We start from the raw sequence: 85,747 nt of genomic DNA, 5'->3' as shown, positions 1-85,747 counted from the left end.
ATCGCCGCGCTCGGCGATGATACGGCCATCAGCTTGCCCGCCGTGGCCGCCTGATACCCCCGGCCAGATCGCGGGGAACCATGATGATTGGCTTGTCCAATCCTACACCACGGCACGGGACACGATCCCAGCGCGCCGCCCTGCTCTCCCTGTCCGACCGGGAATTGCGGGACATCGGCATCACCCGCTACGACGCCGAAACCGAAGCCCGCAAGCCCCTCTGGCGCTGAAGGGTCACGTCACCCGTCTCACAGCCGGTCGCGCCGGATCGCCTCCAGAAGCCCCTTCGCTCCGGCCTCGCACAGTTCCAGCACCTCCGTGAAATGCAGGCCCTCGCCGTAATAGGGGTCGGGCACCTCGCGCTTCGGCGCATCCGGGGCGTGGTCGAGGAACAGGGCGACCGTCGCCCGGCTGTCCGGCGGGGCCATGCGCCGCAACTGCGTCAGATGCCCGCCGTCCATCGCAAGGATGTAATCGAAGTCGGCGAAGTCCGCCGCGATGACCTTGCGGGCGCGCAGGTCCGACAGGTCCACCCCGCGGGCCTTGGCAGCCTGCTGGCTGCGCGGGTCGGGCGGCTCCCCCACATGGTAGCCGTGGGTGCCCGCCGAATCGGTTTCGATGCGGCTCTCCAAACCGGCTTGCCGAACCAGATCGCGGAACACACCTTCCGCGGTGGGCGACCGGCAGATGTTGCCCGTGCACACGAACAGGACCTTGACCATCCCGGTTTCCTCATCTTTCGTCTGTGGACCCGAGATCCAGCAGCCGTTCCCCGAAGCCGCCAGGGTGCCATGACCAACGCCGACATGACCATCGCCAACCATCTGAAACCCACGGACTCCATCGTCATCCTGACCGGTGCCGGCATTTCCAAGGAATCCGGCCTGGACACCTTCCGCTGCGCCGGGGGCATCTGGAGCCAGGTCGATCTGGAGGACGTCGCGACGCCGGAGGGCTTCGCCCGCGACCCGGCGCTGGTCCACCGCTTCTACAACGACCGGCGGCGCGGCCTGCGCGACCCCGCGGTGCAGCCCAACGCCGCCCATGCCGCCCTGGCGGAGCTGGAACGGCGCTGGAAGGGCGACCTGCTGCTGGTCACCCAGAACATCGACGACCTGCACGAGCGCGCCGGATCGCAAAGGCTGATCCACATGCACGGGGAGCTGAACGCGGTCTTCTGCCGCCATTGCCGCCACAAGCTGGAGCGCTGGACGGGCGACCTGTCGGTGGAGGACGTCTGCCCGTCCTGCGCCCGCAAGGGCGGGATGCGCCCGGACGTGGTCTGGTTCGGGGAGATGCCCTACCAGATGGAGCGGATCTACCGCGCGCTGGGCGCCTGCGACCTGTTCGTCTCCATCGGCACGTCCGGCAACGTCTATCCCGCCGCCGGCTTCGTGGCGGAGGCGCGCAGCGCCGGCGCCCTGACGGTGGAGCTGAACCTGGAGCCGTCGGCGGGCGCCAGCCTGTTCACGGACTCCGTCAACGGCCCGGCGACCGAGGTCGTCCCGGCCTTCGTGAACGAGTTGCTGAGCCTTTGACGGACGATCTCAAGGACCTGTTCGAGCAAGCCCGCGCCTGCCGGCTGTGCGCGGCGGTCCTGCCGCACGGCTGCCGCCCGGTGCTGCGCGGCAGCCCGTCCGCCCGCCTGCTGATCGTCGGGCAGGCGCCGGGGGCGCGGGTGCACGCCACGGGCATTCCCTGGAACGACCCGTCGGGCGACCGGCTGCGCCAATGGCTCGCCATGGATCGCACGGCCTTCTACGACGAGAGCCGGATCGCCATCGTCCCCATGGGCCTCTGCTATCCCGGCACGGCGCCGAAGGGCGGGGATTACCCGCCGCGCCCGGAATGCGCGCCCCTCTGGCACCCGCCGTTGCGCACCGCCTTGACCGGGGTGCGGCTGACCCTGCTGGTCGGCAGCTACGCGCAGGCCCACTATCTGGGCAACCGCCGCAAACGGACGATGACCGACACGGTGGCGGCGTGGCGGGAGTATCTGCCGGAGTTCCTGCCCCTGCCCCACCCGAGCTGGCGCAACACCGCCTGGCTGAAGAAGAACCCCTGGTTCGACGCGGAGCTGGTGCCCGCTCTGCGCCGCCGCGTGGAGGAGGCGCTGGACGGGTGATACGGACGGCGCCTGTTGGCTTCGCCCGTATCACCCTTTCAATCAATGCTATCGCATTGATCTGTCGGGTCTGACCGTGGGCGGATGATGGAAGTCATCATCCGCCCACGGTATGACTCACCCCTCCATGTCCTCGATGCGCTCCATGTCCTCGTCCGACAGGCCGAAATGGTGGCCGATCTCGTGGATCAGGACGTGGCGGACGATGGCGAACAGATCCTCGCCCGTCTCGCACCAGTAATCCAGGATCGGGCGGCGGTAGAGGAAGATCATGTCCGGCCCGCTGCGCAGGTCGGCGACGCTCTGCCGCGTCATATCGACACCCCGATAGAGGCCGAGCAGGTCGAAGGGGCTTTCCAGCTCCATCTCGCGCTCGGTCTCCTCGTCGGGGAAATCCTCGACATGGATGGACAGATTGGCGATGGGAGCCAGAAGCTCCCGCGGGATGGTCTCCAGCGCGTCCTCGGCCATCCGCTCGAGGTCGGGCGTGGAAGGGGGAACGCTGTGGGGGTGTGCCGGTTTGCGCATCATACCGGGGAAGGTAGCGCCGCTTGCCGCCCAGGCCAAGCGGCGGTAAACCGGAATGCGGGACCGATCGCGCATGATCCGGTCCGCCAAGCCATCAATAGGCAGCCAACAACAAGGGGGAACCATGTCGGACAAGCTGGTGGGCGCCAAGCGGCAGACCGCTCTGAAGGAACTGCACGGCTGGGCGGAGGTGCTGGAGCGCGACGCGATCCGCAAGACCTACCACTTCCCCGACTTCCCCACCGCCTGGGGCTTCATGAGTCAGGTCGCCCTGCTGGCGGAGCGGCTGAACCACCATCCGGAATGGTTCAACGACATGGGCCGCGTGGAGATCATCCTGTGCACCCGCAGCGCCGACGGGTTGACCCAGGCCGACGTCGATTTCGCCCACCGCGTGGACCAGATCGCCCCGCGCCACGACCGCTGACTCTCAAGTGTCCGGGGCGCTCAGGCCGGCTCCAGCACCACCTTCACGTCCGCCGGGCGTCCGAAGAAGGGCGCGGTGGTGACCAGAAGCGGGCAACCGGCGGCGGCGTAGGCCGCCGCGTTGTCCTCCGTCACGCCGCCCGCCGCGGCGACGACCGGCGGGCGCGGCAGGCCGCGCGTCGCCGCGACCACCGCGCGGGCCTCCTCCGGGGTGCGCTTCTCCAATTGCAGCACGTCGGCCCCGGCGCGGGCGAAGGCGATGGCGTCCTCCACCGTATCGACCTCCACCACGATCTTCTTTTCCGGAGCCCGGCGGCGCAGGTCGGCGATCCAGCTTTCCGGCGCACCGGACAGGAAGGCACGGTGTTCGGGAAAGACCAGGATCGTTTCCGACAGGCCCAGCCGGTGCATCACCGCCCCGCCGGCCAGCACCGCCTTGACCGACAGGTCCTTGGCGCCGGGAAAGTTCTTGCGGGTGCAGGCGACGGTCGTGCCTGGAGCGGCCTCGACGATGCGGCGGGCGCGGGAGGCGATGCCGGAGGCGTATTCGACCAACGTCTGCGCCACCTTCCAGCCGCGATGAAGGGCGCCCGCCGGCCCATGCCCTTCCAGAAAGAGCGCCCCGGCTTCCACCGCCGTGCCGCTGGGAAGAACGGACGTCACCGTGCCGCCGGCCTTTTCGATCAGGCGGGCGGCTTCCTCCGTCCCGGCCAGCACCATGGCGCCGCGCGCCTTGAAGAGGATGCGCGCCGGGACGGCGGCGATGCCCAGCGTGTCGGTGGTCAGGTCGCCGTAAGGAACGTCCTGGACGAGAAGCGCGTCGAGCGCGGCATCGGACAGGACGATCATCGGCGGTTCCCTTTTTCCGGTTAAAGCCACCCGCGGCGGCGGAAGTACCAGAGCGGCACGACGGCGGACAGCACCATCAGCACGATCGCCATGGGGTAGCCGAAGTTCCAGTCCAGTTCGGGCATGTGGTGGAAGTTCATGCCGTAGGCGGACGCGATCAGCGTCGGCGGCATCAGCGCCACGGAAACGACCGAGAAGATCTTGATGATCGCGTTCTGCTCGATGTTGATCAGGCCCAGCGTGGCATCGAGCAGGAAGTTCGCCTCGTGCGCCAGGAAACCGGCGTGCTCGTTCAGGGAGCGCAGGTCGCGCGTCAGGGTCTTCAGCGCGGCCTTCTGCTCCTTGGTCAGCCGCCCGGCGGCGACGGAGGACAGGAAGGCGACCAGCCGGTCCAGCCCGGCGAGGCTGTCGCGCACCTTGTGCGTCAGGTCGCCGGCCCGTCCGATGCCGCGCAGAACGTCCTGCAGCTCGTCCGGCTTCTTGGAGCTTCCCCCGATTTTCTTACCGTCGAGCGAGTCGGTGAAGATGCGCGTGGACAGCCCGTCGATGCGGGCGCCGATCAGTTCCAGCACGTCGGCCACCCGGTCGATCACCGCGTCCAGGATGCCCAGCAGAGCGTCCTCCGCGCTCGCCAGAAGCTCCGGCTGGCGGCCGGTCCGCGCGGCGAAGGTGGCGACGGAGCGCGGCTCGGTGAAGCGCACCGTGATCATGTGCCGGGGGGTCAGGACGAAGGTGACCTCGCCCTGCTCCGGCATGGGCGAATCGGCCCGCGCGATCACGGAGGAGGTGAGGTAGATGGCCTCCCCCTCCGTGTAGAGCTGGCTCGACGCCTCGATTTCCTTCATTTCCTCGCGCGTCGGCAGGTCGCAGCCGGTGACGGCGCCGACATGCGCGCGCTCCGCCTCGTCGGGGCGGAGAAGATCGATCCACACCGTGTTGGGCGGCAACGGCTCGCCGAGGGCGAGCGGCTGCTCGACCACGCGGCCGCCCACACGGGCGTGGACCGTGATCATGCAAGGGCCTCGGCGGGGACCGGTGCGCCGGCGGCGCGGCAGGCGGCGGCCAGCGTGTTCAGCATCAGGCAGGCGATGGTCATCGGCCCGACGCCGCCGGGCACCGGCGTGATGGCGCCCGCGACCTTGACGGCCTCGTCATAGGCCACGTCGCCGACCAGCTTCGTCTTGCCCGGCTCGGTCGGGTGCGGCACGCGGTTGATGCCGACGTCGATGACCACGGCGCCCGGCTTGATCCAGTCGCCGCGCACCATCTCCGGACGGCCCACCGCGGCGACCAGGATGTCGGCGCGCCGGCATTCGCCGGGCAGGTCCTGGGTGCGGGAATGGGCGACGGTGACCGTGCAGTCCTGCTGGAGCAGAAGCTGCGCCATCGGCTTGCCGACGATGTTGGAGCGGCCCAGCACCAGCGCCCGCTTGCCCTTCAGGTCGGCGCCCAGCGTGTCGCGGAGCAGCAGCAGGCTGCCCAGCGGCGTGCAGGGCACGATGGCGCCGGGGCTGCCGGTCGCCAGCAGGCCGGCGTTGACGACGTGGAAGCCGTCCGCGTCCTTTTCCGGGACGATGCGGGCCAGCACCTTTTGGGTGTCGATGTGCTTGGGCAGGGGAAGCTGGACCAGGATGCCGTGCACCGCCGGATCGGCGTTCAGCCGGTCGACCAGGGCCAGCAGTTCCGCCTCGCCGAGGTCGGCGGGCAGATGGTGGTCGAAGCTGTTCATGCCCAGGTCGGCCAGCGCCTTTTCCTTGGACCGGACATAGACCTGGCTGGCCGGGTCCTCGCCCACCAGAACGACGGCGAGGCCGGGGGTGACGCCGTGGCTGGCCTTGAGAGCGGCCACACCCTCCGCCACGCGGGCGCGCAGCCCCGCGGCGAACGCCTTGCCGTCGATGATCTTCGCCTCAGCCATCGCTGTTCCCCGTCTCACAGCTTGCAGGTTCAACCAGCGCCGTCAGGCGGCGCATCAGGTCGGCCGGATCGCCGGCCACATGGACAATCTTGTTCCGGTCGGTGGCGCCGGCCACCACCGTCAGGCTGGTCTTCGGCAGTTTCCACGCCTTGGCCAGCAGTTTCACCACCGCCTCGTTCGCCTTGCCGTTCTCCGGCACGGCGGTGACGGTCACCTTCAGGGCCGTTCCTCCCGAAGCGGTCGCGGCCAGCCCGGCGACGGCGTTGCGCGACGCCTTGGGCGTCACACGCAAGGCCAGCCGGACGCCGTCCGCCACCTCTTCGAAGGGGCCCGCCTCGAAGGGGCCGGCCATCAGAAGCGCGGCCAGTATTCGGCCATCAGGTTGCGGATGAAGAAGATCAGCAGGATCAGCACGAGCGGCGACAGGTCCAGACCGCCCATGTTCGGCAGAACGCGGCGGATCGGGCGCAGCACCGGTTCCGTGATGCGGTACAGGAAGTCGCCGATGACATAGACCGCGCGGTTGCGGGTGTTGACGACGTTGAAGGCCACCAGCCAGCTCAGCACCGCCGAAGCGATGAGCAGCCAGACGTAGAGGCTGAGAACGGTGTCGATCAGCAGGTAGAGCGCAATCATGCCCGGCCCGTCCCTTTATTGTCCGATTTTGCGGGGCACCCTAAGCACAAGCGGCGAGTGCTGTCCAGTGCCGCGCGGAGGGCCATCTCCATCCCCTTGGCCATCCCCTTCCGTGAACCGCCGATGCCCGTCATCGGGCGCGTTCAGAGGGCTTGACAGGCTCCGTCGGCATCACCATTATCCGCCGCACGCCGGTGACGGTGTGTGGGGCCGTAGCTCAGCTGGGAGAGCGACGCGTTCGCAATGCGTAGGTCGGGAGTTCGATCCTCCTCGGCTCCACCAATTCCCCCTCGTAGCAGGGGATGCATGATGAAGCGGCCTTGGGCCGCTTTTTTCATGTCCGGGATTTGGGTGTTGTCGCGACGGGGCCCCTCCCTAACCCTCCCCTGCGAAGCAAGGGAGGGGGCAAAGAGCTACCCTCGCGCCCTCAGATACGGCGTCATGCGCCACTCGGCGTAGCGGATCAGGCGCGAGGCGAGGAAGTTCAGCAGCAGGTAGATGCTGCCCGCCACGATGAACACCTCGAACACCGCGAAGCTCTGCGCGATGAGCTTGCGGGCGATGCCGGTGATCTCCAGAAGCGTGATGGTGCTGGCGAGCGAGCTGGCCTTCACCATCAGGATCACCTCGTTGCCATAGGCCGGCAGCATCTGGCGGATCGCCACCGGCATCACGATTCGCCGGAACAGCAGCGAACGCGACATGCCGCAGGCGCGCGCCGCCTCGACCTGCCCCTGGGGCACCGACAGGATGGCGCCGCGCAGGATCTCGCTGGTGTAAGCGCCCGTGTTCAGCGTTAGCGCCAGGATCGCGCACCAGAAGGGCTCGCGCAGATAGACCCAGAGGAAACTGCTCCGCACCAGCTCGAACTGGCCCATGCCGTAATAGATCAGGAAGATCTGCACCAGCAGCGGCGTGCCGCGGAACACGAACACATAGGCCGCCATCAGCCGCTCGGTCACGCGGTTGCCGTACAGCCGCAGCAGCGCCACGGCGAAGGCCACCCCGGCGCCAAACAACAGCGCCAGCCCGACCAGTTGCAGGGTCACCGGGACGCCGCGCAGAAGGGTGGGCACGCTGTCCCACATCAGTTCCCAGTTCACGGGTCAGGCCCTCCGCACGCCGCGGTTCGCGTAGCGCTCCGCCCGCTCGAACGCCACCGTGGAGACGGAGGTGAGCAGGAGGTACAGCACCGCCGCGGTGGTGTAGAACAGGAACGGCTGGCGGGTGGAGCCCGCCGCCACATGCGACACGCGCATGATCTCGGCCAGCGCCGTCACGGAAATCAGCGCCGTGTCCTTCAGGGTGAGCTGCCAGACGTTGCCCAGCCCCGGCAGGGCGTAGCGCAGGGTCTGCGGCACCAGGATGCGGCGCAGGATCAGCCAGCGCGACATGCCGCAGGCGCGCGCCGCCTCGATCTGGCCGTGGGGCACCGCCTGGACCGCGCCGCGGATCACCTCCGTCGAATAGGCGCCGGAAATCAGGCCGACCGCCAGCACACCGATGGAAAAGGCGTTCAGCTCGATGTAGCCGTCATAGCCGAAGACCCGGCCGACGGCCATGACCATGCCGCTGCCGCCGAAGAACAGCAGATAGATGACCAGCAGTTCCGGGACGCCGCGGACGACGGTGGTGTAGACCTCCGCGATACCGGTGAGGGCGAGGCTGCGGCTGAGCTTCGCCGACGCGCCGAGCGACCCGAAGACGAGGCCGAGAGCGAAGGCCGACACCGACACGGCGACCGTCATCGCGGCCCCGCCGAGAAGCTGGCCGCCCCACCCGTTCGGGCCGAAGGAGAGAAGTTCGAACATGGGCTCCGAAATGGGCTCCGAACCGGGTTCCCCTCTCCCCGCGACGGAGGAGAGGGGGACATCCCTTCACATGATGGCCGGTTACTTGATCGAGATGTCGTAGCCGAAGTGCTGGGTGCTCAGCTTCGTGATGGTGCCGTCCTGGTTGGCCTCGGCGATGGCCTTGTTGAACAGTTCCTTCAGGTCGCCGTCGGCCTTGCGCAGGCCCACGCCCACGCCCTTGCCCAGCACGCCGCGCGCGAAGGCCGGTCCGAACAGGGTCATGTTGCCGCCGGCGTCCGCCTTCAGGATGGCGTCCACCGCCGAACGGTCGCCGAAGATGGCGTCCACGCGGCCGGCGGCCATGTCGATGCCGGCGTTGTCCAGCTTGTCATAGGTGCGGACCGACACCTGCGGCAGAAGCCGCTCCATGAAGTTCGCCTGGATGGTGGAGGTCTGCACGCCCACCGTCTTGCCCTTCAGCGCATCGGCCAGGGCGGCGATGGCGGCCTTCGGGTCGTCCTTGGACAGGTCGTAGCGCTCGCCGGGGAAGGTCGCCTTGGCCAGCGGCGAGTTCTTCATGGTGCCGAACATCGACGGTTCGGTGCCGTAGGGACCGGCGAAGGTGATGACCTTCTCGCGCTCGTCGGTGATCGACATGGCGGCCATGATGGCGTCGTACTTGCCCTGCTGGATGGCCGGAATCATGCCGTCCCAATCCTGGGCGACGATCTCGCACTCGGCCTTCATCTTCTTGCAGAGTTCGAGGGCGAGATCCGGCTCGAAGCCGATCAGCTTGCCCGACGGGTCCGTCGCGTTCCAGGGGGCGTAGGCGCCCTCGGTGGCGATGCGGATCTTCTTCCACTCCTTGGCCTCGGCGGCGGTGCCGGCAGCCGCCACGATGGCGCCGAGCGCCAGCGCCGCAACGATCTTCTTCACGGGAAAACCTCCTCTGTTCGGATGCCCTTATGAATGGCTCTTTTGATCGGGCAGGCTCTGAGGTTTACGGTTTTACAGCATCAGTCAAGGGAATTGAGCGATCAGCCGCCGCCCGACAGGTGACGCGACAGGAACTGTCGCACGCGCTCCGATTCCGGATTGACCAGAACCCGGTCGGGCGGTCCCTGTTCCTCGATCCGGCCCTGGTGGAGGAACACCACCTCCGACGCGACCTCGCGGGCGAAGCCCATCTCGTGCGTCACCAGAATCATGGTGTTGCCCTCGTCGGCGAGCTGGCGGATGACCAGCAGAACCTCGCCCACCAGCTCGGGGTCGAGCGCGGAGGTCGGCTCGTCGAACAGCATCACCTTGGGCTGCATGGCGAGCGCGCGGGCGATGGCGGCGCGCTGCTGCTGCCCGCCGGAAAGCTGCACCGGATAGCACTCGGCCTTCGCCAGGATGCCCACCTTGTCCAGCAGCATGCGGGCGCGGTCCACCGCCTCCGCCTTAGGGACGCCCAGCACATGCACGGGCGCCTCGATGACGTTTTCCAGGATGGTCATGTGGGTCCAGAGGTTGAAGTTCTGGAACACCATGCCCAGCCGGGTGCGGATGCGGTCCACCTGCCGGGAATCGGCGGGGACGGTCTGGCCGCCGCGCGCCTTCTTCAGGCCGATGGCCTCGCCGCCGATGACGATCCGGCCCTCGTCCGGCACCTCCAGCATGTTGATGCAGCGCAGAAGCGTGCTCTTGCCGGAGCCGGAGGAGCCGATCAGCGTGACGACGTCGCCTTCGCGCGCCGTCAGGGACACGCCCTTCAGCACCTCCAGCGGGCCGAAGCGCTTGTGGACATTCTCGACGAGGACGGCTTCGGGGGCGTTGGGATTGGTGGGCGGGTGTCGGTGCATGCGGGGCTTGTCGGCAGGGCTTGTCGGCGGGGAACGGTCTGGACCGGCCAACCATGGACGGTGCCGCTAGGCTAGACCGCCGGCCCACTTCCCGCAAAGCGGATTTTGCAGGCCGCGAGGCAACCGGGTGACGGCATGGCGAGGCAGGTTTTTCACCACAGAGGCACGGAGACACGGAGATCCATCAAACCTCCGTGTCTCCGTGCCTCTGTGGTTGATCGTCTCCGCTCACCAGAGCATCAGCACCAGGATCTGCGGCGCCAGGATGCGCAGGAACATGACCAGCGGGTAGACCGTGGCGTAGGCCAGGGCCGGCGCCTCCGACGTGCTCATCGCGTTGGCGAAGGCGAGAGCGGGCGGGTCGGTCATGCTGCCGGACAGCAGGCCGCAGATCGTCAGATAGTTCTGCCGGGCGAAGACCCGCGCGATGAAGCCGACGATCAGCAGCGGGATCAGGGTCACCAGAGCGCCGCAGCCGATCCACAGCAGCCCGTCGCCATGCACCAGCGTTTCCACGAACCGGTCGCCGGACATCAGCCCGACCACCGCCAGGAACATGACGATTCCGATCTCGCGCAGCGCCATGTTGGCGGCGGGGGGCATGAACCAGACCAGCGGGCCGATGTGGCCGATGCGGGCGAGCAGGATCGCCGCCACCAGCGGCCCTCCGGCCAGACCCAGCTTCAGCGGCGCCGGCATCCCCGGAATGTAGAAGGGGATGGAGCCGAGCAGCACGCCCAGCATGATGCCGATGAAGACCGGAACGAATTCCACCTGCTGGAGCCGCCGCGCCGAGTTGCCCATCAGAGCCGCCACCCGCTGCAGGTCCGACGGCTTGCCGATGGCGGTCAGGATGTCGCCGAACTGGAGGTGCAGGGCCGGGCTCGGCACCAACTCCACGCCCGCGCGGTTGACCCGGCTGACCACCACGTCGTAGGCGTCGGCCAGATCGAGCTGCCCGATGGCCTTGCCCAGCACATGCTCGTTGGTGACCACCAGCCGGTCCCAGCGCATGTCGGTGCCCTTCGTGGTCAGGGTCACCTCCGCCGCTTCGCCCAGCAGCCGCTTCATCGCCTCAAGCTTGGCGCGCGGCCCGACCAGATGCACCACGTCGCCGGCCCGCAGGCAGGTGTCCGGGTGCGGCACCTGGAGCCGCCCCTCGCGCAGCATGCGCGACACCATCACCCCGTGATCGCCGAAAAGCCGGATGTCGCGCAGCGGCAGCCCCATGGCCGCCGGGTTGCGCACGGCGACGTCCAGCGTCTCCAGCGTTTCCACCTGGGCGCGGCGCTTGCGCTCGAACGCCTCGGCCTCGGCCGCCGGATCGATGCGGAAGACGGCGCGGATCAGCCCCATGGTGATGAGGATGCCGACGATGCCGAAGGGATAGGCGACGGCGTAGCCCAGGCTGGGCGTGTTGATCTCCGCCGCCGAGGCCCCGACCTCGCGCAGCATCTCCTGCGCCGCGCCCAGCGAGGGCGTGTTGGTGACGGCGCCGGAGAAGATGCCCAGCACCGCCGGAAGCGGCACCCCGCCGATCTCGTGGATCGCCACCGCCACCAGCACCCCCAGACCGACCAGCGAGGCGGCCAGCAGGTTCAGCGTCAGGCCCGACTTCTTCAGGGCGGCGAAGAAGCCGGGGCCGACCTGCACGCCGATGGTGTAGACGAACAGGATCAGGCCGAATTCCCGCATGAAATGCAGGACGTGATGGTCGAAGGTCAGGCCCAGTTCCTTGGCGATGTGCCCCGCGGCGATGCCGGCGAACAGCACCCCTCCGATTCCCAGCCCCACCCCGCGCAGCTTGACCTGCCCCAGCGCCAGCCCCGCCGCCGCCACCGCGCTGAGCATCAGCATGATGCGGGCGATGTCGGGCAGGCTGTTGAACAGCTCGATCAGCACGGTCATGGAAGGCACCCGGTTTGGTTGAGGTCTTTCTCGGCGGACGTAGCTATGAATGCCCGCTCCGCTCCGCCGGGGCAATGCCCTGTTGCGGGCGGGGATAATCTCCGGATCAAAATTTCGCCACTTTCTGGCCCTACACAGATCGAAGCCGCAAGGCACGGTGTGAAACCGGCCGGACCCGTGAACCCCCGCGGCCCGGCCACAGAGCGACGATCAGGGCGCTTCATTGCGGCGCCCCCAGCCAGGCCCCGGCTGGATCGGCGGCCATCGCAAGAACCCCCTTGCGATGGCCGTTTCTTTTTGGTCCGCCTTTTTCCAGGGCGTTTCTTTTTGGCGCCCGGACGGGCTGTGCTATAGCTCCCCCGCCCCGTTCCACCGCAAGAGCCCGCCCGCCGCCATGCCCGAATCCGCCGGTTCCGTTTTCGCCGGTTCCGCGCTGACCTGCCTGCGCGGCGACCGGCTGGTCTTCACCGGACTGGACTTCCGGATCGCGCCGGGGGAGGCGCTGTTCCTGCTCGGCCCCAACGGCAGCGGCAAGTCCAGCCTGCTCCGCGTCATGGCCGGGCTGCTGAAGCCGATCCGCGGCCAGCTTTCCTGGGACGGCGTTCCGGTGTCCGACGATCCCGACGCCCACCGGGGCCGCATCCATTACGTCGGCCATCTCGACGCCGTGAAGCCGGTGCTGAGCGCGGTGGAGAACCTGTCCTTCTGGGCCACGCTGGGCGGCGCCCCCGACCCGCGGGAAAGCGCGCTGAAGGCGCTGGACCGCCTGGGCGTGCCGCACATCGCCAACGTGCCGGGGCGCTACCTGTCGGCGGGGCAGAAGCGGCGCCTCAACCTGGCCCGCATCATCGCCGCCCCCGCCGCCCTCTGGCTGCTGGACGAGCCGACCGTGGCGCTCGACCGCGCGGCCATCGCCCTGTTCGAAGGGATCATCGCGGAGCACCGGGCCGGCGGCGGCATGGTCGCCGTCTCCACCCATGTGGACATCGCCATGCCCGGCGCCCGCAACCTGCATCTGGACGAGTTCACCCCCATCCTCCACGGCGACGAGGACGACATCGAGGAAGAGGAGGACGCGGCATGACCCGCTTCCTGCGCCTGATCGGGCGCGACCTGCGGCTGGCGCTGCGCCAGGGATCGGACGCCACCATCGCCGTGATGTTCTTCGTGCTGTGCGTGGTGCTGTTCCCCTTCGGCGTCGGGCCGGAGCCGAACATCCTCGCCCGCATCGCCGCCGGGGTGATCTGGGTCGCCGCCCTGCTCGCCTCGCTGCTGTCGCTGGAGCGGCTGTTCCAGAACGATTACGAGGACGGCTCGCTGGAACTGCTGTCGCTGTCCACCCTGCCGATGGAGGCGGTGGTGCTGGCCAAGACGCTGGCCCACTGGCTGGTGACGGGCCTTCCGCTGATCGCCGCCGCCCCGCTGCTGGCGCTTCTGCTGAACATGGACGCGGAGGGGTTTGGGGTGCTGGTGCTGACCCTGCTGGTCGGCACGCCGATCCTCAGCCTGATCGGCAGCATCGGGGCGGCCTTGACCCTGGGCGCCCGGCGCGGCGGCGTGCTGCTGTCGCTGCTGATCCTGCCGCTCTACATCCCCGTGCTGATCTTCGGGGCCGGGGCCATCGACGCCGCCCTGAACGGCCTGACCCCGCGCCCGCATCTGCTGCTCCTGGGCGGCCTGCTGGCCGGTGCCTTGCCGCTCGCCCCCTGGGCCGGCGCCGCCGCCTTGCGTCAGGCGGTGGAGTAGGCATCACTCAAGAGCGTTCAGAGCGAGAACGCTGCCCGAGAAAGCCGGAAACCGTTGGACGGCGCCTGCAAAGCGGAGGTCGGCCGTCACCACCGGCACGCCGGTTTGCCGAGCAAGCGCAAGGTAAAGGCAATCATACACAGGGTGATTCAACTCCGGTGGACAGTCGGCAGGCGTCGCCAACCAGATCGCAATCCCGCGTCCACGCGAATGGTCCGGATTGCAGAACGGCCAGAGCCGCCATGGCGGTGCCCTGGTCGATCTCCCCACGCCTCTGATGCTTCCAGAGAATGTTGGCGCATTCGACGAGCAGCAGATCGGGAGCGAGCAATGCCCGTCCCAGGCCGACGGCCTTCGCCTTGTCACTGTCCTCTTCGGCGACGACCCATTTCACCACTAGGCTGGCATCGGCGACGATGGACGACGGCAGGCGCCTCATGGCTCACCGATCCGCTGCGACCGCTCTTCCCGCATCTCGGCGGACATCACACCGCTGTCGGAAACGACACGCCCCCCGAAGCTGGCCCGAAGACGATCCGCGCGCTCCCAGAAATCCTCATGGCTCCCGCGGACGGACCGGGCCAGCGTTTCGCGCACCTCCTCCTCCAGCGACCGGCCGGCGGCGCTGGCGCGGTCGGTCAGAGCCTTCAGAACCGTATCGTCGATATCCCGCACCGTGATCATGCCCATGCCAGCCCCCGGACTTTTTTGCCCATCCCACACCAACGTAGCATGGAAAGGGCGCGTCAACCCGTCGTACCGTCAGTGCGGCAGGCCGCCGCACCGTCCTGAAAACGCCACGGTGTGCGGCCATGTTTCCTGACCAAGATCAAGGCGAAACCCCTCGCGCTGGGGCATCACTGCGCTTATATCGTCCGCAGCACGACCAGAGGCCCATAGGTCCTATGCATCGATTTGCAAATCCTGCCCGTTTCCAGCGCCTGTCGGCGGCGATCCTGCCCTGGACGGCGGGGGCGACCGTGATCCTGCTGATCGTCGGGCTCTACATCGCGCTGATCGGGTCGCCGCGCGACTATCAGCAGGGCGACACCGTGCGGATCATGTACATCCATGTCCCCGCCGCCTGGATGAGCCTGTTCGTCTACGTCAACATGGCCATCGCTGCCGCCTGCGGGCTGGTGTGGAAGCATCCGCTGGCCGACCTGTTCGCCAAGGCCGCCGCCCCGGTCGGCGCCGGCTTCACCTTCATCTGCCTCGTCACCGGCTCGCTGTGGGGCGCGCCGATGTGGGGGACGTGGTGGGTGTGGGACGCGCGGCTGACCAGCGTGCTGATCCTGTTCTTCCTCTATCTGGGCTACATGGCGCTGGTGAACGCCTTCGACGACCCGCAGCGCGGGACGCGGGCGGGTAACGTGCTGCTTCTCGTCGGCATCGTGAACGTGCCGATCATCAAATTCTCGGTGGACTGGTGGAACACCCTGCACCAGCCGGCCAGCGTCATCCGCATGGGCGGACCGACCATCGACGGGTCCATGCTGGTCCCGCTGATCGTCATGGCGCTGGGCTTCACCGCATACTTCATCACGGTGGTCCTGCTGCGCCTGCGGGCGGAGATCGTGCAGCGCAAGATCCAGACCATGCGCCTGACCGAGGCGCAGGGCTGAGACGCGGGCTGGGCACGGGGCACAGGCTGGGCCGGAGGCAAGGATGGCAGAGTTTTTCGCGATGGGCGGCTACGCCGCGTATGTCTGGTCGTCCTACGCGCTGGCGGCGCTGGTGATGGTCGGCCTGCTGGCCGCCACGCTGAAGGCGCTGCGCGGCGCCGAGACGACCCTGAAGGCGCTGGAAGGCAGCCGCCCGCCGCGGCGGCGCCGGGCGCGCAACGGAGCCGCGGCGTCCCCCGCGGCGGAGGTTGGTGAAGGATGACCCGCAAGAAACGGCGCCTCTACATGCTGGGCCTCGCCCTGCTGGGCCTTGGCGCGGCCACCGCCCTGACGCTGACGGCCTTCGAGGACAACATCGTCTTCTTCTTCAGCCCGACGCAGTTGCAGACCCAGGACATCGGCGACCGCAACTTCCGCCTGGGCGGTCTGGTCGAGGAAGGCAGCGTGAGCAAGCTGCCCGACGGCCTGACGACGCAGTTCCGCGTCACCGACACGGTGCACACCGTTGCCGTCACCTACCGCGGACAGCTTCCCGATCTGTTCCGCGAGGGGCAGGGCGTTATCACGGAAGGCCGCATGATCAACGGCGTCTTCCAGGCGCGCGAGGTGCTGGCCAAGCACGACGAGAACTACATGCCGCCGGAAGTCGCCGACGCGCTGAAGGAAGCGGAGCACTTCAAGGCGAACTCGAAGGAGCAGAAGCCCAGCTCGTAAAGCCTGCGGCTTCCTGTCTCCTCCTCATTCCGTTCTTTTAGGGAGCATCGGGCCCGTGATTCCCGAACTCGGCCATTACGCGCTGGTGCTGGCGCTGTTCGTGGCGCTGGTGCAATCCGGCGTTCCCCTGGTGGGCGCCGCCACCGGCAACGCCGCCTGGATGGGCGTCGCCCGCCCCGCCGCCGTCGCCCAGATGCTGCTGGTGCTGATCGCCTACGGCGCCCTGACCTGGGCGCATGTGGTGTCGGACTTCAGTGTGTCGAACGTGGCCGCCAACAGCCACTCGATGAAACCGATGCTCTACAAGGTGTCGGGCGTCTGGGGGAACCACGAAGGCTCGATGATGCTGTGGATCGTCATGCTGACGGTGTTCGGCGCGGCGGTCGGGATCTTCGGGCGCAACCTGCCGCCTTCGCTGAAGGCGCGGGTCATCGCCGTCCAGGGCATGATCGGCGTCGGCTTCCTGCTGTTCGTCCTGATCACCTCCAACCCCTTCACCCGCCTGTTTCCGGCGCCGCTCGACGGCAACGACCTGAACCCGCTGCTCCAGGACCCCGGTCTCGCCTTCCACCCGCCCTTCCTCTACGCGGGCTATGTCGGCTTCTCCATCGCCTTCTCCTTCGCGGTCGCGGCCCTGATCGAAGGGCGCGTGGACCCGGCCTGGGCGCGCTGGGTGCGGCCCTGGACGCTGGCCGCCTGGTCCACCCTGACCGCCGGCATCGCGCTCGGCTCCTGGTGGGCCTATTACGAGCTGGGCTGGGGCGGCTGGTGGTACTGGGACCCGGTCGAGAACGCCTCCTTCATGCCCTGGCTGGCCGGCACGGCGCTGCTGCATTCCGCCATCGTGGTGGAGAAGCGCGACGCGCTGAAGACCTGGACCATCCTGCTGGCGATCATCACCTTCTCGCTGTCGCTGATGGGCACCTTCCTGGTGCGGTCGGGTATCCTGACCTCGGTCCATGCCTTCGCGGTGGACCCGGCGCGCGGCGTCTTCATCCTGGTCCTGCTGGCCATCGCCACCGGCGGTTCGCTGCTGCTCTATTCCGTGCGGGCGCCCAGCCTGAAGACCGGCGGCCTGTTCGCCCCGGTCAGCCGCGAGGGTTCGTTGGTGCTGAACAACCTGCTGCTGTCCACCGCGACGGCGACGGTCTTCATCGGCACGCTCTACCCGCTGTTCCTCGACGTTCTGGACCTGGGCAAGGTGTCGGTCGGCCCGCCCTTCTTCAACGCCACCTTCATCCCGGTCGCCATTCCCATGGTGATCGCCATGGTGGTCGGTCCCTTCCTGGCCTGGAAGCGCGGCGACCTTCTGGGCGCCCTGACCCGGCTGTGGTCGGCGGCGGTGGCGACCGTGGCCTGCGTCGCCATCGCCGCCTACATCACCAACGGTGGCGGCCCGCTGCTGGCGCTGGTCGGGATCGGGCTGGCCGCCTGGGCCTTCTTCGGCTCGCTGGCCGAATTCGCGGAGCGCATCCGCCTGTTCCGCATCCCCGCGAAGGACAGTTGGAACCGCGCGGTCAACCTGCCGCGCAGCGCCTGGGGCATGACCATCGCCCACGCCTCCATGGGCATCGCCATCGCCGGCATGACCGGCACCTCGGCCTGGCAGAGCGAGACCATCCAGGCGATGAAGCCGGGCGACAACGCCACGGTCGGCGCCTACGCCGTGCATTTCGACCGCGTCGGCACGGTGCAGGGGCCGAACTACAGCGCCGAGCAGGGCGTCTTCACCGTCACCCGCGACGGGAAGCACATCGCCACCCTGACGCCGCAGCGCCGCAGCTATCCGGTCACCCGCATGACGACGACCGAAGCGGCGATCCACACCACCTGGCTGTCCGACGTCTATGTGGCGCTGGGCGACCCGGCGCAGAACGGCACGGCCTGGACCGTGCGCCTGTACCACCACCCGCTGGTGCCGTGGATCTGGATCGGCTCGCTGGGGATGATGATGGGCGGGCTGGTCAGCCTGTCCGACCGCCGCTTCCGCGTCGGCGCCCCGGAACGCCGCCGTGCCGCCAAGGGCACGCTTCAGCCCGCCGAGTGAGGACACGCCTGCGATGCGCCGCCTGATCTATCTGTTGCCGCTGCTGCTGTTCGTCGGTGTCGGCGTGGCCTTCCTGCGGGGGTTCGACCGCGACCCGCGCGACATCCCCTCCGCCCTGATCGACAAGCCGGCGCCGGAATTCTCCCTGCCGCCGCTGCCGGGCTACAAGGAGGGGCTGTCCAACGCGACGCTGAAGGGCGACGTCACGCTGGTGAACGTCTTCGCCTCCTGGTGCATCCCCTGCAAGGCGGAACACCCGATCATCACCCGGCTCGCCCGCGAGCAGGGCGTGACGGTGCGCGGCATCAACCACAAGGACAAGGCCGAGGACGCCATCGCCTGGCTGAAGCGCAACGGCGACCCCTACGCCAGCATCGGCGTCGATCTGGACGGGCGCGCGTCCATCGACTGGGGGGTCTACGGCGTGCCGGAGACCTTCCTCCTCGACCGCCAGGGCCGCATCCGCTTCAAGCATGTCGGCCCCCTGACCCCGCAGGTGGTGGACGAGCAGATTCTTCCCATGGTCAAGCATTTGAGGAGCGCGTCGTGAGAGCCCTCCTTCCCTCGGTTTTGATGGGCGCCCTGCTGGCCCTGACCCCGGTCGCCGCCTCCGCCGTCCAGCCCGACGAGGTTCTGAAGGACCCGGCGCTGGAAGGCCGCGCGCGGGAGATCAGCAAGGATCTGCGCTGCCTCGTCTGCCAGAACCAGTCGATCGACGATTCCAACGCCCCGCTCGCCCGCGACCTGCGCGTTCTGGTGCGCGAGCGGCTGGAGGCCGGCGACAGCAACGCGCAGGTGCTGAGCTTCGTCACCGACCGCTACGGCGACTATGTGCTGCTTCGCCCGCCCTTCAAGGCGACGACGCTGTTCCTGTGGATCGGCCCCTTCGTGATCCTGGCCATCGGCGGCGTCGCCACGGCCCTGTACCTGCGCGGGCGCAAGGGCGCCGCCGCCGACGGCCCGATGGTCGTGGGCGGCGACACCGCCCCGCTGACCGAGGACGAGCGGAGGCGCCTGGACGCCCTGCTCCGTAAGGACAAAGCCTGATGCTGTTCTGGATCGTCGCCGCCGCGATGACGGCGGGCGTGGTGCTGCTGATCGTGCCGCCGCTGCTGAAGAAGCCCCGCGGGGCCGGTGAGGACCGCGCCGATTACGACCTGGAGGTCTACCGCGACCAGTTGAGCGAACTGGAGCGCGACCAGGGCCGCGGCCTGATCAGCGAGGCGCAGGCCGCCGCCGCCCGCGCCGAGATCGGGCGCCGCATGCTGGCCATCGCCGAGCACGGGAAGGCGGGCGCGAAGGCCAAGACCGCCACCTCCGCCCGCGCGCCGCGCAGCGCCCCCCGCAGCGCCATGGCGCTGGCCGCCCTGCTGGCCGTCCTGCTGCCGCTCGGCGCGCTGGCCGTCTACGGCAAGCTGGGCCGCCCGGAACTGCCGGCGCAGCCTCTGGCCTCCCGCAACCTGGACCATGAGCGCGGCGGGCCGCCGAAGAACGTGCTGGCGGCGATGGATAAGCTGAAGGCCCAGCTCGCCGAGACCCCCGACGACCCGCAGGGCTGGGCCATCCTCGGTCAGGCCTACGCCAAGATGGGCCGCCTGCCGGACGCCGCGGAAGCGCTGGGCAAGGCCGTGGCGCTGGCCGGGGACGATCTGGAGCTTCTGGGCGCCTATGGCGAGGTTCTGATCTCCGCCAACGGCGGCACCGTGCCGGAGGAGGCCGTCAAGACCTTCGACCGCGTGCTGGCGAAGGACCCGAAGGAGCCGCGCGCCCGCTTCTACGCCGCGCTGGCCCGCTTCCAGGCCGGCGACAGCAAGGACGCGCTGGAGCGCTGGCGCTCGCTGCTGGCCGAATCCCCCGCCGACGCGCCCTGGGTGCCGGTGGTGCGGGAGCAGATCGTCCAGGCCGCCAAGGCGCTGAACCTCGACCCGGCCAAGGTGATGCCGGAGCCGCTGCCCGCCGAACAGCCCCCGGTCGCCCAAAATCAAGGCCAGGGCGATGGCGAAGACCAGCAGCAGATGATCCGTGGCATGGTCGATGGACTGGCCGCCCGGCTGGAGGCCAACCCGAACGACGTGGACGGCTGGCTGCGGCTGTCGCGCTCCTACGGGGTGCTGGGCGAAACGGCGAAGGCCATCGACGCCGCCCGCAAGGCGCGGGAGCAGGCGCCCAAGCGGCCCGACGTGCTGGTCGCCTACGCCTCCGCCCTGCTGTCGGCGGAGCCGCGCTCTGCCAAGCCCGCCCCCATGCCGGAGGAGGCCGTCGCCTCGCTCCGTCAGGCGCTGGAGGCGGAACCCGACAACCGCGACGCGCTCTGGCTGCTGGGCCTGAACGCCGCCGGCATCGGGAAGACCGCGGAGGCCAACGACCTGTGGACCCGCCTTCTGGCCCAGTTCAAGCCGGACGAGCCCGAATACACCCTGATCCGCTCCCGGATCGATTCGCTGAAGGCTGGCGGCTGATCCCCTCCCGATTGTCCCTTGCACCCCGGCGCGCTTGAAGGGCAGGATAGCGTTGCACGCCGGGGTGGCGCTGTCCCGCCTTCCGGCGTACCGGGGGATGGTGCGCCGCCCGCAGGCCGATCCGTCAGGGACGCGACCGCTTGCCCAACCCCGCGCTCATCGCCGACGATCCCACGGCCAAAGGTCCTCCGGTCCCCTCCTCCCCCGGGATGGCGGGAAAGCCGCTGGAAGGGGCGCTTTGGATGCTGTGCGCCGCCCTGTTCATGGCCATCGGCAACGCCATGATCCGCCACGTCGGCGGCGAGCTTCACCCCTTCCAGATCGTTTTCTTCCGCAACCTGTTCGGCCTGATGTTCATGCTGCCCTGGATCGCGGCGGTCGGGCCGGGACGGCTGCGCACCGGACGGGCGGGGCTGTACGCGTCGCGCTCGCTGACCAGCCTGCTGGCGATGCTGGGCTGGTTCTACAGCGTCACCCACATGCCGCTGCCGGACGCCACGGCGCTCAGCTTCACCATTCCCCTGTTCGTGACCGCCGGGGCCGCGCTGTTCCTGGGCGAGACGGTGCGGGCGCGCCGCTGGGCCGCGGTTCTGGTGGGGCTGGCCGGGGTGGTGATCGTGGTCCGGCCTGGGGCCGCCGCCCTGGACCCCACGCTGCTGGTCATGCTTCTGCATTGCGCCGCCGCCGCCGCCACGACGCTCCAGGTGCGGGCGCTGGCGAGTTCGGACGGGGTGATGGTGGTCGTCGCCTATATGGGGCTGTTCCTGACCCCGATGGCGCTGGTGCCGGCCCTGTTCGTCTGGGAATGGCCGACATGGACGGCGCTCGGCTGGCTCGTCCTGCTGGGGGGTATGATGACCCTGTCGCAACTGGCGCTGACCCGCGCCTTCAAGCTGGCGCCGGCCTCCGCGATGATGCCCTACGACTACGCCCGCCTGCCCTTCACCGCTCTGCTCGCCTGGCCGCTGTTCGGGGAGGCGATGGATGTCTGGGGCTGGGCCGGCGCCGGGGTGATCGCGGCCTCCGCCCTCTACACCGCACACCGCGACGCCGCGCAGTCGCGCAGCGAACGGGCGGCGGCCAAACCGTGAGCCGTCAGTGGCCCGCCGGGGAGCCCGCCGGGTCCTTCATCCGCTGCTCCTTGCGCAGGGTGGCGCGGGCGCGGTCGTGATGCTCGGGCCGCAGGTTGCTTCGCACGGCCTGGACGGCGGTCGCCAGGACCGCCGCGTCGTCCACGAAGCCGACCGCGATCAGCCAGTCCGGAATGGAATCCGCCGGCAGCACGAAATAGGCCAGCGCCGCCATCAGGATCGCCTTCGCCTTGAAGGGCGTCTGTGGATCGGTCGCGCAGAAGAAGGCGGCCAGCGCCTGTTCCAGGAAGGGGACGCGGTGCAGGTTGGCGCGCAGCGTGTTCCAGAAGCGGCGGCGGACGTAGCGCTCGTTCCGCTCCACACGGATCGGATCGATGACGGCGGGCAAGGCGCCGGCGGCTTCGGTGGTCCCGTCGGTGGCGGTCTGCATGGCTTTCCCTGGGCTCCCCCTGGCCGCGCCGCCCGGCCCGAGGTGGATGGCCCGAGGTGGACGGAACAGGCGGCCTGTTGCACAGTTGCGTAGAGCCACAACAGCGCAGACGCGCCAACGGTCCCGCCAAGGGTCCGAAAACGGCCAAAGGTCCCAAAAGGAGGAAACCGCCATGGCGATGAAGAAGGGCTACAAGGAGCTTCTGTCCGAGGCCAACGGCCGCATCCAGGCGATCACGCCGAAGGAGGCGCTGTCCCTGCACGGCGACCCGGACGTGGTCTTCGTGGACATCCGCGACCCGCGCGAACTGACGCGCGACGGCATGATCCCCGGCGCCTTCCCGGCCACCCGCGGGATGCTGGAATTCTGGGTGGACCCGGACAGCCCCTATCACAAGCCGGTCTTCGCGTCGGGCAAGCGCTTCGTCTTCTACTGCGCCAGCGGCTGGCGTTCGGCGCTCGCCACCGACACCGTGCAGTCGATGGGGCTGGAGAACGTCTGCCACCTCGACGGCGGCTTCAAGGCCTGGAAGGAGGCCGGATTGCCGGTCGCCACGCCCGAACGCAAGGAGGGCTGACATGGAGCAGAGAGTCAGCCTGATCACGCTGGGCGTCGCCGACCTCGCGCGCAGCCGCCGCTTCTACGAGGAGGGGCTGGGCTGGACCCCCTCCCCCGTCAGCCAGGACGCCATCGCCTTCTACCAGTTGGGCGGCATCGCGCTCGCCCTCTACGGGCGGGAGGCGCTGGCCGAGGACGCGCATCTGGCGGAGTCCGGCCCGACCTCGGGCTTCGGCGGCATCACTCTGGCCCACAACCTGCGCAGCAAGGCGGAGGTGGACGCCGTGATGGCCCAGGCCGAGCGGGCCGGCGGGCGCATCCTGAAACCGGCGCAGGACGTCTTCTGGGGCGGCTACAGCGGCTATTTCGCCGACCCGGACGGCCACCCCTGGGAGGTCGCCTGGAACCCCTTCGCCGTGGTGGCGGAGGATGGGAGCTTCCGGCTGGAGTCACAATAGATCACGATCTTGATTTTTCCTCAGGCCGGGACGATACTTCGATCAGGATTCTGATCGAGGTGCGATGATGCGCGAAGTTACTGAGAATGAAGTCCGGCTGCGTCTACGACTCGACAATCCGTGGTGGCGCGAGGGGAAGGTAGATGAGTACCTCGCTCCACCAATCCGCCGTGCGCACTTCGAGCCATTCTTTAAATTGGTAACCAATCGGGAGGTAAATCGTGCTGTGGTCTTAATGGGACCACGTCGCGTTGGAAAGACAGTGCTGATCCGGCAAACCATCGACCAACTCATCAAGGATGGTACCAATCCCAAGGACACGCTTTACTTGTCTCTTGATACGCCAGTTTACACTGGTCTTGGACTTGAAAATATTCTACGCATCCAGTGGAGCGAAGACGAAATTCTTGACCGTTGCCCACGCTGGGTCTTCTTTGATGAGGTGCAATATCTGCGCGATTGGGAGCGCCACTTAAAATCCTTAGTAGATTCATTGCCCCACATCCGTTTCGTGGTTTCTGGCTCTGCCGCTGCCGCTCTGCGATTGAAGAGCACGGAGTCCGGCGCTGGCCGATTCACCGATTTCATGCTGCCCGCCTTGGCGTTCTGTGAATACATGAATTTCATCGGCATAACCTCTATCAAGGACATCCCTATCGATATTTTGAATAAGCATTTTTTTGACTACATTAATTTCGGCGGGTTCCCCGAAGTTGTTCTAAACAATGAAATTAAAGGCAACATAACCCGCTTTGTGAAAGAAGATATTCTTGACAAGGTGCTTCTGCGAGATCTTCCAGCGCTTTATGGGGTGGATAATATTCAGGAGCTTAATCACCTTTTCACTGTTCTAGCATACAACACCTCTGAGGAGGTTAGCTATGACGGCCTATCGCAATCTTCAGGACTTGCGAAAAACACCGTTCGAAAGTACGTGGAGTATTTAGAGGCTGCATTCTTGATAATTAAACTTCCACGCATTGATCAAAACGCCAAACGTTTCAAACGAGAAACCCATTTCAAAGTGCATTTAGCAAACCCATCAATCCGTGCTGCGCTTTTCGGGGAAGTCAAGCAAGACGATGAAATTGCGGGTAATCTTGTGGAAACAGCCATTACCGCGCAAATTCAACATGGCAATAATCTGGACGGCTTTAGGTACGCTCGCTGGCAAGCAGGTGAGGTCGACCTAATAAACCTTAATGGCGAGGTAAATTTTCGCATAAAAAGGAAGGATGATGAAGATGAAACAGACCATGAAGAGCGTAAACCTATAAAAATAAAGTCCATAAATTCATTTGAAATCAAGTGGTCCGACAGATTTGAGGAAAGGCCAAGCGAATTGAAGCAAATATTTGAATTCAACAAAAAGAATAAATGCTTCATATCAACATGCACAACGAAAACAAAGAAAAGTTACAAGTTTGTTGAAAAGGGGTGGATTTTGTTTTTCGTGCCAGCAGCCGGACTATGTTACGACTTCAGCAGCAGCGCAACCCAAGACCCGCTAAATTCGCTCAACTCAAAAGTCATTCGCGAAATTATTGAGCAATCAGAAAGTCAAGGCGCCAAGGAATAACCTTGGCGCCATTGACAAACAGGGTGCGTTACACCTTCGCCCGCGCCATGGCGCCCAGGCGCAGGCGGAGCGCGTTCAGCTTGATGAAGCCTTCCGCGTCCTTCTGGTTGTAGACGCTGTCTTCCTCGAAGGTCACATAGTCCATGCGGTAGAGGCTGTTCGGCGACTTGCGCCCCACCACCGTGACGTTGCCCTTGAACAGCTTCAGGCGGACCACGCCGTTCACCGTCTCCTGGGTCTGGTCGATCAGGGCCTGGAGCGCCAGACGCTCCGGGCTGAACCAGTAGCCGCAGTAGATCAGCTCCGCGTAGCGCGGCATCAGCTCATCCTTCAGATGGCCGGCGCCGCGGTCGAGCGTGATGCTCTCCATCGCGCGGTGGGCGGCCAGCAGGATGGTGCCGCCCGGCGTCTCGTACACGCCGCGCGACTTCATGCCGACATAGCGGTTCTCGACGAGGTCGAGGCGACCGATGCCGTTCTCGCCGCCCAGGCGGTTCAGCTCGGTCAGCAGGGCCGCCGGGGACAGCGCCTTGCCGTCGATCGCCACCGCGTCGCCGCGCTTGAACTCGACCTCGACGTAGGTCGGGGTGTCCGGGGCCTTCTCCGGGGCGACGGAGCGGGTGTACATGTCCTCGAACGGCTCGACCCACGGGTCCTCCAGCGCCTTCCCCTCGTAGGAGATGTGCAGGAGGTTGGCGTCGGTGGAGTACGGGGCCTCGCCGCGCTTGTCCTTGGCGATCGGAATCTGGTTCTTCTCGGCGTAGTCGATCAGCCGGGTGCGGCTGTTCAGGTCCCACTCGCGCCACGGGGCGATGATCTTGATGTCCGGGCGGAGCGCGTAGTAGCCCAGCTCGAAGCGGACCTGGTCGTTGCCCTTGCCGGTGGCGCCATGGGCCACGGCGTCGGCGCCGACCTGGTTGGCGATCTCGATCTGGCGCTTGGCGATCAGCGGGCGCGCGATCGAGGTGCCGAGCAGGTAGGTGCCCTCATAGAGGGTGTTGGCGCGGAACATCGGGAACACGAAGTCCCGCACGAATTCCTCGCGCAGGTCGTCGATGAAGATGTTTTCCGGCTTGATACCCAGAAGCTCGGCCTTCTTGCGCGCCGGCTCCAGCTCCTCGCCCTGGCCGAGGTCGGCGGTGAAGGTCACCACCTCGCATTGATAGGTTTCCTGAAGCCACTTCAGGATCACCGAAGTGTCGAGGCCGCCCGAATAGGCGAGCACCACTTTCTTGATCTGTTTGCCGGACGCACCGCTCATGGGACTACTCACGCGGGTGGGAAAGATATCGGTGCCGGACAGTAGCCCTACGGCAGATGCGAATCAATCGGTCCCGCTCAGTCCGTCCCGGCGTCCGCTGCAACGGTGGTCTCCGCCGCAGGGCGGGCGGGCGTCCGGTCCACGAAGGGCCAGCGGATGTAGGCGTAGAGCCAGATCGCCAAGATGTCCGCCCCGTTGATGAGCAGAACCAGAGCCCACAGCGGGCTGCGCCCGCCCTTGGCCAGCACCCAGCCGCCGAAGATCAGCTTCAGCATCAGCAGGATCGCCATGACCAGATTGGCCGTCCACGGATCGGTGGACATGATCGCCGACCAGGGCTGCCAGTAGACGGCGTTCAGCAGGCCGACGATCGGCTCGAACGTCTCCATCACGCGGCCCTCCGCGTCTTGCGCGGCGGCGCCGGGCCGTCCGCCAGGACGCGCGCCGGCCAGCGCCGCATCGTCAGCAGACCCAGCACGCCGACCAGACCGACCACCGGCACGAAGATCACCAGCGCCCACCAGGGCGAAAAGCCCGCCCGGCGGAAGATGCGCATCAGCGGCCAGACCGCCGCCGCGTTGAACAGGAACAGGACGAGGCCGGGATCGACGGCGAACTCAGGCACGGAACACTCCCAGGGATAGGACCGGCCTCAACCGGCCAGAGCCGCGTCCTTCTCGGCCAGCACCTTCTCGATGGCGGCGCGGTCGGCGGCGGACAGGCGGACGGACGCGCTCTTCAACTGGCCGCAGGCGGCCATGATGTCCTCGCCGCGGGTGGTGCGGACGGGACTGGCGTAGCCGGCGTTGTTGACGATGTCGCCGAAGACCTGGATCGCCCGGTCGGTCGAACGCTCGTAGGGGGCGCCCGGCCAGGGGTTGAAGGGGATCAGGTTGATCTTCGACGGGATGCCCTCCAGCAACTTGACCAGGGCGCGGGCGTCCGCCGGGCTGTCGTTGACGCCCTTCAGCATCACATACTCGAAGGTGATGCGCCGCGCGTTGTTCAGGCCGGGGTAATTGCGGCAGGCGTCCATCAGCTCCTTCAACGGGTATTTCCGGTTGATCGGCATGATGATGTCGCGCAGCTCGTCCGTCACGGCGTGCAGACTGACGGCGAGGTTGACGTTCAGCTCCTCCCCGCAGCGCTTCATAGCGGGGACGACGCCGGAGGTCGAGAGCGTGATGCGGCGCTTCGAGATCGAGATCCCGTCGCCGTCCATGACGATCTTCAGCGCCTTGGCGACGTTCTCGTAATTAAAGAGCGGCTCCCCCATCCCCATCATGACGATGTTGGAGATCATCCGCCCGTCCGGCGGCGCCGGCCATTCGCCGAGCGCGTCGCGGGCCAGCATGACCTGCGCCACGATTTCCGAGGCGTCGAGATTGCGCACCAGACGCTGCGTGCCGGTGTGGCAGAAACGGCAGGTCAGCGTGCAGCCCACCTGCGAGGAGACGCAGAGCGTGCCGCGGTCCTCCTCGGGGATGTGGACGCTCTCCACCTCCTGCCCGTCGGGCATGCGCAGCAGCCACTTGCGCGTGCCGTCCACCGACTTCAGGTCGCGCACGACGGTCGGGCGGGCGACGGCGTAGGTCTCCGCCAGCTTTTCGCGCACCGGCTTGGCGAGCGTGGTCATCACTGCGAAGTCGATCGCTCCGCGGTGGTAGATCCAGTGCCAGAGCTGGCGGGCCCGGAACTTCTCCAGGCCGACGGACAGCATTTCGGCTTCCAGCTCGTCGCGGGACAGGCCGACAAGGTTCTTGCGACCGTCGGCGTCAACAGCCGGCAGGGCAAAGGCAGCAGCGTGATTGGAGGCGCTCATGGCCCCCTAGATAGGGCCACGAGCGTCCGGAGTCAAAAGACGAAACGACGGAAGACCAAGTGAAAAGAGCAGCGCTGCTCAGCGCTTCACGCCGCAGGCCTGGTTGATGGCGTCGTAAGCCTGGGCGAAGCCGTCGGTGCCGTAGGTGTCGGTGGTCTTCGTGCCGCGGGCCGAAACGCCCTTCACCACCATGGACTTGCCCTTGGCGTCGCGGATCGCGGCGGTGATCGCCTTGTCGGTCTCCGCGTCGCGCGCCCAGGCGGTTTCGCCGTCGGTGAACAGCTTGAAGGACTTGCCGCCCACCTCCACCGTGGACTCGCTGTCCTTCTTCAGGGGATAGCCGACGACGACGCTGACGACGTCCAGCGTCTTTTCCGCCGGGCGGTGGGTGACCAGCACATAGATGTCCCCGCGCTTGGCCGCGGCGGGTTCCTTCTTCTTGGGCTGGCTGGACAGGTAGCAGACCTTGTGCCCGCCTTCGTCGAAGGCGAAGGCGTTCCAGTCCTTGAAGGTCCCCAGCAGGCGCGGGTCGGCGGCGGACGCGGTGGTGATCGTCGCGGCGAGGATCGGACCGGCCAGAAGCAGAGCGGCGCCGGCGGTGCGACGGATGGTGCGGATGGGCAACATCGGTTGGCGGAGGCTCGAATGGTTTCACGGACGGGTTCGGGAACGGGTCGGACCCTACCCCAATTCGGTGTGGCTTTCCAGGGCCGCCGCCCGTCTCCGGCGGCGAAGTCACGGGTTGTCGCAGCGGCCGCTCCTGCAATCGACCCGCACATTCGATTCGAATGCCGGTGATCCGATGGGCCGCCGGGTGCGTAGAAGACCCATCGAAAGCAGGACCAAACGCCGCACCCACCCATGATTCCACTGGCCGCCCGCCCACACGACCGTCCATGCGACACCGGGAAGCGCCAAACACGCTTTGCAGCGGAGCGCTCCGCGCACCATCTGTTGCGGGGCTTGTCCCCGTGCACAAAGACGGCGCCCCAGAAGACGTGGATGCAGGATCTCGGTTCCCCAGCCGCCGGTACGGACCGGACGCTCGAAGAGCTGCTGACGGCGGTCGGGCGGGATCGCGACCGCACGGCCTTCGCGGCCCTGTTCGGCCATTTCGCCCCGCGGCTGAAGGCCTATCTGCGCCGGCAGGGCTGTGACGCGGGCGGAGCGGAGGAGTTGGTGCAGGAGGTGATGCTGCTGGTCTGGCGCCGTGCGGAAACCTACGACCCGGCGCAGGCGTCGGCCGGCACCTGGGTGTTCACCATCGCCCGCAACAAGCGGATCGACGCGCTGCGGCGGGAACAGCGGCCGGAGATCGACCCCGACGACCCCACGCTGGTTCCCGGCCCGGCGGAGAGCGCCGACGACGGGGTGGCGGCGCGCGAAACCGCCGGGCGGCTGAGGGACGCGCTGAAGTCCCTGCCGCCGGAACAGGCGGACCTGCTTCGTCTGGCCTATTTCGAGGACAAGCCGCACAGCCTGATCTCCGCCGAACAGGGCATTCCGCTGGGCACCGTCAAGTCGCGCCTGCGGCTGGCCATGGACCGGCTGCGCAAGGCCTTGAGGGATTCACGATGACCGTGCCCACCCATCATCCCGGCGACACCCTGCTGATCGACTATGCCGGCGGAGCGCTGGGCGAGGCGGCGTCGCTGATCGTGGCGACCCATCTGGCGCTCTGCCCCTGCTGCCGTCTGAACGTCGCGGAGATGGAGGCGGTCGGCGGCGCCCTGCTGGAAAGCATCGAGCCGGACGCGGTCGATCCCGCCTGCCTGGAGGCGGTGATGGCCCGGCTGGACGACCTGCCGCCTCCGCCCCGCACGCCGAGGCCGAAGCCCGTCCACCGGCCCGCCGAGGTGCCGCTCCTGCCCGAACCGCTGCGCCGTTACGTCGGCAACGACCTGTCGCGCCTGCCCTGGAAGCGGCTGATGCGCGGCATGGACTGCTGCGACATCCCGCTGGGTTCCGGTTCCGAAAGGCGGGGCAAGGCGCGGCTGATGCGGCTGGGGAGCGGCGTCGGGCCGCCCCACCACACCCACCGGGGAATCGAGCTGACGCTGGTGCTGGACGGCGGCTTCACCGACGATCTGGGGCAGTTCGCCCGCGGCGACCTGTCCGTCGCCGACGACTCCGTCCGTCACCGCCCGGTGGCCGACGAGGAGGGCTGCCTGTGCCTGGCGGTGACCGACGCGCCGCTTCGCTTCACCGGCGCGCTGGGGCTGATCCTGAACCCATTTGTGAAGTTCTGAACCCGATCATTCCTCGTCCGAAACGATCACCGGTTTCTGGATGCCGCGCATGCGGCGGCGCCGTTCCGGGTTGCGCATGATCTGGCGGCCATGCTGGTGATCGCGCAGCGGCTCGGTCGGTCCGCCGACGCGCACCGGGCGTTCGGCGAAGCGGCCCAGGCTGATCATCCGGTCATACATCACCAGCGCGCCGGCCACCCCGACGTTGATGCAGAACTTCATCGGGATCTTCACCGTGAAGTCGCACCGCTCCAGCAGCGGTTTGGACAGGCTGCCGCGTTCCGGCCCCAGCACATAGGCGGCGCGCGTCGGGTGGCGGAAGCTGGGCAGTTCCACCGCGTCCTCGGTCAGCTCCACGCCCACGAGCTGGCAGTCCTTGGGCAGGGCCAGATCGGCCACCCGGTCGTAGACGTAGAGGGGCAGATGCTCCGCCGCGCCCGAGGTGTCGACGAACCGCGCCTCGTGCAGGTCGGGTTCCGGGTCGATGGCGAAGAAGAAGGAGGCGCCGAAGGCGTGGGCGGAGCGCATCAGGTTGCCGACGTTGCCCGGCTTGCTGATCCGTTCCACCCCGATGGCGAAATATCCGCGCATGGCTTGAACAATCATCCGTAATTCCGTTCCGCACATAGCGCGGGACGGTGGGTCCGATGGTGCGACACCTTGCCTCGGGCCTCGGAGAGAGGCAAGCTCTCCCCCCATGAGCCACGACCATTCTTCCTGCTGCGGCGGCCACGGTCATCACCACGGCCACGCCGATCATCACACCCCCGCGGAGGGCCACGCGGAGGCCCACGCCGACCTGTCAGGCCCGCCGGAGGCGCCGATCCTCGTCGAGGTGACGCGCGGCGGCATGGTGGAGTCCGTCCACCGCGGGCGCGCCTGCATCGTCGATGCCGACGGGCATGTGCTGGCCCAATGGGGCGACATCGAAGCCCCAGTCTATCCCCGCTCCGCCGTCAAGGCCATCCAGGCGATCCCGCTGGTGGAGACGGGCGCGCTGGACGCCTATGGGCTGGGCGACCAGGAGTTGGCGCTCGCCTGCTCCTCCCACCATGGGGAGATCCGGCACACCCGCATCGCCGAGGCGTGGATCAGGCGCCTCGGCCTGACCGTGGACGATTACGAGTGCGGGGCGCATCTGCCGACCGACACCGAGACGGCCCACGAGATGATCCGGCACGGCGAGACGCCGACCGCCTTCCACAACAACTGCTCCGGCAAGCACGCCGGCTTCCTGACCACCGCCCTGCACAAGGGCGAGCCGATCAAGGGCTATGTGCGCTTCGACCACCCGGTGCAGCAGCGCGTCCTGGGCGTGATGGAGCAGATGACCGGCCAGGACCTGTCGCAGGCCCCCTGGGGCGTGGACGGCTGCGCCATCCCGACCGTCGGCATCCCGCTGGGCGCCATCGCCTACGCCATGGCCCGCATCGGCGACCCGAAGGACCTGCCCGACAGCCGCGCCGAGGCGGTGACCCGCATCCGCCGCGCCTGGCGGGCGCACCCGCACCTGATCGCCGGCAAGGACAGCTTCGACACCGGCATGATGCAGGCGGCGGGCGGTCTGGTCCTGGTCAAGGGCGGGGCCGAGGGCGTGGGCTGCGCCGTCCTGCCCAAGCAGGGTCTGGGCATTGCCCTGAAGATCGACGACGGCACCCCCCGCGCCCGCGAGGTGGCTCTGGCCGCCCTGATCCGCGCCACCAAGGTTCTGTCCGACGAGCAGTGGGCGCGGGCCGACCGGCTTCTCAACCAGCCGGTGACCAACCGCAACGGGCGTGAGGTCGGCGTGGTGCGCCCGGCGGAGGGGATGGCGGGGTAGAGTGGTCGTAATGGGCCCCCACCCAACCCTCCCCCACCTTCGGCGGGGGAGGGCTTTTTATCCTCCCCCCGCGAAGCGGGGGAGGCCGGGAGGGGGGCCCAGCACAACCACTCCCCCAACTCCCCCACCCCACCCCCGTTGATGCTATGGTCCGGCACCCGTCCACCTGACCGGCTGCCCGATCCATGAGCATCGACACCCTGCGCGCCCAGTACGAAGCCTTCCCCTATCCCGCGCGCAACCCCGCCGACGAGACGAAGCGCCTGATCACCGGGTCGCCCAGCCATCTGGACGAGGTGAACCACAACGTCTTCGGCGGGCGTCTCGACCACGCCAAGCCCCTCGACGTGCTGGTGGCCGGCGGCGGGACCGGCGACGGGACGATCATGATCGCCCAGCAGATGGCCGACGCCGGCAATCCGGGGCGCGTCACCTATCTGGACCTGTCCGACGCCGCGCGGGAGATCGCGCAGGCGCGGGCCAGGGCGCGCGGCCTGACCAACATCGACTTCCGCCGCGGCTCCCTCCTCGACCTCGCCGGGTTGGGACCGTTCGACTACATCGACTGCTGCGGCGTGCTGCACCATCTGGACGATCCGGCGGCGGGGATGCGCTCGCTGGCCGGGGCGCTGAAGCCGGGCGGCGGGATCGGGCTGATGGTCTACGCCCCCTACGGGCGGACCGGCGTTTACCCCATGCAGGCGGCGCTGCGCACCCTCGCGGCGAACCTGCCGCCGAAGGAGCAGGTGGCGCTGGCCCGCCGGCTGATCGAGCGTCTGCCGCCGTCCAACTGGCTGCTGCGCAACCCCTTCATCGGCGACCACAAACAGGCCGACGCCGACCTCTACGACCTGCTGCTGCATTCCTGCGACCGCCCCTACAGCGTGCCGGAGCTGGCGGAGCTGGCGGCGGCGGGCGGTCTGGCCATCGCGGCGTTGGTGGAGCCCTACCGCTACGACCCCGCCGTCTGGGTGAAGGACCCCCGCCTGCTGAAGCGGCTGGAGGGTCTGTCCCGGCTGGAGCGCGCCGCCTGGGCGGAGCAGGTCACCGGCAGCATGACCAAGCACATCGCCTATCTCGTCCGTCCGGAGGATGCGGAGGCCGCCGTCGCCCGCCCGGACGGGCCGGAGGTGGTGCCGGTGCTGCGCGATCTGGACGGCGCCGCCGTGGCGAAGGGCCTGCCTCCCGGCGGCGTGCTGGAGGCGGAGCTGATGGGCGCCGTCATCCCCCTGCCCCTGCCCCGTCTGGCCGGGCCGATCCTGGCGCGGGTGGACGGGCGGACCAGCCTGGGCGACATCCACCGGGCGGTGGCGGAGAAGACCGGCGCCCTGGCCTGGGACGCCTTCCTGGCGCAGTTCGCGCAGCTTTTCGCGGCGCTGAACGGCGTGGGCAAGATGTATCTGCGCCGCTGAACCGTCACACGGTCTCCACAATGAAAAATCCGCCGCCGGGAGACCCCGGCGGCGGAAGTTCATGGAGGAAACAACCAGGCTGCAAAGAGTGCTTAGTGGATGGTCTCGCCGTGCAGGGCGAGGTCCAGGCCGTCGCGCTCGACGTCCTCGTCCACACGCAGGCCCATCACCACGTCGATGACCTTCAGGATGATGAAGGACCCCACCGCCGAGTAGATGATGGTGGCCAGGATGCCGTAGATCTGCGTCCAGACCTGCCCGATGTTGCCTTCCAGGGCGCCGGCGGTGCCGCCGATGGCTTCCTGGGCGAAGACGCCGGTCAGGATGGCGCCGACGATGCCGCCCACGCCGTGCACGCCGAAGGCGTCCAGCGAGTCGTCATAGCCGAGGGCGCGCTTCAGGCCGGTGGCGCCCCAGTAGCAGACCACGCCGGAGACCAGACCGATGACCAGGGCGCCGGTCGGACCGACGAAGCCCGAGGCCGGGGTGATGGCGACCAGACCGGCGACGGCGCCGGAGATGATGCCGAGGACCGAGGGCTTGCCCTTGGTGGCCCACTCGACCATCAGCCAGGACATGGCGGCGGTGGCGGCGGCGATCTGCGTGACCAGCATGGCCATGCCCGCACGGCCGTCGGCGGCCACGGCGGAACCCGCGTTGAAGCCGAACCAGCCCACCCACAGCATCGAGGCGCCGATCAGGCTGAGCACGAGGTTGTGCGGGGCGAAGTTCTCGTTCGGGTAGCCCTTGCGCTTGCCCAGCACGATGGCGGCGACCAGACCGGCCACGCCCGCGTTGATGTGCACCACGGTGCCGCCGGCGTAGTCGAGCACGCCGTCACCCATCAGATAGCCGCCCGGACCCCAGACCCAGTGGGTGATCGGCGCATAGACGATCAGCGACCACAGGCCCGTGAAGACCAGCATCGAGGAGAACTTCATGCGGTCGGCGAAGGCGCCGGTGATGAGGGCCGGCGTGATGATGGCGAAGGTCATCTGGAAGACGACGAAGACCGTCTCCGGAATGACGCCCGACAGGCTGTCCTTGGTGATGCCCGCCAGCATGAACTTCGACAGGCTGCCGAAGTACGGGTTGCCTTCGGTGAAGGCGATGCTGTAGCCGGCGAAGAACCACAGGATGCTGACCAGGCAGCAGATCGCGAAGCTCTGCATCACGACCGACAGCACGTTCATCTTGCGGACCATGCCGCCGTAGAACAGGGCCAGGCCGGGGATGGTCATGAACAGGACCAGCGCGGTGGCGACCAGCATCCAAGCCGTGTCGCCGCTGCTCAGGGTGGGCTCGGCCGCGGCGGCCGCATCCTGGGCCAGGGCGGCGGCGGGCAGACCGGCCAAGCCCAGAATGGCCGCCATCGTCGGCGCGGCTAGAAGGAAGAGACGGCTCATCGAGGCTCCTCTTTATTCGAATGCTTCTGGCCCGTTTCGCCCCGTCCCCGGTACAGACGGGGCGGCGGGAGGGGGCCGTGTGATGCCGAGTTTGTCTTCAAGAAGCGTGCCAACCCAAAAGGGCTAGGAATCGCGTGGGTTGCGGCCTTTCGGATGACCGCAAAGCAGCATAGGCCCCGAGTCGCCGGCCCTCTCTGCACAGAATTTAAGCAGGATTCCGCACCCTCCACACCCGCCTTCGGCGCGGTGATTCGCCCCTTGCGTGCGGGCGGGCTGGCGTCCGTTCGGGCTGCGCACGCTCGTTTCCCACGCTCTTGCCCGTTTTTTGTGCACAGGTGTGCGACTCAAATCTGCACAGACCTTGGGCGCCCGGCCTATTTCCGGCCTGTTCCCCTCGGCCTATTGGCCCGCCCCGGTGAAATGTGGCACGGTCACTTTCGAACCGGCGGCGACGCCGGTCGCTTCCGGATGGCCGACACCACAGCCGACAGCAAAAAAGAGAACCGAAAGGGAGACACATGCTCGACAAACGGGATCTGCGGCTGGCGCCGCGCCGCGCTGTGGCCCTTGTCCTGGCCGGTGGCCGGGGCAGCCGGCTGAAGCAGTTGACCGACCGTCGCGCCAAGCCCGCCACCTATTTCGGCGGCAAGTTCCGGATCATCGACTTCGCGCTGTCGAACTGCATCAACTCGGGATTCCGCCGCATCGGCGTGCTGACCCAGTACAAGTCGCACAGCCTGCTGCGCCACCTGCAGCGCGGCTGGAACTTCTTCCGCGGCGAGATGAACGAGTTCTGCGACCTGCTGCCGGCGCAGCAGCGCATCAGCGAGACCGCCTGGTACCAGGGCACCGCCGACGCGGTGTACCAGAACCTGGACATCCTGCGCGACCACGAGCCGGAATACATCCTGATCCTGGCCGGCGACCACATCTACAAGATGGATTACGGCGCGCTTCTGCTGGACCACATCGCCAGGAAGGCCGACGTGACGATCCCCTGCATCCAGGTGCCGCGCGAACAGGCGACCGGCTTCGGCGTGATGCATGTGGACGAGACGCAGCGCGTCATCGACTTCGTCGAAAAGCCCGCCGACCCGCCGCCGATGCCGGGCAATCCGGACAAGGCGCTGGCCAGCATGGGCATCTATGTCTTCAACGCCCAGTTCCTCTACGACCAGTTGGAGCGCGACTTCAACGAGCCCGGTTCGACCCGCGACTTCGGCAAGGACATCATCCCCTATCTGGTGAAGAGCGGGGCGCGCGTGATGGCGCACGACTTCGCCGATTCGGCCATCCTGAACGGCCACGAGTCCGAGCCCTACTGGCGCGACGTCGGCACCATCGACGCCTATTGGGAGGCCAACCTGGACCTCTGCCACGTCACGCCGCAGCTCAACATGTACGACCGCGAGTGGCCGATCTTCACCTATCAGGAGCAGTTGCCCCCGGCGAAGTTCGTCTTCGACGACGAGAACCGGCGCGGCATGGCGGTGGACAGCCTGGTGTCGGGCGGCTGCATCATCTCGGGCTCGCTGGTGAAGAACTCGCTGCTGTTCAGCGAGGTGCGCGTCAACTCCTTCAGCGAGCTGCATCAGGCGGTGGTCCTGCCGGACTGCGACATCGGCCGCCATTGCCGCCTGACGAAGGTGGTGATCGACCGCGGCGTGGCGATCCCCGAAGGGCTGGTCGTCGGCGAGGACCCGGAGCTGGACGCCAAGCGCTTCTACCGCAGCGAGGGCGGCGTGTGCCTGATCACCCAGGACATGATCGACCGCCTGCCCAAGGATTGACCCCCATCCCCCCTTGCCCGCGCAGGGCGAAGGGGGATGAGCAAGACCAATAAGAAACGGAAAGACCCCGCCTCCATGCGCGTCCTGTTCGTCACGCCGGAATGCTACCCGCTGGTGAAGACCGGCGGGCTGGCCGACGTTTCCGCCGCCCTGCCCCCCGCCCTGAAGCGCGCCGGAGCCGACGTCCGCCTGCTGCTGCCCGGTTATCCGGCGGTGCTGAACGGGCTGAGCGACCTCCAACCGGTCGGCGGGCCGCTCACCGACCTGCCCGGCGGCGCCCAGGCCACGCTGCGGATCGGACGGATGCCGGACGGGGTGCTGGCCTATGTGCTGGACGCGCCGTCGCTCTACGACCGGCCCGGCAACCCCTATCTGGGACCGGACGGCAAGGATTGGCCCGACAACGCGGAACGCTTCGCCGCCCTGTCCTGGTGCGCGGCGGGCTTCGCGGCGGAGGACGGCTGCGATCCCTGGTGGCGTCCCGACGTGCTGCACGGGCACGACTGGCAGACCGGCCTGATCCCGGCCTATCTGGAGCTGCGCCCCGACCGCTTCGCCGGGCCGTTCCGTCCGGGCACGGTGACGACGATCCACAACATCGCCTACCAGGGCTGGTTCGGCGCCTGGATGATGGGCGACCTGGGCCTGCCGTCCGCCGCCTTCCGGATCGACGGGGTGGAGTATTACGGCGGCCTCGGCTTCCTGAAGGCCGGCTGTTTCTATTCCGACCGCCTGACCACGGTCAGCCCGACCTACGCCCACGAGATCCAGACGGCGGAGCACGGCTCGGGCCTGGAAGGGCTGCTCTCCACGCGGGCCGAGGCGCTGACCGGCATCCTCAACGGCGTGGACTACCAGATCTGGGACCCCGCCACCGACCCGCACATCGCCGCCCGCTACGGCGCCGCGGATCTGGGCGGCAAGGACCTGTGCAAGGCCGACCTTCAGGCGACCTTCGGCCTGGACCGCCGGCCCGACGCCCCGCTGGCCGCGGTGGTCAGCCGCCTGACCGGCCACAAGGGGCTGGATCTGGTGCTGGAGGCGGCGTCGCAATGGATCGCCTGGGGCGGCCAGCTCGCCGTTCTCGGCAACGGCGAACCGGCGCTGGAGGCCGGCTTCCGCCACCTCGCCACCTGGTATCCGAAGTCGGTCGGCGTGCGCATCGGCTATGACGAGGCGCTGTCCCACCGCATCCAGGCCGGCGCCGACCTGTTCCTGGTGCCGTCGCGGTCGGAGCCCTGCGGCCTGACGCAGATGTACGCCCTGAAGTACGGCACCCTGCCGCTGGTCCGCCGCACCGGGGGCCTCGCCGATACCATCGTGGACGCCAACCCGGCGGCGGTGAACGACGGCAGCGCGACCGGCTTCCAGTTCGTCAACGCCACCGTCCAGGAACTGACCTGGGCGCTGCGCCGCGCCGCCGCCCTCTACCGCAAGCCGGAGCGCTGGCACGCCATGCAGCAGCACGCGATGACCCGCGACTTCGGCTGGCACGGCCCGGCGGAGGAGTACATGGAGCTTTACCGCGAGGTCGCGCCGGTTCTGGTGGGGTGAGTCGAGGGGGCGCCCTCAGGATTCTTGTCGAGCAACAGGGTCTTTACGGATTGCGCGGATGGGAGCACGGATTACACGGATTTTTATTATTAATATTATCGTTATCCTATAACTCCGATTGCATTTATTGAAGTTTATGGGGTGACGACAGGAAAATCCGTGTCTAAATCCGTGAAATCCGTGTGGCCCCTGTTGCCCGCAACGGCGTTCGGGCACCCACACCGCCATTGCGCGCATCGTCCGTCCGCCCTATGTTCCGCCCCAAACCAGGGCTCCGGGCACCGATGACTGACCTTTCGCACATCCGCAATTTCTCGATCATCGCGCACATCGACCATGGCAAGTCGACCCTTGCCGACCGTCTGATCCAGCAGTGCGGCGGCCTCGATTCGCGCGAGATGCGCGAACAGGTGCTCGACAGCATGGACATCGAGCGCGAGCGCGGCATCACCATCAAGGCGCAGACCGTCCGCCTGCTCTACAAGGCCAAGGACGGGCAGCAGTACACGCTGAACCTGATGGACACGCCGGGCCACGTCGACTTCGCCTACGAGGTCAGCCGCAGCCTCGCCGCCTGCGAGGGCTCGATCCTGGTGGTGGACGCCTCGCAGGGCGTCGAGGCGCAGACGCTCGCCAACGTCTATCAGGCGATCGACAACAACCACGAGATCATCCCGGTCCTCAACAAGATCGACCTGCCCGCGGCCGAGCCCGACCGCATCAAGCAGCAGATCGAGGACGTGATCGGCCTGGACGCCTCCGACGCCGTGGAAATCTCGGCCAAGACCGGCCTGAACATCGACGCCGTGCTGGAGGCCGTGGTGCAGCGCCTGCCGCCGCCCAAGGGCAACGCCGACGCCGAGTTGAAGGCCCTGCTGGTCGATAGCTGGTACGATCCGTATTTGGGCGTGGTCATCCTGGTGCGTGTGGTGGACGGGCGGCTGAAGGTCGGCCAGAAGGTCCGCTTCATGTCCACCGGTAGCGCGCACGAGGTGGACCGCGTCGGCGTCTTCACCCCGAAGGCCCTGCTGACCGGCGAGTTGGGGCCGGGCGAGATGGGCTTCATCACGGCGGCCATCAAGGACATCACGCAGACCAAGGTCGGCGACACCATCACCGAGGACCGCAAGCCCGCCGCCGAGCCGCTGGCCGGCTTCAAGCCCTCCATCCCTGTGGTGTGGTGCGGCCTGTTCCCGGTGGACGCCGCCGACTTCGAGCGGCTGCGCGACAGCTTGGGCAAGCTGAAGCTGAACGACGCCAGCTTCCATTACGAGGCCGAAACGTCGGCGGCGCTGGGCTTCGGCTTCCGCTGCGGCTTCCTCGGCCTGCTGCATCTGGAGATCATCCAGGAGCGGCTGGAGCGCGAGTTCAACCTGGACCTCATCACCACCGCCCCCTCGGTGGTCTACAAGCTGCACATGACCGATGGCACGGTGCGGGACCTTCACAACCCGGCGGACATGCCGGACGTGATGAAGATCGACCGCATCGACGAGCCGTGGATCAAGGCCACCATCATGCTGCCCGACGAGTATCTGGGCGGCGTGCTCCAGCTCTGCACCGAGCGGCGCGGCCAGCAGATCGAGCTGACCTACGCCGGCGCCCGCGCCATGCTGGTCTACCGGTTGCCGCTGAACGAGGTGGTCTTCGACTTCTACGACCGGCTGAAGTCGATCAGCCGCGGCTACGCCAGCTTCGACTACCAGATGGACAGCTACGAGGAAGGCGACCTCGTGAAGATGTCGATCCTGGTCAACGCCGAACCGGTGGACGCCCTGTCGATGATCGTCCACCGCTCCCAGTCGGAGCGCCGCGGGCGCCAGCTCTGCGAGCGGCTGAAGGAGCTGATCCCGCGCCAGCTCTTCAAGATCGCGGTGCAGGCGGCCATCGGCGGCAAGATCATCGCCCGCGAGAGCATCGGAGCGCTGCGCAAGGACGTGACGGCCAAGTGCTACGGCGGCGACATCAGCCGCAAGCGCAAGCTGCTGGACAAGCAGAAGGAAGGCAAGAAGCGCATGCGCCAGTTCGGCCAGGTCGAAATCCCGCAGAGCGCCTTCATCGCCGCCCTGAAGATGGGCGACGAGTGATTGTTGGGTTTGCGGCGGCATGACGGAAAGCGGGTCTGGAAAGGCCCGCTTTCTTTTTGTCCGCGCATCCCGGAGCCCACAAAAAGTCGAATGACTCGCCGCGCGGAATCGCCTATCACCCGGTCAGGCTTCCAAACGGATGATGTCCCGTGACGCGCACTGTCATGTTTGGCCTGCCCGCCGCCGTCATCGCCGGCATCCTCGCAGGCTGCACCCCGAACTACTCCCCGAACACCTACGCCGCCAGCGCAACGCAGCAGGCGAACAAGGTGGAGCGGGCCGTCGTCATCGGGTTCCGTCAGGTCAAGATCAGCACCAACGGCACCGTCGGCGCCGTCACCGGTGGAGCCGCGGGCGGCGTGCTGGGGTCGCAGTCCGGCGTCTTCGGCATCAACTCGGCGCTGGGGGCGGTCGGCGGCACGACCATCGGCAGCCTTCTCGGCACCTCCATCGAGCATGTGACCGGCGACACCACGGGTTGGGAATACATCGTCCGCAAGCCCGATGGCGACCTGCTCTCGGTCACCCAGAAGGACGAGAAGCCCATCGACATCGGGCAGAAGGTGCTGGTCATCGCCGGCAGTCAGGCCCGCATCGTCGCCGACTACTCCGTGGACCCGGAACCGGCCCCCGCCCCGGCGGCGAAGGAGGCGGCAAAGGACGACGCAAAGCCCACCGATCCGGTCCCCACCGATCCGGTCGTCGAGGCGAAGGAGCTTCCGCCGCCCGAACCCGCGGCGGTTCCGGAGACGGGCGGTCCGGCGCCCCTGCGCCTCACCCCGCCTCCTGTGGAAGCGGCGCCCGCCGAACCGCCCCCCATGGAACCGCCACCCGCCACGACCATCTGAGCCGGTTCACGCCACCAGCACGGCCAGCAGCAGCACCGGCAAGGCCGGCAGCCGGGGCAGGCGGAACCGCCGGGCTGGCGGGACCGGCGCCGGACGGCGCTCCTCCCGCCGGTCCAGGCGCCCGGCCTCCAGAACCACCGCCGTCATCGCGTCGAACACGCCCATCGCTTCACCCTCCCAAGAACCGGAGGGCACCCTGCGCCCGCGCGGAAAATCTGGGAAACGAATAGGCTTTATGAGGATCATCACAGATCGTGATGGGCCTTTCGCGCGTTGAACCCGCGCGTCCCCTCTGCTTGAATGCGCCACCATGCCGGCCAACCTCGACACCGACCTTCTGCGCGCCTTCGTCGCCGTCGCCGACGCGCGCAGCTTCACCCGTGCCGGCGACACGCTGGGCCGCACCCAGGCCGCCGTCAGCCAGCAGGTCCGCCGGCTGGAGGAGGTGGTCGGCGCCCGCGTCTTCCAGCGCGACACCAAGAGCGTCCGCCTGACCCAGGACGGGGAGCTTCTGCTGACCTACGCCCGGCGGATGCTGACCCTGAACGACGAGGTGCTGACGCTGATGCGCCGGCCCGCCACGGTGGCCAGCGTGCGCATCGGCACGCCGGACGATTACGCCACCATGCTGCTTCCCGGCGTGCTGGCCCGCTTCGCCGCCGCCTATCCCGACGTGCCGGTGGAGGTGATCTGCGACAACAGCCCCGATCTGGTGGCGGAGATCGACAAGGGCCGCTACGACCTCGCCCTGGTCACCCGCCACCCGGACAGCCGCAGCGGCGAACTGGTCCGGCGGGAGCCGGTGGCCTGGGTCGCCCCGCCGCGCAGCACGGCGGCCACCCCCATCGAGCGGGAGGACCCGCTGCCGCTGGCCCTGTTCCCCAAGGGCTGCGTGGTGCGCGACCTCGCGGTGGCGGCGTTGGAGGGCATCGGGCGCGGCTGGCGCGTCGCCTTCATCAGCAAGAGCGTGGTGGCGGTGCACGGCGCCGTCCTGGGCGGGTTGGGAGTCACCGCCATGGAGGAATGCACCGTCCCGCCCAGCTTGCGCCGCCTGACCGAAGCGGACGGCTTTCCCCGCCTGCCGGACATCGACATCGCGCTGCACCGCGCGCCCGGCATGGCCGCCAAGCCGGTCCGGCTCCTGGCCGAGGCGATCCACGATCTGGTGGGCGGCGACCGGGCGGCCTGACCGGCCTCGCCGTTCCGTGACATCCGCCCCGGCGGGCATGCGCCGGGTTGCCCCGGCGGGGTGCGCCGATGCAGAATGGGCACTCTCCCATGGGGGCAACCACCATGCGCACGCGTTCCGCCACCGCCTTCCGCGCCCTGGCGCTTCGGCTGATCCTGGCCGCGGCGGCGCTGTGCTGCGCCCCGGTGACCGCGTTCGCGCAAAGCCCCGTCGCCATCGGCGCGCCGCTGACCGGCGAGGTGGTGCTGAACCGCGACATCGAGGTGCGCATCGGCCCCAACGCGGACGCCCGGATCATCCAGACCCTGCCGCGCGGCAAGGCGCTGAACGCTCTGGGCACGCCGCGCGGCACCTCCTGGACGGAGGTCGCCATCGGCGGCCAGCCCATCGGCTATGTTCCCTCCGATTCGCTGGACCCGGCGCTGATGGTGTCCCGCTCCATCACCGCCGCCATGGGCGGCGCCAGCGCCGGGGGACCGCCCGCCGGAGCCGGAAAACCGCCGGTCATCCACCGCGGCGCCGCCGTGGTGCCGCGCAGCGCGTGGGAAATCGCCGCCCAGGCGCCGGCCCAGGGCTACGTCGTCGCCGCGGACAACATCAAGGCGACGGAGATCCTGGACAACAAGAAGCGGCGCGGCTTCACCCTGCGCAAGGGCGACGTGGTCAGCCTGATCGATTCCGCGAACGGGCGGGTGACGCTGGGCATGCCCAGCCGGTCGCGGGCGGTCGCCACGACGGACGGGCTGATCGGAGTCGTCGCCCCCTACCCTCTGCCCGGAATGCCGCCGATCGAGCCGGGTCCGCTCTTCGCCGCGCGGCTGGGCGAGTATGTCAGCCACGCCGAAGGGTTGCGCGCCTGGCAGGAATTCACCTACGGTCCGGGGACGGCCTACCGCGATCTGCCGCCGATGGTCTGGCCGGTCTTCCGCGGCGCCCGCACCACCTACCAGATGGGCGTCGGCCCCTTCACCCGCACGCAGGTGGACAATGTCTGCGGTGCGCTGGCGCAGAGATCCATGGACTGCTGGGTGATCGAACTGGAAACCTTCTGATGCCGTCGGAAGGGTCCGTCACCCGCTTCCGCACCGCAGGATAGCGGTTCGGCGTTCAATGCAGTTTGTTGAGCTTTTTCGTCGAAAATGCTTCGATTGAGGCGGTAGGCGCGTGCAGCCACACCGTGTTAATCTTTTTTACCCTCCGCCCGACCCGCATCAGGCTCCCCATGACCGACTCCGACGACGAGTTCCTCTTTCTGGACGACCAGGACGGCGACGGCGAGACCGGGTCGCCGGGCACCGGGAACCGCTGGAAGATGATGATCGTCGACGACGAGCCGGAGGTGCACTCCATCACCAAGCTCGTGCTCGCCGACTTCTCCTACAAGGGCCGCTCCGCCGAGTTCATCTCCGCCTATTCGGCGGCGGAAGCGCGCAAGATCCTGGAGGGGGAGGAGGACATCGCCATCATCCTGCTGGACGTGGTGATGGAAACCGACGACGCCGGGCTCAAGCTCGTCCACCACATCCGGGAGGAGCTGAAGAACCGCCATGTCCGCATCATCCTGCGCACCGGCCAGCCCGGCCAGGCGCCGGAGCGCGCGGTGATCCTCGACTACGACATCAACGACTACAAGGCGAAGACCCAGCTCACCGCCCAGCAGCTCTTCACCACCACGGTCGCCGCCCTGCGGTCCTACGAGGACATCATGGCGATCGAGATGAACCGGCGCGGGCTGGAGAAGATCATCGAGGCGTCGTCGTCCCTGTTCCAGGCGCGCTCCATGAAGCTGTTCGCCGCCGGGGTGCTGACCCAGCTTTCGGGCATTCTCGGCGTCGGGCCGGACGCCATCCTGTGCGTGCAGCGCGGCCCGGTCATCGCCGGGACGGAGCATGGGGGCATGGGGGACAGGCTGTATGTGCTGGCCGGCTCCGGCCGGTTCGAGGCGCTGATCGACGAACCGGCGGCCAACCATGTGGAAGCCGCGGTGCTGGCCGAGGTGAAGCGCTGCCTGGAGACGCACAGCAACCGCTATGCCGCGGATCACTGCACGCTCTACATCCGCACGCCCAACAACCGGGAGAATGTGGTCTATCTCACCTCCGACCGCCCCCTGTCGGACCTCGACCGCAACCTGATCGAGGTGTTCTGCCGCAAGATTTCCGTCGGCTTCGACAATCTGCACCTTTACGAGCAGATGCGCCGCAGCCAGGAGCACACCGTCATCGCCATGGCCAATCTGGCGGAGCATGGCGGTCATCCGGACCGTCTTCCCGGTGCGGAAGCCGATGCCGGCCCGCGCATCGCCATGGTGACCGACCGCATCGCCCGCCGGCTGGCCGAGGAGGGGTGCTATCCCGCCGTCCTCGACACGCTGTTCCTGGAGTCGGTCGGTCTGGCCGCCATCCTGCACGACGTCGGCAACGCCACGCTGGACCCGGATATCCTCGGCAAGGCCGGCCCGCTGACGCCGGAAGAGCGTGCCGCCATGCAGACCCACACGACCGCGGGCTGGCACCTGCTGGACCGCGCCAGCCGCCGGTCCGACGGGCGGACGCACCTGCATCTCGGGGCGGAGGTCGCCCGGTCGCATCACGAGAATTGGGACGGCACCGGCTATCCCGACCGCCTGCAAGGCGACGCCATCCCGCTGAGCGCCCGCATCGTCGCGGTGGCGGATTGCTTCGACGCCATGACCCGCGACCGTCCCTACCGAAAGGCGCTGGATCACGACGTGGCGGTGGCCGAAATCCGGCGCCTGTCCGGCAGCCGGTTCGACCCGGTGGTGGTGGACGCCTTCCTGGCGGTGTCCGACGGCCTGCGCCGCGGCTGAACCCGCCCTGAACCCGGGTCCTGGGCGCCGTCAGCCGGCGCCGCTCATCAGCGCGTCCACCATGTCCTTCAGCGGACCGATCTGCACCGGCTTGTGCAGCAGCCGGCAGCCCAGCGCGGCGGCTTCGGCCTGCCGTTCGGGCATGGTGTCGCCCGTCAGGATCAGGGCGGGCACCGGGGCGCCCACATGCGCGCGCACCATCTCAACCACCTGGGCGCCCGTGCCTCCCGCAGGCAGGAAATGATCGGCCAGAACCAGCCCGGGACGGCCGGTCGCCTGCGGCAGGCGCTGCGCCAGCTCGTCCAGAGACAGGGCGGTCAGCACGTCGTAGCCCCAGGCTTCCAGAAGCAGCGCGAGCCCTTCCACGATGGACCGGTCATCGTCCACCACGATGACCAAACGGCTGGACTCGTCCGGCCCGCCTCCGCCGCCGTCCTCGCGGCCGGATGCACCACCGTCGCCCGCCGCACCGCCACCGGTGGCCCCGCTCATGACAAGGACGGGAGCGGGTCTGGGGTAGTCATTTGATAAGCTCGCCATCGGGACATTCACCAGGGCTGAGGGCGGCAGGGCCGGGCACCCCAACGCCGTTTCCGACAAAGCCATTTAAAAGAGAGTCAAAACATTAAGAAAGTCCGAATATCAGTCCAACGTATTTTCAGAAACATCTGCCATGTATGCAGGAAGGGATACATTCTAATTTTGAAATTTCCGCACTTCGGTAGGAAACATCCGATCAATGCGGATGCATGATTTGTAAACCCATTTTCATTCGCTTTATCTGATGTATCCTTTCCGTTCAACTCTGAAAAAGCGCATATGAGGCGCGACCGGACGTCACGCCCAACAGACAGGCAATGAACGGAGTGCACCGCAGACCACGAATCCAAACGTCTCGGCTCCGGAACAATCCTTTGAACTGTCCAAGGCGTCGCCCGTTCCATGCGGACGCCGAAAAACAATGGGCCCCCGCCTTGCGGCGGAGACCCAAATTTTGTCTTATGAAATTGAAACCTTCTTCACGTGGGCAGCCTTTAGGTGCGCAGACTGCCGCCCGTGGCCTTGGTGACCGCGGCGACGATCTTCTGGCTGACGGCCTCGATCTCCGGCTCGGTCAGGGTCCGCTCGGTCGGCTGGAGCGTGACGGAAAGGGCCACGGACTTCCTACCCTCCTCCACGTTCGTGCCCTGATAGACGTCGAAGACGGTCACGTCCCTGACCAGCGCCTTGTCGGCGCCCTTGGCGGCGCGGACCAGCTTGTCGGCCTCCACATCCTTGCCGACGACGAAGGCGAAATCGCGCTCCAGCGGCTGGTACGGCGAGAGCTGGACCAGCGGGCGCGCCGTCCCGCCCTTCTTCTTGGGCAGGGGGATGGCGTCCAGGAACACCTCGAAGCCGATGACCGGCCCCTTCACGCCCAGCGTGTCCAGAACGGTCGGGTGGATCTCGCCGAAGCGGGCCATGACCGTGGGGCCGAGGCGCAGCACGCCCGAGCGGCCCGGATGGTACCAGCCCGGCGCGTCGGTGGTGACCTGGAGGTTCGTCACCGGCGCACCGGCGGCCTCCAGCACGGCCATCGCGTCGGCCTTGGCGTCGAAGGCGTCCACGCCACGAGCCTTCTCCGCCCAATGGCGCGGTACGGCGTTGCCGGCGCGGATGCCGGCGGCCACCATGTCCTGCCCGTCCGGCGACGGCTTGCGGAAGGCCGGCCCGACCTCGAACAGGCCCACGTCGGCGTAGCCGCGGTCGGCGTTGCGCCCGGCGGCCTGGATCAGGTTGCCCAGGATCGACGGGCGCATGACGTCCAGGTCGGCGCTGATCGGGTTGACCAGGGTCAGCCCCTCCCCGGCGCCGCCGAACAGCTCCGCCACCGGACCGGCCATGAAGGACCAGGTAACGGCTTCCGACAGGCCGCGGACGGCCAGCGTGCGCTTGGCCAGCCCGACGCGGCGCTGCTTCGTGCTCAGCGCCGGACGGGTCAGCACGCTGTCGCGCGGCAGCGGCGTCGCCGGGATGGCGTCGAAGCCGTGGACGCGCAGCACCTCCTCCACCAGATCGGCCTCGCCGTGGATGTCGGCGCGCCAGGAGGGCGGGACGATGCGCAGGGTGCCGTCCACATCCTCGCCGGCGATCTCGCAGCCCAGATCCATCAGGATGCGCGTCTGCTCGTCGCGCGGCACGTCGACGCCGCCGAGAGCGGCGACGCGGCCCGGACGCAGCGTCAGGGTGCGGCGCCACTGCGGCTCCTCGCCCGCGATCACGAGATCGGAGGCCTCGCCGCCGCAGATGTCCAGGATCAGACGGGTGGCCCGCTCCATGCCCGACAGGACCGCCGCCGGATCGACGCCGCGCTCGAACCGGTAGCGCGCGTCGGAGTCGATGCCCAGGCGCCGCCCGGTCTGCGCGGTGCGCACCGGGTCGAAGAAGGCCGCCTCGACGAAGACGTTGACGGTCGCCTCGGTGCAGCCCGTGTCCTCACCGCCGACGATGCCGGCCAGCGATTCCGCGCGCTCATGGTCGGCGATCACGGTCATCTCGCCGTCGAGATCGTAGTCCTTGCCGTTCAGCGCCTTCAGCCGCTCGCCGGGACGGGCCATGCGCACGACGATGCCGCCCTTCACCTTGTCGGCGTCGAAGACGTGCAGCGGGCGGGCGGCGTCGAAGGTCAGGTAGTTGGTGATGTCCACCAGGGCCGAGATCGGGCGCAGGCCGATGGCGACCAGCTTGTCGTGCAGCCACTTCGGCGACGGGCCGTTCTTCACGCCGCGGATGACGCGGCCGACGAACAGCGGGCAGGCGTCGGTGCGCTCGTTGGTCACGCCGAGCGGGCTGGGGAAGGCACCCTTCACCGGCTCGGCGTTCAGCGGACCGTCCGTCAGCGGCTTCAGCCGGCCCAGCCCGGCGGCGGCGAGGTCGCGGGCGATGCCGCGCACCCCGGCGCAGTCGGCGCGGTCCGGCGTCAGGCTGATGTCGATGACCGGGTCACCCAGGCCGGCATAGTCGGCGTAGGCCACGCCGACCGGCGCGTCGTCCGGCAGTTCGATGATGCCGTTGTGCTCTTCCGACAGCTTCAGTTCGCGTTCCGAGCACATCATGCCGTTCGACTCGACGCCGCGGATGACGCCCTTCTTCAGCGTGATGTCGGAGCCGGGGATGTAGGACCCCTCCGGCGCGAAGACGCCCTTCAGGCCGGCGCGGGCGTTGGGCGCGCCGCAGACGACCTGGAGCTTTTCGGTGCCGGTGTCGACGACCAGGACGCGCAGCTTGTCGGCGTCCGGGTGCTTCTCGGCGGAGACGACGTGGGCGACGCGGAAGGGCTTCAGCTCTTTCGAGCGGTCCTCCACCCCTTCGACCTCCAGGCCGAGGGCGGTCAGCTTCTCCACGATCTGGTCGAGCGTGGCGTCGGTTTCCAGGTGGTCCTTCAGCCAGGACAGCGTGAACTTCATGGGTCCGGCTCCTTTAGCGCGTCAGGCCCTGGGCCATGCTGGGAACGTCGAGCGGCACGAAGCCGTAATGCTTCAGCCAGCGGAGGTCGGCTTCGAAGAAGGTGCGCAGGTCGGGGATGCCGTATTTCAGCATCGCCACGCGCTCGATCCCCATGCCGAAGGCGAAGCCCTGGTATTTGGTGCTGTCGATGCCGCAGGCTTCCAGCACGTTGGGGTGCACCATGCCGCAGCCCAGGATTTCCAGCCAGTCGCCGTAATTGCCGAGCTTCAGCTCGCCGCCCTTGCGGGAACAGCCGATGTCCACCTCCGCCGACGGTTCGGTGAAGGGGAAGAAGCTGGGGCGGAAGCGCAGCGGCAGGTCGTCCACGTCGAAGAAGGCGCGGCAGAATTCGATCAGGCAGCCCTTGAGGTGCCCCATGTGGGTCGCCTCGTCGATGACCAGCCCTTCGATCTGGTGGAACATCGGGGTGTGGGTCATGTCGTAGTCGGACCGGTAGGTGCGGCCCGGCGCGATGATGCGGATCGGCGGCTTCTTGTTCAGCATGGTGCGGACCTGCACCGGGCTGGTGTGGGTGCGCAGCAGCATCTTCTTGTCCCCGGAATCCGGCAGATAGAAGGTGTCGTGCATGTCGCGGGCGGGGTGGCCCGGCGGGAAGTTCAGGGCGGTGAAGTTGTGGAAGTCGTCCTCGACGTCCGGCCCCTCGGCGACGCTGAAGCCCATCTCGGCGAAGATCGCCACCATCTCGTCGATGGTCTGGCTGATCGGGTGGATGCGCCCCTCGGTCTCCGGACGGACCGGCAGGGTGACGTCGATGCGCTCGGCCTGGAGGCGGGCCTCCAGATGGGCACGGGCAAGGCCGGCCTTGCGGCTGTCGATGGCTGCGGCGATCTCGTCCTTCAGGGCGTTGAGCTGCTGGCCGCGCTCGCGCCGTTCGTCGGGCGACAGGCCGCCCAGCTCCTTCATGAAGCCGGTGATGCGCCCCTTCTTGCCGAGCGCGGTGACCCGCACCTCTTCGAGGGCCGCGAGGTCGCCGGCGGCGTTGACCTGCGACAGGAGTTCGTCTTTCAGCGCATCGAGCATGTCATTTCCCGCGAGCCATAAGGAAGTGCGAGCGTAAAGAAAAAGGGAGCCGGCCCAGAGGCACGGCTCCCTTCTTTCGTGTCCGGCGCCGGACCGGGGTTTCCGCTTTGCGCGGCGAACCCTTTAGGCGGCGGCCTTGGAGGCGAGAGCGGCCTGGGCCTGATCGACGATGACCTTGAAGGCCTCCGGCTCACGGGCGGCCAGGTCCGACAGGACCTTGCGGTCGATCTCGATGCCGGCCAGCTTGATGCCGTTGATGAAGCGCGAGTAGGTCAGGCCGTACTGGCGCACACCGGCGTTGATGCGCTGAATCCACAGGCCGCGGAAATCGCGCTTCTTGTTGCGGCGGTCGCGGTACGCGTATTGAAGGGCCTTTTCGACCTTCTCGATCGCGATGCGGAAGTTCTTGGAGTTGCGGCCCCGGTAGCCCTTGGCGAGCTTCAGGATCTTGCGGTGACGGGCGTGCGTGGTGACGCCGCGCTTAACACGAGCCATGGTTCAGATTCCCTTACGATATCAAGCGTTGCGCAGCCAGTTCTTCAGCACGATCTTCTGGTCCGGCTCGGCCAGGGTCATCATGCCGCGCGCATTGCGCTTCATATTCGGGCTCTTCTGCTCCAGGCAGTGGCGCTTGAAGGCCGCCTGGGCGCGCACCTTACCGGTGGCGGTCACCTTGAAGCGCTTCTTGGCGCCGCTCTTCGTCTTCAGCTTGGGCATTTTCAATCCTTGCGTTGGATGTTCCCGACTGACGGTTGGGCATGCCCTGGGTCTCGGACCCGGCCTCGCCGCCCGTTGGAGGGCAGGGTTATACGCGCGGCCACGCCGCAACGCAAGGGGGAGCGAATGCGGGAAGGCTCAAGTCCCCTCCCTCACCGAAGGTGGGGGAGGGTTAGGGAGGGGCCCCGGCGCAACCGCCTCCCAGTTTTCCTACCGGTACTCCTTGAAGCGCTCCGTCGCCTGGACCAGGGCGGCGCGGATGCCCGGCTCCATGGCGGAATGGCCGGCGTCGGGAACCACGCGGTACTCGGCCTCGGGCCAGGCGCGGCGCAGATCGTCGGCGCTGGCGATGGGGCACACGATGTCGTAGCGGCCCTGGACGATCGCCCCCGGCAAATGCCGGATGCGGTGCACGTCGCGCAGCAGCCGGTCCTCCGGGGTGAAGCGGTTGGCGCGGAAGTAATGGGCCTCGATCCGGGCGAGACCCAGCGCGTGGGTGTCCTCGGCGCTCGTCGCGATCAGCTCCGGCGAGGGCAGGAGCGAGGAGCAGGAGCCTTCATACAGGCTCCACACCCGCGCCGCCGCCATGCGGGTCGCGGCGTCGGGCGAATCGAGCCGCCGCCAGTAGGCTTCCAGCAGGTCGCCGCGCTCCTCCTCCGGAATGTGGCCGGCAAAGGCGGCCCAGGCTTCCGGGAAGATGGTGCGCATCGAATAGAGGAACCAGTCGATCTCCGCCTTCCGCATCAGGAAGATGCCGCGCAGGATCAGCCCCAGGCAGCGTTCCGGGTGGGTCTGCCCATAGGCCAGCGCCAGCGTCGACCCCCAGCTTCCCCCGAACAGCAGCCAGCGCTCGATCCCCAGATGGCGGCGCAGCCGTTCGGCGTCCTCCACCAGCAGTTCGGTCGTGTTGCGGCGCACCTCGCCCAGCGGAGCGGAGCGCCCCGCGCCGCGCTGGTCCATCACGACGATCCGGTAATGGGCGGGGTCGAAGAAGCGGCGGTGCGTCGGCGAGGCGCCCGCCCCCGGCCCCCCGTGCAGGAACAGCACCGGCACGCCGCGCGGGTTGCCCGACTGCTCCCAGTAGAGCGTGTGGATGTCGTCCACGGGCAGGAAGCCGGTCTGGTAGGGGTCGATGGGCGGAAAAAGCTCGCTGCGGGGCATGAAGAGGTCCTGTCAGTCCGTGCCGGATGGAAGCCGATGCGATGCAAGCCAGTGTAGGGCGCCCGTCCGGCGTCCGCCACAGGCTCACTCCTCCTTGCCATCGGAAAGGTTGGGGTCGGAAAGGTCCGGCGGCGGGCGGGAGGGGCGCGGCACCGGACGGGCGGACGGGCCGCCGCTATCCAGACGCTCGATCTGTTCAGGATGAGTCGCCTCGATCAGCGGACCGGCGCGCAAGCCCACCCAGCCGCGCACGCGGACGGTCCGGCCCTCGTAGGACAACGGGTCGATGCCGGCGGCCACGAATTCCCGCAGGGCCGAGCGCCCGATGTGAACCGTGACGTCGGTCCGCCAGTCCTCGCCGAAGTCCAGATAGGCGTCGCCGCCCGCCTTGGTCACCCGCAGCACCTGCCCTTCGACGATCTGGAAGCTGTCGCGGTCCCGCAGCAGCGCCTCCGGATCGGCGGGGCGCACGGCGTAGGCGCGGGTTCGCCAGATGCCGCGCTCCGCCGCCCGCGCGCCGGCCTCCGCCGCCAGCATCTCGCGGGCCAGGGCGCGGGCGTCGGGCCGGGTGTGCACGCGGGCGAGGCCGCGCGCGAGCAGTTCCCCCTGGAGCCACAGCCCGTCGCCGCGCACCACCTGCGCCAGCAGGCGCCCGTGCCGGTCGGTCCTCGCCTCCCCCCGCACCGTCAGGCGCTGCCCGAGCGCCAGATCCGCCAGCGCCTTCGCCGCCGCTTCGGCCAGAGGCCAGCCCTGGCCCGGTTCCGCCCCCATGGGCGGTGCGGCGGGTTCGATCCCGGCAAGGCGCAGGCTGCGCCCGTCCTCCAGCAGAAGCGTGGCGCCGTCGGTCACCGCGGAAACGCGCAGGTCCGGCGGCCCGGCGGTGTTCGCCGTCAGCAGCAGGGCGAACAGCGGGGACAGGATGCGGCGCGGCATGGCGGGTGCGGGGTGGAAACAACGGAACGGTCGGTGCGCATCGGGCGTTTGATGTTGGAAAGCCCCTTCCCGATATGACGACTCATGACGCCCGAACGCAAGCCGTCTTCCCCGTCCCCGCTGCGCCGGATCGCCGCCGCGGCTCTGGCCGTGCTGCTGCTCACCTCCGCCTGCGCGCCGGCCGACGCCCAGCTTCTCGGCGGCAGCGAGGAGTCCATCGGCGCGCAGGAGCATCCCAAGATCCTCGCCCAGTTCGGCGGCGCCTACCCCGACCCGCGGCTGCAAGCGTACGTCACCGGCATCGGCAACCGGCTGGCCGCCCAGACCGACCGTCCGGGTCCCTGGACCTTCACCGTTCTGGACAGCGACGTGGTCAACGCCTTCGCCCTGCCCGGCGGCTATGTCTACATCACGCGCGGCCTGCTGGCGCTCGCCGAGGACGAGGCGGAGGTGGCGAGTGTGCTGGGGCATGAGATCGGCCACGTCATCGCCCACCATGGCCGCGAACGGCAGACCAGCCAGACCATCGCCGGCCTGCTGGCCGCCGGCATCGGCCTCGTCCTGGGCAGCCCGGAGCTGGCGCAGATCGCCAACATCGGCGGCACCGCCCTGCTCGCCAGCTATTCCCGCGGGCAGGAGACGGAAGCCGACCGGCTGGGCATCGATTATCTGCACCGCGCCGGCTACGACCCCTTCGCCATGGCCACCTTCCTGGAGACGATGCGCCGCGACTCCCAGTATTCCGGCCTGCGGTCGGGAAAGGGCGCGGGGGAGAGCGGCTTCGACTTCTTCGCCACGCACCCGCAGACCGAATCGCGCGTGGAGGAGGCCGCGGCCATCGCCCGCGCCCTGCCCGGCGGGGCGCGGCCCGTCGATCCCTACATGGCGGCGATGGACGGGGTGATCTACGGCGACAGCCCGGAGAACGGCTTCGTCCGCGGCCGGACCTTCGCCCACCCGCAACTGGGCATCGCCTTCGACGTGCCGCAGGGCTTCAGCCTGCTGAACGGGGCGCAACAGGTCATCGCCAAGGGATCGAACGGCGGGGCCATTGTGTTCGACGGCGGCAAGGCCCCGGGAGCGCGCGATCCCGCCGCCTATCTGTCCGGCTCCTGGGCGCAGGGCGCGCGGTTGCAGGGGCTTCAGTCCTTCACCGTCAACGGGATGCCGGCGGCCACCGCGCTGACCCAGGGCAAGACCGACGCCGGGGCCGTGGACGTGCGGCTGGTCGCCATCCGCGCCGATTCCGGCACCCTCTACCGCTTCACCTTCCTGGCCCCCGGCGGCGCGCTGTCCCGCTTCGACGCGGACTTCCGGCAGACCGCCGGCAGCTTCCGCCGCCTGTCCCGGCAGGAGGCCGCGTCCTTCCAGCCCCGGCGCATCCGCGTGCTGACCGCCCGCCCCGGCGACAGCGTGGAGAGCTTCGTGCGCCAAATGCCGCAGGAGCCCTACGCGGAGGAATTGTTCCGGATCATCAACGACCTGCCGCCGGGAACGCCGATCCAGCCGGGGCGCAGGGTGAAGATCGTTTCCGGCTGAACGGTGCCTCCGATTCGCGGCGGGTGACCGTTGCGGGACGCGGCGCGATGGCCGATTGCCGATGCCCGCGTGCGTCCTGTAGGCTCCCCGCCATGGCTGACCACCCCACCAAACGGCGCTTTCTCCGATCCGGCCCGCGGATGTCCGGGCTGAAGGACGCCGTACGGAAGAAGGCCGGCCGCCGCAGATCCCGCCCGCCCGCGCTGGGCCGTCCGCGGCTGCGCCTGCCCATCGCGGCGGTGCTGGTGGCCGGTTTCGGGTCGCTGATGCTGCTGGCGGTGGCGAGCGTGCTGGTGCTCGGCCTCGTCAGCGCCAGCCGGAACACCTTCACGCTGCTGAACGACCGCGCCGACCTGGCCCTGTCGGGGGTGGAGGTGCGCATCCGCAACCAGCTCAACCCCGCGCGGGACATGGCCCGTTTCGTGGCCGGACTGATGGAGCGGGGGGAGTTGGACCCCGCCGACGCCCGCTCGCTCCAGGACACGCTGCGCGGCGCGCTGGCCGGGGCGCCGGACGTGACGGGCATCGCCTTCTTCCACCCCGACCGCACCGGCCTGCGCGCCGACCGTCTGGGCAACCAGCTCCACATCGGGAAGGAGGATTTGCGCCACGAGCCGGAACTGGGGCCGGAGCTGCGCAACGGCGCCGACCGCACCACCGCGCTGTGGGCCGATCCGCTGTGGTCGAAGGAGGCGGGGACCAGCTTCGTCACCCTGTTCCAGCCGGTGCGGCGCAACGGCGTCTATCTGGGGCAGGTGGTGGTCGGCGTGTCGCTGGGCGACCTGTCGCGCTTCCTGTCCACGCTCTATGTGGAGCAGGGTCTGAACGCCTTCGTCCTGTTCGACCGGCAGCATGTGCTGGCCCACCCGTCGCTGGCCGGCATGAAGTTCGACTTCTCCGGCAAGACGGACGGCCCGCCCCTGCCGCGCATCGATCAGGTGGCCGATCCGGCGCTGGCGGCGCTGTGGCAGACCGGCCAGCCGGTGGAGGCGCTGAAGAAGCGTGTGGAAGGCCGGGTCGTCAGCGTTCTGGACGAGGATTACCTGTTCCTGATGCGCAGCATGGCCGGCTACGGCCAGCGGGACTGGACCATCGGCATCGGCTTCCGCGCGAACGAGGCCAGCGCGGAGGTCCGCCGCCTCTACACCACCGGCCTTGCCGGGCTGGGCATCCTGCTGATCTCGGTGGCGGTGGCGCTGGTCGTCGGGCGGCGCATCAGCGCCCAGGTGGCCCGTCTGGCCGAGGCCGCCGACCGCGTCCGGACCTTCGAGTTCCGCGATATCGACGAGCTTCCCGATTCGCGCCTGCGCGAGTTGGCCCGCGCCAACAGCGCCTTCAACGCCATGGTCGCCGGCCTGCGCTGGTTCGAGACCTACGTGCCCAAGGCGCTGGTGCTGCGGCTGATGCACCGCCGCGGCGGGCTGACCAGCTTCCAGTCGGAGGAGCGGGAGGTGACGGTGATGTTCACCGACATCCGCGGCTTCTCCCGCATGGCGGAGCATATGGGCGCCGCCGACACCGCCGCCCTGCTGAACGAGCATTTCACCCTGCTCGCCAACTGCATCGAGGCGGAGGGCGGCACGGTGGACAAGTTCATCGGCGACGCCATCATGGCCTTCTGGGGCGCGCCGGAGGAGCAGCCGGATCACGCGGCCCGCGCGCTCCGCGCCGCCCACGCCATCACCCGCGCCGTCCGGGACGGCAACCGCCGCCGCGCGGCGGAGGGGCTGCCGCCGATCCGCGTGCGCATCGGCCTGCATTCCGGGCCGGTGGTTGTCGGCAACATCGGGTCGGAAAGCCGGATCAACTACACCATCGTCGGCGACACCGTGAACGTCGCCGCCCGCATCGAGGAGCTGGCCTCCGCCCTGCAGGGGGACGAGGAGGTCATCGTGCTGTCCAGCGCCGCCACCGCCTTCCAGGGCGACGGCGCCGCCCCGCTGGACTGCGTGGGCGACCGCAACCTCCGGGGCCGCAACGGCACCACCGAGGTCTGGCGGGTGGCCGTGGAGGCCGACGGAGATGGGGATGGGGACGGCGCCGGCGCGGTTCGGGAAGAGGAAAAGGCGTAGCGCCGCGCGGAAGGGCTGGGCTACCCGCCCACCCGCTCCGCCGGGAAGACCAGCGTCATGGTGGTGCCGCGGTCGGGCGCGGTGTCGATGTCCAGGCGGCCCCCGTGCAGTTCCACCAGCCGCTTGGTCAGGGGCAGGCCCAGGCCGGTGCCGATGTGGTTGCGGCCCAGCGCGCTGTCGATCTGGCCCCAGGGCTCCAACGCCTTTTCCAACTCGTCGGCGGACATGCCGATGCCGGTGTCCCGCACGGTCAGGCGCAGCGTTCCGTCCTCCGCCACGGCGCCGGACAGCGTGACCACCCCGTCGGGCGGCGTGAACTTCACGGCGTTGGACAGCAGGTTCAGAAGCATCTGCCGCAGCTTGCGCTCGTCGGCGTGCAGGGGCGGCAGGGCGGACGGCAGCTCCGTCTCGATGGCGACCCCGGCCCGCCCGGCGCGGTCGGACAGCAGACGGACGCTGCCCACGGCGACGCGCGGAACGTCCACCGTGGATTCGGCCAGTTCCAGCCGCCCGGCCTCCGCCTTGGACAGGTCGAGCAGGTCGTTGATGAGGTCCATCAGGTACCGCCCGCTTTCCGCGATGTCGTGGGCATAGTCGCGGTAGAGCGGGTTGCGGATCGGCCCCAGAACCTCCTTCTCCAGCAGTTCCGCGAAGCCCATCATGGCGTTCAGCGGGGTGCGGATCTCGTGGCTCATGCAGGCGAAGAAGGCGGTCTTGGCCCGGTCGGCGCGCTCGGCGGCGCGGCGCGCCTCCTCCAGCTCGCGCGCCCGCAGCGTGGCCTGCTCGTCGGCCCGCGCCAGCAGGTCGAGCCCCGAGCCGATGCCGAGATAGCGCCCGTCCTCCACCACCACGAAGCCGGAGGCCAGGGCGCCGGGCTTGTCGCGCAGGATGCGCCGCCCGACCTCGCCCAGCGGCAGGCCCGAGTCGATCAGCAGGGGCGCGGGGTCCATCGCCGCCCGCGCCGGAGCCTCCGGATCGGCAAGGCGGTCGAGCGCGGAGCGGTCCACCAGCCCCAGCACCCGCCCGTCCCCCGCCGCCACGGCCACGGCCGGAAGGCCGGGATGGGCGGCCAGCCGATCCCGCAATTCCCGGCAGGGCGCGTCCGGCCCGGCGGGCGGCACGCGGGCGGCCAGCAGGGCGGCTGGAAGGACCGGGGTGGCGGCGCCCTCCGTTTCCGGCGCGCCGCCCTGGGCGGGACTGGTCGGATCGGGAAGGAGCACGGGGGATAGGGCCTCGTCTGTCGGATGGAGCGGTTGGTCCGGGGCCGGCACAGGCCCGGACCGTTCATCTTGCCAGACGTTTGTTTGCAATTGGTTGCCGCGTCAAGCGGGTCCGGCCGGCGGCGCCGCGTTTTCCGGAGCGTCCGGAGCGCCGTTTCCGCCCTTCGCCGTGACCAGGACGTCCACGGTCATGCCGAGGAAATCCGCCGACGCCCCGGTCCAGGAGCCGCCGAGCGGCACCGCCTGCGAGGGATCGCGGGCGACGGCGACGCGGATCAGGTTTCTGCCGCCGACGATGCCGTTGGTCGGGTCGAACTCCACCCAGCCGCAGCCCGGCAGGTAGATTTCCACCCAGGCGTGGGTCGCCCCGCCGCCGGTCATCGCCCCGTCCTGCCCATCCCGCGCGGGATCGTAGAGATAGCCGGACACGAAGCGCGCCGCGAAGCCCAGCGAGCGCGCCGCCTCCATCATCAGAAGCGCGAAATCCCGGCAGGAGCCGCTCTTCGACGTCAGCGTCTCCACCGGGCTCTGCGTACCCTCCAGATCGCGGGCCTGATAGGTGAAGGTCTCCTTGATGCTGCGGGTCATGGACACCAGCATGTCCTGCGTGTCGGGCGGCCCGCCCTCGCCCAGCGTCACGAATTGCCGCGCCCAATCGTCCACCAGATGGTCCGGGTCCGGATAGTGCCGCTGGGTGGTCAGCGCCAGATCCGGCACCTCCTCCGCGGAATAGCTGAAGGGATAGGAGCGGGCGTAGTCCTCGATCGGGAATTCCAGCTCGCCCATCGGGTAGTGCTCCACCCGGATGTGGCTTTCGAAGCGCAGCTCCGTCGCCGGCTGGTCGAAGCGCGCCACCGCGATGGAGTTGCCGAAGACGTCGTGGAGCCAGCGGACGGAAGCCGGCACCGGGCTGATGACCAGACTTGTTTCGACCAGCCGCAGATCGTGGCTGTCGCGGGGCCGGAACATCAGGCGATGGTCGCCGAAGGTCACCGGGTTGGCATAGCGGTAGACGGTGGTGTGGTGGATGTCCAGGGTCAACATGGCGCCCGCCCTTTCCGTAAGCCGACACCAAACGTCGGCGTTTGTGAATGGTTCCGAATCACAGTATGGTGCTCGGGCATTCGGGTGGCCGTGCCGGGGAGGGACGGTGGCCGACGCGCGGGCCGGGCCGCAAAGAGCCGGATCATGCGCGCCAGAGAGACGACAACAAGGGGATTTCCATGTCTTCGCGCCTCGAACAGCTCTGCATCGAAAAAGGGCTGAAGATGACCGATCAGCGCCGTGTGATTTCGCGCGTGCTGTCGGAAGCCCACGATCACCCCGACGTGGAAGAGGTGCATCGGCGGGCGTCCTCCATCGATCCGCGCATTTCTATCGCCACCGTCTACCGCACGATGCGCCTGTTCGAGGACGCGAACGTCATCGACCGGCTGGATTTCGGCGACGGGCGCGCCCGCTACGAGGAAGCCGGGGCGGAGCACCACCATCACCTGATCGACCTCGAATCCGGAAAGGTGGTGGAGTTCCAGAATGAAGACCTCGAACGGCTTAAGGAGGTCATAGCCCGCGAACTCGGCTATGAACTGCTCGGCCATAGGCTTGAACTGTATGGTGTTCCGTTGCGCCGCCGCGCCACCACGTCGGAGGGGGAATGACTCCCGGCCGTGCCCGGTCCTGAGTCCTTTGGATTCGGCGGGCACCATCCGGACGGTAATCCCATCAATTGCGGGTTGCGCCGGGCGCGGGGCTGTCCGGAGGCGGTTCGTGGTCCTAGCTTCAAGGACGCACACGAATCATCGACGGACCAACCGCCGCCATGGACGATACGAACAACGACCCGGTTCTCGCCCGCCTCGACCGGCTGACCGACAGCGTCACCCGCCGCCTGGACAAGCTGGAGGAGCGCCTGCGCATCCTGGAGCAGGACAACGGCGAGATCATCAATCTCCTGATCGCCGTGAAGGCGGGGCTGGAGGAATGCGCCGGGGAACTGGCGGTCGGAGAGCTGATGATCGAGGCGGAGGAGTCCGACGACTCCCCCAGCCCGTCCCTGCATTGAACCGGACATTGAGTTGTCGGCGCCACTGGTCTTCAACGCATTTGACTTGTGACGCGGCGCGTTCCGCCGGATAAGGGCGCATGCAGACCAGCGTCATCCCTGTTTCCAAACTCACGGCTTCCGTCCCCTGTACGGGCGGCATCTCTACGAATGATATCGGCCCCCTGGCGTCCATCGCGCCGGGGGTGGCCTTCTTCGACTTCGACGGGACGCTGATCCACGGCGACAGCCTGCTGATGTTCATCGGCGAGGTCATCGGGCGCAACCGCGCCCGGCTGGCCTTTCTGGACGCCTTGCGCTCGGGCCTGCACCGCCACGCGCGCGGGCGCGGGCCGGGGGTGGATTTTCCGGGGTCGGTCAAGACCATCCTGCTGCGCCGGACGCTGCACGGCGTTCCGGTGGCGGACGCCCTGGCCGCCGCGGAACGGCTGGCCCACCGCGTCCGCTGGCACGCCCCGCTGGTGGAGACCCTGAAGATGCACCGGCGCGAGGGCCGCCGCGTGGTGGTCGCGACCGGAGCGCTCGACATCTACATGCCGGCCCTGCTGCAAGGGCTGGAGGTCGACGACCTGCTGGCCACCGGGATGGAGGTGAAGGACGGCGCCCTCACCGGGCGGCTGCGCACCGGCAATTGCGTCCGGCTGGACAAGGCGGAGCGGGTGCGCGGCTGGATCGCCGCCAACGGCCCCTTCGGCGAGACCTGGGGCTACGGCAACCGGCCCAGCGACCTGCCGATGCTTGCCGTCGTGGACCGCCCCAGCGTCGTGAAGATTCGCTGACCGGTCGGCGAGTACCGCCCACGGGGATTTGCAACCGGCCTCCGCGTGCCGTAGAAAGCCTCCCATCTTCACCGGGAGTCCATGGCGATGCCCCCCAAGCCGGCCGGCTTTTCCATCGACGCCGACATCCGCCCGCCCGGCCAGGGGGAACGCCGCGCCGTCGTCGCGGACGACGATCCCGGCCAGCGGGACGCGTTGGCCCGCCATCTGACCGCCCGCGGCTTCACCGTCTCCAAGGTGTCCAGCGGGTTCGAGGCCCTGAGCGTCATCGGGGCGGAGGGTCCCGCCGTGGCGATGCTGCGCCGCCGGATGCCGGAGGACGAGGGGGACCGGGCCGCGGCGCTGGCCTGCATGCTCTACCCCCGCACCCGGATCATCCTGACCGTCGGCGCGCCGGATGCCCAGCCGGACAACAGTCAGCCGGACAACAGTCAGCCGGACAACAGTCAGCCGGACAACAGCCCCGTCACCGTCCTGACCCGCCCCGTGGACCTGAATTTGCTCGACCGCTGCCTGGACGGGCTATAGGACGACCTCGACCGGCGTGCCGACGGCAAGGCCCCCATCGCGGTCGGCGCGGCCCCGGTTGACGGCGATCTCCGCCAGACCGCTGGAATTCGCGTACCACAGCGCCTGCCCCACCGGAACGTCGGCGAAGGTCCGGCCGCGGCGCACCGTGCGCCCGCCGGCCCGCAGCACCGCGCTTTCCGGCAGCCGGTCGGCGCGCAGGCCGGTCATGGCGTTGCCGTAGACGTCGATATAGACGATCCGCGCCAGATCGTCCGGCCAGCCGGGCCGCGCGAGAGTGGCCGGATCGGCGGGCGCCAGCGCGACGGGGTTCCCCATGGCGAGGCTGGCCGCCACCGGAGCGAACAGGTCCCGCCCGTGGAAGCTGGCGGACAGACGCTCGGGCTGCCAGCCGATGGTCCAGGCCCGCACCGTCCCGGCCCGCCGCCGCACCAGCTCGAACAGCCCATTGTCCGGACCGACGAAGCGGCGTCCGTCGGCCTCCACCACCAGCGGGCGGCGGTCGGTGCCGACACCGGGGTCCACCACGCAGAGGAAGACGCTGTCCGCCGGAAATTCCGGAGCGTAGGCGGCCAGCAGATAGGCCGAAAGCTGCGGGTCGAAGGCCGGCGCGTCGGCGAACAGGTCGATGACCGGCAGGCCCGGCGCCATCCGCGCCAGCACCGCCTTCATCTGTCCGGTGTAGGGGCCGGACAGCCCGAAATCCGTGAAGAGCACGATCATGCCGCCAGTATAGCGCGCCCCGCCCCGTCCGGTAAGGCGCGCAATCGCCGTCCGCCGCCTTGCAACCGCCGACGGGCGTTTCATATATTCAGTGGAACGCAAATGCACCCCGCACCGTTTACTTGGTCCGTCCGCCTTATCCTTGTCGATCTTTGTCGGGACCAATGAATATGAACATATGTTCAAAAACCTTCGCGACGAAGAGCATGACGAAGTTTATCGCCGTCATCGGTCTGGCTGCCGCTCTTCTCCTGCCCGGCCCGGCGCGCGCCGAGGGCGGGCGCCCCCAGGGTGAACGTCCAACGATCGTCGCGACCACAGGCATGGTCGCCGACCTCGTCCGGGCGGTGGCCGGCGACCGGGCGGAGGTGGAGGCGCTGATGGGCGAGGGCGTCGATCCGCACCTGTTCAAGCCGACCCGGTCCGACACGGTGCGCCTGCTGCGGGCGGACGCGGTGTTCATCAGCGGCCTGCATCTGGAAGGCAAGATGACCGCCGCCTTCGACCGGCTGCGCGAGGCCGGAAAGCCGGTCACGGCGCTGGGCGACGCGGTGCCGAAGGACCGGCTGCTCAGCCCGCCGGAGTTCGAGGGCGCCCACGACCCGCACATCTGGATGGATGTGGACATCTGGGCGCGGACCCTGCCCGCCATACGGGACACGCTGACCCGGCTCGACCCCGCGGGGGCGGAGACGTACGCCCGCAACGCCGGCGCGTACGGGGCGGAACTGGCGCGGCTCGACACGTACGCCCGCAATGTCCTGTCCTCCATCCCCGAAAAGGCCCGCGTCCTCGTGACCGCCCACGACGCCTTCAACTATCTGGGCCGCGCCTATGGGATCGAGGTGCGCGGCATCCAGGGGATCAGCACGGAGTCGGAGGCCGGTCTTCGAATCATCGAAGAATTGGCCGCCCTGCTGGCGGATCGCGGGGTGCCGGCGGTCTTCCCGGAAACCAGCGTGTCCGACCGCAACGTCCGCGCCCTGATCGAAGGGGCGGCGGCGCGCGGCCACCCGGTGACGCTGGGCGGCGCCCTGTTCTCCGACGCCATGGGGGCGCCCGGCAGCTATGAAGGCACGTACATCGGCATGATCGACCACAATGTGACGACCATCGCCCGCGCGCTGGGCGGCGACGCGCCGGCCGGCGGCTTCCAGGGCAAGCTCGCCCTCGCGCAGCGCTGACCGGGTGGAGGAGGAACGGACCATGCAGTATCTCTGGCGCACCCCCGGCAGCCGCACCGCCCCCGAGGAAGCCTCGCCCATCGGGCCGCCGCCGCTGGAGATCCGTGGCCTGACCGTCGCCTATCACCGCCGCCCGGTGCTGTGGAACGTGGACTATGCCGCCCCGCCCGGCGGGCTGATCGCGGTGGTCGGGCCGAACGGGGCGGGCAAATCGACGCTGATCAAGGCGTGCCTCGGGCTGGTCCCGCGCGTGTCGGGCACGGTGGAGGTGTTCGGGCGCCCCATCGCGAAGCAGCGCCGCCTGATCGGCTATGTGCCGCAGCGGGAAAGCGTGGATTGGGACTTCCCCGTCTCGGCGCTCGACGTGGTGGCGATGGGCCGTTACGGGAAGATCGGCTGGTTCCGCCCGGTCACCCGCGCCCACAAGGAGGCGGCTCTGCACGCGCTGGAACGGGTGGGCATGGCCGACTTCGCCCGGCGCCAGATCGGGCAATTGTCCGGCGGCCAGCAGCAGCGCGTCTTCCTGGCCCGCGCGCTGGCGCAGGAGGCGCAGCTCTATTTCATGGACGAGCCCTTCGCCGGGGTGGACGCGGCGACGGAGCGCGCGGTGCTCCAGGTGTTGCGCGACCTCGACGCCGCCGGGCGGACGGTGATCTGCGTCCACCACGATCTCCAGACGGTCAGCGACTATTTCGACCACGCGCTGCTCCTCAACACCCGCGTGGTCGCCCAGGGGCCGGTGGCGCGGGTGATGACGCCCGACCTGCTGTCCCGCACCTACGGCGGGCGTCCCATGCCGTCCCCGGCGGCAGCGGCGGAGGCCTCATGAGCGCCACCCTGATCGAGGAGGCGCTGCGCGTCCTGACCTTCCAGTCCGGCTTCAACAGCGCCGTCGTGGTCGCCGGGACCGCCGCTCTGGGGCTGGCGGGCGGGACGGTGGGCACCTTTCTGCTGCTGCGCCGCCGCGCGCTGGTCAGCGACGCGCTGAGCCACGCCACCCTGCCTGGCATCGCCGTCGCCTTCCTGGCCGGGGCCGCCCTGGGTCTGCCGGAGCGGTCGCTGCCGCTGCTGCTGGCCGGGGCGGTGGTCAGCGGGGTGATCGGGTTGCTGACCGTGCAGTTTCTCTCCCGCTTCACCCGGCTGACCGAGGATTCGGCCATCGGGGCGGTGCTGTCGGTCTTCTTCGGGCTGGGCGTCGTCCTGCTCAGCGTCATCCAAAATCTGGAGCTGGGCGGGCAGGCCGGGCTGAAGACCTTCATCCTGGGCCAGACCGCCGCCATGGCGCAGGGCGAGGCCATCGCCATCGGGCTGCTGGCCGCCGGGGCCGCCCTGGCCGTCGCCCTTCTGTTCAAGGAATTGCGGGTGCTGGCCTTCGATCCCGGCTTCGCCGCCGTGCAGGGCTGGCCGGTGGGGGCGCTCGACCTCGTTCTGATGGGGCTGGCGACCTTCGTGACGGTGATCGGGCTTCAGACGGTGGGGCTGATCCTGGTGGTGGCGCTCCTCATCATTCCGCCCGCCGCCGCCCGCTTCTGGACCGACCGGCTGTCCGCCCTGACCGTCGTCGCGGCGGTGATCGGGGCGCTGTCCGGCTGGCTGGGCGCCACCCTGTCGGCCCTGCTGCCCAAGCTGCCGGCGGGGGCGGTGATCGTTCTGGTGGCGGGAGGCTTCTTCCTGCTCAGCTTCCTGTTCGCCCCGGCCCGTGGGCTGGTCGCCGCCGCTCTGCGCCAGGGGCGGTTGCGCCTGACCTTCGCGGAGCGGCGCGCCCTGACCGACCTGTTGGCCGGCGGGCGGGTGGAGGGCGCCCTGGCGCTCTGGCTGCGCCTGCGCGGCTACGCCCGCGACGGCGCCCTGACCCCCGCCGGGCGGTCCGCCGCCCTGGCCGCGGAGCGCGACCGGCGCCTGTGGGAGCGCTTCCTGACCGACTACCCGGCCCTGCTGCCCGCCCACGCCAATTGGGGCGTTGACCCCATCGATTCGGTCCTGCCCGGCGACATGGTCCGGCTTCTGGAGGAGCGGAGCACCCCGTCATGATCCCGGACGTCCAGGAGTTCCTTCAGATCGACGCCCCCGCCCTGATGGCCGCGGTGCTGGCCTGCGCCGCCTGCGCGCTGGTCGGCAATTTCCTGGTGCTGCGGCGCCAGGGGATGATGGGCGACGCGGTCAGCCACGCCATCCTGCCGGGCATCGTCGGCGGCTTCCTGGTCGCCGGCACGCGGGAGACGCTGCCGATGATGCTGGGCGCGCTGGCCGCCGCGGCGCTGGCGGGCCTGCTGATCGAGGCGGTGCGGCGGCTGGGCCGGTTGGAGTCCGGCGCCGCCATGGGCGTCGTCTTCACGGTGATGTTCGCCGCCGGGGTGGTGATGATCGAGCAGGCGTCCGCCGGTGGCATCGATCTGGACGCCGACTGCGTGCTCTACGGCCAGTTGGAAACCATCCTGTGGCTGGCCCCCGTCGGCTGGGAGTCGCTGCGCGACCCGGCGGTCTGGGCCGCCCTGCCGCGCGAGGTGCTGACGCTCGCCGCCGTCTTCGCGCTCTGCGTCGCCCTGGTCGGCCTGTTCTACAAGGAGCTGAGGATCACCACCTTCGACCCGGCGCTGGCCTCCACGCTGGGCATCCCGGCGGGGCTGTTCCATTACGGGGTGGTGCTTCTGGTGGCGGCCACGGCCATCGCCGCCTTCGAGGCGGTGGGCTCCATCCTGGTCATCGCCATGCTGATCGCCCCGCCCGCCGCCGCCCGCCTGCTGACCGACCGGCTGGCCGCGCAGATCCTGCTCAGCGTCGGGCTGGGGGTGCTGGCGGCGCTGGCCGGCTATGGCGCCGCGGCCTTCGGGCCGATGCTGCTGGGGGCCTCCCATTCGCTGAACGCCGCCGGGATGATCGCGGTGGCGTCCGGCCTGATCCTGGCGCTGGCCGTTCTGTTCGGCCCGCGCCATGGGATTCTGGGCCGTCGCCGTGCCATCGGGCGCTTGCGCAGCACGCCTGGATTCGTTGCTCCGGAGACCCAAAGGGCGTAATTTTCGGGCGTCATCCCATGCGGAGCGCCGAATGCCGTCCCCCCACCGCTGGCTTCGCCGCTGGAGCGTGCTCACCCTGGTCGCGCTGGTGCTTCTGCTGGCGAGCGCGCTGCACACGCTGCAGCATTTCCTGGAACACGAAACGGGCGACCTGATCTGGCCCGTGCTGGGAATCGGGCTGGCCTGCGTGGTGGTGGCCCTGGCGGTGCTGCGCGAGCGGGAAGCCACCCGGCGCGCCCAGGCGGAAGCCCGCGCCGCCGAGGCCCGCGCGGCGGACGCCCACCGCCGCCTGACCGAAGCCATCGAGGTCGTCAACGAGGGCTTCGCCCTGTTCGACGCCGACGACCGGCTGGTCCAGTGCAACGCCCGTTTCCGCGAGATCTGCGCCCCGCTGGGGCCGGTGGAGCCCGGCGTCACCTTCGAGACGCTGCTCCGCCGCGGCGCCGCCGCCGGCCATTATCCCGACTGCGACCCCGCCGACATCGACCGCTGGGTGGAAGAGCGGATGGAGCTGCACCGCAACCCGAAGGGGCCGCAGGTGAGGCGCGTCGGCGACGGGCGCTGGTTCAAGATCGAGGAGCGGCGCACCAGCGACGGCGGCTATGTCGGGCTGCGCACCGACATCAGCGAGTTGAAGCGGCGCGAGCAGGAGCTGGCCCACAAGTCCGACCTGCTGGAGGCCACCTTCAGCGCCATGTCGCAGGGTCTTCTGGTGTGGAGCGCGGACGGCCGTTTCCTGGCCTGCAACCGGCGCCTGCTGGAGATGCTGGATCTGCCGGACGGCACGGTCCACCCCGGCCTGAGCATGGACGGCTTTCTGCGCTTCCTGGCCGACCGCGGCGAATTCGGCCCCGGCGATCCGGAGGACATCGTCGCGCACCATCTGACCAACCTGCTTCCCGAGGGCCTCAGCCGAGTCGAGCGCACGCGCCCCGACGGGCGGGTGCTGGAGATCACCGCCAGCCCCATGCCCGACCGGTCCGTCCTGATGACCTACACGGACATCACCGGCCACCGCCGGACGGAGGCCCAGCTCCGCCTCGCCAAGGAGCAGGCGGAGCTGGCGAACCGCGCCAAGTCGGAGTTCCTGCGCATGATCAGCCACGAGATCCGAACCCCCATGAACGGCGTGCTGGGAATGCTGGGCCTGCTGCTGGACGGCCCGCTGGGGGAGGAACAGCGCACCTACGCCCGCACCGCGCGGGAATCGGCGCAGGCGCTGTTGTCGATGCTGAACGACATCCTGGATCTCTCGAAGATGGAGGCCGGGAAGCTGACCCTCGAATCGGGCCGCTTCCCTCTTGCGGAGGTGGTGGAAAGCGTGGTCGAGCTTCAGGCCGCCCGCGCCTTCGCCAAGGGGATCGAACTGGCCGTCTGCATCCCCGGCAGCCTGCCGGCGACGCTGCGCGGCGACTCGGGCCGGGTGCGGCAGGTCCTGCTGAATCTCATCGGCAACGCCGTGACCTTCACCGACCGCGGCGGCGTGGCCGTCTTCCTGTCGGTAACCGCGGACGAAGAGCAGACCCCGCCGCGGTTGCGGTTCGAGGTGGCCGACACCGGCATCGGCATCCCGGCCGACGCGCAGGCCGACCTGTTCACCGAATTCGTCCAGGTGCATCCCCGCCTGTCGCACCGCCACGACGGGGCCGGGCTGGGGCTGGCGATCTCCAGGAGGCTGGTGGAGATGATGGGGGGAACCATCGGCTTCGACAGCGTGGCCGGTCGGGGCAGCCGCTTCTGGTTCACCCTGCCGCTGGAGCCCGAGGCCGAGCGGCTCCCCGGCGCGGCGACGCCGCTGGCCGGCGAGTCGGTGCTGTTGCTGGAGTCCAACGCGGTCGCACGGCGGGCGCTGGCCGAACAGTTCCGCTCCTGGGGGGCCACGGTCTGCGCGCCCGATCTGATGGAGATGGCGGCCGGGCTGGAGGCCGGCATGAGCATCGGCACCCTGCCCGCCGCCGATACCGCGGTGATCGGCAGCGTGGAGACCCCGGTCGCCGGCTCGCTGCCCGACCGGCTGCGCGCGGCCGGCGTGGGGCGGATCGTCCGCCTCGCCCCGCCGCACCGGGCGGTCGGGGCGGCAGGCGGCGGCGGGGATGGGGATGGAAGCGGGGCCGACGCCACGGTGACGAAGCCGGCCCGGCCCTCCCGCCTGCTCGCCGCCATGACAGGGCGGAACGCGGCGGAGGCGCCACCCGCCTCACCGCCTCTTCCGCAGAACACGGCTGGCAACCCGGCTGGCAACCCGGCCGCCCCGTCCGCCGCCGGCGCGGGCCGACGGATACTGCTGGCCGAGGACAGCCCGACGAACCAGATGGTCGCCGCCCTGCTGCTGCGCGGGGCCGGCTATCGCGTCGACATCGCCGGCAACGGGCGGGAAGCGGTGGAGGCGGTGGAGGCCGCGGCCGCCGGCCCGTCGCCCTACGGGCTGGTCCTGATGGACCTCGCCATGCCGGAGATGGACGGGCTGACCGCCACCCGCCGGCTGCGCGGCCTGGCGCCGCCGGCCGGCACCGTCCCGATCATCGCCATGACCGCCGACGCCATGGACAGCGACCGGGAACGCTGTCTGGCCGCCGGGATGAACGACCATGTCGCCAAGCCCATCGACCGCCCGCATCTGCTGGACACGGTGGCCCGCTGGATGGGCGCCGCCCCGCAGACCTCCACTTCGCCGGCCCCCGCCTTGCCGATCTCCGGCGCCCCGGAGCGCGAGGATGTCCTCGACCTGGAGGTTCTGCACCAGCTCGCCCAGGATCTGGACACGGATCTGCTGGCCGACGTCATCCGCCAATTCGTGGAGGAGACCCTGGAGCGGGCCGAGCGGATCGCCCGTGGCGCCGGGGTTGTGGCCGATGCCGATATGGCCGATGCCGATGTGATCGGTGCGGATGTGGTCGGTGCGGGGTCGCCCGAGGCCGATCTGGCCGGGCTGGCGAAGGAGGCCCACACGCTGAAGAGCACCGCTGGGACCTTCGGCGCCCGTGACCTGTCTGCCGCCGCCCGGGCGCTGGAGCTGGCCTGCCGAAGCAACGCGGTGGGCGAGGTGAGATCGCTGTGCCGCGACATTCCCCGCCTTACCCGGCAGGCCGTGGAGGCTTACCGGGCCCGCGGCTATATCACGTCGTGACGCTGCTTCATTCCATGACGCTGATGTTGACCGCGGCGTCCTTGCCGTTGTTGCCCCGCGCGACCTCGAACTGGACGCGCTGCCCCTCGGACAGGGCGTGAAGGCCCGACTTCTGCACGGCCGTGATGTGCACGAACACGTCCTTGGCGCCGGCCTCCGGCGCGATGAAGCCATATCCTTTGGTGGTGTTGAACCATTTGACGGTGCCGGTGGCCATAGGCGAACTCCTGCTCCTCGGTCGGTGGTCCGCCGCCGGTCCGCGCCGCGGGGCGCGGGAGTCCGGCGAAGGACGATGGTCTGTGCGGCGGTCCGGTGAGGCGCCACGCGGAAGCGCAAGCAAAGCAACGCGAAGGGAGGCTAGCCGGACGGCACCGGAACCGGCAAGGCGGCTTCACGGCATATGCCCAATGTGGCCGGACCGGTCATTTGGAAATAAGCCGATGGCGGCAGGTCCCGGCACGGCAAGACTTTCGATGGTCTTTCGTGAATTGAACGCACACGAAGACTATGCTTCGGCGGGACCAGAGGTACGGGGCCATCCGTTTCAGGGAATGGGACTCCCGGAGGAACCGGAAATCAGAGCTTTCCTTCCGCCTGCCAGGCGAGGCGCTTGCGGTAGATGGTGGAGGCGCTGATCTCCAGCAGGGCGGCGGCGCGGGGGATGTTGCCGTCGCAGGCGGCGATGGCCTCCTCGATGGCGTCGCGCTCCACCTCCCACAGCGGCTTCACCGTCTTGGGCGACGGGGCGTAAGCCGGGGGTCCGTGGCCTACGGCATGGCTGTTCCCGTGCCCGTTGGCCGTGGGGGCAACCGCGGCGGACACCCCCGCCGGGGTGCCGAGCGGGGCCGGCAGCATGGCCGGAGTCACCGTGTCGCCGTCATGAAGCACCACGATGTTGCGCACCACATTCTGCACCTGCCGGACGTTGCCCGGCCAGTGGTAGCTGCGCAGCGCCTGCTCCGCCGCCGGAGAGAAGCGGACGAAGCCCTTGCCCTCCTCCCTCGCGTAGTCGGTCAGGAACTGCCGGGCGATCTCCAGAACGTCGTCCTCGCGCTCCCGCAGGGCCGGCAGATGGATGGGGATGACGTGAAGGCGGTAGTAGAGATCCTCGCGGAACCGCCCCTCCTCCACCTCGCGCAGGGGATCGCGGTTGGTGGCGCAGACGATGCGCAGGTCCACCTTCTCCAGCTTGCTGCCGCCGACGGGGGTGAAGGTGCCGGTCTGGATGAAGCGCAGCAGCTTGGTCTGGAGGTCGGGCGCCAGCTCGCAGATCTCGTCCAGGAACAGGGTGCCGCCGTCGGCCCGCGCCGCGGCACCCTCGCGGTCGGCCACCGCCCCGGTGAAGGAGCCCTTCATATGGCCGAAGATCTCGCTCTCCATCAGGTCCTTGGGGATGGCCCCGCAGTTGATGGCGATGAAGGGCCGGTCGGCCCGCGGACTCTGCCGATGGATGGCCTCGGCGCAGACCTCCTTGCCGGTTCCCGATTCGCCGGTGATGAAGACCGTCGCGCGGGAGGAGGCGGCGCTGTCGATGATCCGGTAGACCGCCTGCATGGCGAGCGAGGAGCCGAGGAAGCCGTGATAGCGGCTGCGCCCCAGGTCCTTCTCGAAGCTGTCCACGAGTTGGGCCAGCCGCAGCCGCTCCATGGCGTTGCGCACGGTGACGGTCAGCCGTTCCGCCGAGAAGGGCTTCACCAGGAAATCGTAGGCGCCGTAGCGCATCGCCTCCACCGCCACCCCGACCGACCCGTGGGCGGTGATGATGATGACCGCGCAGGGCAGCGCCTGGGCGCTGATCCGCTTCAGCACGTCCATCCCGTGCATGTCGGGAAGCTGAAGGTCCAGAAGCACGATCCGCGGCACGCCGTCGGCAAGCTGCTCCAACGCCGCCGCCCCCGTCTCCACCGTGGTGACGGCCGCACAGTCCTTTTTCAAGAACTCCGCATAGACACGGGCCAGGGACGGCGTGTCTTCGACGAGCAGGATGGGCGTGGAGCGCGGGGGCATGGACCGTTTTGATTTGATCGGCAATCACGGCGGAGGCGGTCGGACTGCGCTGGTTATCAGCAAATCCTTAAAAATGCACTCTACGCGATGACGGGCTGTGGGCGAAAGACCTGGAATGCGGATGCGCAACGAAATATCGCGCCTTACCGGTTTCACATCCCCGTCATGGATGTGGATTTCACACCGGAATCGCTGTGAGGAAGCGCGAAGGATGCTTGTACCCGGCGCCGTGATGGAATATCTGAATTCTACAAAATCCATCGCAAGGAGCGGCGGACCCCAGTGGCCGAAACATCCCTGCTGTCCGGCAAGCGCATCCTGCTCGTCATCGCGGGCGGCATCGCGGCCTACAAGAGCCTGGAACTGATCCGCCGCCTGAAGGAGCGGGGAGCGCGCGTGCGCGCGGTCCTGACCCGGGCGGGGGCGCAGTTCGTCACGCCCCTGTCCGTGCAGGCGCTGACGGAGGACACCGTCTATCAGGATTTGTGGTCCCTCACCGACGAATCGGAGATGGGGCACATCCAACTGTCGCGCGACGCCGACCTTCTGGTCGTCGCCCCGGCCACCGCCAACCTGCTGGCCCGCATGGCCGCCGGCATGGCCGACGATCTGGCGGCCACCGTCCTGCTGGCCACCGACAAGCCGGTGCTGGTCGCCCCGGCCATGAACGTCCGCATGTGGGAACATCCGGCGACCCGGGACAATCTGGCGCTTCTGGAACGGCGCGGCGTGCGCCGGATCGGCCCGAACAAGGGCGAGATGGCCTGCGGCGAGTACGGGTTCGGACGCATGGCGGAGCCGATGGAGATCGTCCAGGCCATCGCCGCCCATTTCCAGGAGCAGGACGCGCCCAGGCCGCTGGCCGGCAAGCGCGCCCTGGTCACCAGCGGCCCGACGGTGGAGCCCATCGACCCGGTGCGCTACATCGCCAACCGTTCCTCCGGCAAGCAGGGGCACGCCATCGCGGAGGCGCTGCGGCGGCTGGGGGCGGAGGTGACGCTGGTCAGCGGCCCGACCCGCCTGCCCGACCCGCCCGGCTGCACCGTGCGCCCCATCGAGACGGCGCGGGAGATGCTGGCGGCCTGCGAGTCGGCCCTGCCCGTGGACATCGCCGTTTGCGCCGCCGCCGTCGCCGATTGGCGCGTGGCGGGCGAATCGGACCGCAAGCTGAAGAAGGACGGCGGCGGCCCGCCCAGCCTGACCCTGACCGAGAATCCCGACATCCTGGCGACCCTGTCCCAGGCCGGGGCGCGGCGTCCGGCGCTGGTGATCGGCTTCGCCGCGGAGACCGGCAACGTGGTGGACTATGCGGTCGCCAAGCGCATCCGCAAGGGTTGCGACTGGATCGTCGCCAACGACGTCTCGCCGGGCACCACCACCTTCGGCGGGGCCGACAACACCGTCCACCTGATCCGCGCGGACGGCGTGGAGAACTGGCCCACCATGGGCAAGGACGCCGTGGCCGCCCGTCTGGCCGACGCCGTCGCCCAGCACTTCGATCCGCCCTCCACCAATCCAGCCCCTCCCACTCCGATCTCCCAGGAGTCGAAATGATGCTCCGCATCTCCAAGAAGCTCATGTTCGCGATCGAGGCGGTGCTGGACATCGCCTACAACGCCGGCACGGAACCCGTGCAGTCCGGCGAGATCACCCGCCGCCAGGGCATCCCCAAGCGCTATCTGGAGCAGGTTCTCCAGCAGCTCGTCCGCGACGGCATTCTGGCCGGCGTGCGGGGGCCGCGCGGCGGCTACCGGCTGGCCCGCGAGCGCCGGCGGATCACGCTGGGCGAGATCGTGACGGTCGTGCGCTCCATGGAAACCGCGACCGACCCCATCGAGGAGCCGGCGGGCTCCATCCTGGGGCACAAGGTGGTCCGCCCGCTGTGGACCGAGCTTCAGGACGAATGCATGAAGAAGCTCGACGACATCACCATCGAGGATCTCTGCCTGCGCGCCCGAACCGCGGGCGTGGAGAGCGAGACCGAAGACCGCATCGATTTTACGATTTAAACCCACCCGGAAAGCGGTTAAATTCATAACACGCTGTGAAAAGTGGGAAAATACCACACACCGGAGGAGTGAAAAATGCCGGGTTCCGAGTTTCGCGGTAAGATCTACGACAGCATTCTCGACACCGTCGGCGCCACGCCGCTGGTGCGTGTCAACCGGCTGGCCGAGGAGGCCGGCGCCAAGGCCCAGATCGTCGGCAAGCTGGAGTTCTTCAACCCGCTGGCCAGCGTGAAGGACCGCATCGGCTTCGCCATGATCGACGCGGCGGAGCGCGCCGGCGCCATCGAGCCGGGCCGCACCACCCTGGTCGAGCCGACGTCGGGCAACACCGGCATCGCGCTGGCCTTCGTTGCCGCCGCCAAGGGCTACCGGCTGATCCTGACCATGCCGGAGAGCATGTCGGTGGAGCGCCGCAAGATGCTGAAGCTGCTGGGCGCCGAGCTGGTGCTGACCCCCGCGGCGGAGGGCATGAAGGGCGCCATCCGCCGGGCCGACGAGATCGTCGCCACCGATCCGGACGCCTACATGCTCCAGCAGTTCAAGAACGCGGCCAATCCCGAGATCCACCGCAACACCACGGCGGAGGAGATCTGGAAGGACACCGACGGCCAGGCCGACATCCTGATTTCCGGCGTCGGCACCGGCGGCACGCTGACCGGCGTGTCGGAGGTCCTGAAGGCCCGCAAGCCCGGCTTCCGCACCATCGCGGTGGAGCCGGAGGACAGCCCGGTCCTGTCCGGCGGCATGCCCGGCCCGCACAAGATCCAGGGCATCGGCGCCGGCTTCGTGCCGGACGTCCTGAAGAAGGACCTGATCGACGAGGTCGTCCGCATCTCCAACCAGCGCGCCTTCGAGACGGCCCGCAAGGTGGCGAAGCTGGAAGGCATCCCGGTCGGCATCTCCTCGGGTGCCGCGCTGGCCGCGGCGCTGGAGGTCGGCGCCCGTCCGGAGAACGAGGGCAAGCTGATCGTCGTGATCCTGCCGTCCTTCGCCGAGCGCTATCTCTCAACCGCCCTGTTCGAAGGGCTGGAGTAAGCGTCCCGCCCCTCTGTCCGCCGCCGGAGCGGTGCCGGAAACCCGGCTCCGCCCCGGCGCAACCGGGCGGCGAATATTGCACGACCCCGCATCCTGATGTAGAGTTGCGATCGTCCGGTCTTTTGTGCTCGCCCTGGCGGTCCGGGGCGCAATTTGACAGAAAGATTGGATTTTAGTAATTTGGAGTGTCCGAGCCGGCACGGTTGCCGGTGGTTCGGTGCCGTTTCGGCCCTCGGTCCGATGTGCGGCGGCACCGCCCGACGGCGCAGGACAAGCGGGGGGAGGCCATCATGGGCGTCACGGTTCCGAATGCCTCGACGATGAACTGGTTCCAGTTCCGCGGCATCACCAACGAATTGGACTCCAAGCTCGCGTCCACCGACTATCGCCAGTTCACGGTGTCGAAGACCGGCGAATTCAATTTCAAGATCTCCGACATCAACACCAACATCAAGATCGTCGACCAGAACAACAAGGTCGTCGCCGAAGCGAAGGCCAAGAACGAAGCGGCGCAGACCAGCGCGAAGCTCGGCCCCGGCACCTACACGGCGGTCATCTCCCAGGCCGTGAAGGGCGTGAACAACCGCGAATACACGCTGGACATCACCGAACGCCAGAACGTCATGATGGTGGGGTCCGGCGCCCAGATGAAGGGCACGGCGCGCGCCGTGGTGGGGAACGACTCCGGCGTCCAGAAGCACACGCTGACCGTCGCCCAGGGCGGCGAGTTCGTCGGCAACATGTCCCTGCCCTACACGCGCTGGGCCGTCATGAGCAAGGAAGGCAAGGTCGTGGCCTCCGGCGACACGATGGACCCGGCGAAATCGGGCCAGGACATGCTGAAGAAGCCCAGCTTCAAGATCGAACCCGGCCAGTACGAGCTGGTGATCGTCCCGCCCAAGAACGTGGTCGGCGAAATCCCCTATCAGATGAACTTCGTTCAGAAGGTCGCCAAGTCGCCCGAAGACACGACCGAGGAACGCCCGTTCGACAAGATCATGCGGGAGCGCGAGGCCCGGTTGAGGCAGTGGGCGGCGGAGGATTCGACCAAGACGTCCAACGCCTCGAAAGGCACCCCCTACAAGATGAGCCTGCTCGCCTGACGCCGCGGCCCGCCCCGGCCTTGACCCCGCCCCGCCCCTGACCGAAGGGCTTGCGCGGGACGGGGCGTTCCGCGCTATTCTCCCGATCATGGACTTCACCGACACTCAGCTTCACCGCTATTCCCGCCACATCATCCTGCCGGAAGTCGGCGGAATCGGGCAGGAAGCGCTTCTTCGCGCCCGCGTCCTGGTCATTGGGGCCGGCGGGCTGGGCGCGCCGCTCCTGCTCTACCTCGCCGCGGCGGGCGTGGGCACCATCGGCGTCATCGACGACGACACGGTGGACCTGTCCAATCTGCAACGGCAGGTGATCCACGACGAATCGTCGCTGGGCGTTCCGAAGGTGGAGAGCGCCGCCGCCCGCATCCGCGCGCTGAACCCCGACGTGACGGTGGAGGTCCACAAGACCCGGCTGACCAAGGACAACGCGCTGGACTTGATCGGGCGCTACGACATCGTGGCGGACGGGTCGGACAATTTCGCCACGCGCTTCCTTCTGAACGACGCCTGCTATTTCGCGAAGAAGACGCTGGTGTCGGCGGCGATCCTGCGGTTCGACGGGCAGGTCTCCACCTTCAAGGCGCATCGCGGCGACCCGCACCCCTGCTACCGCTGCCTGTTCCCGGAACCGCCGCCGCGCGGTCTGGTGCCGTCCTGCTCCGAAGGCGGCGTTCTGGGGGCGCTGGCCGGCTTCGTCGGCTCGCTCCAGGCGACGGAGGTGCTGAAGGAGATCATGGGCGTCGGCGAGGGGCTGTCGGGCAGCCTGATGATGCTGGACACGCTGCACGCCTCCTTCCAGCGCATCACGGTCCGCCGCGACCCGGACTGCCCGCTGTGCGGCACCCACCCGACCATCCACGACCTGTCCGCCCACTGAGCGGCGCCTGGGAGGATTCTGCCTCATGGAAGGTCCCGAAAGCCTGTCCATCGTCCTGTTCGCGGGCGGCTTCGACCGCGTTCACTACGCCCTGGTGACGGCCAGCGCGGCGGCGGCGACCAACCGCAAGGTCACGCTGTTCTTCACGGGCCGCGCGCTGAACACGCTGCTGGCCGCGGACGCGGACGGCGCGCCGGGCTGGCACCGGCTGGACCCCGCCGACGACGGCAGCCGCCCGGCGGAGCGCGACGCCTTCTTCACCGCCAACGGGCTGGCCGGCTTCGAGGAGCTTCTGGAAGCCTGCGTGATGCTGAAGGTCACGGTCATGGCCTGCGAGATGGGCCTGCGCGCGCTCGGCCTACCCACGGGCGCACCGCTGCGCGCCGACGTGCCGGTGAAAACCGGCGGCGTCGTCACCTTTCTGAACGACGCGCCGAAGACCGGCGCGATCCTGTTCGTGTGAGCGGCATGACCGACGACCACAGCCTGGTGATCGAGCAGGCCAACCGCTTCGAGGCGATCGCCGCGGAAGGCTTCGAGGGCCGCCCCTACCGGGACGCGCTGGCCCATCTGGCGGAGCATGTGAGGGCGCACCCCGGTCTGGCCCCGCGGGTGGCGCACGCCCTGCGTGTGATGATCGGCTTCATCGAGGAGAGCGACCCGGCGAAGCGCTTCGGGCCGAAGGTGGAGATTTTGCGGGAGGCGGTGGGGTTGCTGGAGTAGCGGTTGCCCCCACGCACACTGCCCCCACCCTTCCCACGGCTTCGCCGCGGGCCCCTTCCCTCCCCCGCTGACGCAGGAGAGGGAACTTAGTCCCCTCCCTCGCGCAGCGAGGAAGGGTTAGGGAGGGGGCAGGACCAATGCCCGCGCGTTTCCCCAGGAAAAACGCTCAGACCGACTTGCTGTCCAGCGCGTAGCCCGCCGAGCGGACGGTGCGGATCAGGTCCATCTCCGTCTCCTCGTTCATCGCCTTGCGCAGGCGGCGGATGTGCACGTCCACGGTGCGCGGCTCGACATAGACGTCGTGGCCCCACACCACGTCCAGAAGCTGCTCCCGCGAGAAGACGCGGCCGGGATGCTGCATGAAATGGCGCAGCAGGCGGAACTCGGTCGGCCCCAGATGCACGTCGCGCCCGTTCCGGCGCACGCGGTGGGCCGCCAGATCCATGGTCACGTCGGCGAACTGGAGCGTCTCGTCCGTCATGCCGGGTGCCGCGCGGCGCAGGACGGCGCGCATGCGGGCCAACAGCTCGGTCGGGGAGAAGGGCTTGGTGATGTAGTCGTCGGCGCCGGAATTCAGGCCGCGCACGCGGTCCGCCTCCTCGCCGCGGGCGGTCAGCATGATGATCGGGATGTCGCGCATCTTGCTGTTGCGGCGCATCTGGCGGCAGACCTCCAGGCCCGACATCAGCGGCAGCATCCAGTCGAGCAGGACGATGTTCGGCGTCTGCTCCCCGGCCAGCAGAAGGGCCTCCTCGCCGTCGCTGGCGGCGTTCACGCGGAAGCCTTCCTTTTCCAGATTGTACTTCAGCAGCGTCACGATGTCGGCTTCGTCCTCGACGACGAGGACGAGCGGCTTCAGCGCCGAATTCATGCTTGCCCCGCTCCCACTGCGCGTCTCGCCGTCACGCGGCATGTCCCGCTCCATCGTTATCCGGACCGCCGTCCGGCGGCAATCCCCGTTCCGCCGCGCCCGCGGCGGGGCCGTCCGGCGCCACCACGGCGAAGCTGCTGCCGTCGTTCTTCGGGCGCTCGGCGCGCAGCGTCCTCCCGACCACCAGGTAGTGGATGGTCTCGGCGATGTTGGTCGCGTGGTCGCCGATCCGCTCCAGGTTCTTCGCCATGAACAGCAGGTGCGTGCAGGGCGTGATGTTGCGCGGGTCCTCCATCATGTAGGTCAGGACCTCGCGGAACAGGCTGGTGTAGAGGTCGTCCAACTCCTCGTCGCGTTCCCAGGCGGCGATGGCGCGCTGGACGTCGCGCTCGATGTAGGCGTCCAGCACGTCCTTCATGATCGATTCGACCAGCCGCCCCATGCGCGGGATGGCCACCGCCGGGCGCACCACCGGCACCTGGGCCAGCGCAAGCGAGCGCTTGGCGATGTTCGAGGCGTAGTCGCCGATCCGCTCCAGGTCCGACGCGATCTTCAGCGCCGACACGATCTCGCGCAGATCCTGGGCCAGCGGCTGGCGCAGGGCGAGCAGCCGCACGGCCTCGGCGTCGATGTCGCGCTCGTAGGCGTCGATGCGCTGGTCGGCCTGCATGACCTGGGCGGCCAGCGCGACGTCGCGGCGGGCCACCGCCTTCACGGCGGCGTCCACCTGCGCTTCGGCCACGCCGCCCATCTGGGTGATCAGGTTGGACAGGCGCTGAAGTTCGTGCGCGAAGGAACGCACGATGTGTTCGGTGCTCATGCTTCACGTCCTTCGCTGAAGGAGGAGTCGCGGCGGGGGCCGTGCGAGGGGATCAGCCGTAGCGGCCGGTGATGTAGCCCTGGGTGCGCTCGTCCCGCGGGTTGGTGAAGATTTCCTCGGTGTCGTCGCACTCCACCATGTCGCCCAGATGGAAGAAGGCGGTCTTCTGGGAGACGCGGGCCGCCTGCTGCATGTTGTGGGTGACGATGACGATCGTGTAGTTCTCGCGCAGCTCGTCGATCAGCTCCTCGATGTGGGCCGTCGCGATGGGGTCGAGCGCCGAGCAGGGCTCGTCCATCAGGATCACTTCGGGGCTGACCGCGATGGCGCGGGCGATGCACAGGCGCTGCTGCTGGCCGCCGGACAGGCCGGTGCCCGGCTCGCGCAGGCGGTCCTTCACCTCGTTCCACAGGCCGGCGCGCTTCAGCGAGGTCTGGACGATCTCGTCCATCTCGTCGCGGTGGCTCGCGATGCCGTGGATGCGCGGGCCGTAGGCGATGTTGTCGTAGATCGACTTCGGGAACGGGTTCGGCTTCTGGAAGACCATGCCGACGCGGGCGCGGAGCTGCACCGCGTCGATGGACTTGCCGTAGACGTCCTCGCCGTCGAGCGCGATCAGCCCTTCGACGCGGCAGTTCTCGATGGTGTCGTTCATGCGGTTCAGGCAGCGCAGGAACGTGGACTTGCCGCAGCCGGACGGCCCGATCAGGGCCATCACGCGGTTCTCCTGGATGTCCAGGTTGATGCCCTTGAGCGCCTGCTTGGCCCCGTAGAACACCTTGACGTCGCGGGCGACCATCTTGGTGCCGTGGGGGCCGGCGGCGGGACGCGGAGCCATGGCCGTGGCCGGAATGTGGGTCTGGACGCTCATGGGGTTACCAACGCCTCTCGAATTTCTTGCGCAGGAAGACGGCCAGGCCGTTCATCAGGATGAGGAAGGCGAGCAGGATCAGGATCGCCGCGGAGGTGCGCTCCGTGAAGGCCCGCTCGGGGCTGTCCGCCCACATGTAGATCTGCACCGGGATGGCCGTGGCGCTGTCGGTCAGGCCGCCCGGGACGTCCACGATGAAGGCCACCATGCCGATCATCAGCAGCGGCGCCGTCTCGCCCAGCGCGCGGGCCATGCCGATGATGGTGCCGGTCAGGATGCCCGGCAGGGCCAGCGGCAGGACATGGTGCGTCACCGTCTGCAGCGGCGAGGCGCCGACTCCCAGGGCCGCCTCGCGGATCGAGGGCGGCACCGCCTTCAGCGCGACACGCGAGGCGATGATGATGACCGGCAGGGTCATCAGCGCCATCACCAGACCGCCGACCAGCGGGGCGGAGCGCGGCAGCCCGAAGAAGCCGAGGAAAACCGCCAAGCCCAGCAGGCCGAAGATGATCGACGGCACCGCGGCGAGGTTGTTGATGTTCACCTCGATCATGTCGGTCCAGCGGTTCTTCGGCGCGAACTCCTCCAGATAGACCGCGGCGGCGATGCCGATGGGCACCGACAGCAGCATGGTCACCACCAGCGTCAGGGCGGACCCGACGACGGCCCCCAGGATGCCCGCCTGTTCCGGCTCGCGGCTGTCGCCGGCGGTGAACAGGGTGGTGTTGAAGCTGCTCTGGATGGAGCCCTTGGCGACCAGCGCGTCGATGGCGGCGATCTTGACGTCGTTCAGCCGGCGCTCGCTCTCCGGCACGTCGCGCCGGATGAAGCCCTTCATGAACTGGTCGATCTCGTCGTCGGCGCGGACCCAGACCGTCTGCGTGGTGCCGACGATCGACGGGTTGGCGTTGACCATCGCCTCCAGCTCGTACGGCGCGCCGGAGGACAGAAGGTCGTTCACCGACCGCCGGGTCGCCCGGTCCGTGGCCGTGGGGACCTGGGCGTAGAGCGCCTGGCGCAGGATGGCGGTGTAGTTCCGCTCCTCCACCTGCTGCTTGTCCAGCGTCACCTCCAGCCGGATCTGCGCCTGCCAGAAGGCCGTGTAGCCCTTGCTCACGATGGAGCCCAGAAGCACCACCAGCATCAGCGAGGCGATCCCGACGGCGACCATTCCCGCGATCCGGAACCGGCGCTCCGCGGCGTAGCGGCGGCGCAGGCGGGCGGCGAACTCTTCACTCTGGTAGCGCGACTTCGAAACGGCGACCGACATGGCCCGCGTATCCTGTTCCACGAGGTCAGTCATATTTCTCTCGATACTTCTGGACCACCCGGAGGGCGACCATGTTGAGGGTAAGGGTCACGACGAACAGGACGAGGCCCAGCCCGAAGGCCGACAGCGTCTTGGGGCTGTCGAACTCCTGGTCGCCGACCAGCAGCGTGGCGATCTGGGTCGTCACGGTGGTCACGGCGTCCAGCGGGTTGGCGGTCAGGTTGGCGGTGAGGCCCGCGGCCATGGTGACGATCATCGTCTCGCCGATGGCGCGGCTGACCGCCAGCATGACGGCGGCGACGATGCCCGGAAGGGCGGCGGGCAGCACGACCAGCCGGATCGTCTCCGACTTGGTGGCGCCCAGCCCGTAGGAGCCGTCGCGCAGGCTCTGCGGCACGGCGTTGATGACGTCGTCCGACAGGGAGCTGACGAAGGGGATGATCATCACGCCCATCACGAAGCCCGCCGCCAGGGCCGATTCGGAGCTGACGTCCAGCCCCACGCTGTTGCCGACGTCGCGGACGAAGGGCGCCATGGTCAGGGCGGCGAAGAAGCCGTAGACCACGGTCGGGATGCCGGCCAGCACCTCCAGGATCGGCTTCAGCCAGGTGCGCAGATGCGGGCTGGCGTATTCCGACATGAAGATGGCCGCCATCAGCCCGACCGGAACCGCCACCGCCATGGCGATGCCGGTGATGAGCAGCGTGCCGGCGAACAGCGGGATCGCGCCGAAGGAGCCGCTGGACCCCACCTGATCGGCGCGCATGGCCATCTGCGGGCTCCAGTGGGTGCCGAACAGGAAGTCCAGCGGGTTGACCACCGCGAAGAAGCGCATCGCCTCGAACAGAAGCGACAGCACGATGCCGATGGTGGTCAGGATGGCGACCAGCGAGCAGACGACCAGCGCGACGTTGACCGTGCGCTCCACCCGGTTGCGGGCGCGCATGTCGGGGTGGACCCGGCCCCGGGCGTAGATCAGGCCGCCGATGGCGAGGCAGCAGCCGATGACCAGAAGGCTCCAGTCGCCGAGCGCGTGCAGCCGCACGTAGCGCTCCGCCGCGGCGACCACCTCCGGGTCCGGCTCGCGGCCCGTGGAGACGCCGTGGGCGAGGTTCAGGATGTCGGCGCGCAGCAGGCCGAGCGACTGGGCGTCGCCGTTGGCGAGCCGGTCCGGCAGGCCGGACAGGACCATCTGCATGACCAGCCAACCCTCCGACGCCCCCCAGAAGACGAAGAGCAGCAGGGCCGGAAGCCCCGCCCACAGGGCGACGTAGAAGCCGTGGTAGGACGGCACCGAATGAAGCTCGACGATGCGGCCGCCGACGGAGGCGACGGCACGCGACCGGCCCATCTGGTAACCGATCACTGTGAGCAGGGCCAGAATGATGAGCAGTACCGTGAGCTGCATGCGAAACCGCCGGAAAAGGACTGAAAACGGGCTCTTGGCACAAACGGAAAAGCGGCGGCCCTCCGAGGAGAGCCGCCGGTCGCGTCAGCCGGTCAGAGCTGGAGCGGGGTCAGGTTGGTCGCCGAGGTGCGGGCGGCGTCGCGCTCCGCCTTCGGCAGGGAGATCAGCCCCTTGTCGGACAGGTAACCGTCCTCGCCCATCGCGCGCTCCGAGGTGAACTCGGCCACCAGCTCGCGGATGCCGGGGATGACGCCGGCGTGGGCGTTCTTGATGTAGACGTACAGCGGACGCGACAGCTCGTACTTGCCGGCCTGGACCGCTTCCGGCGACAGCTCGACGCCGTCCATCTTGGCGGTCTGCAGCTTGTCGCGGTTCTGATCGTAGAAGCTGTAGCCGAACACGCCGAAGGCGTCGGGGTTGGCGGTCAGCTTCTGGACGATCAGGTTGTCGTTCTCGCCGGCCTCGACGTAGCCGCCGTCCTCGCGGATGGTCATGCAGGCCCTTTCACGGGCCTTCTCGTCGGCGACGAGGGCCTTCACCTCGGCCACCTTCTTGCAGCCTTCGAGCATCACCAGCTCGTTGAAGCTGTCGCGAGTGCCGGACGTCGGGGGCGGGCCGAGGACCTCGATCTCCTTGTTCGGGAGCTTCGGGTCGATGTCCGACCACTTCTTGTAGGGGTTGGCGACCATCTTGCCGTCCACCGGCACGTCCTTGGCCAGGGCCTTCCACAGGATCTGGGTGGTCAGGTCGGTGTGCGGGGCCTGCTTGGAATAGGCGATCGCGATGCCGTCGAAGCCGATCTTCAGTTCGGTGATCTGGGCGACGCCGTTGGCGGCGCACTGCTCGACCTCGGACTTCTTGATGCGGCGCGAGGCGTTCGCCACGTCCGGATGCTGCGGGCCGACGCCCGCGCAGAACAGCTTGAGGCCGCCGCCGGTGCCCGTCGACTCGACGACCGGGGTCTTGAACTTGCCGCCCTTGCCGAACGCTTCGGCAACCGCCGTGGTGAACGGGAACACGGTCGAGGAGCCGACGGCGCGGATCTGGTCGCGCGACTGGGCGTTCGCGGCACCCGCGAAAGCGCCGGCCATGGCGACGACCGCCGCGGCGGTGAGGGCGAGCTTCTTGGAATTCACGGTGATCCCTCCGATGAACCGGTTGCCTCTTTACCGGGGAACGCGATGGGCCGACCCCGTGCCGCCGCCCCGGAGGGCTTGCGGCTTGCGGGGCGGACACTAGTCGGGGTCCGCGACTCGCTGATTACGGTTTTATGACAGTTTCATGACGGCGCCCACTTTCGGTCACGCCGTATGGGGAGGGTCGGCCTACGCCTGACGGCGAAGCGGTTCCGCCGCCGCCCGGCCCTCTCCCGTCTCCTCCGACGCCGCCGGCAGATAGACCGTGAAGGTGCTGCCCACCCCGACCGCACTTTCGATGGTCAGGCGCCCGCGATGGCGGTTCACGATGTGCTTCACGATGGCCAGCCCCAGACCGGTGCCCCCCATGGCCCGCGACCGCGCGGCGTCCACGCGGTAGAAGCGCTCGGTCAGGCGCGGCAGATGGGTGCGGGCGATGCCCTCCCCCTGGTCGCGCACGGCGATGGCGACCATCGGCATCCCCCGCCCGCCGCGGGCCGCCGGGCCGGACACCCCCACGGCCATGCCGTCGGCGAGCGACACGGCGACGGTCACGTCGGTGTTCTCGCGCGTGTACTTGATCGCGTTGCTGACGAGGTTCTGGAAGACCTGGGTGAGCTGGTCCTCGTCGCCGACCACCACCGCCGGCAGGCCGTCCGGTGCCTCCAGCGTCAGGCGGATGCGGCGGCTGGCGGCCTTCAGCTCCAGGGCGGCCATCACCCCGTCCAGCCGGTCCAGCACATCGACCCGCCCGGCGGGGGGCATGTGCTCGTCCAGTTCGATCCGCGACAGCGACAGCAGGTCGTTGACGAGGCGGGCCATGCGGCTGGCCTGATCGTGCATGATCGACAGGAAGCGCTCGTGCGCCTCCAGATCGTCGCGGGCCGGGCCGCGCAGCGTCTCGATGAATCCCAGCAGCGAGGACAGCGGCGTGCGCAGCTCGTGGCTGGCGTTGGCGATGAAGTCGGCGCGCATCTGCTCCGACCGGCGCAGCGCGGTGATGTCGTGCAGCGTCAGGATGACCATCCGCCCCGGCCCCACCCCCGTCCCTGCCCCGGCGGGGGAAAGCAGCCCGTCCTCGTCGGGGACCGGGCGGGGGGCGCGCCGCTGGAAGGGCTTCACCCGCACCTCGAACATGCGCTCCACCGGCACCGGCAGGCTGAATTCCAGGATGCGCGAGGCGCCGCCCTTCAGCACGGCGTCCACCGCCTCCAGCACCGCCGGGTTGCGCAGCGAGGCGGCGAGGTCGCGGTCCAGGATGCGGTCGCCGAACAGGGCGCGCGCCGCCTGGTTGGCCCGCGCCACCTGCCGCTCCGCCCCGACCAGAACCAGCGGGTCGTGCAGCGCCTCGATGATCGATTCGTTGGCTTCGAGCTGGGCCAGAGCCAGTTCGGTGCGCGCGCCCATGACCCGGCGCAGCCGCACCGCCGCCGCCGCCGCCGCCCGCACCGGGCCGGAGGCCGTGACGGGCAGGGACGGGACCGGCTCCGTCGGGCCGGCGGCGAGCTGCGCGGCGTGGTCGGCCACCGTCCGCAGGTCGCGGACATAGCCCTGGAGCATCAGCGCCACCCCGCCCAGCCCGGCCAGCCCGCCCAGAACCGCCACCAGAGGCCCGACCGTCCCCTGCCGCCACAGCCACCACAGGGCCGGCAGCAGCGGCGCCAGCACCAGCACGGCGGCGAGGATCAACCGGAGGGGCGGCATCGGCCTGGGAGTCATGGACGGCGCTTCTCGTGCGTCATGCGGACGGTTTTAGAGACGGAACTCCGCTTTTACACCATCCCACAAGCCGGCGGGCGGGCGTCACAAAAGATTAACGCGCGGGCCGGGGTCATCGCCCGGACCGCGCGCCGTCCAAAGAGCGCCTTCCGAAGAGCGCCTTCCGAAGAGCGCCTTCCGAAAAACGCCGCCCCCGCTTACCAGGGCAGCGAGTCGTGGGCCGCCAGAGCCGCCGCGGTGACCAGATCGTTGACCGAGGCGCCCATGGTGACGATCTGCGCCGGCTTGTCCAGGCCGATCAGCAGCGGGCCGATCATCTGGCCGCCGGCCATCTTGTTCAGCAGCTTCGCCGTGATGTTGGCCGAATGCAGGCCCGGCATGATCAGCACGTTGGCCGGACCCGACAGCCGGCAGAAGGGATAGACCCGCTTCATGAGCTGGTAGTCCAGGGCCACGTCCGCCGACATCTCCCCGTCATACTCGAAATCGACGCGGCGCTTGTCGAGGATGTCGATGGCCTCGCGCAGCGGGTCGGTGTTCGGGTGCGGGTGCTGGCCGAAGTTGGAGAAGGACAGCAGCGCCACCCGCGGCTCGTGCCCCATCTGGCGCGCCTTGGCCGCGGCGCCTATGGCGATGTCGGCCAGCGTCTGGCCGTTCGGGCGGACATGCACCGTGGTGTCGGCGATCAGCACCGTGCGGTTGCGCGTCAGGAAGACGTGCAGGCCGAAGACCGGCTCGTTCGCCTTGGCGTCGATGACCCGGCGGATCTCCTCGAAGGCCACGCCGAAGGTGCGGGTCAGGCCGGTGACCATGGCGTGGGCGTCGCCCTGCGCCACCATCAGCGCGGCGAAGACGTTGCGGTCCTGGTTCACCATGCGCTGGCAATCGCGCAGCAGGGCGCCCCGGCGCTGCATCCGGCGGTACAGATAGTCGCTGTAGCGGCGGTTGGCGTCGGAGATGCGGGCGTTGTGGATCTCCAGCGAGACGCCGGACTGGCCCATCGCCGCCAACTGCTCCTTGATGACCTCCTCGCGCCCGATCAGCACCGGCGTGCCGAAGCCGGCGGCGCGGTAGGCGAGCGCGGCGCGGATCGTCCGCTCCTCCTCGCCCTCGGCGAAGACGACGCGGCGCGGGTTGGCCTTCACCTTCTCAAGGATGAGCTGAAGGCTGTCCGCCGTGGGGTCGAGACGGGTGCGCAACGAATTCCGGTAGCCCGCCAGATCGACGATGGGTTTGCGCGCCACGCCGGTTTCCATGGCGGCCTGGGCCACCGCGGCGGGGACCGTCACGATCAGGCGCGGGTCGAAGGGC

Annotated in this window: 89 protein-coding genes and 1 tRNA gene (1 of these 90 cut by a window edge); 47 read left to right on the top strand and 43 right to left on the bottom strand. The window is 68.7% G+C overall.

Going from position 1 to position 85,747, the window contains the following annotated elements:
• Window positions 1–92: 92 nt before the first annotated feature.
• Window positions 93–230: a DUF1127 domain-containing protein gene (locus DS843_RS06580; protein WP_286191968.1), complete on the top strand. Its 138-nt coding sequence runs from the start codon at window positions 93–95 to the stop codon at window positions 228–230.
• An 18-nt stretch (window positions 231–248) separates the two neighbouring features.
• Here the strand turns inward: DS843_RS06580 and DS843_RS06575 are convergent, their stop codons facing one another.
• Window positions 249–722, bottom strand: coding sequence for a low molecular weight protein-tyrosine-phosphatase (locus tag DS843_RS06575; RefSeq protein ID WP_149468065.1), 474 nt, complete (start codon window positions 720–722; stop codon window positions 249–251).
• Window positions 723–791: 69 nt separating this feature from the next.
• Here DS843_RS06575 and cobB point away from each other — a divergent pair, with 69 nt between their 5' ends.
• Window positions 792–1,538: a Sir2 family NAD+-dependent deacetylase gene (cobB, locus tag DS843_RS06570; protein ID WP_286191967.1), complete on the top strand. Its 747-nt coding sequence runs from the start codon at window positions 792–794 to the stop codon at window positions 1,536–1,538.
• Window positions 1,535–2,125, top strand: coding sequence for a uracil-DNA glycosylase family protein (locus DS843_RS06565; protein ID WP_149468064.1), 591 nt, complete (start codon window positions 1,535–1,537; stop codon window positions 2,123–2,125). Before cobB ends, DS843_RS06565 begins: the two co-directional genes overlap by 4 nt.
• Before the next feature lie 117 nt (window positions 2,126–2,242).
• Here the strand turns inward: DS843_RS06565 and DS843_RS06560 are convergent, their stop codons facing one another.
• Window positions 2,243–2,728, bottom strand: coding sequence for a metallopeptidase family protein (locus DS843_RS06560; RefSeq protein ID WP_475849051.1), 486 nt, complete (start codon window positions 2,726–2,728; stop codon window positions 2,243–2,245).
• Between the two features lie 49 nt (window positions 2,729–2,777).
• Here DS843_RS06560 and DS843_RS06555 point away from each other — a divergent pair, with 49 nt between their 5' ends.
• Complete coding sequence (locus tag DS843_RS06555; RefSeq protein WP_149468063.1) at window positions 2,778–3,080, top strand: 4a-hydroxytetrahydrobiopterin dehydratase; 303 nt, start codon at window positions 2,778–2,780, stop codon at window positions 3,078–3,080.
• A gap of 20 nt (window positions 3,081–3,100) precedes the next feature.
• On the opposite strand, the gene modD is transcribed toward DS843_RS06555, so the two are convergent.
• From modD to DS843_RS06530, 5 genes are read right to left on the bottom strand one after another with little or no spacing between them, the layout of a single operon-like run.
• Window positions 3,101–3,928, bottom strand: coding sequence for a ModD protein (gene modD / locus DS843_RS06550; RefSeq protein ID WP_149468062.1), 828 nt, complete (start codon window positions 3,926–3,928; stop codon window positions 3,101–3,103).
• 20 nt (window positions 3,929–3,948) lie between these two features.
• Complete coding sequence (locus DS843_RS06545) at window positions 3,949–4,941, bottom strand: magnesium transporter CorA family protein (RefSeq protein WP_149468061.1); 993 nt, start codon at window positions 4,939–4,941, stop codon at window positions 3,949–3,951.
• On the bottom strand, window positions 4,938–5,846 hold the full coding sequence (folD, locus tag DS843_RS06540) for a bifunctional methylenetetrahydrofolate dehydrogenase/methenyltetrahydrofolate cyclohydrolase FolD (RefSeq protein WP_149468060.1): 909 nt from the start codon (window positions 5,844–5,846) through the stop codon (window positions 4,938–4,940). Before folD ends, DS843_RS06545 begins: the two co-directional genes overlap by 4 nt.
• A complete protein-coding gene (locus DS843_RS06535) occupies window positions 5,839–6,198 on the bottom strand; it encodes a DUF167 domain-containing protein (protein WP_149468059.1) in 360 nt (119 codons plus the stop codon). Before DS843_RS06535 ends, folD begins: the two co-directional genes overlap by 8 nt.
• Window positions 6,198–6,482: a YggT family protein gene (locus tag DS843_RS06530; RefSeq protein WP_149468058.1), complete on the bottom strand. Its 285-nt coding sequence runs from the start codon at window positions 6,480–6,482 to the stop codon at window positions 6,198–6,200. Before DS843_RS06530 ends, DS843_RS06535 begins: the two co-directional genes overlap by 1 nt.
• A 206-nt stretch (window positions 6,483–6,688) precedes the next feature.
• Between DS843_RS06530 and DS843_RS06525 the strand changes: the two genes are divergently transcribed.
• Window positions 6,689–6,764, top strand: a tRNA-Ala gene (locus tag DS843_RS06525).
• 131 nt (window positions 6,765–6,895) lie between these two features.
• On the opposite strand, the gene DS843_RS06520 is transcribed toward DS843_RS06525, so the two are convergent.
• The 5 genes from DS843_RS06520 to DS843_RS06500 all read right to left on the bottom strand — a co-directional run bounded on the left by DS843_RS06520 (window position 6,896) and on the right by DS843_RS06500 (window position 12,027).
• The gene (locus DS843_RS06520) at window positions 6,896–7,585 is read right to left on the bottom strand and encodes an ABC transporter permease (RefSeq protein ID WP_149468057.1); all 690 of its coding nucleotides are present in this window, start codon (window positions 7,583–7,585) and stop codon (window positions 6,896–6,898) included.
• A gap of 3 nt (window positions 7,586–7,588) precedes the next feature.
• Window positions 7,589–8,293 carry an ABC transporter permease gene (locus tag DS843_RS06515; protein ID WP_149468056.1) on the bottom strand — a complete coding sequence of 235 codons (705 nt, stop codon included), beginning with the start codon at window positions 8,291–8,293 and terminating at the stop codon, window positions 7,589–7,591.
• A gap of 81 nt (window positions 8,294–8,374) precedes the next feature.
• Window positions 8,375–9,211 carry a transporter substrate-binding domain-containing protein gene (locus DS843_RS06510; protein ID WP_149468055.1) on the bottom strand — a complete coding sequence of 279 codons (837 nt, stop codon included), beginning with the start codon at window positions 9,209–9,211 and terminating at the stop codon, window positions 8,375–8,377.
• A gap of 101 nt (window positions 9,212–9,312) precedes the next feature.
• Window positions 9,313–10,119 carry an ABC transporter ATP-binding protein gene (locus tag DS843_RS06505; protein ID WP_149468054.1) on the bottom strand — a complete coding sequence of 269 codons (807 nt, stop codon included), beginning with the start codon at window positions 10,117–10,119 and terminating at the stop codon, window positions 9,313–9,315.
• A gap of 228 nt (window positions 10,120–10,347) precedes the next feature.
• Window positions 10,348–12,027 (bottom strand): putative transporter, encoded by a 1,680-nt coding sequence (locus DS843_RS06500; RefSeq protein ID WP_149468053.1) that lies wholly within the window; start codon window positions 12,025–12,027, stop codon window positions 10,348–10,350.
• Window positions 12,028–12,421: 394 nt separating this feature from the next.
• On the opposite strand from DS843_RS06500, the gene ccmA reads away from it, so the two are divergent.
• Together ccmA and ccmB are read left to right on the top strand one after the other, a co-directional pair.
• Entirely contained in the window at window positions 12,422–13,111 is a 690-nt protein-coding gene (ccmA, locus tag DS843_RS06495) for a heme ABC exporter ATP-binding protein CcmA (protein ID WP_149468052.1), read from the top strand.
• Window positions 13,108–13,773, top strand: coding sequence for a heme exporter protein CcmB (ccmB, locus tag DS843_RS06490; RefSeq protein ID WP_149468051.1), 666 nt, complete (start codon window positions 13,108–13,110; stop codon window positions 13,771–13,773). The genes ccmA and ccmB overlap by 4 nt, the downstream gene beginning before the upstream one ends.
• Before the next feature lie 133 nt (window positions 13,774–13,906).
• Here ccmB and DS843_RS06485 read toward each other — a convergent pair whose 3' ends face one another.
• Both DS843_RS06485 and DS843_RS06480 read right to left on the bottom strand, forming a co-directional pair.
• The gene (locus DS843_RS06485) at window positions 13,907–14,212 is read right to left on the bottom strand and encodes a type II toxin-antitoxin system VapC family toxin (RefSeq protein ID WP_149468050.1); all 306 of its coding nucleotides are present in this window, start codon (window positions 14,210–14,212) and stop codon (window positions 13,907–13,909) included.
• The gene (locus tag DS843_RS06480; RefSeq protein WP_149468049.1) at window positions 14,209–14,463 is read right to left on the bottom strand and encodes a FitA-like ribbon-helix-helix domain-containing protein; all 255 of its coding nucleotides are present in this window, start codon (window positions 14,461–14,463) and stop codon (window positions 14,209–14,211) included. Before DS843_RS06480 ends, DS843_RS06485 begins: the two co-directional genes overlap by 4 nt.
• Window positions 14,464–14,678: 215 nt before the next feature.
• Here DS843_RS06480 and DS843_RS06475 point away from each other — a divergent pair, with 215 nt between their 5' ends.
• From DS843_RS06475 to DS843_RS06440, 8 genes are all read left to right on the top strand, one after another.
• On the top strand, window positions 14,679–15,398 hold the full coding sequence (locus tag DS843_RS06475) for a heme ABC transporter permease (protein WP_149468048.1): 720 nt from the start codon (window positions 14,679–14,681) through the stop codon (window positions 15,396–15,398).
• 43 nt (window positions 15,399–15,441) lie between these two features.
• A complete protein-coding gene (ccmD, locus tag DS843_RS06470) occupies window positions 15,442–15,660 on the top strand; it encodes a heme exporter protein CcmD (protein ID WP_014238691.1) in 219 nt (72 codons plus the stop codon).
• The gene (ccmE, locus tag DS843_RS06465) at window positions 15,657–16,112 is read left to right on the top strand and encodes a cytochrome c maturation protein CcmE (RefSeq protein WP_149468047.1); all 456 of its coding nucleotides are present in this window, start codon (window positions 15,657–15,659) and stop codon (window positions 16,110–16,112) included. The genes ccmD and ccmE overlap by 4 nt, the downstream gene beginning before the upstream one ends.
• Window positions 16,113–16,167: 55 nt before the next feature.
• Window positions 16,168–18,159 (top strand): heme lyase CcmF/NrfE family subunit, encoded by a 1,992-nt coding sequence (locus DS843_RS06460; RefSeq protein WP_149468046.1) that lies wholly within the window; start codon window positions 16,168–16,170, stop codon window positions 18,157–18,159.
• 13 nt (window positions 18,160–18,172) lie between these two features.
• Window positions 18,173–18,709, top strand: coding sequence for a DsbE family thiol:disulfide interchange protein (locus DS843_RS06455; RefSeq protein WP_149468045.1), 537 nt, complete (start codon window positions 18,173–18,175; stop codon window positions 18,707–18,709).
• Window positions 18,706–19,206 carry a cytochrome c-type biogenesis protein CcmH gene (locus tag DS843_RS06450; protein WP_475849050.1) on the top strand — a complete coding sequence of 167 codons (501 nt, stop codon included), beginning with the start codon at window positions 18,706–18,708 and terminating at the stop codon, window positions 19,204–19,206. Before DS843_RS06455 ends, DS843_RS06450 begins: the two co-directional genes overlap by 4 nt.
• Window positions 19,206–20,618 (top strand): c-type cytochrome biogenesis protein CcmI, encoded by a 1,413-nt coding sequence (gene ccmI / locus DS843_RS06445; protein WP_149468044.1) that lies wholly within the window; start codon window positions 19,206–19,208, stop codon window positions 20,616–20,618. Before DS843_RS06450 ends, ccmI begins: the two co-directional genes overlap by 1 nt.
• Before the next feature lie 140 nt (window positions 20,619–20,758).
• A complete protein-coding gene (locus tag DS843_RS06440; RefSeq protein ID WP_286191966.1) occupies window positions 20,759–21,709 on the top strand; it encodes a DMT family transporter in 951 nt (316 codons plus the stop codon).
• 4 nt (window positions 21,710–21,713) lie between these two features.
• Here the strand turns inward: DS843_RS06440 and DS843_RS06435 are convergent, their stop codons facing one another.
• Window positions 21,714–22,139: a YkvA family protein gene (locus DS843_RS06435; protein WP_149468043.1), complete on the bottom strand. Its 426-nt coding sequence runs from the start codon at window positions 22,137–22,139 to the stop codon at window positions 21,714–21,716.
• A 172-nt stretch (window positions 22,140–22,311) separates the two neighbouring features.
• Between DS843_RS06435 and DS843_RS06430 the strand changes: the two genes are divergently transcribed.
• From DS843_RS06430 to DS843_RS06420, 3 genes are all read left to right on the top strand, one after another.
• Entirely contained in the window at window positions 22,312–22,716 is a 405-nt protein-coding gene (locus DS843_RS06430) for a rhodanese-like domain-containing protein (RefSeq protein ID WP_208852187.1), read from the top strand.
• 1 nt (window position 22,717) lies between these two features.
• Window positions 22,718–23,155, top strand: coding sequence for a VOC family protein (locus DS843_RS06425; RefSeq protein WP_149468042.1), 438 nt, complete (start codon window positions 22,718–22,720; stop codon window positions 23,153–23,155).
• A 64-nt stretch (window positions 23,156–23,219) separates the two neighbouring features.
• On the top strand, window positions 23,220–24,734 hold the full coding sequence (locus DS843_RS06420; RefSeq protein ID WP_149468041.1) for an ATP-binding protein: 1,515 nt from the start codon (window positions 23,220–23,222) through the stop codon (window positions 24,732–24,734).
• Window positions 24,735–24,762: 28 nt separating this feature from the next.
• On the opposite strand, the gene DS843_RS06415 is transcribed toward DS843_RS06420, so the two are convergent.
• From DS843_RS06415 to DS843_RS06395, 5 genes are all read right to left on the bottom strand, one after another.
• Entirely contained in the window at window positions 24,763–25,995 is a 1,233-nt protein-coding gene (locus DS843_RS06415) for an argininosuccinate synthase (protein ID WP_149468040.1), read from the bottom strand.
• Between the two features lie 77 nt (window positions 25,996–26,072).
• The gene (locus DS843_RS06410; protein WP_149468039.1) at window positions 26,073–26,384 is read right to left on the bottom strand and encodes a hypothetical protein; all 312 of its coding nucleotides are present in this window, start codon (window positions 26,382–26,384) and stop codon (window positions 26,073–26,075) included.
• On the bottom strand, window positions 26,384–26,620 hold the full coding sequence (locus DS843_RS06405; RefSeq protein WP_149468038.1) for a hypothetical protein: 237 nt from the start codon (window positions 26,618–26,620) through the stop codon (window positions 26,384–26,386). The genes DS843_RS06410 and DS843_RS06405 overlap by 1 nt, the downstream gene beginning before the upstream one ends.
• 27 nt (window positions 26,621–26,647) lie before the next feature.
• Window positions 26,648–27,817 (bottom strand): dual-specificity RNA methyltransferase RlmN, encoded by a 1,170-nt coding sequence (gene rlmN / locus DS843_RS06400; RefSeq protein ID WP_149468037.1) that lies wholly within the window; start codon window positions 27,815–27,817, stop codon window positions 26,648–26,650.
• 78 nt (window positions 27,818–27,895) lie between these two features.
• Window positions 27,896–28,444, bottom strand: a complete 549-nt coding sequence (locus DS843_RS06395) for an invasion associated locus B family protein (RefSeq protein WP_149468036.1) — start codon at window positions 28,442–28,444, stop codon at window positions 27,896–27,898.
• Between the two features lie 375 nt (window positions 28,445–28,819).
• Between DS843_RS06395 and DS843_RS06390 the strand changes: the two genes are divergently transcribed.
• Window positions 28,820–29,395, top strand: a complete 576-nt coding sequence (locus tag DS843_RS06390) for a sigma-70 family RNA polymerase sigma factor (RefSeq protein ID WP_149468035.1) — start codon at window positions 28,820–28,822, stop codon at window positions 29,393–29,395.
• Window positions 29,392–30,066, top strand: coding sequence for a ChrR family anti-sigma-E factor (locus DS843_RS06385; RefSeq protein ID WP_149468034.1), 675 nt, complete (start codon window positions 29,392–29,394; stop codon window positions 30,064–30,066). Before DS843_RS06390 ends, DS843_RS06385 begins: the two co-directional genes overlap by 4 nt.
• A gap of 6 nt (window positions 30,067–30,072) precedes the next feature.
• Here the strand turns inward: DS843_RS06385 and DS843_RS06380 are convergent, their stop codons facing one another.
• On the bottom strand, window positions 30,073–30,672 hold the full coding sequence (locus tag DS843_RS06380) for an RNA methyltransferase (RefSeq protein WP_408902064.1): 600 nt from the start codon (window positions 30,670–30,672) through the stop codon (window positions 30,073–30,075).
• Window positions 30,673–30,763: 91 nt separating this feature from the next.
• Between DS843_RS06380 and DS843_RS06375 the strand changes: the two genes are divergently transcribed.
• A complete protein-coding gene (locus tag DS843_RS06375) occupies window positions 30,764–31,885 on the top strand; it encodes an asparaginase (RefSeq protein ID WP_149468033.1) in 1,122 nt (373 codons plus the stop codon).
• A gap of 185 nt (window positions 31,886–32,070) precedes the next feature.
• The gene (locus DS843_RS06370) at window positions 32,071–33,297 is read left to right on the top strand and encodes a class I SAM-dependent methyltransferase (RefSeq protein ID WP_149468032.1); all 1,227 of its coding nucleotides are present in this window, start codon (window positions 32,071–32,073) and stop codon (window positions 33,295–33,297) included.
• Between the two features lie 92 nt (window positions 33,298–33,389).
• Here the strand turns inward: DS843_RS06370 and DS843_RS06365 are convergent, their stop codons facing one another.
• Window positions 33,390–34,703: an ammonium transporter gene (locus DS843_RS06365; RefSeq protein ID WP_149468031.1), complete on the bottom strand. Its 1,314-nt coding sequence runs from the start codon at window positions 34,701–34,703 to the stop codon at window positions 33,390–33,392.
• Window positions 34,704–35,221: 518 nt separating this feature from the next.
• On the opposite strand from DS843_RS06365, the gene glgC reads away from it, so the two are divergent.
• From glgC to DS843_RS06345, 4 genes are all read left to right on the top strand, one after another.
• Window positions 35,222–36,493 carry a glucose-1-phosphate adenylyltransferase gene (gene glgC, locus DS843_RS06360; RefSeq protein ID WP_149468030.1) on the top strand — a complete coding sequence of 424 codons (1,272 nt, stop codon included), beginning with the start codon at window positions 35,222–35,224 and terminating at the stop codon, window positions 36,491–36,493.
• A 75-nt stretch (window positions 36,494–36,568) separates the two neighbouring features.
• Window positions 36,569–38,047 (top strand): glycogen synthase GlgA, encoded by a 1,479-nt coding sequence (gene glgA / locus DS843_RS06355; protein ID WP_208852189.1) that lies wholly within the window; start codon window positions 36,569–36,571, stop codon window positions 38,045–38,047.
• 284 nt (window positions 38,048–38,331) lie between these two features.
• Window positions 38,332–40,134, top strand: coding sequence for a translation elongation factor 4 (gene lepA / locus DS843_RS06350; RefSeq protein WP_149468028.1), 1,803 nt, complete (start codon window positions 38,332–38,334; stop codon window positions 40,132–40,134).
• Window positions 40,135–40,283: 149 nt separating this feature from the next.
• Window positions 40,284–40,982, top strand: a complete 699-nt coding sequence (locus DS843_RS06345) for an outer membrane lipoprotein (RefSeq protein WP_286191965.1) — start codon at window positions 40,284–40,286, stop codon at window positions 40,980–40,982.
• Between the two features lie 6 nt (window positions 40,983–40,988).
• Here DS843_RS06345 and DS843_RS31060 read toward each other — a convergent pair whose 3' ends face one another.
• On the bottom strand, window positions 40,989–41,147 hold the full coding sequence (locus DS843_RS31060) for a hypothetical protein (RefSeq protein WP_167525205.1): 159 nt from the start codon (window positions 41,145–41,147) through the stop codon (window positions 40,989–40,991).
• 145 nt (window positions 41,148–41,292) lie between these two features.
• Here DS843_RS31060 and DS843_RS06340 point away from each other — a divergent pair, with 145 nt between their 5' ends.
• The 3 genes from DS843_RS06340 (at window position 41,293) to DS843_RS06330 (ending at window position 45,001) form a co-directional block, all read left to right on the top strand.
• A complete protein-coding gene (locus DS843_RS06340) occupies window positions 41,293–42,171 on the top strand; it encodes a LysR substrate-binding domain-containing protein (protein ID WP_149468027.1) in 879 nt (292 codons plus the stop codon).
• 104 nt (window positions 42,172–42,275) lie between these two features.
• Entirely contained in the window at window positions 42,276–43,223 is a 948-nt protein-coding gene (locus tag DS843_RS06335) for an SH3 domain-containing protein (RefSeq protein WP_149468026.1), read from the top strand.
• 170 nt (window positions 43,224–43,393) lie between these two features.
• Window positions 43,394–45,001: a DUF3369 domain-containing protein gene (locus DS843_RS06330; protein ID WP_149468025.1), complete on the top strand. Its 1,608-nt coding sequence runs from the start codon at window positions 43,394–43,396 to the stop codon at window positions 44,999–45,001.
• Window positions 45,002–45,031: 30 nt separating this feature from the next.
• Here DS843_RS06330 and DS843_RS06325 read toward each other — a convergent pair whose 3' ends face one another.
• The 7 genes from DS843_RS06325 to DS843_RS06295 all read right to left on the bottom strand — a co-directional run bounded on the left by DS843_RS06325 (window position 45,032) and on the right by DS843_RS06295 (window position 52,339).
• Window positions 45,032–45,493, bottom strand: a complete 462-nt coding sequence (locus DS843_RS06325; RefSeq protein WP_286191964.1) for a response regulator — start codon at window positions 45,491–45,493, stop codon at window positions 45,032–45,034.
• Between the two features lie 542 nt (window positions 45,494–46,035).
• On the bottom strand, window positions 46,036–48,447 hold the full coding sequence (gene pheT / locus DS843_RS06320; protein WP_149468024.1) for a phenylalanine--tRNA ligase subunit beta: 2,412 nt from the start codon (window positions 48,445–48,447) through the stop codon (window positions 46,036–46,038).
• A 13-nt stretch (window positions 48,448–48,460) separates the two neighbouring features.
• Window positions 48,461–49,528 carry a phenylalanine--tRNA ligase subunit alpha gene (gene pheS, locus DS843_RS06315; RefSeq protein WP_149468023.1) on the bottom strand — a complete coding sequence of 356 codons (1,068 nt, stop codon included), beginning with the start codon at window positions 49,526–49,528 and terminating at the stop codon, window positions 48,461–48,463.
• Between the two features lie 123 nt (window positions 49,529–49,651).
• A complete protein-coding gene (rplT, locus tag DS843_RS06310; RefSeq protein WP_149468022.1) occupies window positions 49,652–50,023 on the bottom strand; it encodes a 50S ribosomal protein L20 in 372 nt (123 codons plus the stop codon).
• Between the two features lie 21 nt (window positions 50,024–50,044).
• Complete coding sequence (gene rpmI, locus DS843_RS06305; protein WP_145675796.1) at window positions 50,045–50,245, bottom strand: 50S ribosomal protein L35; 201 nt, start codon at window positions 50,243–50,245, stop codon at window positions 50,045–50,047.
• 210 nt (window positions 50,246–50,455) lie between these two features.
• Window positions 50,456–51,406: a prolyl aminopeptidase gene (pip, locus tag DS843_RS06300; protein ID WP_149468021.1), complete on the bottom strand. Its 951-nt coding sequence runs from the start codon at window positions 51,404–51,406 to the stop codon at window positions 50,456–50,458.
• Window positions 51,407–51,490: 84 nt separating this feature from the next.
• The gene (locus DS843_RS06295) at window positions 51,491–52,339 is read right to left on the bottom strand and encodes a thermonuclease family protein (RefSeq protein WP_149468020.1); all 849 of its coding nucleotides are present in this window, start codon (window positions 52,337–52,339) and stop codon (window positions 51,491–51,493) included.
• Between the two features lie 84 nt (window positions 52,340–52,423).
• Here DS843_RS06295 and DS843_RS06290 point away from each other — a divergent pair, with 84 nt between their 5' ends.
• Both DS843_RS06290 and DS843_RS06285 read left to right on the top strand, forming a co-directional pair.
• The gene (locus DS843_RS06290) at window positions 52,424–53,878 is read left to right on the top strand and encodes a M48 family metalloprotease (protein ID WP_286191963.1); all 1,455 of its coding nucleotides are present in this window, start codon (window positions 52,424–52,426) and stop codon (window positions 53,876–53,878) included.
• Between the two features lie 92 nt (window positions 53,879–53,970).
• Window positions 53,971–55,950 carry an adenylate/guanylate cyclase domain-containing protein gene (locus tag DS843_RS06285; RefSeq protein ID WP_149468019.1) on the top strand — a complete coding sequence of 660 codons (1,980 nt, stop codon included), beginning with the start codon at window positions 53,971–53,973 and terminating at the stop codon, window positions 55,948–55,950.
• Between the two features lie 20 nt (window positions 55,951–55,970).
• Here DS843_RS06285 and DS843_RS06280 read toward each other — a convergent pair whose 3' ends face one another.
• Both DS843_RS06280 and DS843_RS06275 read right to left on the bottom strand, forming a co-directional pair.
• On the bottom strand, window positions 55,971–57,170 hold the full coding sequence (locus DS843_RS06280; RefSeq protein WP_149468018.1) for a sensor histidine kinase: 1,200 nt from the start codon (window positions 57,168–57,170) through the stop codon (window positions 55,971–55,973).
• A 102-nt stretch (window positions 57,171–57,272) separates the two neighbouring features.
• Window positions 57,273–58,214: a transglutaminase family protein gene (locus tag DS843_RS06275; protein ID WP_149468017.1), complete on the bottom strand. Its 942-nt coding sequence runs from the start codon at window positions 58,212–58,214 to the stop codon at window positions 57,273–57,275.
• Window positions 58,215–58,393: 179 nt separating this feature from the next.
• Between DS843_RS06275 and DS843_RS06270 the strand changes: the two genes are divergently transcribed.
• The 4 genes from DS843_RS06270 (at window position 58,394) to DS843_RS06255 (ending at window position 60,539) form a co-directional block, all read left to right on the top strand.
• The gene (locus DS843_RS06270; protein ID WP_149468016.1) at window positions 58,394–58,828 is read left to right on the top strand and encodes a Fur family transcriptional regulator; all 435 of its coding nucleotides are present in this window, start codon (window positions 58,394–58,396) and stop codon (window positions 58,826–58,828) included.
• 161 nt (window positions 58,829–58,989) lie between these two features.
• Window positions 58,990–59,232 carry a hypothetical protein gene (locus tag DS843_RS06265; RefSeq protein ID WP_149468015.1) on the top strand — a complete coding sequence of 81 codons (243 nt, stop codon included), beginning with the start codon at window positions 58,990–58,992 and terminating at the stop codon, window positions 59,230–59,232.
• A gap of 80 nt (window positions 59,233–59,312) precedes the next feature.
• Window positions 59,313–60,011: an HAD family hydrolase gene (locus tag DS843_RS06260; protein WP_167525204.1), complete on the top strand. Its 699-nt coding sequence runs from the start codon at window positions 59,313–59,315 to the stop codon at window positions 60,009–60,011.
• Window positions 60,012–60,098: 87 nt separating this feature from the next.
• Entirely contained in the window at window positions 60,099–60,539 is a 441-nt protein-coding gene (locus tag DS843_RS06255) for a DNA-binding transcriptional response regulator (protein ID WP_149468014.1), read from the top strand.
• Here DS843_RS06255 and DS843_RS06250 read toward each other — a convergent pair.
• Window positions 60,534–61,262 carry an SAM hydrolase/SAM-dependent halogenase family protein gene (locus DS843_RS06250; RefSeq protein ID WP_149468013.1) on the bottom strand — a complete coding sequence of 243 codons (729 nt, stop codon included), beginning with the start codon at window positions 61,260–61,262 and terminating at the stop codon, window positions 60,534–60,536. The two genes, DS843_RS06255 and DS843_RS06250, sit on opposite strands and share 6 nt — an antisense overlap.
• Window positions 61,263–61,468: 206 nt before the next feature.
• Between DS843_RS06250 and DS843_RS06245 the strand changes: the two genes are divergently transcribed.
• Genes DS843_RS06245 through DS843_RS06225 form a run of 5 tightly spaced genes read left to right on the top strand, consistent with a single transcriptional unit; the run spans window position 61,469 to window position 68,587 of the window.
• Window positions 61,469–62,446, top strand: coding sequence for a metal ABC transporter solute-binding protein, Zn/Mn family (locus DS843_RS06245; RefSeq protein ID WP_167525203.1), 978 nt, complete (start codon window positions 61,469–61,471; stop codon window positions 62,444–62,446).
• Window positions 62,447–62,468: 22 nt separating this feature from the next.
• Window positions 62,469–63,275, top strand: coding sequence for a metal ABC transporter ATP-binding protein (locus DS843_RS06240; RefSeq protein ID WP_149468012.1), 807 nt, complete (start codon window positions 62,469–62,471; stop codon window positions 63,273–63,275).
• Window positions 63,272–64,477 carry a metal ABC transporter permease gene (locus tag DS843_RS06235; protein WP_149468011.1) on the top strand — a complete coding sequence of 402 codons (1,206 nt, stop codon included), beginning with the start codon at window positions 63,272–63,274 and terminating at the stop codon, window positions 64,475–64,477. The genes DS843_RS06240 and DS843_RS06235 overlap by 4 nt, the downstream gene beginning before the upstream one ends.
• A complete protein-coding gene (locus DS843_RS06230) occupies window positions 64,474–65,460 on the top strand; it encodes a metal ABC transporter permease (protein WP_149468010.1) in 987 nt (328 codons plus the stop codon). The genes DS843_RS06235 and DS843_RS06230 overlap by 4 nt, the downstream gene beginning before the upstream one ends.
• A gap of 31 nt (window positions 65,461–65,491) precedes the next feature.
• Window positions 65,492–68,587 (top strand): PAS-domain containing protein, encoded by a 3,096-nt coding sequence (locus DS843_RS06225; protein WP_149468009.1) that lies wholly within the window; start codon window positions 65,492–65,494, stop codon window positions 68,585–68,587.
• A gap of 7 nt (window positions 68,588–68,594) precedes the next feature.
• On the opposite strand, the gene DS843_RS06220 is transcribed toward DS843_RS06225, so the two are convergent.
• The gene (locus DS843_RS06220; RefSeq protein WP_149468008.1) at window positions 68,595–68,804 is read right to left on the bottom strand and encodes a cold-shock protein; all 210 of its coding nucleotides are present in this window, start codon (window positions 68,802–68,804) and stop codon (window positions 68,595–68,597) included.
• Window positions 68,805–69,163: 359 nt separating this feature from the next.
• The gene (locus tag DS843_RS06215; protein WP_149468007.1) at window positions 69,164–70,594 is read right to left on the bottom strand and encodes a sigma-54-dependent transcriptional regulator; all 1,431 of its coding nucleotides are present in this window, start codon (window positions 70,592–70,594) and stop codon (window positions 69,164–69,166) included.
• A 282-nt stretch (window positions 70,595–70,876) separates the two neighbouring features.
• On the opposite strand from DS843_RS06215, the gene coaBC reads away from it, so the two are divergent.
• From coaBC to DS843_RS06180, 7 genes are all read left to right on the top strand, one after another.
• A complete protein-coding gene (coaBC, locus tag DS843_RS06210) occupies window positions 70,877–72,148 on the top strand; it encodes a bifunctional phosphopantothenoylcysteine decarboxylase/phosphopantothenate--cysteine ligase CoaBC (RefSeq protein WP_149468006.1) in 1,272 nt (423 codons plus the stop codon).
• Window positions 72,145–72,603, top strand: coding sequence for an Rrf2 family transcriptional regulator (locus DS843_RS06205; protein ID WP_475849049.1), 459 nt, complete (start codon window positions 72,145–72,147; stop codon window positions 72,601–72,603). Before coaBC ends, DS843_RS06205 begins: the two co-directional genes overlap by 4 nt.
• 75 nt (window positions 72,604–72,678) lie before the next feature.
• Window positions 72,679–73,638, top strand: a complete 960-nt coding sequence (cysK, locus tag DS843_RS06200; RefSeq protein ID WP_149468005.1) for a cysteine synthase A — start codon at window positions 72,679–72,681, stop codon at window positions 73,636–73,638.
• Between the two features lie 290 nt (window positions 73,639–73,928).
• Entirely contained in the window at window positions 73,929–74,741 is an 813-nt protein-coding gene (locus DS843_RS06195) for a hypothetical protein (RefSeq protein ID WP_149468004.1), read from the top strand.
• A gap of 88 nt (window positions 74,742–74,829) precedes the next feature.
• Entirely contained in the window at window positions 74,830–75,618 is a 789-nt protein-coding gene (locus DS843_RS06190) for a HesA/MoeB/ThiF family protein (protein ID WP_149468003.1), read from the top strand.
• Between the two features lie 25 nt (window positions 75,619–75,643).
• Window positions 75,644–76,081 carry a DsrE family protein gene (locus DS843_RS06185; RefSeq protein ID WP_149468002.1) on the top strand — a complete coding sequence of 146 codons (438 nt, stop codon included), beginning with the start codon at window positions 75,644–75,646 and terminating at the stop codon, window positions 76,079–76,081.
• A gap of 5 nt (window positions 76,082–76,086) precedes the next feature.
• Entirely contained in the window at window positions 76,087–76,341 is a 255-nt protein-coding gene (locus tag DS843_RS06180) for a hypothetical protein (protein ID WP_149468001.1), read from the top strand.
• 166 nt (window positions 76,342–76,507) lie between these two features.
• Here DS843_RS06180 and phoB read toward each other — a convergent pair whose 3' ends face one another.
• From phoB to DS843_RS06140, 8 genes are all read right to left on the bottom strand, one after another.
• Window positions 76,508–77,212, bottom strand: a complete 705-nt coding sequence (gene phoB, locus DS843_RS06175; protein WP_149468000.1) for a phosphate regulon transcriptional regulator PhoB — start codon at window positions 77,210–77,212, stop codon at window positions 76,508–76,510.
• Window positions 77,213–77,243: 31 nt separating this feature from the next.
• Window positions 77,244–78,032, bottom strand: a complete 789-nt coding sequence (gene phoU / locus DS843_RS06170; protein WP_149467999.1) for a phosphate signaling complex protein PhoU — start codon at window positions 78,030–78,032, stop codon at window positions 77,244–77,246.
• A 52-nt stretch (window positions 78,033–78,084) separates the two neighbouring features.
• Window positions 78,085–78,903: a phosphate ABC transporter ATP-binding protein PstB gene (gene pstB, locus DS843_RS06165; RefSeq protein WP_475849048.1), complete on the bottom strand. Its 819-nt coding sequence runs from the start codon at window positions 78,901–78,903 to the stop codon at window positions 78,085–78,087.
• Window positions 78,904–78,907: 4 nt separating this feature from the next.
• The gene (gene pstA, locus DS843_RS06160; RefSeq protein WP_149467998.1) at window positions 78,908–80,173 is read right to left on the bottom strand and encodes a phosphate ABC transporter permease PstA; all 1,266 of its coding nucleotides are present in this window, start codon (window positions 80,171–80,173) and stop codon (window positions 78,908–78,910) included.
• A gap of 25 nt (window positions 80,174–80,198) precedes the next feature.
• Window positions 80,199–81,581, bottom strand: coding sequence for a phosphate ABC transporter permease subunit PstC (gene pstC, locus DS843_RS06155; RefSeq protein ID WP_149467997.1), 1,383 nt, complete (start codon window positions 81,579–81,581; stop codon window positions 80,199–80,201).
• Window positions 81,582–81,673: 92 nt separating this feature from the next.
• A complete protein-coding gene (locus DS843_RS06150) occupies window positions 81,674–82,717 on the bottom strand; it encodes a PstS family phosphate ABC transporter substrate-binding protein (RefSeq protein ID WP_149467996.1) in 1,044 nt (347 codons plus the stop codon).
• Window positions 82,718–82,906: 189 nt separating this feature from the next.
• Window positions 82,907–83,692: an ATP-binding protein gene (locus DS843_RS32145; RefSeq protein WP_475849055.1), complete on the bottom strand. Its 786-nt coding sequence runs from the start codon at window positions 83,690–83,692 to the stop codon at window positions 82,907–82,909.
• Between the two features lie 941 nt (window positions 83,693–84,633).
• Window positions 84,634–85,747, bottom strand: partial view of an NADP-dependent malic enzyme gene (locus DS843_RS06140; RefSeq protein WP_149467994.1) — the end only. Its footprint extends 1,157 nt past the window's final position; the window shows 1,114 of its 2,271 coding nt (coding positions 1,158–2,271); its start codon lies beyond the right edge, outside the window — the gene reads right to left on this strand; the stop codon is at window positions 84,634–84,636.

Origin of the sequence: Roseomonas genomospecies 6 (genome assembly GCF_008365375.1) — a bacterium.
In the GTDB taxonomy this organism is placed as follows: Bacteria; Pseudomonadota; Alphaproteobacteria; order Azospirillales; family Azospirillaceae; genus Azospirillum.
The sequence above is the reverse complement of the archived record's forward strand: the minus strand, read 5'-3'. Positions and strand labels throughout refer to the sequence as shown.

Excerpts from the sequence above, each read along its gene's own strand:
- DS843_RS06575 (WP_149468065.1), bottom strand. The coding sequence starts at position 722 with ATGGTCAAGGTCCTGTTCGTGTGCACGGGCAACATCTGCCGGTCGCCC.
- cobB (WP_286191967.1), top strand. The coding sequence starts at position 792 with ATGACCAACGCCGACATGACCATCGCCAACCATCTGAAACCCACGGAC.
- DS843_RS06560 (WP_475849051.1), bottom strand. The coding sequence starts at position 2,728 with ATGCGCGATCGGTCCCGCATTCCGGTTTACCGCCGCTTGGCCTGGGCG.
- DS843_RS06555 (WP_149468063.1), top strand. The coding sequence starts at position 2,778 with ATGTCGGACAAGCTGGTGGGCGCCAAGCGGCAGACCGCTCTGAAGGAA.
- modD (WP_149468062.1), bottom strand. The coding sequence starts at position 3,928 with ATGATCGTCCTGTCCGATGCCGCGCTCGACGCGCTTCTCGTCCAGGAC.
- DS843_RS06545 (WP_149468061.1), bottom strand. The coding sequence starts at position 4,941 with ATGATCACGGTCCACGCCCGTGTGGGCGGCCGCGTGGTCGAGCAGCCG.
- folD (WP_149468060.1), bottom strand. The coding sequence starts at position 5,846 with ATGGCTGAGGCGAAGATCATCGACGGCAAGGCGTTCGCCGCGGGGCTG.
- DS843_RS06535 (WP_149468059.1), bottom strand. The coding sequence starts at position 6,198 with ATGGCCGGCCCCTTCGAGGCGGGCCCCTTCGAAGAGGTGGCGGACGGC.
- DS843_RS06530 (WP_149468058.1), bottom strand. The coding sequence starts at position 6,482 with ATGATTGCGCTCTACCTGCTGATCGACACCGTTCTCAGCCTCTACGTC.
- DS843_RS06515 (WP_149468056.1), bottom strand. The coding sequence starts at position 8,293 with ATGTTCGAACTTCTCTCCTTCGGCCCGAACGGGTGGGGCGGCCAGCTT.
- DS843_RS06505 (WP_149468054.1), bottom strand. The coding sequence starts at position 10,119 with ATGCACCGACACCCGCCCACCAATCCCAACGCCCCCGAAGCCGTCCTC.
- DS843_RS06500 (WP_149468053.1), bottom strand. The coding sequence starts at position 12,027 with ATGACCGTGCTGATCGAGCTGTTCAACAGCCTGCCCGACATCGCCCGC.
- ccmA (WP_149468052.1), top strand. The coding sequence starts at position 12,422 with ATGCCCGAATCCGCCGGTTCCGTTTTCGCCGGTTCCGCGCTGACCTGC.
- ccmB (WP_149468051.1), top strand. The coding sequence starts at position 13,108 with ATGACCCGCTTCCTGCGCCTGATCGGGCGCGACCTGCGGCTGGCGCTG.
- DS843_RS06485 (WP_149468050.1), bottom strand. The coding sequence starts at position 14,212 with ATGAGGCGCCTGCCGTCGTCCATCGTCGCCGATGCCAGCCTAGTGGTG.
- DS843_RS06480 (WP_149468049.1), bottom strand. The coding sequence starts at position 14,463 with ATGGGCATGATCACGGTGCGGGATATCGACGATACGGTTCTGAAGGCT.
- DS843_RS06475 (WP_149468048.1), top strand. The coding sequence starts at position 14,679 with ATGCATCGATTTGCAAATCCTGCCCGTTTCCAGCGCCTGTCGGCGGCG.
- ccmD (WP_014238691.1), top strand. The coding sequence starts at position 15,442 with ATGGCAGAGTTTTTCGCGATGGGCGGCTACGCCGCGTATGTCTGGTCG.
- ccmE (WP_149468047.1), top strand. The coding sequence starts at position 15,657 with ATGACCCGCAAGAAACGGCGCCTCTACATGCTGGGCCTCGCCCTGCTG.
- DS843_RS06455 (WP_149468045.1), top strand. The coding sequence starts at position 18,173 with ATGCGCCGCCTGATCTATCTGTTGCCGCTGCTGCTGTTCGTCGGTGTC.
- ccmI (WP_149468044.1), top strand. The coding sequence starts at position 19,206 with ATGCTGTTCTGGATCGTCGCCGCCGCGATGACGGCGGGCGTGGTGCTG.
- DS843_RS06435 (WP_149468043.1), bottom strand. The coding sequence starts at position 22,139 with ATGCAGACCGCCACCGACGGGACCACCGAAGCCGCCGGCGCCTTGCCC.
- DS843_RS06430 (WP_208852187.1), top strand. The coding sequence starts at position 22,312 with ATGGCGATGAAGAAGGGCTACAAGGAGCTTCTGTCCGAGGCCAACGGC.
- DS843_RS06425 (WP_149468042.1), top strand. The coding sequence starts at position 22,718 with ATGGAGCAGAGAGTCAGCCTGATCACGCTGGGCGTCGCCGACCTCGCG.
- DS843_RS06420 (WP_149468041.1), top strand. The coding sequence starts at position 23,220 with ATGATGCGCGAAGTTACTGAGAATGAAGTCCGGCTGCGTCTACGACTC.
- DS843_RS06415 (WP_149468040.1), bottom strand. The coding sequence starts at position 25,995 with ATGAGCGGTGCGTCCGGCAAACAGATCAAGAAAGTGGTGCTCGCCTAT.
- DS843_RS06410 (WP_149468039.1), bottom strand. The coding sequence starts at position 26,384 with ATGGAGACGTTCGAGCCGATCGTCGGCCTGCTGAACGCCGTCTACTGG.
- rlmN (WP_149468037.1), bottom strand. The coding sequence starts at position 27,817 with ATGAGCGCCTCCAATCACGCTGCTGCCTTTGCCCTGCCGGCTGTTGAC.
- DS843_RS06395 (WP_149468036.1), bottom strand. The coding sequence starts at position 28,444 with ATGTTGCCCATCCGCACCATCCGTCGCACCGCCGGCGCCGCTCTGCTT.
- DS843_RS06390 (WP_149468035.1), top strand. The coding sequence starts at position 28,820 with ATGCAGGATCTCGGTTCCCCAGCCGCCGGTACGGACCGGACGCTCGAA.
- DS843_RS06385 (WP_149468034.1), top strand. The coding sequence starts at position 29,392 with ATGACCGTGCCCACCCATCATCCCGGCGACACCCTGCTGATCGACTAT.
- DS843_RS06380 (WP_408902064.1), bottom strand. The coding sequence starts at position 30,672 with ATGATTGTTCAAGCCATGCGCGGATATTTCGCCATCGGGGTGGAACGG.
- DS843_RS06375 (WP_149468033.1), top strand. The coding sequence starts at position 30,764 with ATGAGCCACGACCATTCTTCCTGCTGCGGCGGCCACGGTCATCACCAC.
- DS843_RS06370 (WP_149468032.1), top strand. The coding sequence starts at position 32,071 with ATGAGCATCGACACCCTGCGCGCCCAGTACGAAGCCTTCCCCTATCCC.
- DS843_RS06365 (WP_149468031.1), bottom strand. The coding sequence starts at position 34,703 with ATGAGCCGTCTCTTCCTTCTAGCCGCGCCGACGATGGCGGCCATTCTG.
- glgC (WP_149468030.1), top strand. The coding sequence starts at position 35,222 with ATGCTCGACAAACGGGATCTGCGGCTGGCGCCGCGCCGCGCTGTGGCC.
- glgA (WP_208852189.1), top strand. The coding sequence starts at position 36,569 with ATGCGCGTCCTGTTCGTCACGCCGGAATGCTACCCGCTGGTGAAGACC.
- lepA (WP_149468028.1), top strand. The coding sequence starts at position 38,332 with ATGACTGACCTTTCGCACATCCGCAATTTCTCGATCATCGCGCACATC.
- DS843_RS31060 (WP_167525205.1), bottom strand. The coding sequence starts at position 41,147 with ATGGGCGTGTTCGACGCGATGACGGCGGTGGTTCTGGAGGCCGGGCGC.
- DS843_RS06340 (WP_149468027.1), top strand. The coding sequence starts at position 41,293 with ATGCCGGCCAACCTCGACACCGACCTTCTGCGCGCCTTCGTCGCCGTC.
- DS843_RS06335 (WP_149468026.1), top strand. The coding sequence starts at position 42,276 with ATGCGCACGCGTTCCGCCACCGCCTTCCGCGCCCTGGCGCTTCGGCTG.
- DS843_RS06330 (WP_149468025.1), top strand. The coding sequence starts at position 43,394 with ATGACCGACTCCGACGACGAGTTCCTCTTTCTGGACGACCAGGACGGC.
- DS843_RS06325 (WP_286191964.1), bottom strand. The coding sequence starts at position 45,493 with ATGAGCGGGGCCACCGGTGGCGGTGCGGCGGGCGACGGTGGTGCATCC.
- pheT (WP_149468024.1), bottom strand. The coding sequence starts at position 48,447 with ATGAAGTTCACGCTGTCCTGGCTGAAGGACCACCTGGAAACCGACGCC.
- pheS (WP_149468023.1), bottom strand. The coding sequence starts at position 49,528 with ATGCTCGATGCGCTGAAAGACGAACTCCTGTCGCAGGTCAACGCCGCC.
- rplT (WP_149468022.1), bottom strand. The coding sequence starts at position 50,023 with ATGGCTCGTGTTAAGCGCGGCGTCACCACGCACGCCCGTCACCGCAAG.
- rpmI (WP_145675796.1), bottom strand. The coding sequence starts at position 50,245 with ATGCCCAAGCTGAAGACGAAGAGCGGCGCCAAGAAGCGCTTCAAGGTG.
- pip (WP_149468021.1), bottom strand. The coding sequence starts at position 51,406 with ATGCCCCGCAGCGAGCTTTTTCCGCCCATCGACCCCTACCAGACCGGC.
- DS843_RS06295 (WP_149468020.1), bottom strand. The coding sequence starts at position 52,339 with ATGCCGCGCCGCATCCTGTCCCCGCTGTTCGCCCTGCTGCTGACGGCG.
- DS843_RS06290 (WP_286191963.1), top strand. The coding sequence starts at position 52,424 with ATGACGCCCGAACGCAAGCCGTCTTCCCCGTCCCCGCTGCGCCGGATC.
- DS843_RS06285 (WP_149468019.1), top strand. The coding sequence starts at position 53,971 with ATGGCTGACCACCCCACCAAACGGCGCTTTCTCCGATCCGGCCCGCGG.
- DS843_RS06275 (WP_149468017.1), bottom strand. The coding sequence starts at position 58,214 with ATGTTGACCCTGGACATCCACCACACCACCGTCTACCGCTATGCCAAC.
- DS843_RS06270 (WP_149468016.1), top strand. The coding sequence starts at position 58,394 with ATGTCTTCGCGCCTCGAACAGCTCTGCATCGAAAAAGGGCTGAAGATG.
- DS843_RS06265 (WP_149468015.1), top strand. The coding sequence starts at position 58,990 with ATGGACGATACGAACAACGACCCGGTTCTCGCCCGCCTCGACCGGCTG.
- DS843_RS06260 (WP_167525204.1), top strand. The coding sequence starts at position 59,313 with ATGCAGACCAGCGTCATCCCTGTTTCCAAACTCACGGCTTCCGTCCCC.
- DS843_RS06255 (WP_149468014.1), top strand. The coding sequence starts at position 60,099 with ATGCCCCCCAAGCCGGCCGGCTTTTCCATCGACGCCGACATCCGCCCG.
- DS843_RS06250 (WP_149468013.1), bottom strand. The coding sequence starts at position 61,262 with ATGATCGTGCTCTTCACGGATTTCGGGCTGTCCGGCCCCTACACCGGA.
- DS843_RS06245 (WP_167525203.1), top strand. The coding sequence starts at position 61,469 with ATGACGAAGTTTATCGCCGTCATCGGTCTGGCTGCCGCTCTTCTCCTG.
- DS843_RS06240 (WP_149468012.1), top strand. The coding sequence starts at position 62,469 with ATGCAGTATCTCTGGCGCACCCCCGGCAGCCGCACCGCCCCCGAGGAA.
- DS843_RS06235 (WP_149468011.1), top strand. The coding sequence starts at position 63,272 with ATGAGCGCCACCCTGATCGAGGAGGCGCTGCGCGTCCTGACCTTCCAG.
- DS843_RS06230 (WP_149468010.1), top strand. The coding sequence starts at position 64,474 with ATGATCCCGGACGTCCAGGAGTTCCTTCAGATCGACGCCCCCGCCCTG.
- DS843_RS06225 (WP_149468009.1), top strand. The coding sequence starts at position 65,492 with ATGCCGTCCCCCCACCGCTGGCTTCGCCGCTGGAGCGTGCTCACCCTG.
- DS843_RS06220 (WP_149468008.1), bottom strand. The coding sequence starts at position 68,804 with ATGGCCACCGGCACCGTCAAATGGTTCAACACCACCAAAGGATATGGC.
- DS843_RS06215 (WP_149468007.1), bottom strand. The coding sequence starts at position 70,594 with ATGCCCCCGCGCTCCACGCCCATCCTGCTCGTCGAAGACACGCCGTCC.
- DS843_RS06205 (WP_475849049.1), top strand. The coding sequence starts at position 72,145 with ATGATGCTCCGCATCTCCAAGAAGCTCATGTTCGCGATCGAGGCGGTG.
- cysK (WP_149468005.1), top strand. The coding sequence starts at position 72,679 with ATGCCGGGTTCCGAGTTTCGCGGTAAGATCTACGACAGCATTCTCGAC.
- DS843_RS06195 (WP_149468004.1), top strand. The coding sequence starts at position 73,929 with ATGGGCGTCACGGTTCCGAATGCCTCGACGATGAACTGGTTCCAGTTC.
- DS843_RS06190 (WP_149468003.1), top strand. The coding sequence starts at position 74,830 with ATGGACTTCACCGACACTCAGCTTCACCGCTATTCCCGCCACATCATC.
- DS843_RS06185 (WP_149468002.1), top strand. The coding sequence starts at position 75,644 with ATGGAAGGTCCCGAAAGCCTGTCCATCGTCCTGTTCGCGGGCGGCTTC.
- DS843_RS06180 (WP_149468001.1), top strand. The coding sequence starts at position 76,087 with ATGACCGACGACCACAGCCTGGTGATCGAGCAGGCCAACCGCTTCGAG.
- phoB (WP_149468000.1), bottom strand. The coding sequence starts at position 77,212 with ATGAATTCGGCGCTGAAGCCGCTCGTCCTCGTCGTCGAGGACGAAGCC.
- phoU (WP_149467999.1), bottom strand. The coding sequence starts at position 78,032 with ATGAGCACCGAACACATCGTGCGTTCCTTCGCGCACGAACTTCAGCGC.
- pstB (WP_475849048.1), bottom strand. The coding sequence starts at position 78,903 with ATGAGCGTCCAGACCCACATTCCGGCCACGGCCATGGCTCCGCGTCCC.
- pstA (WP_149467998.1), bottom strand. The coding sequence starts at position 80,173 with ATGTCGGTCGCCGTTTCGAAGTCGCGCTACCAGAGTGAAGAGTTCGCC.
- pstC (WP_149467997.1), bottom strand. The coding sequence starts at position 81,581 with ATGCAGCTCACGGTACTGCTCATCATTCTGGCCCTGCTCACAGTGATC.
- DS843_RS32145 (WP_475849055.1), bottom strand. The coding sequence starts at position 83,692 with ATGCGCGCCGACTTCATCGCCAACGCCAGCCACGAGCTGCGCACGCCG.